This window comes from Streptomyces coerulescens, assembly GCF_042657965.1.
Classification (GTDB): Bacteria; Actinomycetota; Actinomycetes; order Streptomycetales; family Streptomycetaceae; genus Streptomyces; species Streptomyces coerulescens.
The window spans coordinates 109,893-224,351 of the sequence record NZ_JBHSKM010000025.1; the positions used below are offsets into that span (position 1 = coordinate 109,893).

The window sequence follows — 114,459 nt, forward strand, 5'->3', positions numbered from 1 at the left end:
ACGTCCCCCTGGACAACATGCCCGCGGCGCTGATGGCGATCAACTGCGCTGACGACCCGGACCGGCCCACGGGCCGGCAGATCGTCGACAACCTCGACCGGTTGCGCGCCGAGTACTACCGGGCGTCGCCCGTCTTCGGCCCGTACCGGCTCAGCGGGGTGCTGATGTGCTACGGCCGCCCCAGGGGCACGGACTTCATCCGCAAGGACGTGAAGGACGTGGACACCCCGAAGATGCTCCTCGTGGGCACCCGCGGCGACCCGGCCACGCCGTACCGCTGGACCGAGGAGACGGCGATGCGGCTGGGCCCCTCGGCCGTGGTCCTCGACAACAAGGGCGGCGGGCACACCGGTTACGCCTCTTCCAAGTGCGTGCACGGCAAGATCGACACCTTCCTGCTGTACGGCACGCTGCCCGCCGACGGCAGTTCCTGCGGGGTGGAGGAGGACAGGGAGTAGACCCCGGGCGGGGTGATCGCATTGCCCCTAATGCCCGATCGGTGAATCGGTCCTATCGTGCTGTTATGGAGCACGCACTCAGTCCCACCACCCTCACCGAGCTCCGGCGCCCGCGCCCGTATCCGGCCGTGTCCGTGCTGACGCCGACGCATCGCCGAGAGCCCTATCGGGCCCAGGACCAGGTCCGGCTGCGCAATGTCGTCGCCGAGGCCAAGAAGCAGCTGGAGGCCGATCCCTCGGTCACCCGCGAGCGGCGTACGGACGTCGAGCGACAGCTCGACCAGGCGCTCGCGGAGGTCGATCTCACCTACGCCGAGGACGGCCTGGTCATCTTCGCCGCGCCGGGTGAGCACCAGGTGTGGTCGCTCGCCCGCACGGTGCCCGAGCGCGTGGTGCTCTCGGACACCTTCCTCACCCGCAACCTGGTCTCCGCGCAGGCCGCCGAACGCCCGTACTGGGTGCTGTCGGTCTCCGCCGACCGCGTCACCCTGTGGAACGGCAGCCTCGATCGCATCACCGAGGCCCGCCTCGGTGGCTTCCCGCTGACCCGGCGCGAGGAGAACTTCGACGCCGAGCGCCGGGAGCAGATCGGCGACACACCGAGCAAGTTCCGCGACGAGGACACCCGTCACTTCCTCAAGGACGCCGACTCGGCCTTGAGCGCCATCCTGCGGCGCGATCCGCGGCCGCTCTACGTCACCGGTGAGCAGGCGGCCCTGTCCCTGCTGACGGAGATCGGCGGCAGCACGAAGGCCGCGGTGCACATCCCGCACGGCGGGCTCGCGCACGGCACGCACGACGCGGTGTGGCAGGCCATCAAGCCACGGATCACCGCCGAGGCCCGCGAGAGCGCGGACGCCGTCATGCGCGAGCTCGAAACCGCCCAGGGCCGCAAGGCGTTCGCGGCCGGTGTCGACGAGGTCTGGCGCAGCGCCCGCGAGAGCCGGGTGCGTCTGCTGGCGGTCGAGGAGAACTACCGGGCGACCGTGCGCGGCGAGGGCGGCGACCATCTGATCCCGGCGGCCGGCGGTGATCTAGACGCCCGCGAGGACATCGTGGACGAGATCGTCGAGCAGTGCCTGGAGACCGGCGCCGAGGTCCGCTTCGTACCGGACGGCACTCTCGGCGAGGCCGGCGGGATCGCCGGGGTCCTGCGCTTCTGACGCGGACGCGCCGAGGAGGCCGGCAGCAGTACGCCGGCCTCCTCGCACCGCACCTCGTCGCCCGTCTCACACCTCGTCGAAGAGCGCGCTCAGACCGCGCTCCACGACCGCCTCCAGATCCTCCTCACCGGCCGCGACCACCGCGTAGGTCCGCAGCAGGAAGCGCTGCAGGGCGCCGGTGTCGAACTGGAGCAGTGCCATGCCGTAGGGGGAGTGCAGTTCGACGACCGTGCGCTCGTCGCCGCACGGCCAGATGCGCACGTCCCCGTCGCCGGCGGGACCGCGCAGCCCCGCCTCCAGCAGAACGCGCGCGAAGGTCCAGGTGGCACCCCGGCCGTCGAGCGAGACGTCGCCCGGGAAGTCGATGTACACCGCCAGCGGGTCTGTGGAGGCGTACCGCAGTGTGGCGTGCACGGGGACCTCGCGCTCCTCACCCGTGATCAGGCGGGCGCGGGCGGGCTGCTCGAGGGCGATGTCCATGGGCGGGTCTCCCCTGCGGTCGGCGGTAGGACGGTTTTGCCGCTGTGCCTTTACGACTCCGCAGAGGCCCCTCGCAGTACACCCAAGGGCGCATGAATTTTGTGAGCTGCATCACTCCGGCTGCGGGGAGTCAACAGCCACACGGGGACCACCGCTCCACCCCTGGAACACGCAACCGTCGAACACACGCATGAGGGCCGTACGATCGTCTCGACAGCCCATCAAAACCCGTACGCCACCTACGACTTGGACCCTCCGGGGAAGTACGCCGTTCGTACCGCACGAGCCCTCCCAGGAGACTCTGGCATATGCCAGGCGCACCACCGAATCGGGTGTTGCCAAATCCCTTACAGGGCGTCGCGGGCTGTGCAACAGTCGTAACGGTCCTTCCGTCAGCCTTGGTCGTACCGTCCCCGCATCGGAGTGCGTCATGCCGCCCCATCTCTCTGCGGACCGCCCCGCCGCTCAGCCGCCAGGACGCGGCTCGGTCGATGCGCTCATCACGCAGGCACGGCGGCTCAAGGGCGACGTCGACGCCGTCCGCCGGGACACGCCCAGCGACGGATCGGACCCGCAGGAGCGGTGGCAGCGGGCGCTGTACGACCTCGCCCTGCACCAACTCGACGACCTCGACGAGCACTTGGGGCAGCTGCGCGACGGCCCGCCCCCGGCGCCCGCGGGCACGCCGGCCCCGCCCCGGCCCGACTCACTGCTCAGCCGGGTCGGCAGCGCGGAGTGGAACCTCCTGACGGACGAGGCATATTGGTCCGGCGAGCTCTACCAGATCCTGGGCCGCGATCCCTCCGCCGCACCGCTCACCCTCGACGAGCTGCCGTCCGTGGTACTCGACGAGGACCGGCGCGGCCTCACGGCGATGGTCACCGACTGCCTCGTCGACGCCAAGCCCATCGACGGGGAGTTCCGGATCGTACGGCCGGACGGCGAGGCCCGGACCGTGCACATGATGGGCGAGCCGGTGCTCGACCCTGACGGCAGCACCTCCTCGATGTGGGCCGTGCTGCGGGACGTCAGCGAACTGCGCCGGAGCCAGCGCGCCGTGAGCGAGACCCGTGACTCGCTCCAGCGCCACCGGGCGCACACCGAGCACCGGCTGGCGGTCGAGTTGCAGGAGGCCGTGCTGCCGCCGTGGCGTGGCTCCCTGCGACTCCCGCACCAGGGCCCCGAGACACTGGACCTCGCGGCCCGATGTCTCAGGTCGTCGACCAGCGCGATGATCGGCGGCGACTGGTACGACGCCCTCGAACTGGCCGACGGCGAGACGCTGTTGAGCGTCGGCGACCTCACCGGCCACGGGGTGGGCGTGGCCTCCGGCATGGCGGCCCTGCTGGGCGCCGTACGCGGCATGGCGATGGCCGGCACCCAACCGGGCCAACTGATGTCCTGGCTCAACCAGTTACTCGACGCCACCGTCGAGCCGGCCCTCGGCAGCGCCGTGTGCTGCCGCTACCGTCCCGACACCCGCACGCTGACCTGGGCGCAAGCCGGACACCCCGCCCCGTTGCTGTATCGCGACGGGACGGGGCGCAGGCTGAACGCGCCGGACGGAGTCCTGTTGGGCGCCACCTCCGGTGCCGTCTACGCACAGGCCGAGGAGACACTCCAGGTGGGCGACCTCCTGCTCCTGCACACCGACGGACTCGTGCCGGGGCACAGCGCGGCGGACTCCGTGAACCTCCTCCTCGACCTGGGCCCCCGCCTGGGTGAGGCGGGCACGGCACAGGACTGTGCACGGCTGGTCGTCGACGAGTTCGGTGAGAGTGAGCGCGAGGACGACGCCTGCGTGCTCGTGGCCAGGGTGACGTACTAGGGCGTGTTCCACGTACGAGGCGCGCAGGCCCCCTATGCCTGCGCGCTGCCGCCGGGCTTCTTCACCCTGGGCAGGGCCAACCGGATCTCCTCCCGCAGTTCGTGGATCCTCGGGTAGCTGGCGTACTCGGCGGTGAGCCGGTACATCTGCCGGAGCCGGTCCCAGGTGCGACCGGACGAGTTGGAACCCATGGACATCAGGGCCAACCGTGCGTAGTTGTCGGCCTGTTCGGGGTCGTCCGCGATGAAGCAGGCGGACGCCATGGACAGGTTGTCGAAGATCCTTGAGCGTTCCTGTGCGTCGACGCGCAGCGCCAGGGCCTTCTCCGCGTAGTGCTGGGCGTGCACGGCCGCACCCGGCTCGAACTCCGCCAGCGTGCGGTAGGACAGCGCCTGCATGCCGTACAGGTCCGCCTCGTTGAACAGCTGCATCCAGCTCGGCGGCGGCACATCGCTCTTGTCGGAGACGAACAGGTCCTCCGCCTGTCCGAGGGTGCGGCGCATGGCCTGGCCCTTGCCCTTGGCGGCCTGGGCCCACGCCTCGATCGTGTGGAACATGGCCCTGGTCCGCGGCAGCACCGCCTCGCCCGAGCCGGAATGGGCGAGTTTCATCAGGTCGAGTGCGTCGTCGGGCCGGCCCAGGTGCACCATCTGGCGAGCCGCTCGGGAGAGCGCCTCCGACGCACGGGGCCGGTCGCCACCCTCTCGGGCCGCGTGGGCGGCGATGACGAAGTACTTCTGCGCCGTGGGTTCGAGGCCGACGTCGTGCGACATCCAGCCCGCGAGGACGGCGAGGTTGGCAGCGACGCCCCACAGGCGCCGCTGGAGATGGTCGGGGTGTCGGTAGGCGAGCATGCCGCCCACCTCGTTGAGCTGGCCCACGACTGCCTTGCGTTGCAACCCGCCGCCGCGGGCCGCGTCCCAGGCCCGGAACACCTCCACCGAGCGCTCCAGTTCCTCGATCTCCTGCGACCCGATGGGGGCGGCCTCGTAGCGGTCGAACCCGGCGGGGTCGGCGTGCAGGGGGTCGTCGAACTGGGGGGCGTCGGCCTTGAGGGCCGGGTCGGAGTGCAGCCAGTCGTGCATGGCGCTGCTGAGTGCGGATCCCGCGGCGAGCGCGGCACCCGCGCCCACCAAGCCGCGTCGGTTGAGCATGAGGTCCATTCCCGTGAATTCGGTGAGGACCGCGGCGGTTCGCTCGGGCGCCCACGGCACACCGTCGGGATGCTCCACGCTCCCGGCGTCCTGCCGTTTCCCCGTACGCCCGTGCCGGACCAGACCGAGGTCCTCGATGGTCACGACACGGCCGAGACGCTCGGTGAACAGAGCTGCCAGCACCCGCGGCACGGGATCGCGCGGGATCTCTCCCATGTCGATCCACCGCCGCACCCGCGAGGTGTCGGTCGCCAGCTGGGGGTGGCCCATGGCCGCCGCCTGCCGGTTGACCAGCCTCGCGAGCTCGCCCTTGGACCAGCCGGCCAGGCCGAACAGGTCCGCCAGGCGGGTGTTGGGTTCTCCGCTCACGTCAAGCCCCCAGGTTCTCGGCTGAGTTGACAGTAGCCCGGTGAGAGTTGCCCCGGGACTATTCGCCAGGGTTCGCCAGGGTGCGCCAGATGGTGTGCCACTGGGCAACGGGTGTCAGGTAGGAACGCGCCACCCCGACCCGGTCGCCTTTTGAACAACGGGCCGCACTCCCCAGGGTGCACCCGAGGGACCGGGCCGGGTAGCGCAATGACGTCGAAGGCACACGAAGGGATCTGTTTCTCCCATGTACGCAGCATCGTCCTCCGTGTCCGCCCCGCCCCGGTCGCTGCGTGCCCGCCCGGCGGGTGGCGGCCCCTACCTCGCCCCCGCGCGGCCGGCGGCCGCCCCCGTGCTCGGCGCGGGCCGACCGCTGCGCACCGCGGGGCTCGGCACCCAACCGCTCAGCGGGAGACTCGACTTGTCCGGCCCCCAGGGCGCCCAGTTGCGTACGGCGATCGCGTCGGTGCACCGCATCTGCCCGGAGTTCGCGCCGGTCCAGGTCCTGCGCCGCAGTGGGCGGTCCGTGCTCCTGGTCGGCACGACCGGGCGCAGCACGGCCGTCGCCAAGTGTTTACTGGACCACTCGCCGGCCTGGTCCGAGCGGATCCGGCACGAGATAGCGGCATACCGCTCGTTCGTCCGGCACCGCCCCCCGGTGCGGGTGCCGAGACTGATCGCGGCGGATCCGGACAACTGCACGCTCGTGATCGAGCGGATGCCGGGCCGGGTGGCGGCGCTCCAGCGGCACCCTATAGAGGTGCCGCCGCGTGCGGACATCAGGGCGGCACTCGGCGCGATCTGCCGGCTCAACGCCTGGCGGCCGCCGGCCGGCACGTTCGACGCGCCGCTGGAGTACGCGGCACGGATCTCCCGGTACCACGAACTGGGGCTGCTCACCGACCGGGACATGGGTGATCTGCAGAAGCTGCTGCACGGCATCGCGGCCACCGCGGGCCGGCAGGGCATGGGTCAGTTCTGCCACGGCGACGCGTTGCTGTCGAACATCCTGCTCTCACCGGCCGGTCCAGTGCTGGTGGACTGGGAGCACGCAGGCTGGTACCTACCGGGCTACGACCTGGCGACGCTGTGGGCGGTGCTCGGGGACGCACCGGTGGCCCGGCGGCAGATCAGCCAGATCGCCCAGTCGGCGGGTCCGGCTTCGCGGGACGCGTTCCTGGTGAACCTGATGCTCGTGCTGACCCGCGAGATCCGTACGTACGAGACGGCCGTGCAGCGTTCGATGCACGACGCGACCCCGGCGGCATCCGGAGTGGCCCACCCGGGTGCTGCGCCGTCCGGCGAGGAACAGCGGCTGCTGCTGCGGCGGCTGCACGACGACTGCCAGCTGGCCCGTCGGGCCGTGCGTGCGGCGGTCGGCACTCGCTGAGGGGACGATGGTCCGCGGTGCGTCCTGGAGACAGGCGTACCGCGGGCTTTCGTGTGTCCGGCCGCGGTCATTGGAGTACGCCACTGACGCCCCGCAGGCCGGCGGGCCGTCGGCACGAAACTCCCGGGAATCCCGCTTGACGGGGGTATTCACGCAGCTATTGGCATGATTGACGGATCGTCGGACAGCCGGTACCACAGACCCACGCCCGGCCCCGCACGGCTCATCGCGCCCGACCGTCCCAGGAGGCTGCATTGCGTGGACCCGTCACCGCCTTGGCCGCTGCGACACTGCTGTTCCCCTTGATCGGCGCGGCCCCGTCCGACACCCGCGGCTCGCAGGACGGCCTCCAGTCGGCCTTCACCTCCGCCGCCGCCCGCTATCACGTACCGCAGAGTGTCCTGCTCGGCGTCTCCTATCTGCAGTCCCGCTGGGACGAGCACGCGGGGGCGCCCAGTGTGACCGGCGGGTACGGCCCGATGCACCTCACGGACGCCCGGACCGCGCTCGCCGGGTCCCCGTCGCACCACGGCGACGGGTCGGAGGACGCGCGCGGTGACAGCGCCCGCAAGGCACTGGCCCCGAAGGCGAAGCTGCCGAAGAGCTCCGAGGTCCCGGCCCGCCTCAGGACGCTGCCCAAGGCTGCCGAGCTGACCGGGCTGAGCCGTGAGCGGCTGCGTACGGACCCGGCCGCCAATGTGGCCGGCGGCGCCGCGCTGCTCGCCGCCGCGCAGAATGAGCTCGGCGAGCCCCTGAGCTCGGATCCGGCGGACTGGTACGGGGCGGTGGCCCGTTTCTCCGGTGCCGACGACACGGCCACGGCGGCGACGTACGCCAACGATGTGTACGACGTGCTGCGCACCGGCCAGGAGCGTGAGACGGACGCGGGCCAACTGGTGAGGCTTGCCGCCCAGCCGGACCTGTCACCCGACACCTCTCAGCTGCAGCGCGCAGGCCTGCGCACACTCAAGTCCAGGGAGACCGAGTGCCCGCGCACGGTGTCGTGCGAGTGGATCCCGGCGCCGTACGAGGAGTTCGGTGACGGTGACTACGGCAACCACGACGAGGGCGATCGTCCGACGTCGCAGGACATCGACTACATCGTCATCCATGACACGGAGGGCGCCTGGGAGGGTGTCCTCACCATGGTGCAGGACCCCGCCTATGTGTCGTGGCAATACACGCTGCGCTCCACGGACGGCCATATCGCCCAGCATGTGAAGGCCAAGGATGTGGCCTGGCACGCGGGTAACTGGTACGTCAACGCCAAGTCGATCGGCCTGGAGCACGAGGGGTTCCTGGCGCGCCCGGACGCCTGGTACACGGAGGCGATGTACCGCTCCTCCGCCCGCCTGGTGAAGTACCTCACCAGGAAGTACGACATCCCGCTGGACCGGCAGCACATCCTCGGCCACGACACTGTGCCGGGCCCGACCGCCTCGACGGTCAGGGGCATGCACACCGACCCGGGCCCGTACTGGGACTGGCGGCACTACTTCGAGCTGCTCGGCCGGCCCATCAGGCCCAGTGCCGGCCCGGACGGCCCACTGGTGACGATCCGGCCCGACTACGCGACCAACCGGCCCGAGTACACGGGCTGTGTGACCGCCGACCGGCCCTGCGCGGACCACGGTTCGAGCGCGGTGCGGCTGTACTCCGGACCCGGTGAGACGTATCCCCTGATCAAGGACATCGGGCTGGGCTCGAATCCGACCAAGGGCGTCAACGACCTGTCCTCGCGGGTCTCGACCGGGCAGCAGTACGCGGTCGCCGGTCGGGACGGCGACTGGACGGCGATCTGGTACCTGGGCCAGAAGGCGTGGTTCAAGAACACCAAGGAGAGTCCGACCGCGGTGAACGTGTCCGGTGAGGTGGTGACGCCGAAGGACGGCCTGACGAGTGTCCCGGTGTACGGGCGTGCCTATCCCGAGTCCTCGGCCTATCCGCCGGACGTGCCCCCGCAGGCGGTCTCGCCGTTGCCGTACACCTTGCCGGCCGGCCAGCGGTACGCGGTGGGCGGCAAGGTGCCGGGCGAGTACTTCTACGCGGTCGACTTCGACCAGGCGTCGCACCAGGTCGTGGTCGGCAAGGAGCTGTACTACGAGATCCAGTACGGTCACCGGGTGGCGTTCGTGCGGGCGGCGGATGTGGACGTCGTGGATTCGCGTTCCTAGCGCATCGGTGTCATGCCGGGCGTCCGTCCTTTCTCTCCCAGGTGTAGCGCCGCCCGGCCACCGCCTTGAAGGAGTGCTGTCCGGACTCGAACAGGTCGCTGCGGACGGTGAGTTCGCGGGTTCGTGACGCCGCCAGAGCAAGGTGGGTCGCCCGGCCGTCCCTCCACTCGATGGCGAGGGTGGCGCCGCCGCGGGCGCGCAGGCCGTGCACCGAGCCGGCCGGCCAGGCGGCGGGCAGGGCCGGGAGCACCTCGATGATGTCGTGCTGGCTCTGGAGGAGCATCTCGACGACGCCGGCGGTGGCGCCGAAGTTGCCGTCGATCTGGAACGGCGGGTGGGTGTCCCAGAGGTTGGGCAGGGTCGAGGACTTGAGCTGTTCGGCGAGCATCGTGTGGGCGTGGTCGCCGTCGTGCAGCCGGGCCCAGAAGTTGATCTTCCATGCCTTGGACCAGCCGGTGCCGCCGTCCCCGCGTGCGGTCAGGGAGACCTCGGCGGCCCGCGCCCACGCGCTGCCGGGTTCGATCTGCCGTCCGGGGTGGAGGGCGAAGAGGTGCGAGACATGCCGATGGGTGTCGGCGGGGTCGTCCAAGTCCTCCTTCCACTCCTGGAGTTGACCCCAGGAGCCGATTCGCAGGCCGGGGTCGAGCCGGGTCAGCGCGTCTTCGACACGGCGTCGGAAGTCGGGCGTGTCGCCCAGGGTGCGGGCGGCTTCGAGGGTGCTGGTGAACAGGTCGTGGACGATCTGCTGCGACATGGCCGCGCCGGTGGTGAAGTCGCCGTGCTCGGGCGAGTAGCTGGGGGTGACGACGAGGGTTCCGTCGCGGGGGTCGGTGCGCAGGTTGTCCAGCCAGAACTCGGTGGCCTCCTTCATGACCGGGTACGCGGTGGTGCGCAGATAGCCGGTGGAGCCGCCGAATCTGTAGTGCTCGTACAGCTGCTGGGTGAGCCAGGCGGCCGCCTCGGGGAACCAGAACGAGGTCGCCCAGTCGTGTACGCCGGTGAAGCCGTACGGGTTGGTCTCGTTGTGCACCACCCAGCCGCGCGAGCCGAACATCTCGTGTGCGGTCCGGCGTCCGGGTGCGCGCAGGGCCTCGACGAAGCGGTCGTAGGGCGCCGTCGTCTCGGCGAGGTTCGCGGCCTCGGCGGGCCAGTAGTTCATCTGGAGGTTGATGTTGACGTGGTAGTCGGCCGACCACGGGGGCGTGGTGCTGTTGTTCCAGACGCCCTGGAGGTTGGCGGGCAGGGAGCCGGGGCGTGAGGAGGCGATGAGCAGGTAGCGGCCGTACTGGAAGTAGAGGGCCTCCAGGGCGCGGTCCGCCGCGCTCGTGCCGCCGGTGTACGAGGACAGCAGGCGGTCCGTGGGGAGGTCGGCGGGGAGCGACTGGCCGATGTCCAGGCCGACTCGGCCGAAGAGGGACCGGTGGTCGCGGAGGTGCCGGTCGAGCAGGCGCGCGTGGTCCCGGCCCGCGCGTCGCACGGCACTGCTGACGGCGGCGTGCGGGTCCGGGCCGCGGTAGTCGGGGTAGGTGTCGGCGTAGTCCGTGCCGGCGGCCAGGACGAACCAGGCGCTGTCGGCCCCGGTCACGGTGAGGGTGCCCTCGGTTCCGGAGGTCACGGTGCCGCCCTCCGCGTGCACCCGGACCTGCGCCTCGAAGCGCAGCCCGTTGTCGGCGAGGGCGCCCCGCACGGTCAGGGTCCGGTCGGCGGCGGTGGCGGTGAAGTCGGCGCGGGGTGAGGTGTGGCGCAGGGTGAAGGTGACGCTGCCGGGGCGGTCGGCGCTGAGCCGTCCCACGATCACACCATCGGGGTGAGAGGCGAAGAAGTCCCTTTGGTGGCGCACGCCTTGGTGGGTGTAGGCGACCGAGGCGACCGCGTTGTCGAGGTCGAGCTCGCGGCGGTAGTCCGGCGGGGGCGTGGCCGGCGCGTCCGGCAGGTCGAGGTGGAGGTCTCCGAAGGTCTGGTGGGCGCCGTAGCCGCTCCGTGGCTGGCCGAGGCGGTCGGCGACCGACTCGGGGTCGAGGGTGGTCCGGGTGTCGAGGTCGTCCTGGACGGCGGTGATCGCGCCGGGTCGGGGCGTGCGCCAGTTGCCGTGGTCGTAGCCCTGGGCGGAGCCGGGGCCGCCGGTCCAGAGGGTCTTCTCGTTGAACTGGAGGTGTTCGGAGGCGAGGGTGCCGAAGACCATGGCACCGAGTGCACCGTTGCCGATGGGTAACGCCTCGCGCTCCCAGTCGGCGGCCGGGGCGGCGTACCAGAGCACGGATGGCACTCTCGACACATCGGAGGAATCGGCGGCATTGGCCTGCCCGGCTTCTGCTCCCAGGGCGAGCCCTCCGGCTCCTCCCACTGCCGCCACTGCCTTGAGAGTCGTTCTTCGGGTGATCCCTTGCGGCTCATACGACATGACCCCTGACGCTAGAGATCCGATGACTCAGCGGCAAGGGTCATGACAAAGACAGGCGGGGGCCGGTCAGGCCGGGGAGGGTGGGGTGACGGTTCAGCCTTGCTGGAAGAGCTCCGCGGGCAGCGGCTTGAGCAGGGCGTACAGGTCGTCGGTGATGGGGCGGTCCCAGGCGGCGATGGTGACCAGGACATGGTCGCTGCGGTCGAACTGCACGCAGGAGATCCGGCTCTCGGAGAGCTTCAGGCGCCGCACGATCAGGAGGTTGTCGCCCTGCATCACCGGCACGTCCTCGCTGCCGACGACGGTGACCTCCTCGTCGTTCTCCAGCGCCAGCAGCAGCTGCGCGACCTCGAACGGCACCTCGTCCTGCTCCACCTCGCGGGCCGGGGAGCCTTCGGGCAGATTGCCGATGATCATCGCCGGGCCGCGGCCGCCGAAGAGGTCGTAGCGCAGGAAGACGCCCTGGCAGCTGCCGTCGGGGGCGGGCAGCAGCCCGGCACCCAGGTTGCCGGGCCAGTCGCCCGGGTCCATGGCCAGTACGTCGAAGTCGGGCCCGGCGGGCGTGGCGCTGCGGCGGCGGAGGAACGACATGTCGCCATGGTACGTGGCCCGACCCGTTCCATGATGTGAGGGCGGTCGATCGACCGGCGCGCCCAGGTACTTCGACCAGCGGGAGTTGGCCGCCGCGCGACCCGCTACTCCTGCGCCGGCGCGGGTGGCACCACCGCCACCGGGCTCGCGGCGTGGAGCAGGACCGCCTGGGTCACCGAGCCCATCATGCGGGCCGGCGCAAGAAGGCGGCGCCGGTGACGGCCCACGACGACGAGGCTCGCGTCCCTGGAGGCGGCGACGAGGCTGCCCGCCGCGTCGCCCGGGGTCGCATAGGACTCGGCGTGGACGTCGGGGTGGCGTTCGCGCTGCGGTTCGAGGAGGCCCTCGGCCAGGACGCGGGTCTCGGACTCGATGGCTTCCTGGTCGGCCGGCGCCGGTACGACCTGGGCGGTGGCCGCGGTCCACAGATGCAGCGGCCAGTCGTAGGCGGCGACGGCCTGCAGCCGGGCTCCGCGCCGGGCGGCCTCGGCGAAGGCGAAGGACAGGGTGGCCTCGTCCGGGCTGTCCACCGCGAGGCCGACGACGACCCGGGGGCCCGGCTCGATCGGCATCGTGTCGTCGTCGACCTTCCGGCCCGGCTTCGGCACGACGACGACCGGGCACTCGGCGTCCCGCGCGGTGGCCACGCCGCAGGAGCCCAGCAGCAGACTGGCGAAGCCGCCGCGGCCCCGGCTGCCCAGGACCAGCAGCTGGGCGGTCGAGCCGAGTTCCGGCAGGACGGTGCCGGCCGCTCCGGCGAGGGCCGAGTACTCCAGGGCGGGCCGCTCGACGCGCCCCTCCAGATACCGGCGTACCTCGTGGATCACCGGGTCGTGCTCGGACTCCGGCTGCCCGGACGGCATGACCTCGGGCCCCGCCCAGGCGGCGTACTGCTGTACGTGGACCACTCGCAGCGGCGCCCGGCGCAGCAGGGCGGCCTCGAAGGCCCAGTCCAGCGCCACCAGGCTGTCGTCCGAACCGTCGACCGCCGCGATGACGGGCAGGGTGCTCATGGGTTCCTCACCTCCGGGGTACGACCTTCCCGATCCGGGGCCAGCCTGGCTCAGGCTTCGGCCCCGAAGGGGTTCTCAAGGTCGCGTGTCCGGAAAAACGGAAGGAACACCCCCGGATCGGCCCGAAGGCTGCGGCCGGCGCGCGGGTCACCGCCCGCCGGCTCGTCTCCGTACGGTCCGTTCGCTGCGTCCCCCGGTCAGGTCAGGTCGAACTCGCCCTCGCGCGCACCCGACACGAACGCGCCCCACTCGGCAGGGGTGAAGATCAGGGAAGGGCTCTCCGGGCGGCCGCTGTTGCGCATCGCGATGAACCCCTCGACAAAGGCGATCTGGACATCCCCCACGCCACGGCTGCTCGAGTGCCAGTCGGCGTTGCTGAGGTCCAGCTCCGGCTTGTCCCAGCCCGTGAGTGGCTGCTGCTGGATGGTGGTGCTCTCGGCCACGTCCGTGCTCCTCCCGATTCGCGTCGTCCGCGGGTCAGCCTAGCGATCGGTCCCGGGTGCCAACAGGCCACCTGAGGGGGACCTTTGCGGAGGCGTCTCCACCGGCGTGCGCGAGGCCGCTCAGGCGTCCGGGGGCTCGGCGCCCACGAGCCACATGGAGAAGAACTGCGACCCTCCGCCGTAGGCGTGCCCGAGCGCCTTGCGGGCCCCTTCCACCTGGTGTTCCCCGGCCTGGCCGCGCACCTGGAGGGCCGCTTCCGCGAAGCGGATCATGCCGGAGGCGCCGATGGGGTTGGTCGACAGCACGCCGCCGGACATGTTGACGGGCAGATCGCCGTCCAGCTCGGTCACCCCGGCCTCGGTGAGCTTCCAGCCCTCGCCCTCGGCGGCGAACCCGAGATTCTCCAGCCACATGGGCTCGTACCAGGAGAACGGCACGTACATCTCGACGGCATCGATGTCCCGGCGCGGGTCGGCGATGCCCGCCTGCCGGTACACGTCGGCCGCGCAGTCCTTGCCGGCCTGCGGCGACACGGCGTCCTTGCCCGCGAAGAGGGTGGGTTCGCTGCGCATGGCTCCGCCGAGCATCCAGGCGGGTGGGCGAGGTGCGCGGGCGGCTCCCGCGCGGTCGGTCAGCACCATCGCGCAGGCGCCGTCGGACGACGGGCACGTCTCCGAGTAGCGGATCGGGTCCCACAGCATGGGCGATGCCTGGACCTTCTCCAGGGTGATGTCGTGCTCGTGCAGATGGGCGTACGGGTTCTTCAGCGCGTTGCGCCGGTCCTTGTAGGCGACCAGCGAACCGATCGTGTCGGGCGCGCCGCTGCGCCGCATGTACGCGCGCACGTGCGGGGCGAAGAACCCGCCGGCCCCGGCCAGCAGCGGCTGCTGGAAGGGGATCGGGAGGGACAGTCCCCACATGGCGTTGGACTCGGACTGTTTCTCGAAGGCGAGTGTCAGGACGGTGCCGTGGACGCGGGCCGCGACCAGGTTGGCGGCGACGAGGGCGGTGGATCCGCCGACCGAGCCGGCCGTGTGCACGCGGAGCATGGGCTTGCCCACCGCGCCGAGCGCGTCGGCGAGATACAGCTCCGGCATCATCACGCCCTCGAAGAAGTCGGGCGCCTTGCCGATGACGACCGCGTCGATGTCCGCCCAGTTCAGCTCTGCGTCGTCGAGTGCGCTGCGGGCCGCCTCCCGGACGAGCCCGGCGATCGACACGTCCCGGCGTGCGGCGACGTGCTTGGTCTGTCCGATGCCTATGACGGCCACGGGCTCCTTGCTCATCGCGGATCCCCTTCGAGTACGGCGACCAGGTTCTGTTGCAGACAGGGGCCGGACGTGGCGTGTGCGAGCGCCCGGTCGGACTCGCCGCGGTGGATGCCGGCGGCGGCCTCGCCCATGCGGATGAGCCCGGCCGCCATGACGGGGTTGGCGGCGAGCGCCCCGCCGGACGGGTTGACGCGCACGCCGTCGTCGAGCCGGAGCGCCTTGCGCAGGACGACCTCCTGCGCGGTGAAGGGCGCGTGCAACTCGGCGGTGTCGACGGGCCGTTGGAATGCCCCTGCCTTCTCGGCGGCCAGGCGGGTCGAGGGCGAGTCGGTCAGGTCGCGCACACCCAGGCTGTGGGCCTCGATGCGGTGATCGATGCCGCGGATCCAGGCGGGCCGTTCACACAGCTCACGGGCCCGCTCCCCGGCCGCGAGGATCACGGCGGCGGCTCCGTCGCCGATCGGCGGGCAGTCGCCGGTACGGAGCGGCTGTACGACGTAGTCGCCGTGCGGCACCGAACCGCTCAGCTGCGCATGGGAGTTGGCGGTGGCGTCCGCCCGGCTGCGGGCGGCGACCGCGGCGAGAGCGGGCTCGTCCGTGTCACCGGCGTCGATGAGGGCCTGGGCCTGGAGGGCGGCCAGGGCGACCGAGTCGGGCCAGAGGGGGGCGACGTAGTACGGGTCGAGCTGACGGGTGAGGACGTCGCGCAGGGGGCCGGGTGAGGACTTGCCGTAGGAGTAGACGAGCGCGGTGTCGGCGTCGCCGGTCAGCAGCTTGGTCCACGCCTCGTACAGCGCCCAGGCGCCGTCCATCTCGACGTGCGACTCGGAGATCGGCGGCCAGGCACCGACACCGTCGAGGGCGAGGGTGAAGGAGAAGGCCCGGCCGGCGAGGTAGTCGCTGGAGCCGGAGCAGGTGAAGCCGATGTCGGCGGTCTTCAGGCCGGTCCGCGCCAGCACCTCGTGCAGGACGGGCATGAGCATCTCCACCTCGGAGAGCTCCTCGGTGGTGCGCCGGTGGTCGGTCTGCGCGAAGGCGACGACGGCGATCTCGCGGGTCACAGCAGCTCCCTGTAGGTGTCGTAGTCCGCGTCGGGCTCGCCCGTGGGCCGGTAGTGATCGGGGAAGCGGGAGTCTGCCGTCCACACGGGTTCGACCCGCAGACCCATGCGCACCTGGTCGTAGGGGATGCCGCCGATCCGGGCGTGCAGGGCGAGGCCGGCGCCGTCGAGGGCGATGTGGGCGTAGACGTACGGCACTTCGATGTCTAGGTTCTTCGCCTTGATGTTGACGATGCAGAACGTGGTGACTGTGCCGCGGGGCCCCACTTCGACCTGTTCCAATGTGGCGAGACCACATGTGGGGCACGCACCCCTGGGCGGCACGTACACCTTGCGGCAGGACGGGCAGCGTTCGCCGACGTTGCGGTGTTCGGCCAGGGCGTTGAGGTAGGCGGTCTGGGCGCGGCCGGGTGAGTAGGTGTAGTCGAGGCGGGCCAGGGCGACGATGCCGGTGACGGGATCCGCGAACTCGCCTGTGTGGGCGGCGGGTTCGGCCGCGTCCACGGCGCCCTCGGCGTACGGCTCGAAGCAGGAGATGTCCGTGATGGAGCCGGTGCGTTCCTCGGCCCAGCGGACGCGGACCCGCATGCCGGTGTGCACGGCGTCGGGGCCGGGGGCGTCGAGTGCGTGCAGAAGGGCGGTGTCGGCACCGTCGAGGCGGACCAGGACCCAGGCGAAGGGGGTGTTGAGGGGCTGGTCGCGGCGCGGGGCGTGGTTCCAGGCCCAGGTGGTGACCGTGCCCGTGGGGGCGACCTCGACCAGGTCGCGGAGCTCCTCGGCGGTGACGGGGTCGTACTCGACGGGTGGCACGAGCGTGCGTCCGTCGCCGGTGCGCACCCCGAGCACGACGCGCTCGCGCAGCCCGGTGAGGAAGGCGCTCTGCACGGGGCCGAGAGAGCGGGTGAAGGGGAACTCGACGGTCAACGGGGCCTTGAGGACTTCGGGCATCGGGGTGTGCCTCCTCCGGAGAACGGGGTGCGAGAGGCGCGCCCCAGAGGGGCGCGGGGCTGAGCTCATATGCGGCTCCGCCGCGTGGGCGCGACCAGCCACATACGGCCCGCAGCGTCCGAACCTGCCGGCGTCCCTACGTACGCTTGTAGACAGGCGGCCGCTTCTCGGCGAAGGCGCGGGCGCCCTCCTTGGCGTCGGCCGTATCGAAGATCGGCCAGCCACGCTTCAACTCGGCGGCGAGGCCGTCGGTCTCGGTCATCTCGGCGGTGTCGTACACGGACGCCTTGACGGCCTCGACGGCGAGCGGGCCGCAGGCGTTGATCTGTTCGGCGATCTCCAGGGCCTTGTCCAGTGCCGTGCCGTCGGGGACGACGTGCCCGATCAGGCCGATGCCGGCGGCCTCGCGGGCGCTGTACGGGCGTCCCGTGAGCAGCATCTCCAGGGCGTGGGTGCGCGGAATCTGCCGTTGCAGCCGGACCGTGGAGCCGCCGATCGGGAACAGGCCGCGCTTCACTTCGAACAGGCCGAAGGTGGCCGACTCGCCCGCGACGCGGATGTCGGTGCCCTGGAGCATCTCGGTGCCGCCGGCGACGCAGTACCCCTCGACGGCGGCGATCACCGGTTTGCGGGGCCGGTGGTGGCGCAGCATCGCCTTCCAGTGGAGGTCGGGGTCGGCCTTGAGCCGGTCGCGGTGGCGCTCCCCCTCCATCCCGTGCCCGGCCAGGGCCTTGAGGTCCATGCCCGCGCAGAACGAGCCGCCCGCACCCGTGAACACGACCGAGCGGATCGTGTCGTCCGCGTCGGCTTCGAGCCAGCCGTCGTAGAGGCCGACGAGCATCGCCAACGAGAGCGCGTTCTTGGCCTCCGGCCTGTTGAGCGTGAGCACCAGTGTGGCGCCTTCCCGCCGTACGGCGAGGTGTTCCGTCCCACTCATCGCCCGTCTCCCCTCTGAAAGAACGAGAACAGGTTGCAGGAGGCGCCGGGGCACTTCAAGGGTTTTCTGACAGGTAGTCAGATTTCTTGTGCGCGGACCCTTCACAGTTGTGCCGCCCTTTGCTCTGATGACCGGCAGCCGGTGGAGAGCGAGGGCAGGAGGAACGGTGGAGTACAACCTTGCCGACCTGTTCGAGTCGGTCGTCGACGCGGTCCCGGACCGCGAGGCGCTCGTGTACGTGGATCATCCGGGCACGGGTGCGGAGCGTCGTCTGACGTACGCCGAGCTGGACGCGGCGGCCAACCGGATCGCCCACCATCTGCTAGACAGCGGGATACGTCCCGGCGAGCATCTCGGGCTCCATCTCTACAACGGCATCGAGTACCTGCAGACGGTGCTGGCCTGCCTGAAGGCACGGATCGTCCCGGTCAACGTCAACTACCGCTATGTGGAAGAGGAGTTGGTGTACCTGTACCGGGACGCCGATCTGGTGGCCCTGGTCTTCGAGGCGGAGTTCACGGACCTGGTGGCGGCGGCGCTGCCCCGGGTGGACGGGCTGAGGCACCTGGTGCGGGTGGGGTCCGTGGCGCCGGGCGCGGCCGAGGCGGCGGTCGTACCGGCCGTGGCCTTCGCGGACGCCGAGGCCGCCGGGTCGCCCGAGCGGGGGTTCCCGGCACGGTCGGGGGACGACCAGTTCATCATCTACACCGGTGGCACCACCGGCATGCCCAAGGGTGTGATGTGGCGCCAGGAGGACCTGTTCTTCTCGGGGCTGGGCGGCGGCGCGCCGACCGGTGAGCCGGTGCGAAAGCCGGAGGAACTCGCCGAGCGCGTGGCGGCCGGCGGCGACGGCATCACGTTCTTCCCGACCGCTCCGCTGATGCACGGGACGTCCACACTGACCGCCTTCATCGGCTTCAACTTCGGCCAGCGCATCGTGATCCACCGCAAGTTCGCGCCGGAGGAAGTGCTGCGGACGATCGAGAAGGAGAAGGTCACCAGCGTCTCGCTGGTCGGCGACGCGATGCTGCGGCCGCTGGTCGACGCGCTGAACGGACCCATGAAGGGCACGGACTGCTCGTCGATGTTCAGCGTGTCCTCGTCCGGCGCGATCATGTCGGACACGGTGCGCCGGCAGTTCCAGGAACTGGTCCCGAACGTCATGCTCCTGAACAACTTCGGCTCCTCCGAATCCGGCTTCAACGGTACGGCGACCGAGGACTCCGGCCCCGAGCGCGGATTCCGCATCCGGGTCAACTCCCGTACGCAGGTGGTCGATCCGGCCACCTGTGAACCGGTCGCCACCGGCGAGGTGGGCCGGGTGGCCCAGTGCGGCCATGTGCCGCTCGGCTACTACAACGACCCCAAGAAAACCGCCGAGACCTTCTTCCAGAAGGACGGTCAGCGGTGGGTACTGCTCGGCGACATGGCCACGGTCGACGAGGACGGCGTCGTCACCGTGCTCGGACGCGGCTCGCAGTGCATCAACACAGGGGGCGAGAAGGTGTATCCGGAGGAGGTCGAGCAGGCGCTCAAGTCCCACCCCGACGTGTACGACGCGCTGGTGGCCGGGGTGCCGGACGCGAAGTGGGGGCACCATGTGGCGGCGGTGGTGCAGCTGCGCACGGGCGCGGAGCGGCCGTCCCTGGCGGACATCCAGAGCCACTGCCGCTCCCACCTCGCGGGGTACAAGATCCCCCGCCAGCTGGTGATCGCGGACTCGATCCGGCGTTCCCCCAGCGGCAAGGCGGACTATCGCTGGGCGCGTGAGGTGGCGGTCTCGGCGGACAGGTGAATCCCGGGCAGGTCTGGTTGAACCCAAGGTGACGTGCGGACGTACTGATGGTGGCAGGCTCGGTCATCGACCGCTGTTTGCCATGCCATCGCAAGACCGCACGGAAGGACCGCCGAGTGTCGCTCTTCACTCGCTCTCGTCAGCCGCTCAACACCGCTGAGGGCGGGTCGGACGCGGAGGACGATACGGGCGGGACGGGGGTGACCGGGGAGGCGGAACCGGCCGCAGAGGCTGAGGTCGGCCGCACGGCTTCGGACGCGGCTGCCGATACGGACGTCGTGGGTCCGTCGGACAAGACCGAGCCGGACCAGGACGCCGAGGCGGCCGACGAGGCGGAGGGTGTCGACCAGGCCGACAAGGCCGAACAGGCCGCCGGATCCGAGGAGACGGTCGACGACGGCGCGCAGCGCTCCGACTCCCCTCCCCCGGGCTGGTTCGGCTGGCGGCGACGTTATCCCCGTACGGCACGCGGCGTGTCCGTGGGTACGACCGTGCTGGCCGGCGCACTCCTGCTCTTCGCACTCCTCGTGCCGAACCGTCTCGAACGGCTCGGCCCCGAGGCCTTCTTCCGTCTCCCCGCCGAAGGGATCCTGCTCGCGGGCCTGCTGCTGGCGGTGCCGCCGCGGTCACGGCGGCTGATGTCGGTGGCCGCGGGTGCGCTGCTCGGCGTTCTCACCGTCCTGAAGTTCGTCGACATGGGCTTCTACTCGGTGCTGGCCCGCCCCTTCGACCTGGTCCTGGACTGGATCCTGCTGGACGACGCGGCCGAGTTCGTACGCGAGTCCTTCGGCCGTACGGGGCAGGTGCTCGCGGTGGTCGGGGTGATCGTCCTGTTCGTCGCGGTGCTCGTCCTGATGACGCTCGCGATGGTGCGGGTGACGAACCTGATGGTCGGCCATCGCGCGGTCGCCACGCGCACGACCCTGATCCTGGGCACCGCGTGGATCACCTGCATGACCCTGGGCATCCAGATCGCCGGGGTCCCGCTGGCCACCAAGGGCAACGCCGACTTCCTCAACAACCGCATCGAGCAGGTACAGGCCGGCCTCAAGGACGGGCGGGTCTTCGAGAAGCAGGCCGCGGTCGACGCGTTCGCGAAGACACCGCCGGACCAACTGCTGACGGGGCTGCGCGGCAAGGACGTGCTGTTCACGTTCATCGAGAGCTACGGCCGGGTCGCGATCGACGATCCGGCGATGGCTCCGCAGATCGACTCGGTGCTCAAGGAAGGGACGAACTCGCTCAAGGCGGCCGGGTTCCAGTCGCGCAGCGCGTGGCTGAAGTCGCCGGTGACGGGCGCGGGCAGCTGGCTGGCCCACTCCACGTTCCTGTCCGGCCTCTGGATCAAGAACCAGCAGCGGTACCGGAGTCTGACCACCAGCGACCGTGCGACGCTGGGCAGCTACTTCAGGAAGACCGGCGCATGGCGGACGGTCGGCGTCGTACCTGGTGTGCGGCGGGCCTGGCCCGAGGGCAAGTTCTTCGCGCTCGACCACATCTACGACTCGGAGCACCTGGGCTACAACGGCCCGTACTTCAGCTGGACGCCCGTGCCCGACCAGTTCAGCCTGGAGGCCTTCCAGCGTCTGGAGCACGGCAAGAAGAACCGCGATCCGATCATGGCGGAGATCATCCTGGCCTCCAGCCACAACCCCTGGTCCCCCATCGCGCGCATGACCGACTGGGACGAACTCGGCGACGGCTCGATCTTCCACCGGATCAAGAAGGAGGGCACCGACCCCAAGGAGGTCTGGAAGGACCCCGAGCGCGTGCGCACCGAGTACCGCCACGCCATCGAGTACTCGCTGCAGAGCCTCACCGAATGGGTCGAGCGGTACGGCACCGACGACACGGTCCTCGTCTTCCTCGGCGACCATCAGCCCGTCCCCACCGTCACGGCCGGCAGCACCAGCAAGGACGTGCCCGTCACGATCGTCGCCCGGGACCCGAAGGTCCTCGACAAGATCGCCGAGTGGAACTGGACGGACGGCCTCAAGCCCGCCGAGAACGCCCCCACCTGGGGCATGGACCGCTTCCGGGACCGCTTCATGACGGCGTACGGGCCCCGAGGGGACTGAGCGGCGGACGGCTGGGCCGTTCGAGGATCCCCGGGAAGGGCTCGAACGGCCTAGCACCGCGCGCCGGTGCTCGGGTGACGTACTTACGGTCGCACTGACGGTTGTCCAGACCGCAGGACCGAGAGGCAACGCCCGTGAAGCGACGCGCCCACGCGATATGTACGACCGCGATCACCCTGCTCGTCGCCGCAGGCCCGGTGTCCCAGCCGGCCTACGCCCAGGGTGACCTGGACTGTCGCGACTTCGTCTTCCAGGAGGACGCACAGGCGGAGTTCAACCGCGACCGGAACGACCCTCATCGCCTGGACGAGGACCAGGGTGCGGACGACGGCATCGCCTGCGAGATCCTGCCACGTCGCAGCACGCTCACGTCACCCTTTCCCACGAGCTCACCGCGCCCCACCAGCTCACCGCGCCCCACCAGCTCGCCCCGCCCCACCAGCTCGCCCCGCCCTACGAGCTCACCCCGCCCCACGCAGGGCGTCCGGGGCGGTCTTGGCGGTGCCGCCGGGCCGGCGGACTTCGAGCTGGCACTCGGCGCCGGCCTGGCCGTCGGCGCGCTGGCGCTGACCGCCGGGTACGTCGTGCTGCGGCGTCGACAGCGTCGCTGATCGCCACTCGTGGTAGGGGCCGGCGTATGTCCCGTGAGGAGCGGTACAAAGAGAAGCTCGCGACCGAGTCCACGCGACTCCTGGAGGGCACGGTGGTGTTGCAGCGCCGCACGGCTCGGTTGACTGCAATATCCGGCTGTTTTGCTGGTGATCAATTGGCAAGGCATGAAGCATCTGTCCTCATGTCTGGGATTGCCGAGTTCACTAGTGCGCATCCGGACGTCATGGACGGCCGGGCGGATTTGCCGCAAGTCGGCGCCGTGGTTGAGGCCAGGCGGCGGTCCTGCCGTACGTGGTGGTGCTGGGGTGGTTCTGACTGCTGTGGGCGGTCGACGTCGGCTGGGAGCAGGCCATCGAAGCCGAGACCGCCACACTGATGGGGTGGCTGCGGTCGGCGCGCCGAATCCGCAGCGGCGACGCCGCCGCATGGATGCGTTGGCGGCCGGCTTCGTCTATTCGAAGACCGGCAGGCCGAGTCTGGGATCCGGGTACGCGCCGCGCACCATCGCGCACAATCTGTCGGTAGTGCACTGCTTTTATGCTTTCCACTCGCACTTCGGTCGGGAGCCCGTGGTCAGTCCGGTGCCGGACAGCAGATCCCGCCGACGGGCCTTGGCGCACGTGTCGTCGATCAAGCCCGCCAGGCCGCATCGGCGGGCACGGCTGCGGCCGGGAGGCGGGCCTGCCCACGGGTGGCGATCCCGTCTGGCACACCCTGCGAGGGGAGCCGAGGCCGTTGAGCTACCGGGCGGAGCGACGGATCCTTCAGCGCGCCGGCGAGCAGCTTGGTACCAACTGGACGCTGCACGATCTTCGGCACACCGCGGCGACCCGGATGGCGCGGTGAGGTCGAATGACTCGACCTCACCCTGAGATTCCTGCGGAGCAAATGCGCCCAGGCGCACCGCACAGCCGCTATGCGCAGGGGGGAGCGACCGCGTACCGCCAGGGCGTGACTGATGCGGCGTGAATGTTGCTCAGGTGTGTACACCGCTGGCTCCCCAGCCTTTGAATCGTCGTGCGTTGACGAGTGGGGTCCACCCGTGGCTTCATGCGCTGCCAGCCGGGGAGGGACACCTAGCGTCGCGAGTGGTGCAACCAGGTCTGTCCCCGTTGTGCAGCACGCCAGGCGGCCGAAGCTGTCTCCAGGTCGTTGCGGGCACGCACGGTGTGCGGGTGCTCAGGACCCAGCACGCGTACGCGGTCAGTGAGCGTCTGCCGCAGCAGTCGTACCGCCTCTTTCTGCTCACCCATCCTGGCCAGTGCAATGGCAAGGTTGTGGCGGCTGGTCAGGGTATCGGGGTGCTTGACGCCCAACACACGAATGCGGTCGTCCAGCGTCTGCCGGTGCAGGCGGACCGCCTCCGCATGTTCGCCCATCCCATCCAGGGCGAGACCAAGGCTGTCACGGCTGGCCAGGGTGTGCGGATGCATAAGGCCCAGCACACGAGCGTGGTCGTCAAGAGCCCGACGCAGCAGGCGTTCCGCTTCTGCATGCTCGCCCATCCTGGCGAGTGCGCTGGCGAGGTTGTGGCGGCTGAGCAAGGTGAGGTGGTGTTCGGGGCCCAGCACACCGATGCGGTCGTCCAGCGTCTGCCGGTGCAGGCGGACCGCCTCCGCATGTTCGCCCATCCCATCCAGGGCGAGACCAAGGCTGTCACGGCTGGCCAGGGTCTGCGGATGCATAAGGCCCAGCACGCCGGCACGGTCGGCGAGGGTCTGTCGCAGTAAGGACACCGCCTCTGCATGCTGTCCCGTCCCGTCCAGGGCGCAGGCGAGGTCGTGACGGCTGGTCAGGGTGTCAGGGCTCGCGGGGCCCAGGGTGCGGTTACGGTCCTCCAGCGTCTGCCGGAGCAGACGTATCGCCTCGGCTGGCTCGCCCATTCCGAACAAGGCGTTGGCCAGGTGGTTGCGGCTGGTCAGGGTGTCGGCGTGCTGGGGACCTAAGGTGCGGGTCTCGAAGTCGAGGACCCGTTGGTGCAGCAGACGGGCTGCACTGAAGGCGCCGGCGTGCTGCAGTATTTGCGCGAGCGTGTTCAGGGCAGTGCGGTGGTGCGTGGCGGACCGCGGGTCCGGTAGCTCGAGCAGCACTGGCAAGTGAGGGGCGAGGAGCACGGCCTCAGGCCAACCGGCGCGCCCCTGCTCGTCTACCTCATGCACGGCTGCGGTCAGCCGCTCGGCAAGGGCTCGGTGCCATGTGGCGAGATTGGATGCCTCGGCCGCTAGAGCGACGGCGTTGATCTCTCGGATCAAGGGGTGCAGCACCACCTGCGCCGGGCCGCTGATGCCCGACGCCTGCCCGGCGTTGCCGGGAGAGTGTGGAAGGCCGAGCAGGCCGTACCGGTGCAGACCGGCAAACGCAGTCTCCAATGCCATGACGGTGACATCGCATCCGGTGACGGCAGACAGCAGGTCCGGGGTGATGAGGGACAGCGGGATGGGAGCCTCAGCCAGTACGGCTAGTAGTCGCAACACGGGGCGGGCCAATGCGTTGCCTTCCCGGGTCAGCTGGTCCAGGGACACCTCCCAGGTGTGCCGCACCACGGTGCGTGCGACTCGCGGATGGGAGGCGTCCGGGTGTTCGGCTCCCAGCAACCGGGGCAGCTCATGCTCCAGGGCCTGGCGGTAGGTGGTGAAGGTGCGGTAGCGGCTGGTGGGCCCGGCCAGGTAGGTGCCGGCCGCGTGCAGCGCCAGCGGGAGCCCGCCTAGCCGCATGGCCAGATCCCGAGCCTGCTCGGCTGTGCCAGCTGCGGGAGCAGCGTCGAGCAGGATCTGGCCTGCGGGCTGTGCGGGCAGCGGCTTCAAGGGCAGTAGCTGGGCACGCGGCCCCCACGTCTGCGGGCTACCGTCTCGGCTGGTCATCACCAGCAGGCCTCGGCCGTGCGGGCGGATCCAACCGCGGTAGTCGGCCAACGGCTCCCCTGTCGGGCCGATTTCTTGCGGCCCGTCGGCGTTGTCCAACACCAGCAGCCACCGGCGCGCCCTGCCCAACTGCCGCCACACTACATCCGGCAGACTCGCCCGCCCGGCTCGCGCGGACTCCAACTCTGCCTCGGGTAGCCCGCAGGCCAGTGCCGCCTGAACCATCTGCTGCGCCAGCTCGGCGGAATCGCGCCAGCGCACCCAGAACACTCGCCAGCCCGCCGCCTCGGCCTGGGAAGCGAGTTGCGCGGCTACCGTTGTTTTGCCCATCCCGCCAGCTCCGCACAACACCGCGAACCTTCCCTGTGGCCGGCGCAGCATGCCTGCGAGCTCGGCCAGCTCCACCTCACGTCCGCGCACGCGCTCCACATGTGGGGGGCGTAAGGAATGCGGCCGACCCCGAGTTGGTCGGCCCAGTGATCCCAGCCGCGCTGGCGGTCTTGCTGCGGCATCCAGCCGCCGACCCCACACCACCAGCCCGATGCCGGCCGTCACCAGCACAGCGAATGCCGGCCAGATTACCCATGCCTGAGCAGCCCATCCTGGTACGGAGGCACTGGCGTAGTTGGTCACCGGCCCCAGCCCCGCCGCCACGGCCGCAGCCGTCCCCGCCACGGCCGACCCGGCCCACGCCCCCTGCCTACGCCCCATGTTCGCCCCCCGTCCACCGCCATCAGCATGCCCAAACCGAGACCACGTGCACGGGCGGTTGCAGGATTGGTAGTCAAGCTGGTGCGGCACCCTCTCCCGACCAGCACGCCCGTCTCGAAGAAGGCCGACAATCGGTGGTCAGCTACGTGAGGGCGCCGCCGACCGGAGAACCGATGAGACCCCCGAGGAGTCCGATCCATAGCTGCATTGGATACTCACGATGCCGGTGACGTCCTGCAACAAGAATCTCGGAAGTGCAGCGCCGTCACCGTGGACGAGTATTCGTCCCAGGTCCGGCCGTCAAACATGCGGCCGCCGGCCTTCGAGGTGGGGCCACGAATTTACTTGAAGAAAAGGGGCCACTTGACGATCGACGTATCGGTCGCGGATGTCTCGAACCCAGTCCAGGTCCAGCGGCCGGTGCTGTGGGCCGCTCTCCCCGCCGACGATCAGCCAGTCGATCTCGGCCAGGTCAAGCGACGGCGCCGGGCCCAGCAGAGGCTCCAGAGACAGCAAAACGGACGGCTGCAGGGGTCCGCCGCAGCTCGTCGGCTCGCCAAGAATACTCATCCGATTCAATCGACGTGCTGATCCAGACGTTGGGCAGCGGCCACGGGTTCAAGGCGTTCCGGTTGACCACGCGCGTGCGCACATCCTCGGGCACGAGCCTGGTGAGCGGAGCGGTGCCATAAGCCGACAACCGCTCCACCTCGGCCCAAACCGAATCCACGAACTGCTGAGAGTCCAGCAGACGGCGCAGCTGTCGAGGCCTCTTCGCGAGTACCTGGAACTGGTGTTGAGGGCCTAGCGCCATCGTTGCGAACCCAGGGCCGCTGGTCCGCGGATCACCATCCCGCTGGTATTTCGCCTGCCCCGTCGCCTTCAGCCGCTTGGCCCGCTTCAACTCATGGCAGTTGTCACAACCAGGCGAGATCCGGTCACAGCCCGTCGTGGGATGCCAGGTGACGTCGGTCCACTCAATCGTCGTCGAGGTACTCATGGCGTACCGCAAGCAGCAACAATGAGACTTGAACGGAACGTGACTGCACGACTACGGCTCCTGTAAGACCTGCTCGGCGAGTCGACTTCCGGGGGAGCAGAATGACATCGGCGATCATTGGTCTGATAGGTGCGGCCCTGGGTGCGTTGACGGCTGTGATTGGCTCGACCCTGTCTGAACGACGGCAAGCACGTCACGAGGCCGCAGCGTGGCGCCGGGACCAGCGGGCCGCCGCCTACGACGGTGTCTTCCGCGCGCTGACCAGAGCGGCCAGTTACCGCCACAAGATCCCCGTCCAAGGTGCGCCTGACCAGTCCCTCCTGCAGCAATGGTTCGACGATCTCGTTGAAGCTCAGTATCGGCTGCGTCTTCTGACGGCCCACTGCCATCGCCCCGGCGGCGGAACGAGCCTCCCCGTCGCTGTCGAGCGGATCAACACGGCCCTAGCCCTCCTTGGGGAAGGTGACCTGGCCAAAGCTTCCGACGCTGCCGACGAGACGGCCGAACTGATCGCCAGGTGCGCGCGAATCGACATGGGCAACGAGCCCACCCCGCCATCGACGTGACCGCTGCCTGCTGGCGAACCTTCGCCGAGAGCCCGGAGGCGCACCGTGACCGCACGCTGGTGACCGGGATAGCGCAGAGAGGCCGGGAGTACGGCGACTCCCGGCCGTGCCGTGGTGACAGGTGACCCGGGCCGACTCGCTCAGGGCCGGCCGAGCACGTCCCTGCCGTCGACCGCGTCGTACGCCGGGTCCGCGTCGGTCGCCCGGTCCGTGTCGGTTGCCCGGTCCGCGTCGGTCGCCCGGTCCGCACCCGCGTCCGTCGTCGGCTCGGCCGGGGCTTCGCCACCCTCGGCGGCGGCCGGGACCGCTGCCGCGGACCTGCCCGTGCGCCACCGCATGACGCGCGTCGCCAGCGGTTCGGTGTAGCGGGCGGTGAGGGGACCCACGATCACCAGGATCAGCACATAGGCGGTGGCCAGCGGGCCCAGCGACGGTTCGATGCCGGCGGTGACGGCGAGTCCCGCGATGACGATGGAGAACTCGCCCCGGGCCACCAGGGTTCCACCCGCCCGCCAGCGGCCCTTGACCGAGACACCGGCACGCCGGGCAGCCCAGTACCCGGTGGCGATCTTCGTGCACGCGGTGACCACGGCCAGCGCGAGCGCGGGCAGCAGCACCGGCGGAATGCTCGCCGGATCCGTGTGCAGCCCGAAGAAGACGAAGAACACCGCGGCGAACAGATCCCGCAACGGCGCCAGCAGATTGTGCGCGCCCTCCGCCACCTCACCCGACAGCGCGATGCCGACCAGGAACGCGCCGACGGCCGCCGACACCTGCAGCTGCTGCGCCAGCCCGGCCACGACCAGGGTCAGGCCGAGCACCACCAGTAGCAGCTTCTCCGGATCGTCACTGGAGACGAAACGCGAGATGTGACGGCCGTAGCGCACCGCGAGCAGCAGCACCAGTCCGGCGACGCCGAGCGCGATGGCGAGGGTGGCGCTGCCCGCCGCGAGACCGGCCCCGGCGAGCAGGGCGGTGACGATCGGCAGGTAGACGGCCATGGAGAGGTCCTCCAGGACGAGGATGCTCAAGATGACCGGCGTCTCACGGTTGCCCAGCCGCCCGAGGTCGCCGAGGACCTTCGCGATGACACCGGAGGAGGAGATCCAGGTGACGCCGGCCAGGACGACCGCGGCGACCGGACCCCAGCCGAGCAGCAGTGCCATCACAGCGCCGGGCACCGCGTTCAGGGCGGCGTCGAGGAGTCCGGCCGGGTACTGGGTCTTGAGATTGGAGACGAGGTCGCTGGCCGTGTACTCCAGACCGAGCATCAGCAACAGCAGGATCACCCCGATCTCGGCGCCTATGGCGACGAACTCCTCGCTGGTTCCCAGGGGAAGCAGCCCGCCCTCGCCGAAGGCGAGCCCGGCCAGCAGATAGAGGGGTATCGGCGAGAACTGGAACCGTCCGGCGAACCGGCCCAGCAGGCCGAGACCGAGGATGATCGCGCCGAACTCGATGAGGAAGACCGCGGAGGAATGCATCGCGGCTCACTCCCGCCCGAGTATCTCGGCGGCCGACTCGACGCCTTCGCGGGTGCCGATGATGATCAGGGTGTCGCCGCCCGCCAGCCGGAAGTCCGGCGTCGGGGAGGGAATGGCCTCGGCACGGCGCAGCACGGCCACGATGGACACCCCTGTCTCGGTGCGCATCCGGGTCTCGCCGAGCAGCCGTCCGTTCCAGTGCGAGGTGGCGGACAGTTCGACGCGCTCGGCTACGAGGCCCAGCTCCGTGGTGGACAGCAGGTTGGGGCTGTGGTGTGCGGGCATCAACGCGTCGATCAGCGTGGTCGCTTCGGCGGAGCTGAGCCGCACCGACAACGCGCACGCGTCCGGATCGTCCTTTCTGTACGCGCTCAGCGTCCGTGAACCGTCCCGGTGGGCGACCACGGACAGGCGACGCTGTTCGCGCGTGGTGAGGTCGTAGCGGACGCCGATGCCCGGCAATGGCGTACTGCTCAGGCGCGGAGCACCCATAGCGGTCCCCCCTCATTCAGGTGTCTCTTCCAGCACTCTTTGACGAAACTTTAACGACCAGGGCGCACAGAAAGTGTGGCCCGCCCCCTTGCCTGATCATTCCCGGACTGAATTACTGAACCCGAGCACGTGGACCGAATGATCGGTCGTCCGAATTGATGCGGTTGGCGAGGGAGAGTTCCTCATGGCGGAGGCGACGGAGCTGCTGGACTCGGGGGAACGGCTCGACCCGGAGGCGCTGCGCGCGTTGCAGTTGGAGCGGTTGCAGAGGTCGTTGCGGCACGCCTACGACAACGTGCCCTTCTACCGGCAGTCGTTCGACAAGGCCGGCGTTCGGCCCGAGGACTGCCGCTCGCTCGCCGATCTGGCCCGCTTCCCGTTCACCGTCAAGGCCGACCTGCGCGAGAACTACCCGTACGGCATGTTCGCCGTGCCGCAGGACCGTATTCGCCGCCTCCATGCCTCCAGTGGCACCACCGGACGCCCCACGGTCGTCGGCTACACCGATGGCGACCTTTCCCTGTGGGCCGACATGGTGGCCCGCTCCATCAGGGCGGCCGGCGGACGTCCGGGGGACAAGGTGCATGTGGCGTACGGCTATGGGCTGTTCACCGGTGGTCTCGGCGCACACTATGGGGCCGAACGGCTGGGCTGTACGGTCATCCCCGCGTCCGGCGGTATGACGGCGCGCCAGGTCCAGCTGATCCAGGATCTGCGGCCCGAGATCATCATGGTGACGCCGTCGTACATGCTCACCCTGCTCGACGAGTTCGAGCGGCAGGGCGTCGATCCACGGGGGACGTCCCTGCGTGTGGGCATCTTCGGTGCCGAGCCCTGGACCGAGCAGATGCGCCGTGAGATCGAGGAGCGGTTCGCGATCGACGCCGTGGACATATACGGGCTGTCCGAGGTGATCGGCCCCGGGGTCGCGCAGGAGTGTGTGGAGACCAAGGACGGGCTCCATGTGTGGGAGGACCACTTCTTCCCCGAGATCGTCGACCCGATCACCGGTGAGGTACTGCCCGACGGCGAGGAGGGCGAGCTGGTGTTCACCTCGCTCACCAAGGAGGCCATGCCGATCATCCGGTACCGCACGCGGGACCTGACCCGACTGCTGCCGGGGACCGCCCGGGTGTTCCGGCGGATGGAGAAGATCACCGGTCGCAGTGACGACATGGTCATCCTGCGCGGCGTCAATCTCTTCCCCACCCAGGTCGAGGAGATCGTGCTCCGCACGCCGGGCGTGGCGCCCCACTTCCAACTGCGGCTCACCCGGGAGGGCCGTCTCGACGCCCTCACCGTGCGGGCGGAGGCTCGCCCCGACGCGTCGCCGGAGATCCGGGACAGCGCCGCGCGGTCCATCGCTGCGGCCGTGAAGGACGGCATCGGTGTGTCGGTCATGGTGGAGATCGTCGAACCGGAGTCGCTGGAACGGTCGGTGGGCAAGATCAGGCGGATCGTGGATCTCCGCCCGCGCTAGCCACCCCGTCGTCTACTCACCGGCGAACCGGTCCCGCAACTCACGCTTCAGGATCTTCCCGCTCGCGTTGCGCGGCAGCTCGTCCACGAACACCACCCGCTTCGGCGCCTTGAAGTGGGCGAGCTTCTCGCGCGCATGCTCGACGAGTGCGGCCTCGCTCACCTCTGCGCGAGGCACGACGACCGCTGTGACGGCTTCGATCCACCGCTCGTCCGGCAGACCGATCACGGCGACCTCGGCGACCGCCTCGTGCGTGTACAGGGCGTCCTCGACCTGCCGTGAAGCGACCAGTACGCCACCGGAGTTGATGACGTCCTTCACCCGGTCGACGACGGTGAAGTAGCCCTGTGCGTCCCGCACCGCGAGGTCCCCGGAGCGGAACCAGCCGTCGCGGAACGCCTTCTCGGTCTCCTCGGGCTTGTCCCAGTAGCCCTCGCACAGCTGCGGCGAGCGGTAGACGATCTCGCCGGGTGTGCCGTCGGGGACGTCCTTGCCGTTCTCGTCGACCACGCGCGCGTCGACGAACAGCACGGTGCGCCCGCAGGAGTCCATGCGGCCCTTGTGCTCGTCCGGTGCGAGGACGGTGGCGAGGGGGCCGATCTCGCTCTGGCCGAAGCAGTTGTAGAAGCCGAGTGCGGGGAGGCGTTCGCGCAGTCGTTCCAGGACGGGCACCGGCATGATCGACGCGCCGTAGTACGCCTTGCGCAGAGCGCCGAGGTCGCGCTCGGCGAAGTCGGGGCGGCCCGCCAGGCCGATCCACACGGTGGGCGGGGCGAACAGGCTGTCCACGCGGCCGGCCTCGATCAGGTCGAAGAGCCGGTCGCCGTCGGGTGCGTCGAGGATGATGTTCGTGGCGCCGACCGCGAGGTACGGCAGCAGGAACACATGCATCTGTGCCGAGTGGTAGAGCGGCAGGGAGTGCACGGGGCGGTCGCCCGCGCTGAGGTCGAGGGCGGTGATGGCGCTCAGATACTCGTGGACCAGGGCGCGGTGCGTCATCATCGCGCCCTTGGGCAGGGCCGTCGTACCGGACGTGTAGAGCAGCTGGACCAGGTCCTCGGCGCGCGGCTCAGGGCCGTCGTACGCGGGCGCCGTCGCGAGACGTGCCAGGAGCGAGCCGTCGGCGTCGCGCAGGGGCACCGTACGGACGTCATCGGGCAGGCGGTCGGCGAGGCCGGGGTCGGCGAGGACCAGGGAGCTGCCGGACTGGCCGACGATGTAGGCGAGGTCGTCGCCGGTCAGGTTCTGGTTGACCGGGACGTGCACGAGGCCCGCGCGGGCGCAGGCGAGGAACGCGATCAGATAGGCGTCCGAGTTGTGGCCGTAGGCGCCGACCCGGTCGCCGGGGGCGAGGCCCAGGTCGAGCAGGACGCTCGCCGCGCGGGAGACCGCGTCGTCGAGTTCCTCGTACGACCATGTACGGTCGGCGTACTCCACCGCGATCCGTGCGGGGGTGCGCCGCGCGCTGCGCCGCAGCACCCCGTCAACCGTGCTGCCCTGTCCCTGCGTCATGACTCATGATCCTCGGTGCGTCACCGGGGCAGGTCAAGCACCCGGGGGCACATGGGACAGACCAGTGGGTACGCTCAACCGCTCCTTCCCTCAATGACGTTGGGAGGCACATATGCGCACCACCCGTGTGAGACGAATTGCCGCCGGGGCGGCCGCCCTGCTCATGGCGTCGGCCGCGCTGCCGGCCGCCGCGGCCGAACGGCACGGTCGTCAGGAACATCCCTCGCACGGCGGCATGTCCGCCGTGATCCGTTACACCGAGTACGGCATTCCGCACATCGTCGGCAAGGACTACAAGTCGCTCGGCTTCGGCACCGGTTGGGCGCAGGCGGCCGACCAGGTGTGCACACTCGCGGACGGGTTCGTGACCGTCCGCGGCGAGCGTTCGCGTTTCTTCGGACCGGCAGCGGCGGCCGACTCCGCGCTCTCCTCGGCGACCAGCAACCTCTCCAGTGACCTGTATTTCCGCGGTGTACGCCGGGCCGGCAGCGTGGAGAAGCTGCTCGCCGAACCGGCGCCGCGCGGGCCCAGCCGTCAGGTCAAGGACCTGATGCGTGGCTTCGCGGCCGGATACAACACATGGCTCGAGCGGAAACGGATCACCGACCCCACATGTAGGGACGCCACATGGGTCCGGCCGATCACCACGCTGGACGTGGCCGCCCGTTTCTACGCCATCGCCGTGCTCGGAGGTCAGGGCGGCGCCGTGGACGACATCACCTCCGCCCGGCCGCCCACCGGATCCGCCACCGGGAGCAGCGGGGCCCGACCGGACGCCCAGGCCCTGATCCGGGCCGTGCGGGAGCGGACCGCGGACGCGGACATGGGGTCCAACGCGGTCGCGTTCGGGGGTGACACCACAGCGAACGGGCGTGGTCTGCTGCTGGGCAACCCGCACTATCCATGGCACGGCGGGCGCCGTTTCTGGCAGGCGCAGCAGACGATTCCCGGCGAGCTGGACGTCGCCGGTGCGGCCCTGCTCGGTTCGCCGACCATCGCCATCGGCTACAACTCACATGTGGCGTGGAGCCACACCGTGTCGACCGGTGTCCCGTTCAGTCTGCACCAGCTCACACTCGATCCGGCCGACCCGACCGTGTACCTCGTGGACGGCAGGCGGGAGCGGATGAAGAAGCGGACCGTGACCGTCGCGGTCAAGGGCGCGCCGCCGGTGACCCGCACCCAGTGGTGGACCCGGTACGGCCCGGTCGTCGCCTCCGAGGGGGGCGAGCTCCCGCTGCCGTGGACGACGACGACGGCGTACGCCTTCAACGATCCCAACGCGGCCAACATGCGGTTCGGCGACACCTCGCTGGGCTTCGGAAAGGCACGCGGCACGGCCGATGTCCTCGCATCGCTCGCCCGGCATCAGGGTCTGCCGTGGGTGAACACGATCGCCGCGGACTCCACGGGGCACTCCCTGTACACACAGTCGCAGGTGCTGCCCCGGATCACCGACGATCTGGCGGCGCGGTGTTCCACGGGGCTGGGCAAGGTGACCTACCCGGCGGCGGGCGTGGCGGTCTTCGACGGATCCCGCGGTGACTGCGCGCTCGGCAGCGATCCGGACGCCGTGCAGCGCGGGACGTTCGGGCCGGCGCGCATGCCGACGCTGAAGAACGAGCCGTACGCGGAGAACTCCAACGACAGTGCGTGGCTGGCCAACGCCGACCGGCCGCTCACCGGTTACGAGCGGATCTTCGGCACCATCGGCACCCAGCGCTCCCTGCGCACCCGCGGCGCGATCGAGGACGTGGCGGCGATGGCGGAGCGGGGCGGTCTGACCGTCCGGGACCTGGAGCGCCAGCAGTTCCGCAACCGGGTGCCCGCGGCGGATCTGGCCGTTGCCGACACGGCGAAGGCGTGCGCGGCCCTGCCGGGTGGCACGGCAACGGGCAGCGACGGCAAGGTCGTTGACGTCTCCGGAGCCTGTACGGCGCTCGCGGGCTGGGACCGCACCATGGACACCGGCAGCCGGGGCGCCCTGCTCTTCGACCGGTTCTGGCGGAAGCTGTCCGCGAAGGTGCCGACCGCCCAGCGGTGGAAGGTGCCGTTCTCTGCGGCGGACCCGGTGCGCACGCCGAACACGCTCAACACCGGTGCTCCCGGTTTCGCCACGGCCCTCGCGGACGCGGTCGCGGAGCTCCGGGCGGCGGGCATCGCGCTCGACTCCCGCCTCGGCGCCCACCAGTTCGTCGTACGCAACGGACAGCGCATCCCCGTACACGGCGGCACGGAGGGGATGGGTGTGTGGAACAAGATCGAGCCGGTGTGGGACCAGTCGCGGGGCGGCTACACGGAGGTGACGACGGGCTCCAGCCACATCCAGGCGGTGGGCTGGAACGGCAGCCGTTGCCCGGTGGCCCGCACGCTGCTGACGTACTCACAGTCCTCGAACCCCGACTCGCCCCACTTCAGCGACCAGACCCGGTTGTTCTCGGGTGAGAAGTGGGTGACGGCGCGGTTCCGCGAGAAGGACATCCTGTCGTCGCCGGTGTTGAGAGTGGTGTCGGTGGGCGAACACAGGTAACAGAGATGTGGTCCCGCCCCTTCCCACGGGCGGGACCGCTTTTCGCCCCCACGAGGCGACCCAGGCGAATTGCTTCTTTGCTTCTCCGTGCCCCTGTGCGCCCCCGTGCAGAAAGGATTCGCGAAAGCGACGGCTGGTTGAACTGGGCAGGACATGACTCAAGTGCCAACTCGGTGGAACGTTCACCGACTTTCATGGGGCGATTGAGACAGGGGGCCCGCAATGAGTCGTTTCGTGCCTGAATCAGAACACACCTGGAGGGTGGGGGTTGCGCCAGGCATATTCCCCAGCGTAGCCCACGGTATCGCTTTGTTTCGGCGCCCGCTGGATTTTCTGAATTCCTTACCCGCGCACGGGGATCTGGTCGAGGTGCGCCTGGGCCCCGTGCGCGCCTGGGTGGCTTGCCACCCTGAACTGGTCCACCAGGTACTCATGGACGCGCGTACCTTCGACAAGGGGGGCCCGCTCTACGACAGGCTGCGAACGCTCCTGGGTGATGGCGTGGGCACATGCCGTCATCCGGCCCATCGACGGCAGCGCAGGCTTCTCCAGCCCGCCTTCCGCAAGGCCCGTGTCGCCGACCAGACGGACCTGATGGGCGAAGAAGTGGAGTCGGTGTGCCGCGAGTGGCGGGCGGGGCAGGATGTCGACGTCAGCGCGACCATGCTGACGCTGTCGGCACGGGTCATCAGCCGGGTCCTGTTCTCCGACTCGCTGGACGCCGGAACGGCCGCCGAGGTGCACGGTTGCCTCGTCACCATCGTTCGCGGCCTGTTCCTGCGGACGGTGGTACCGGTCGACGCCCTGTTCCGGGTCCCCACGCCTGCGAACCGGCGTTTCCGGCACGCCTCCGACCGTCTGCGCGCGATCGTCGACACGGTCATCGCCGAGCGCCGACGAGGCACTCCCTCGAGTGACCGGGACGATCTGCTGGAGGTCTTGCTGTCAGCCGCGCGGAGCAACGGCGAGGCGGCGATCACCGAACAGGAGGTCCGCAGCCAGGCGCTGACGCTGATTTTCGCCGGCGCCGAGACCACCTCCCTGTGCCTGGCCTCCGCCTTCGATCTCCTGGCCCGTCACCCCGAGGACGAACGCCGACTGCACTCCGAGGCCGACGCCGTGCTCCCCGAAGGGCGGCCGCCCGGCAACGACGAGTTGCCGCTGCTCGTCCACACGCGACGCGTTCTCACCGAGACCCTTCGCCACCGCCCGCCGGGCTGGCTCTTCACCCGCGTCACCACCAAGGAGACGGATCTCGCAGGGCACCGTCTCCCACCGGGCGCCACCGTCCTGTACAGCCCGTATCTCCTGCACCACGACCCCGCCTCGTTCCCCGACCCCGACCGCTTCCTCCCCGACCGCTGGCGGCCGGACCGGGCCGTCTCGGTCCCGCCCGGAGCGATGATTCCGTTCGCCGCCGGCGCCCGGAACTGCATCGGCGACACGTTCGCCATGGCGGAAGCCACGGTGGCCGTCGCGTTCATCGCCCGCCACTGGCGGCTGCGCCATCTGCCCGGACACGTCGAACGGCTGCGCCCCGCGGCGTCCTTGGGGCCGAGGGATCTGGTGATGGTCTGCGAACCGCGAGGACGACGGCCGATGGGCACACCGCCTCAGGCGCCCTCTTTCGCGCCCCGGGCGACGGTGAGCCCCGTCGTCCCCGACCCCCGAACGGCAGGTGGCAACGGTGTCCACGACGCATGAGGAAATCGTGATCGCTGCACCGCGCGCAATTCCCGCCCCCAGTCTGCGGGAGCTGATCGACGCGAACCTCTACATGCCCTTCCCGTTCCAGAGCAATCCCCACGCTTCTGAAGCCGCAGCGGGCGTCGAGAATTGGCTCAGTAAATGGGGGCTTACCGATGAGCCGCCGGTAGCGGCCATGATCTCCTACACGCGCCCCGCCGAACTCGCGGCATACAACAGCCCGACGGTGGATTCCGGCCTGCTCCAGATCATGGCCAACCAAATTGCGTACCAATTCATCTTCGACGACCAGGCGGAAGAAGTCGGCCTGCAGCGGCCCGGCCGGCTGCTCCCCATGCTGTCCGAGAGCGTCAGGATCCTGCGGGACGGCCAACCGCCCGAAACCCCGCTCGGGGCCGCCCTGTCCGATCTCCATCAGCAGGTCCAGGAACGGTGCACCCCCGCCCAGGCCGCACGATGGGCCTGGAACAGCCGTGAGTACGTGCACGGTCTGCTCCACGAAGCTGTGGCCCAGACCCACTCCGCCCCTCTGGGGAGCGGGCTGTGTCGGTCCATACGTTCCCTCATCGCGGGCATCGAGCCGTTCCACCCGCTGTGCGAGGCCGCGCAGCCGCACGAGCTGGCCCAGGAGGAGCTCCGGCACCCTGTCGTCCGGCGCCTGGGGCGCCTGTCGGTCGACGCGGCGGTGTGGATAGCCGACCTGTTCTCCGCCGTGAAGGAGCAGCGGGCAGGCGGCGTGATCAATCTGGCCCTTGACTACCAGCGCGCCCACCAGTGCTCCCTGCCGGAGGCCATCGCCCTGGCCATCCGGCGCATCAACGGCACGATCAGGGAGTTCGAGGAGCTCTACGGCGACGTCGTGCCGGAGTTGAGCCAGAGCGGCGTCGGCTATGTAGAGGGGATGGGCGGCTGGATCCCCGGATGCTACTTCTGGTCCCGCACCGTGCCCCGGTACGCGGACACGACGACGGCATCCGCTGTGCCCCCAGCCTCTGCCGGACAGGTCACCCGCAGCCGTGGGACCCGTGCGGGAGCAGGACATATTACCCAAGGGGCCGAGACTTGAACGCCGGCTGCGGGAAAGTTCACCCTTCCCTGTCGACCTCCTGTTCCAACCCGTCCAAGGGGTGTCCGTGAGGGCGTACGCTCGCCCCCGTCCCGCGGGGAGCAACGACAGGAAGCGGTGGACCACATGGCCCATGGGCTGCGGCAACCGACCACCGGGCACTGGCCCCTACTCGAACGCGACCGGGAACTACAGGCAATCGACTCCGCGTTGTCGGACCTCCGTGACACCGTCGACGGAGTGCCCCGGTCGCCGCGCGGCGGGTTGCTCGCCTTCACGGGTGCAGCCGGGCTGGGCAAGACCACGCTCATCGCGGCGGCGCGCGCCCGCGCCGCCGCGCACGGAATCGCGGTGATCTCGGGCACGGGCGGCGAGAAGGAGCAGGGCCTGGCGTTCCGCGTCGTCCGCCAGGTCATGCAGCCCACCCTGGCCACGATGAGCGAAACGGAACGGCGGGCCTTCCTGGGCAGCTGGTACGGCATCGTCGGTGCCGCGCTCGGCCTCGAGGCAGCGGACAGCACTCAGATGCCGGAACCGACCGCGGTGCGCGACGGCCTGGACTGGGTCATGACTCGCCTCACGGTACGGAAAGCGCCCGTCGTTCTGCTCCTGGACGACCTGCACTGGGCCGATGCCGAATCCCTCGACTGGCTCGCCTCCTTCGCGCCCCGGGTCGCGGACCTCCCGCTCTTGATGGTCGTCGCCTACCGTCCCGACGATCTCCCGCCCGACGCCACCTCTTTCCGCACGCTCGTCGAGCGCCACGAGGAACGCCCTCACGCGCTTTCTCCGCTCGGCAAGGGCGGTGTGGCGCGAATCGTCCGGAACGAAGTGGGTGAAGAAGCCGAGGACGCATTCTGCGGCGAGTGCTGGACGGTCACCGGCGGCAGCCCGTTCGAGGCCGTCGAACTGGCCATCAGGCTACGGGAACGGCAGGTGAAGGGCACCCAGGACGAGGTGGCCGTGATCGGGGACCTCGCCGCGGCGGTCAAGGGCCCCGGACTGATCGAACGTCTCCACCGGCTCGGCACGAGCACAGTCCGCTTCGCGTGGGCCGCCGCCGTACTGGGCGGGTCCTTCTCCGCCGAGCTCGCAGCCGGCATCGCGGTGGTCGGCTGCGAGGAGGCCGCCGAAGCGGCGCAGAAACTGCGCGCCTCCCGGATCCTCGCGGACGGCGACGGGCCGGGGCGCAGGCTGGAGTTCGTCCACCCGTCGATCGCCACGACGATCTACCGCGACATCCCCTCGAGCCTGCGGGTCGGCATGCACAACGCGGCCGCCGACGCCGCCCGGGCGGCAGGGTTCGGCCCCACCGTCGCCGCCCGGCACCTGCTGGAGGTGCCCTGCGACAGTCGGCCCGAAGCGGTTTCCGTGCTGCGCGCCGCCGCGCGTGAGTATCTCCGCGCCGGGGCCCCGGAGGCCGCGCGTCGCGTACTGACCCGAGCCCTGCGGGAACCGCCCCCTGCGGAGGACCGCGCATCGCTCCTTCACGAACTCGCCTGCTCGACTTTCCTGATCGAGCCCACAGCCACGGTCAGCTACCTCCAGGAGGCGCTGACCGAGCCCGGAACGGACCCGGAACTCCGCGCCTCCATCGTCTACCGGCTGGCCCAGGCGCTGGCCAACACCGACCGCCTGACCGAGGCGGCGGCCGTGGCCGCCGACGAAGCGAGGCGGGCCCCCAATCCGCGTATCAAACTGCGCATGCAGGCCGATCACTTCGTATGGAGCGCGTTCCGCGCCGACGAGCCCGACTCGTCCGCCCGCTCACGCCGCCTGGCACGGCTGGCCGACAAGTTGACCGGCCGCGGCCTGGAGGAGCGTTACATCCTGGGCCTGCGGGCCTGGGACGCGCTGGTGCGCGGCGAGCCGCGGCGCACCGCCCTCGGACATGCTGAAGAGGCGCTGCGCGGGGGGGATGAGCTGGACCGATGAGAACCGCGGCTTCGAGGTGCCCGTCGCGGTCGCCCTGCTGTTCATGTACTGCGACCAACCTTGGCGAGCCGAAGAACTGTTCACCAAGGGCATGGCGGAATGCGAGCACAAGGGCTGGAGCGGCTCTCACCTGGCGCAGGGCCAGACGTTCTCCGGCTACATCCGCTACCGTCGCGGCAGCCTCTCCGAGGCGGAGGATGTCGTCCGGGCCGGGCTGCGCACGGCCGAGCGTGTCGAAGGCGCGGTACCCGCCCAGTGGTTCGCCATCGGCATCCTCATCCAGATCCTGCTGGCCCGCGGGCGGACCGCCGACGCGCGTCGGCTCGCCGACTCCTATCACTACGGCGATGTGGTCCCGAACGCCGTCATCTTCCCCGATCCCCGCACGGTGTACGCCGAACTGCTGCTGGCCGAGGAGCGGTACCCCGAGGCGGCACGGCTGCTGTCCGCCGTCGGGGACTGGCTGGAGGCACGGAACTGGCGGAACCCGGCCTGGTGCCCGTGGCAGCTGGACCTGGCCTCCGCTCTGGCCCGCACGGCCCCCGACCGGGCGGTCCGCCACGCCCAGGACGCCGTCAAGCGGGCGCGGGACTTCGGTGCGGCCTCGGCGATCGGCCACGCGCTCCACGTCGAGGCCGAGGTGACCGGCGGTCCGGCCGCGCTGGAGCTGCACGCCGAGGCCGTGGCACACCTGGAGCGCTCACCCGCGGCGTACGAGTTGGCGCGTGCGCTTGTGGGGCACGGTGCCGCGCTGTCCCGCAACGGACAGGTGCAGGAGGCCGCCCATCGGCTCTACCAGGGGCTGGAGGGCGCCGTTCACTGTGGTGCCGAAGCCCTCGCCGCCCAGGCCAGGCAGGAGCTCTCGGCGGCGGGGCTGCGACCGCTGCCGCTGCGCTACGCGCAGACGGACACCCTCACCGCTCGGGAACGGCAAACGGCCGAACTGACGGTCCAGGGCCATCCGGAGGCGGTGATCGCGAAGCAACTGCGCCTGACCGAGCAGGGCGTACGGCAACTGCTGTCCTGCGTCTATCGCAAGATCGGTACCGACGCCGCGGGCCTCGCCCAGGCGCTGGAGAACTTCCCGCGCCCTCGGACATGACCCACGAACGCCTTGCGGCCCCGGTCACACGGGCCGTGTCCGCCCTTCCCAGTACGGATCCCGCAGCCGCCGCTTGTACAGCTTGCCGTTGGGGTCGCGGGGCATCTCGGTGATGAAGTCGACGCTCTTGGGGCGTTTGTAGCCGGCGAGTCGGCCGGCGCAGTGGTCGAGGATCGTGGCGGCGAGGGCGGGGCCCGGCTCGTGGCCCGGCGCCGGTTCGACGACGGCCTTGACCTCCTCGCCCCAGTCGTCGTGGGGGATGCCGAAGGCGGCGGCGTCGGCGACGGCCGGGTGGGCCAGCAGGACGGACTCGATCTCGGCCGGGTAGATGTTGACCCCGCCGGAGATGATCATGTCGATCTTGCGGTCGCGCAGGAAGAGATAGCCGTCCTCGTCGAGATAGCCGAGGTCTCCGACGGTGAAGAAGTCGCCGATGCGGTTCTTCTTCGTCTTCGTCTCGTCCTTGTGGTAGGCGAAGCCACCGGTGTTCATCTTGAGGTAGACGGTGCCGAGTTCGCCGGGTGAGAGCCGTTTGCCGTCGTCGTCGAAGATGGCGAGTTCGCTGATCGGCCAGGCCTTGCCCACCGTGCCGGGCTTCTTCAGCCAGTCCTCGGCGGTCGCGAAGGCGCCACCGCCCTCGCTGGCGGCGTAGTACTCCTCCACACAGGGACCCCACCAGTCGAGCATCGCCCGTTTCACATGGTCGGGGCAGGGCGCGGCGCCGTGGATGGCGTGTCGCATGGAGGTGACGTCGTAGCGGGCCCGTATGCCTTCGGGCAGCGCCAGCAGGCGGTGGAACTGGGTCGGGACCATATGGGTGTGGGTGCACTTGTGGGTGTCGATGACACGCAGCATCTCCTCGGGTGTCCACTTGTCCATCAGCACCAGCCGGTGCCCTATGTGGAGGGACGCGCCCGCGAACTGGAGCACGGCGGTGTGGTACAGCGGCGAGCAGACGAGGTGCACGTTGTCGTCGAACGGCTTGATGCCGAAGATGCCGAGGAAGCCACCCAGGTACGCCTCCTCGGGCGGTTTGCCGGGCAGCGGGCGGCGGATGCCGCGGGGGCGGCCGGTGGTGCCGGAGGTGTAGTTCATGACCCAGCCGAGCGTGCGGTCCTCGGGCGCGGACTCCGGCTGCCCGTCGAGAAGTCGGGCGTACGGCCGGAAGCCCTCGACCTCGCCGACCGCGTACCGGTGGTCGGCCGGGAGGCCCGCCTCTTCCGCGGCCTGGCGCGCGGGTTCGGCGTAGCGCTCGTGGGCGATCAGCACCTTGGCGCCGGAGTCCGCGACGATCCAGGCGATCTCGGGGCCGACGAAGTGGTGGTTGATCGGGACCAGGTAGAAGCCGGCCTGGGAGGCGGCCAGATACGCGGTGAGGAACTCGACGCCGTTGGGGAGGACGACCGCGAAGGCGTCGCCGCGTCGCAGACCGGCCGCGCGCAGGCCGTGGACGAGTCGGTTGGTGGCGGCGTGCAGCCGCCCGGCGGTCCACCGCTCGCCGTCGGGGGCGACCAGGACCGTGCGGTCGGGTTCGGCTGTGGCCTGGGCCCAGAAGCCGACAGGCGGGGTGCTCACGGTGTGTGCCGCGGGGGTGCTGGTCACTGGCCGCTCCTTCCGGCGATGCGGTTGATGCGGTCGACGGCCTGCTCGAAACCGCGGGTGAGATCGTCGAAGACCGCCTGGACGCTGCGCTCGCTGTTCATCCGGCCCACGATCTGTCCGACGGGCGTGCCGAGGAGGGGCTCGACCTCGTACTTCTGGATGCGGGAGACGGCCTCGGCGACCAGCAGGCCCTGGAGGGGCATCGGGAGGGTGCCGGGCCCGTTCGGGTCGTCCCAGGCGTCGGTCCACTCGGTGCGCAGCTGGCGTGCGGGCTTCCCGGTCAGGGCGCGGGAGCGGACGGTGTCGCCGGAGCCGGCCGCGAGCAGCTTGGCGGTCAGCGCGGTCGAGTGCAGGTCCGCTTCTGTGGTGGTCAGCCATATGGAGCCCAACCACACACCTTGTGCGCCGAGGCTCAGCGCGGCGGCCACTTGCTGTCCGCTGCCAATGCCTCCGGCGGCGAGCACGGGCAACGGGTCGACCGCCTCCACCACCTCCGGGGTGAGCACCATGGAGGCGATCTCACCGGTGTGGCCGCCCGCCTCGTACCCCTGGGCGACGACGATGTCGATGTCCGCCTCCTGGTGCTTGCGGGCGTGCCGGGCGCTGCCCGCGAGCGCCGCGACGAGCACGCCCCGGTCGTGGGCGCGCTCCACGACATCCGCCGGCGGCGAGCCGAGGGCGTTGGCGAGCAGCTTGATCGGATAGTCGAAGGCGACGTCGAGCTGGTTGCGGGCGACCTGCTCCATCCAGCCGGTGATACGCCAGCCGGCGGCCTCTCCCTCCGCCAGTTCGGGCACGCCGTACTTGGCGAGGGTGTCTCTGATGAACTGCCGGTGCCCCTCCGGGATCATCGCCTCGACGTCGGCCTCGGTGACACCTTCGACCTTCTTCGCCGGCATGACGACGTCGAGGCCGTAGGGCCGGGCGTCGACATGGGCCTCGACCCAGTCGAGGTCGCGTTTGAGGTCGTCCGGGGCTGTGTAACGGACCGCGCCGAGCACTCCGAAGCCGCCGGCCCGGCTGATGGCCGCGGCGACGGCGGGGAACGGCGTGAAGCCGAAGATGGCGTGCTCGATTCCCAGTTTCTTGCTCAGCTCCGTCTGCATGGGCGCAGGATGCCGCAGTCCTCCGGACGACGGAAGGCCTTTTCTGATACACCGTCAGATCTCTTGCCGCAAAGGCGCCGTTGAACGCACCGTTGACACCGCCCCCACCTGACACGAAAGTTTCACCAGGCAAGGTCATCCCGGAAAGATACTTTCAGACGGAGTGCGGGAGGAACCTCGATGACCGACGACGGCAGCAGACTGACTCGGCGTCAACTGGGCACGGCGGCCGTGGCGTTGGGCGGCGCTCTGGCCCTGGCCCCCTTCCCCGCCGGCCCCGCGGCGGCCGCCGCCCCCTCATCGCCTTCCAGCCACCGGACCACATTGCGCCGCGGCTCCCCCGAACGCGCCGGTCTCCTCCCCGACCACCTGCGCCGACTCGTCGCCGACGCCGAGGCGTTCCTCGGCCCCTCCCCCAAGCACCCCTGGTATGCGGGCGCCGTGCTGCTCGCCGGCCGTGGCGGCACCGTGGCCCTGCACGAGCCCATCGGGATGGCGGTGCGCTATCAGGCGTACGACGAGAAGACCGACACCGGGGTGGAGTTCCCGGCCGACCAGCAGCTGCCGATGGCCGAGGACACCGTCTTCGATCTGGCCTCGGTCTCCAAGCTGTTCACCTCGATCCTCGCCGTACAGCAGATCGAGCGCGGTGCGCTCGCCCTGGAGGCCACCGTCGCCTCCTACCTCCCCGACTTCGGCCGCGCGGGCAAGCAGGACATCACCGTCCGTCAGCTCCTCACCCACACCTCCGGGTTCCGCGCCTGGATCCCGCTGTACCACGCGCCGACGTACGAGGAGAGGCTCCAGCTCATCTGGAACGAGGCGCCGCTCAACCCGCCGGGCACCAAGTACCTCTACTCGGATCTGAACCTGATCTCCCTCCAACTGGTCCTGGAGGAGATCACCGGCCGGGCGCTCGACGTCCTGCTCCGCGAGGAGATCACCGGCCCGCTCGGCATGCGCCGCACCCGCTACAACCCGCCCGCCTCGTGGCGAGGGGGAATCGCGGCCACGGAGGACGCACGCGCCCCGTGGTCCGGCCTGGACCGTGGGCTCGTATGGGGCGAGGTGCACGACGAGAACGCGTTCAGCCTCGGCGGGGTCGCGGGCCACGCGGGCGTGTTCTCGAACGCGTGGGACCTCGCCGTCCTCGGCCGGACGCTGCTCAACGGCGGCGCCTACGGCCGCTCCCGCATCCTGGAGCCGGAGTCGGTGGAGTTGATGTTCACCGACTTCAACACCGCCTTCCCCGGCGACGAACACGGTCTCGGCTTCGAGCTCTACCAGCACTGGTACATGGGCGCGATGGCCACCCCGCGCACCGCGGGGCACACCGGTTTCACCGGCACCTCGCTGGTGCTCGACCCGACGACGGACTCCTTCCTCGTGGTCCTCGGCAACTCGGTGCATCCGGTGCGCAGTTGGCGCTCCGGATCGGCTCCCCGGGTCGCAGCAGCCGACAACATGGCCCGCGCTGTCGCCGTCCGCCCGCGGCACGGCCGTACGGCATGGTTCTCGGGAATGGCGGCCGCCACGACCGCGACCCTCGTGCTCCCGGCGCTCGACACATCGTCCGGCGAGGCCCGGCTGCGCTGCGCCCTGTGGTGGGACACCGAACCCCAGGCGGACGTCCTCGCGCTGGAGGCGACCACGGACGGCGGCGCCACGTGGCAGCCACTCCCCTTCACCACGAGCCGCCACGGCGAGCGGCCGCAGGCCCACCCGGCCGGCACGGTCACCGGCTGGTCCGGCCGCGTCTGGCACCGGCTCACGGCACGACTGCCCGAGCACCGCCGGCTCACGCTCCGCTGGCGGTACGCCACCGACCGGCTGTACGTCGGCCGGGGCGGGTACGTCGACGGTCTGCGTGTGGAGACGCCGGACACCGTCCTCTTCGACGAGGCACGGCCGGCGGACGCGGCGCGGATCACCGCGAGCGGCTGGGTGGCCTCCGCGAACTGACGGCCGGTCGGTCCGAACCGCCCCTCGCAGTCGGCCTGTTCCGCCGAAAGCCCTAGTCGCCGCTCTCCAGCACCACCATCGCCGCGTTGTGCCCCGGCACCCCGCTCACCCCTCCCCCGCGCACGGCGCCCGCCCCGCACAGCAGCACGTTCGTGTGGCGGGTCTCCACGCCCCAGCGGCCGGTGCCCTCCTGGGCGTACGGCCAGGAGAGGTCCCGGTGGAAGATGTTCCCGCCGGGCAGCCGAAGGTCGTGGTCCAGATCCAGCGGGGTCTTCGCCTCGATGCACGGGCGCCCCTCCGCGTCCGTCGCCAGGCAGTCGGCGATCGGTTCGGCGAGGTGGGCATCGAGCTGGGCCAGTGTCGACTTCAGCAGTTCCGCGCGTACGGCGTCGTTGTCGCGCGCGAAGAGCCGGGCCGGTGTGTGCAGGCCGAACAGGGTGAGGGTCTGGTAGCCCTGTTCGACGAGGTCGGGGCCGAGGATCGTCGGGTCCGTGAGCGAGTGGCAGTAGATCTCGGACGGCGGCGCGGCGGGGAGTTCCCCGGCGGCGGCCTGCGCATGGGCGGTGGCCAGCTGGTCGTAGCCCTCGGCGATGTGGAAGGTGCCGGCGAATGCCTCACGGGGATCGACGGAGCTGTCGCGCAGCCGGGGCAACCGCTTGAGCAGCATGTTCACCTTGAGCTGGGCGCCCTCGGCGGGGGTGGGGGGTGTGTCGCCGGTGAGGGAGGCCAGGGCCTGCGGGGAGGCGTTCACCAGGACGTGGCGGGCGGCGGCGACCCCCTCACCGTCAGCCGTGCGGTAGGTGACCTCGGCGGTGCGGCCGTCCGTGTCGATCCGTACCGCCTCGTGTCCGGTGACGATGACCGCGCCCGCCTCGCGTGCCGCCGTGGCCAGGGCGTCGGTGAGGGCGCCCATGCCACCGACGGGGACGTCCCAGTCCCCGGTGCCGCCGCCGATCACGTGGTAGAGGAAGCAGCGGTTCTGCTTCAGCGAGGTGTCGTGGGCGTCGGCGAAGGTGCCGATCAGGGCGTCCGTGAGGACCACGCCCCGCACCAGGTCGTCCGTGAACCGCTCCTCGATCGCGACGCCGATGGGCTCCTCGAAGAGGAGTCGCCAGGCCTCCTCGTCGTCCACCCGGCGGCGCAGCTCCTCGCGGCTCGGCAGGGGCTCGGTGAGGGTGGGGAACACCCGCCGGGCGACCTCGCCGGTCATGCCGTAGAACCGCTGCCAGGCGTCGTACTCGCGCTCGCCGCCGGTCAGGCGGGCGAACGCCTCCCGGGTGCGGTCCTCGCCGCCGCCCACCAGCAGCCCGGTCGGACGGCCGGCCCGTTCCACGGGGGTGTACGAGGAGACGTCGCGCTTGCGCACCCCGAAGGTGAGGCCGAGGTCCCGCACGATCTTGTCGGGCAGCAGACTGACCAGGTAGGAGTAGCGGGAGAGCCGTGCGTCGACCCCGGCGAACGGCCGCGTGGACACCGCGGCGCCGCCGGTGTGGTCCAGCCGCTCAAGCACCAGCACGGACCGTCCGGCCCGGGCCAGGTAGGCGGCGGCGACCAGGCCGTTGTGGCCTCCGCCGACGATGACGACGTCGTACGCACCGTGTGCCGGGGTTCCCTCGTGTGCAGGCATGCTTCTTCGTAACACGCGATGATCTAGGTCGGCCATAGGTGGGACGCCCGGGCGTCCGTCAGGGGCGCCCGGTCGCCCGCTGCTGCCGCAGCACCGCCACCCTGCGGTACAGCTCGACCGCCTCCGCGCCCCGCCCGAGCTGTTCGAGGCAGTGGGCCTCGTCGTTGCGGCTGGCGAGGGTGTCGGGGTGGTCGGCGCCGAGGACGCGTTCGCGGGCGGCTGCCACCCTGCGGTACTCGGTGAGCGCGTCCGGCCAGCGGCCCAGCCAGCCCAGGCTCACGGCGACCTCGCGGCGGCTGACCAGGGTGTCCGGGTGGTCGGGGCCCAGCACCCGCTCCCGGATCGCGCACACGTCGCGGGACTCGGCCAGGGCCTCCTCCCAGTGCCCGAGCCGGCCGAGGTTGACGCCGAGGCCGTGGCGGGCGCGCAGGGTCTCGGGGTGGGCGGGGCCGTGCACGCGGGTGCGGTCCTCGACGAGGCCGCGATAGAGCCGGAGCGCCTCCGCGCTGCGCCCGAGACGGCCGAGGCTGATGCCGACCTCGTAGCGGGCGGCGAAGGTGTCGGGGTGGTCCGGGCCGAGTGCCTGGGCGCGGGCCTCGGCGACCTCGTGGTAGGTCTGCAGGGCCTCTGCCCAGCGCCCCAGCTGACCGAGCGCGTAGGCGACTTCGTAGCGGGTGACCAGGGTGTCGGGGTGGTGTGGGCCGAGGATGCGGGCGCGGGCGGCGGCGACCTCGTCGGCCATGCGGTACGAGTCCTCCAGCCGGCCGAGTCTGCTGAGGCTGAAGGCGAGGTTGTGGCGGCAGCGAAGGGTGTCGGGGTGATCGGCGCCCATGGTCCGCTCGCGGGCCGCCAGCACCGACGTATAGACCTGGTGTGCGTCGAAGTGACGGCCCAACTGGCCCAGCACGTATGCCATTTCCTGCCGGGCGGCGAGCGTCTCGGGATGGTCCGGGCCGAGGGCGAGACTGCGGGCGCGGGCGACGTGTTTGTACTCGCGCAGGGCGTCGGCGGCGCGGCCCGTGCGGCTGAGGGTGAAGGCGACCTCGTACCGGCTGGCGAGGGTGTCGGGATGGTCGGGGCCGAGAAGGTGCTCGCGTTCGGCGGCGACCGCCCGGTGCACCTCGCCCGCCTCGGCCCAGCGGCCCAGCCGGCCGAGGCTCAGCCCGGCGTTGTGCCGCCCGGCCAGCGCGCTGAGGGTCGCCGCGGACGGCGCGGGCCGTGCCTCGGGGACGGCGGTCTCCGCGGGCCGGCCGGTGGTGGACCGCGGGATCCACTCACCGGTCAGTCCTGCTCCGGCGTCCGGGGGTGTGGTGCGCAGCCCGGCGCCGGTGGCCTTGTGGCCGGTGGTCATGCCGCGGGTCCAGGACGGCAGCCGGGGCTCGCGGGTCACGGGCTCCGAGGGCCTGAGGGCGGGCTGCGGGGTCACCACGGTCGGCACGTACGCCGGTGTCGTACGGCCCAGGCCGATCCGGCGGCCCAGCTCCCGCCCGTCGTGCGGGCGTTCCTCCGGGCGCTTGGCCAGCAGGTCGAGGATGACCTTCTCGAAGTACTCGGGCAGCTCGGCGCGGTGGCTGCGCGGCGGGCGGGGCGGGGTGTCGCGGTGGCCGACGAGGATCGCCCACGGGTCGTCGAGGTCGAACGGCGGCACCCCGGTGGCGATCTCGTACAGCACGCATCCCAGCGAGTACAGGTCGCTGCGCTGGTCGACCTCCTCGCCGCCGATCTGTTCCGGCGACATGTAGTGCGGGGTGCCCATCGCGATGCCGGTGCCGGTCAGCCGGGAGGTGAAGCCGATGTCGTGGGCGAGGCGCGCTATGCCGAAGTCGCAGATCTTCACGGTGCCGTCGGCGAGCCGCATGATGTTCGCCGGCTTCAGATCGCGGTGCACGATGCCCTGCTGGTGGGTGTAGGCGAGGGCGGCGGCGACCTGGTCGGCGATCTCGACGACGTCCGGGACGGGCAGCGGATGCTGTTTGTTGTCCTCCAGGAGCTGGCTGAGGTTGCGGCCCTGAAGCAGCTCCATGACCAGGAACAGTATGCCGTCGGACTCGCCGAAGTCGTGGACGACGGTGACGCCGCGGTGCTGGAGGGCGGCGGCCACCCGGGCCTCGCGGCGAAACCTTTCCCGCAGTACTCGGGTGAAGGACTGGTCGTGGTGGGGTCCGAGCGGCTTGAGGCACTTCACGGCGACCTGCCGGCCCAGCGACTCGTCGCGCGCACGCCACACCTCACCCATACCGCCGCGCCCGATCGGATCGAGCAGCCGGTACCGGCCCTGGATCAGCCTGCTGTCCCCCATCTCCCGCGTTCGCCCCCCGTGATGGTCCGCCCCGCCTCCCCCGGCTCGTCCAGTATGGCGAGCTCTCGTCCGAGTTTGTACGGTGCCGGGCGCGAGCCGGGACCGAGCCGTGCCATGGCTCGGACAATGTGTTTGGGCGGCAGTCGCCAGCGCAGACGTGCGGGAATACAGCGCAGCAAGGTGCCTGTGGCACGCAACTGACGGGTGACGGCGGCGGGTTCCGGGGCCGGTCTTCCGTACAGCTCGTGGGCGTACGGCGGCAGGGCGGCGTACGCCAGCTGCGCCACGCGCCGCCACAGCACCTCGCGCGCCGGGACGAGCAGGGGGTGCGTCGGCGGGCGGAGCAGGAAGTCGTCCACCGCGCGCGCCTCCGGTCCGCACGCCAGCTCGGGGCGCACCTTCTCGAAGTACGCCGCCATCTGTGCCCGGTTCGCCGGTACGGCCTCGGGGTCGAGGCCCACCAGGCGGGCGCCGGCACGCTGTTCGGATATGTACTTGTCGGCCTCGGCGTCGGTGAGGCGGAAGCCGGAGCGGCGGCCGACCTGGAGGTAGGAGTCGATCTCGGCGCAGTGCACCCACAGCAGCAGTTCGGGTTCGTCGACGCCGTAGCGCTCGCCCGTCTCCGGGTCGGTGGCGCCCAGCATGCTGTGGATCTTCCGCACACGGGCGCCGGCCCTCTCGGCGGCCACGGTGGTGCCGTACGTGATCGTCCCGACGAAGTTCGCGGTACGCAGCAGCCGGCCCCAGGCGTCCTGCCGGAAGTCGGAGTTCTGCATGACGTCGCGTACCGCGCGCGGGTGCAGGGCCTGGAGATACAGCGCGCGGATTCCGGCGACCCACATCATGGGGTCGCCGTGCATCTGCCAGGTCACCGAGTTCGGGGTGAACAGCCCGGGATCGCCCATGCCCGAAGGCTAACGCCGCACCCGCGGCATCCCCAGGCCGATCCACGAGATGATCTCCCGCTGGATCTCGTTGTTGCCGCCGCCGAAGGTGAAGATCACGGCCGAGCGGTAGCCGCGTTCCAGCTCGCCGTGCAGTACGGCGCCCGCCGAGCCCTCCTTCAGCGCTCCCGGTGCGGCCACGATCTCCATCAGCCAGGCGTAGGCGTCGCGGCGCGCCTCGGAGCCGTAGACCTTCACGGCGGAGGCGTCCTGCGGGGTGAGCGTGCCGTCCTGGACGGCGCTCACCATCTGCCAGTTGAGGAGCTTGAGCGCGTCGAGCTTCGTATGGGTCCGGGCGAGGCGGCGGCGCACCCACGGCAGGTCGATCACCCGGCGGCCGTCGGCGAGTTTGGTCTCCATCGCCCAGCGCTGGACGTCGTGCAGGGCACGGATGGCCATGGTGCCGTGGGCGGCGAGGGTGACGCGCTCGTGGTTGAGCTGGTTGGTGATCAGCCGCCAGCCCTGGTTCTCGGCGCCGACACGGCGGGAGACGGGGACGCGGATGTTCTCGTAGTAGCTGGCGGTGGTGTCGTGCGAGGCGAGGGTGTTGATGAGGGTGCAGGAGTAGCCGGGGTCGGTGGTGGGGACGAGGAGCATGGTGATGCCCTTGTGGGGCGGGGCGTCCGGGTCGGTGCGGGTCGCGAGCCACACCCAGTCGGCGGTGTCGCCGTTGGTGGTCCAGATCTTCTGGCCGTTGACGACGTATGCGTCGCCGTCGCGTACCGCGCGCGTCTTCAGCGACGCCAGGTCGGTGCCCGCCTCGGGCTCGCTGTAGCCGATCGCGAAGTCGATCTCGCCGGAGAGGATCTTCGGCAGGAAGTACGACTTCTGCTCGTCCGTGCCGTACTGCATGATCGTCGGGCCGACGGTGTTGAGCGCCATCAGGGGCAGCGGTACGCCCGCCTGGGCGGCCTCGTCGAAGAAGATGAACTGTTCGATGGTGGTCAGGCCGCGTCCGCCGTACTCCTTGGGCCAGCCCACGCCCAGCCAGCCGTCACCGCCGAGCCGGCGGATCGTGCGGCGGTAGTGGCGTTTCTGCGCTGCCGGGTCGGTGAAGCGGGTCTGTGCGAGGTCCGGCACCAGTTCGGCGAAGTAGTCACGCAGTTCGCTGCGCAGCCGCTGCTGCTCGGGCGTGTATTCCAGATGCACGGCGCCTCCAGGCTCCCCAAGGGCGGTCCTGACGGCGCACACCGTAGAACGTGTTCCAGAAATTGGGAACGGTCAGGCGAGGGTCCCCATGAAGTCGGTACATGCCCGCGCACACCTGCGGCACGCCTCGGCCGTCTCCTCGCCGCCGGGAAACGCCTCGAAAGCGTGCGCGCACTCGACGCACATCGACCGGCACCACTCGAGCTGGGCGCGGATCGCGGCCTCGTCGAGGAGGTTCTGCTCGGACAGCACATGGCAGGTCGCGTCGCAGACCTCCGCGCACATGATGCCCTTGCGCCGCAGGCGTTCCTGCTCGCCGGTCCCGTCCGGATCCACCAGACTCGCGCGCAGGGCACAGGCCCGGGCGCAGTCGGTGCAGGCCTGGGCGCAGGTGAAGCGGTCCTCCAGGAACTGGACGAGCTGTTGCTGGGATGGCGTCGTCGTCACACGGGCCGGGTAGCCGGAGGGGAGGGGGCCAAACCACGGGTTTCCGCGGGGCCCGGCAGGTCGTGGCGGACGGGATCGGTCACCCGCCCTCCGCGAACCTCCGCGCGAGGTCCCGATGATGCTCCGCCACCCGGCCCACCTCCGCCCCGGTGACGACGGCGCCCGGCATCGCACCCAGACGCTCGATCTGCTCGGCGAGGCGGATGTGCTGGTCGTGGCCGTGCTCACGGCAGGTCAGACAGGTGACGCTCTCCGGCCGTGCGGAGGTCATCGCGTACGGCACCCGCAGCCCGCAGCCGGTGGTGACCGTCTCCGGCAGGTCGCCGACCAGGCCGAACGTGCCGGCCAGCAGGTTGCGCACCCGGGCGTCGGACTGGGACACACGTCGGTCGACGTGAATGTGTGGATCGGCACCGTCCATGGGCCCATCCTGCCCGGTCGCCGCTCGTCGGCCCACGAGAGGGCGTGATCAGGCGTCCGGGGTGCGCCACCCGGCAACGGTCAGTACGGTGCTGTTCGATGCTGTTCGGGTGTTCGAGCACGATGCGGGAGGCGGCATGAGCGGCAACAAGGCGGAGAAGCTGCCCCGCAAGCAGTACGAGAAGGAACTGCTCCGTCTGCAGACGGAGTTGGTTCAGCTTCAGGAGTGGGTGCGCGCGACCGGCGCGCGACTGGTGGTGGTCTTCGAGGGGCGGGACGCCGCGGGCAAGGGCGGCACCATCAAGCGGGTCACGGAGCACCTCAACCCGCGCGTCGCCCGCATCGCGGCCCTGCCCAAGCCGACCGAGCGCGAGCGCACCCAGTGGTACTTCCAGCGGTACGTCGAGCATCTGCCGGCGGCCGGGGAGATCGTGCTGTTCGACCGCAGCTGGTACAACCGGGCCGGCGTCGAGCACGTCATGGGGTTCTGCACCAAGGAGGAGTACCAGCTCTTCCTGCGGCAGTGCCCCATCTTCGAGCGGATGCTGGTGGAGGACGGGATCCTGCTGCGCAAGTACTGGTTCTCGGTGAGCGACGAGGAGCAACAGGAGCGCTTCAGGCGCCGGCTGGAGGACCCCCTGCGCCGCTGGAAGCTGTCCCCGATGGACCTGGAGTCCATCACCCGATGGGAGGACTACTCACGGGCCAAGGACGAGATGCTGGTGCACACCGACGTCAGCGAGGCGCCCTGGTACGTGGTCGAGAGCGACGACAAGCGCCGGGCACGGCTGAATATGATCGCCCATCTGCTGGGCTCCGTGTCGTATCGGGACGTGCCCCCGCCGGTCCTCGAGCTGCCCGAACGGCCGGAGTCGACCGGCTACCGCCGGCCGCCGCGCGAGCTGCAGAACTACGTCCCCGACCACGCGGCGAACCTCTGAGCCGCAGCCCCCGATCCTCAGCCTTCGCCGGGCACCTCGGTCCGCACCACCGCGACCGGGCACTCGGCGTGGTGCAGCACCGCCTGGCTGACCGAGCCCAGGAGCAGCCCGGCGAAACCACCCCGCCCGCGCGCCCCGACCACCACCAGCCCGGCGTCCGCGCTGGCGTCGATGAGGGAGTGCCGCACCCGTCCGCGCACCAGCCTGCGGACCACCTCGACATCGGGATACCGGTCCCGCAGCCCGCCCAGCGCCTCGGCGAGCACCCGCTCCTCCTCGTCGCGCAGCCGGTCCTCGTCGTACGTCACGAAGGGCGGGTCGGCGGGAGCGCCGTAGGCCCGCTCGCTACGGGCGCTCCAGGCGTGCAGCGCCTCCAGCCGCACGCCGTGCAGGGAGGCGTGGGCGAAGGCGAACTCGACCGCGCCGCGCGCCGCCGGCGACCCGTCGACGGCCAGGAGAACGGGCCCGGCCGGGTGGGGCCTGCGGCGCACCACGAGCACCGGGCACGCGGCGTGGGCGGCCAGGTGTCCCGCGGTGGAGCCGAGCATCAGCGCCCCGAACCGGCTCAGGCCCCGGCTGCCGACGACGGCCAGGGAGGCGGTGCGCGACTCGATCTCCAGCACCGTGATCGGTTCCCCGACGACGACCTCGCGGGTGATCTCGACACCGTGTCCCGTCTCGTGCGCCCGCTGCTCGGCCTTGGTGAGCGTGCCGTCGATCAGCTCGCGCAGTCCGGCGGCGCTGGTGGGTTCCCAGGGCCGTCCGCCGGGCGGGATGTGCGCGGCGGGCCGGCCGAAGGCGTGCACCAGCCGCAGCCCGACGCCGCGCAGTGCGGCCTCGTGCGCCGCGACCTCCACGGCCGCCATGCTCGACGACGAGCCGTCCACCCCTACGACAACCGGGCCCATCATCGTGTTCCCCTTTCCGGGCAGGGTCCGCGGGCGCCGGACGGCCGCCGCGGGCCGGGACCGGCGAGCACCGTCCTCCCAGCCTCCCTCCACCGGCCGCATTCCGCACCAGCCCCGACGTCCTCAGTCCGGCAGCACCAGCCGCCCCTTCTCCCCCGGCTGGAGGGACACCTCGCGGTCCGGGAGGCGTACGTCGATCGGTGAGGCGTCGGAGGACGGGACCTCGATCTCCAGCAGTCCCCGCTCCAGCCTCAGCCGTACGCCCCAGTTGTGCTGGTAGAGCAGGGCGAACCCGTAGGTCGACAGCTCGGGCAGTGGCACGGGGTCCAGCCACAGTGCACCGCCCCGGGTCTCCAGGCCGGTCAGTCCGCGCTGCACCAGGTCGAGGGTGCCGGCCATGGCGCCCAGGTGGATGCCCTCGCCGGTGGTGCCGCCCTGGACGTCGGCGATGTCGCCCTGAAGGGCCTCCTGGACGAACTGCCACGCCTCACTGCGCCGGCACCGGGCCAGCACCCAGCCGTGGACCAGGCCGCTCAGGGTAGAGCCGTGGCTGGTGCGGTGCATGTAGTAGTCGACGGTGCGCCGCCACATGTCCTCGTCGAGACGATGGCCCAACCGGCGGAACAGCTGGCCCAGTTCGGCCGGTGCGAAGAGGTAGCCGAGCATCAGCACGTCGGCCTGTTTGGAGGCCTTGTAGCGGTTGACGCTGTCGCCCTCCGCCTCCAGGATCCGGTCCAGCCGCCGGATGTCGCCGTACCGGTCGCGGTAGCCGTGCCAGTCGAGCTCGGACAGCTCGCCGTAGCCCTCGAACTGGCTGATGACGTCGTCGTGGAAGGGGACGTGCAGCGTGTGCGACACGTCCTCCCAGAGTTCGAGTTCGGCGGCGCTCAGACCGGTGCGTTCGGCGAGTTCGCGCCGTCGGGGCTCGGGCAGGGTGTCCAGCAACTCCAGGGTGCGGGCCAGCACCCAGGTCGCTGTGACGTTGGTGTAGGCGTTGTCGTCAAGGCCGGGCCCGTCGGCGTCCGGGTACGCCTCGTGGTACTCGTCGGGGCCGACGACGCCCTTGATGCGGTAGCGGCCCAGGGTGTCGTCGTGGATGGCCTTGTCGCCCCAGAAGCGGGCGATCTGCAACAGCATCTCGGCACCTTTGGTGTGCCGGAACTCCATGTCGCCGCTGGCCTCGCAGTACTGCCACACGTTGTAGGCGATCGCCGAGCCGACATGGTGCTGGAGGTGGGAGTGGTCGGGCAGCCAGCGTCCCGAGCGCGGGTTGACATGGAGCTGTTGCGTCTCCTCGCGTCCGTCGCTGCCGCTCTGCCAGGGGTACATCGCGCCCCGGCGGCCGGCTGCCGCGGCGGCGGTGCGGGCCTGTTCGAGGCGGCGGTGGCGGTAGCGGAGCAGCGCGCGGGAGACCTCCGGGAAGTGCAGATTGAGGTAGGGCAGCACGAACAGCTCGTCCCAGAAGACATGTCCGCGGTAGGCCTCGCCGTGCAGTCCCCGGGCCGGCACACCGACGTCGAGGTCGGCGGTGTGCGGGGAGAGGGTCTGCAGGACGTGGAAGAGGTGCAGGCGCAGGATGCGGCCCGACTCGCCGGGCACGTCGAGTTCGGCGCGGCGCCAGAGCTGGTCCCAGGCCGCGCGATGCCACACGGCGAGCGCGTCGAAGTCCGGGGACCGCCCCACCCGGTCGACGGCGGCGTGCAGCGGGTCGCTGATCGCCGGGTCGCGGGAGGTGTGCAGGGCGACGGTCTTGTCGACGGTGACGGTGCGGCCGGGCTCCAGGTCGATCGTCAACTGCTGGATGACATACGGTCGTTCATGGCGGACCGCCGCCGGTACGTCGGCGGTGAGCCGGGCCGCGAGGCCGATCCGGACGTCGGAGGTGCGGGTACGGCAGCGCAGCCAGACCGTGTCCGGGGCGGAGCTGCCGGTGTGGATATGCGTCAGATGGCGCCCGTCGAGATCCCGGTAGCGTGCCACGCCGGAGTTGGTGACCCCGCCGTCCAGGGCGGCCTCCACCTCCAGCGGGCCGGAGAACCCCTCCGCCGTGAACTCGGTACGGAGAGCGGCCACATGTGGGTCGGCCATATGCACCATCCGATGCTGACGTACCGTCAACACACGGTCGCCGCCGAGGCCGTAGCGCGTACGGCGCTCCAGCAGCCCCGCGGACAGGTGCAGCATCTGCCGGTGTTCGAGCACGGTGGCGGTGTCGGGGTCGATCCAGGGCCCGTCGGGGATGCGGAAACGCAGGGGCAGCCAGTTCGGGACGTTGACCATGTCCTCGTTCTCCACCTGGCGGCCCGAGACGTCCGAGGTGAGCCGGTTGTAGATGCCGGCCACATAGGTCCCCGGGTAGTGGACGTCGTCGGCGGCGCACTCGGGGAGTGCTCCCCGGGTGGCGAAGTAACCGTTGCCCAGCGTGCACAGTGACTCGCGGAGACGTTCGTCGGCGGGGGTGTAGCCGGCGTACTCCCAGCTCCACCCGTCCACCTCGGCTTCCGTGCCGAGGTCCAGTGCCTCGGCTTCCGTGCCGAGGTCCAGTGCCTCGGCCTCCCTGCCCGGCTCCGTCACTTCGGCTCCCCTCCTGCGCAGAGTTCTCCGAGGTCGCGTACGACGACGTCGGCGCCGTGCCGCAGCAGCCGGGCTCCGGTGTCCGCACCGGCCGCCCGGTCCACGCCGACCACCAGGGCGAATCCGCCGCGCCGCCCGGCCTCCACGCCCGCCAGGGCGTCCTCGACCACGGCGGCCCGGTCGGCCGGCACGCCGAGCCGGCGCACCGCCTCCAGGAACAGGTCGGGCTGCGGCTTGCCCGCGAGGCCCAGCCGGGCCGCCTCGCCGCCGTCCACCAGGGCGTCGAACAGATCGAGGACGCCGGCCCGGTTCAGCAGCTCACCGGCGTGCCGGGAGGCGGAGGCCGCCGCGCGGGGCACTCCTGCCGCGCGCAGTGCCTTCACCAGCCGCACGGTGCCCGGGTAGGCGTCGACGCCCTGGTCGTGCAATCGCGCCGTGAAGAGGCGCTCCTTGGCCTCGGCGACGGCCCGCACCGTCTCCTCCGACGGGTCGATGCCGCGCGTGGCCAGGAAGGCGGCGGCCCCGTCGAGGCGTGACTTGCCGTCCACATGACGCAGATAGTCGTCGCGCGCGTCGAAGGGGCGGCGATGGTCGGGGTCCTCGGGCGGATGGGCGCGCAGGTAGTCGTCGAAGGCGACCTTCCATGCGGCGGCGTGCACCTTCGCCGAGTCGGTGATCACCCCGTCGGTGTCGAAGACGACGGCGCGCACATCGCGCAGGGCGGGCACGAGCGGGGGCGCGGAGCGGTCGGGGGTGACCCCGGATTCACCCGGGCCGGAGGGCCGCGGCCCGGTCACGGCCGCTGGGGCGGGTCGGCGCGCGGACGGCGCACGGGGCGCCGGCGCGCGACTGCGGCATCCGGGTGATCTCCGGCCGGGTCGGCACCAAGGAACGCGAGGCGCACGGCCTCCCCACCTCCACTCGACGGTTCACCCGCGCCCGGCGGGATCCGCTCATGGGTACCCTCCATGCCCATGTTGTCACCTTCGTGACGTCCGAAGCGGTTCCCAGGGCCTGGCGTACGCGCCGCCGGCATGGTGTGCTGGAGGTGACGGGAAGGACCCGGACAGGCGCGGGGAAGCGGTTGACGGCCGCGCACCGCGCAATCAGGATCCGCGAGAAGTGGATAGGGCCCTTCCCGCCCCCGTGTCGCGGGTCAGTCGCCCCGGTAGCGTTTCAGTCGCCCCGGTAGAGGGCCGTCCGCAGCTCGATCGCCGCCTGTGCGGCGGGATGCGGGTCGTCGCGCCACCAGGCGAGGCGTACGGCGATGGGTTCGGCGTCGCGGACCGGCCGGTAGACGACACCGGGGCGCGGGTACTGGTGGGCGGTCGCCTCGGCGGTCATGCCGATGCAGCGGCCGGTGGAGATCACCGTGAGCCAGTCGTCGACGTCGTGCGTCTCCTCGCTCGCCGGACGTGAGCCGGGCGGCCACAGGTCGGTGGTCGTGGTGCCGGTACGGCGGTCGACGACGAGCGTGCGTCCGCTGAGGTCGGCCAGCCGGACCGAGCGGCGCCGGGCCAGCGGGTCGTCGGCGGCCACGGCGCACAGTCGCCGCTCCAGGCCCACGATGGCGGAGTCGAACCGGCGGTCGTCCACCGGCTTGCGCACGACCGACAGGTCACAGGCTCCCTCGGCGAGTCCCGCGGTCGACGAGTTGACCCGTACGAGCTGGAGGTCGGTTCCCGGGTGCGCGGCGGCCCAGCGGCGCTGGAAGGCCGGGGTGTGCCGGCCGAGCGCCGCCCAGGCGTAGCCCATGCGCAGCCGGGCGTGCCCGGAGGTCGCCGTCCGGACCAGGTCGTCCACCTCACCGAGCACCCGGCGGGCGTGCGCCAGGACGCGCAGTCCCGTCCCGGTCGGGGTCACCTCGCGCGAGGTCCGGCGCAGCAGCCTGGCTCCGAGGGCGCGTTCGAGGGAGGCCAGCGAGCGGGAGACGGCGGCCTGGGAGACGCCGAGAGCGCTCGCGGCGTCGGTGAAGGTGCCCTCGTCGACGATCGCGACGAGACAGCGCAGCTGCCTCAGTTCCACATCCATGACTCAAGCGTATAGATACCGAGGCGTACGCATTTTGCGCAACGATCGAGCGGCAGCACGATCGGCGTATGCGTACCCGCCCCGCTACCGCGCCGACGCGCGCGGCCCCGTCGGCCACCTCCGAACCGGTCACCTCCGAAGCGGCCACCTCCGAACCGGCCGGCGGACGCCTGGCCGGCGTGGCCCTGATGGTCGGCAGTGGTCTGTCCAACCAGACCGGTGCCGCGATCGGCTCCCTCGCCTTCCCCGTGCTCGGCCCCATCGGCGTCGTCGCCGTGCGCCAGTACGTCGCCGCCCTCGCCCTGATCGCCGTCGGCAGGCCGCGGCTGCGCTCGTTCACCTGGGGTCAGTGGTGGCCGGTGATGCTGCTGGCCCTGGTGTTCGGCACCATGAACCTTTCGCTGTACGCGGCGATCGAGCGCGTCGGTCTTGGCCTGGCCGTGACCTTGGAGTTCCTCGGCCCGCTCACCATCGCGCTGGCGTCCTCGCGGTGCCGTGTGAACGTGTGCTGCGCGGTGATCGCCGCGGCCGGTGTCGTCACGCTGATGCGCCCGCAGCCCTCGACCGACTATCCCGGCATGGCCCTGGGCCTGCTGGCGGCGGCCTGCTGGGCGTCGTACATCCTGCTCAACCGCACGGTCGGCCGACGTGTCCCCGGAGCCCAGGGGGCGGCGGCCGCGGCCGGGATCTCGGCCGTGATGTTCCTGCCGGTCGGCATCGCCGTCGCCCTCCGGCATCCCCCCACGGCCGCCGCCGTCGGCTGCGCGGTCGCCGCCGGGGTCCTGTCCTCGGCCGTGCCGTATCTCGCGGACCTGTTCACCCTGCGGCGTGTGCCACCGAGGGCGTTCGGCCTGTTCATGAGCGTCAACCCGCTCCTTGCGGCCGTGGTCGGCTCGCTCGGCCTCGGACAGAATCTGGGCGGACCGGAGTGGGCGGCCATCGGCGCCATCGTCGCCGCCAACGCGCTGAGCATGGCGACGTCGCGGAGTTGAGGTGCTCAGCGGATCAGTTCAGGACGGGCTCACTGGGCCGCATGAATCGGTGAATCGCCGTACCGCACACTGCCGTCGAGATGGCGCACCTGTGCGGCGGTGACGGCGCGGACGACGAAGATGCCGGTCACGGCGGCACCGATGACGGCGGCGTCCGAGGCGAGGAGCATCCACAAGTCCGTGTAGGCGCGGGCGATGATCTCGTCCGTGTCGTCGCCGTACATCAGGCCCACCCCGCTGAGCAGGCCGATCAGCCACAGACCCCACCACACGTTCACGGCCACCGGCAGCCGCTCGCCAGGGGCGCTGTCCTGATGGGCGTCCGCGATGACGCCGCGCGGGATCCACAGGTTGGCGATGGGGATCAACCAGCCCGCGTAGAGCCAGAAATCGGAGTACCGCGGCTTGCGCCGGGACAGGATGCGGGCGTTGTCCCGGACGTTGCCCAGCCACATCAGAAACACGATCGCGCAGATCAGCGCGGCGACGCCACCCACCGTGCCGACCAGGTGGTACGAGTCTTCCAGCGAGGTGAGCGGCCGGTGCACGCCCTCCCCCTGGTCCGGTGGTCCGGAGGCGGGCTCCCCGGTCACGGCGAGCCGGATCTCCCAGACGGCCCGTACGGCCCAGACCGCGCCGGAGAGGGCGAGGCCGGCGACCGCGAGTCGGGCAACGCCGCGGACGGGGCGCAGGGCGGGTGCCGGGGCAGCGGAGGGTGTGGGGGTTGATATGTGGTCGTTCACCAGGGCATCTTCGCCGATGATCAGCTCTGGACCAAGCCTTCTAGCCGTTGCCGCGGTCGGCACGCGCCCACTTGCCGTCCTTCACCGTGTACACGGTGAGCTGATCGTTCGTCGTATCTCCGTAGACGTCGAACGCGACCAGACCTGTCGCACCGTCGAACGAGACGTGCCGCAGAGCGTCGACGACCTTCGCCCGGGCGTCCTCCGGAAGTCGGCCGTCGTGGTCGTCGATCACCTCCTTGACGGCGTGGATGATCGCCCAGGTCGCGTCGTAGGCGTAGCCGCTGATGAACTCATGGGCTTCGCCGTAGCCGGACTTTTCGTAGTTCCGCAGGAACGTCTTGGCCGAGTCGAGTTCCTCCGGTGCGGGCAGTGAGGTGGTGACGGCGCCCTCACTCGCCGCGCCGGCGAGTTCGATGAGCTCCTTGGTGTAGATGCCGTCACCGCCGACGAGCGAGACGTCGGCACCCGCCTGCCGAGCCTTGGCACCCAGGGGGCCGGCCATGTCGTAGGTGCCGCCGTAGAAGAGGAGATCGGCGCCCGACCTCTTCACGGCGGCGGCGACGGCGGAGAAGTCCTCGGTTCCGGGGTCGAGCCGGTGGGTCCCGACAGCCTTGCCGCCGAGCCTGGTGAACTCGGCCTGGAACGCGCTGGCGAGGCCGGTGCCGTAGGTCTGCCCGTCGTCGACCACGAAGGCTCTTCTCTTGCCCGCCTTGTTGTACGCGTACTGGGCGACGACCGTGCCGTGCGTGGCGTCCGTGGGTACCGTGCGGAAGAACGACGCGAAGGGACGGCTCTTGGTGCCGGCCTGCCAGTCCGGGCCCTGAGTCAGAGCGGGGTCCAGGGCGGACGGGGAGACCAGGGCCAGGTGCGCGTCATCGAAAACCGGCTGCATGCCCCTGGCGATGCTGGAGTTCACCGGACCCACGACGCCGAGCACGCTCTCGTCGGCGATCAGCTTCGTGGCGTTCTGGGAAGCCGTGTCGGGCATGGACTTGTCGTCGAGCGCACTGATCTTGAAGGTGACGCCGTCGACGACCTTCTTGTTGTTCGCCTCCTTCACCGCGAGGTCGGCCGAATTCCTGGCCCCGCGGCCCACACCGGCCAGGTCGCCCGTGAGCGGGACGTCCACACCGACGGTGACGGTCACATCCGGGTGTGACCCGGCGCTGCTGCCCCCGCCCGGCCGGCCCCAGCCGCCGTCGCCGAGGGTGAGAGCGGTCCCCAGCGAGGCCGCCGCGACGACTCCCAGTACCGCCAGCGAAACGGTGAGGCGGTTGCCCGCGAGGCGCCGGAGAAGCGGCTTGGGCGTCTCGGGCACCGGGACAGGAACGGCGGAGCGGTTCCTGGCCAGGGCGATCCGGCCGCCGGTGTTGCGGTTGCGCTGCTGGGGCAGTGGCCGCGACTTGGCCGCCAGAACGTGGTGCAGGTGCCGGTAGAGGGCGTCCATGTCGATCGGATCCGGGCCTTCCGGGATCCCCTCGCGCAGTGCCGTGATCAGTTCGCCGGTGAACGCGGTGTGTGTCTCGCCGCGTGGCGAGAGTGCCGGGCGGGTCTCGGCGGAGGCCGTCAGCAGACAGGTCCCCTCGACCATCGCGCGGTCGGCGACGTAGTCGCTCGCGCTCATCCGGCCGATGAGAGCACGGCCGCTGTAGCAGCAGTCCAGGATCACCACGGTGCGGCGGGCGTCGGCTCGTAGGTCCAGCACGGAGCGGCGAAGGTACTCGTACCGCAGCGCGGTGTACTCCCGTTCACGGTCCGTGTCCGGCATCGCCAGATACAACTCTTCGGTGTGGGGGTCGGTCAGGCCATGTCCGGCGAAATAGACGAGCAGGGTGTCCTTGGCCCGGTGCGCCGCCTCCCGCACGGTGTCCAGGACTTCCTGTGCGCTGTCCGGCTGGTCGAGGACCGTGCACCTGTCGGAGGGCAGCCCCCACACCTCGGGGTCCGTGAGGACTTCGGCCAATCCGTCGAGGTTGCGGGCCACGGCGGGCAGGTCGTCGAGGTGGGCATAGCGGTGGACCCCCACCAGTACGGCCACCGAACGGTCCGGGTCCGCCAGGACGGCCACCGGTCTACCCCTCACCGGCGTCGTCCGGTCCCGCCCCGTCGGCGGAACCGCCGGTGCCCAGGCTCCTGAGGATCTGTTCCACGGTCTCGGCGGAGCCGTCCTGCACCGTGACGACCACGCCGTCCCTCTCCACCCGCACCTGGGGGGTGCGTGGCCGCGACGCACGCCAGGCGGCCACGGCGACCAGCAGATTTCCCAGGGCGAGAGCGTTGGCGACGACGACGTTGACCGTCTCGAGGGTTCCGCCCATGTGTTCCTGATGGGGGTCCTGATCCGTGGCGAGGGACACCAGCGCGAGGCCACGCAGCTCCGGATCCGAGAGCAGCCAGCGGTACAGGGACGCGACGCACTGGGTGCGGTCGATGGCTTCCGCACCCCCGTTGTCGCCGTAGTCGGCGCTGTCGACGTGGTCGCCGAACGTCAGCCTGATCTCCATGCGCACCCCCCCGGCCGCCCCCATCCGCAGCGACGCACATAGTAGGGCCACCCTCGCTCCAACATGGCTCACCAACGGGTCAGTTCACTAGTGGGCGGCGGATGATCGATATCGATCATCCGGAGTAGGTCGCAGGCCCTTGGTGATGAGTTTTCGCGCCCGCATGCGTCACACCTAGGACGGGGCACGACGAGGCGGAAGGATGACGTGATGAGTGCGGACACGCGGCTGGAGGAGTTCGGCGTGGGCGGTCTCGGCGAGGTCGACGAGGCGGCGTTCTCGGGGCTGGCGGAGCGGCACCGGCGGGAGCTGCATGTGCACTGCTACCGGATGCTCGGGTCGTTCGAGGACGCTGAGGACACCGTGCAGGAGACGTTCCTCCGTGCCTGGCGGCGGCGGGAGACCTTCGAGGGGCGGTCGACCTTCCGGGCCTGGCTGTACGGCATCGCCACCAACGCCTGCCTGGACCTGCTCGCCAAGTCCCGCCCGCAGCCCGCGACCGGCGGTGAGGTGTTGTGGCTGCAGCCCTACCCGGACCGGCTGCTCGACGAGCTGCCGGCGGGCGACGCGGACGAGCCGGAGGCCGTCGCCGTCGCGCGGGAGACGATCGAGCTGGCGTACCTGGTCGCGGTGCAGCACCTCGCACCGCGCCCGCGGGCCGTGCTGATCCTGCGGGACGTGCTCGGCTGGCCGGCGAAGGACGTCGCGGAGCTCCTCGGGGACTCCGTCAACTCCGTGAACAGCGCGCTGCAGCGGGCCCGCGCCGGCATGCGGGAGCACCTGCCCGCCGAGCGGCAGGACTGGACCGGCGGTGAACAGGACGCCGGCACGCGCGAGCTGGTGCGCCGCTATACCGACGCCAGCGTGGCCACGGACATCGACAGGCTCGCCGCACTGCTGCGGGACGACGTCCGCTGCTCGATGCCGCCGACACCGGGCCTGTACATCGGCCGCGACGCGGTGGTGAAGGACTGGGTCGAGAGCGGCTTCGAGGGCATGAAGGGCCTGCGCACCGTCCTGACCGCCGTGAATCGGCAGCCCGCCGTCGCCTTCTACCTCTGGGAGAAGCGGGAGGGCGCGTACCTGCCCCTGACGATCGACGTCCTGCGCGTCACCGGCGGGGCGATCACCGAGATCGTCACGTTCCACGACGACCGGTTCCCGCGGCTCGGGCTGCCGGAGCGGCTGCCTGCGGACGGCACGGAGTAGTCCCGGTGCGGACGCACACCCTCGCCCACTGCCGCCCACTGCCGCCTACGGAGGTCACCCCAAGGTCTCCCCTTTGCGCTGGTCAGCGCCGCATTCGGCGGGTATCGCCGGCAGACCGAGAACCTTCTGGCACTCGCACGGTCTCGGTCGGGGCCGATTCCGCTCCCTCAGCGGCCGCCCCGATGCACGCACCCACGTGTATCCGTGCGCGTGACCTTCGCATCCGCAAGGTCGATACTGCCAACAGGCGCCTTCTCACCGACCCGCCACCGAACATTCCCGGACACTGACGACCTGTTGTCGAAGTCGGCAAGCCATTGACCCGCCTGCCCCATCCGCCACCCTCTACTAACCTCACTAGGAGGCATCCATGAAGATGCTGATCAACGTCGCGGAGACCGTGGTCGCGGACGCGCTGCGCGGGATGGCCGCCGCCCATCCCGAGCTGGTCGTCGACGTGGACAACCGGGTGATCGTACGGCGGGACGCCCCCATGGAGGGCAAGGTCGCGCTCATCTCCGGTGGCGGGTCGGGGCACGAGCCGCTGCACGGTGGCTTCGTGGGTCCGGGGATGCTGTCGGCGGCATGTCCGGGCGAGGTGTTCACATCGCCGGTGCCCGACCAGATGGCGCGGGCCGCGGCCGCCGTGGACAGCGGGGCCGGTGTGCTGTTCATCGTCAAGAACTACACGGGCGACGTCCTCAACTTCGACATGGCCGCCGAGCTCGCCGAGGACGAGGGCATCCAGGTCGCGAAGGTACTCGTCAACGACGACGTGGCCGTGACCGACAGCCTCTACACGGCCGGGCGGCGCGGTACGGGCGCGACGCTGTTCGTGGAGAAGATCGCCGGCGCGGCGGCGGACGAGGGGCAGCCGCTGGAGCGGGTGGAGGCGATCGGGCGCCAGGTCAACGAGAACTCCCGCAGCTTCGGTGTCGCCCTCAGCGCCTGCACGACGCCCGCCAAGGGCAGCCCGACCTTCGATCTGCCGCCGGGCGAGCTGGAGTTGGGCATCGGCATCCACGGCGAGCCCGGCCGGGAGCGGCGGGCGATGATGACATCGCGCGAGATCGCCGACTTCGCGGTGGGCGCCGTCCTGGACGACATGTCCCCGCGCAACCCCGTACTCGTCCTCGTCAACGGCATGGGCGGCACACCGCTGTTGGAGCTGTACGGCTTCAACGCCGAGGTCCAGCGGGTGCTCGCCGAGCGCGGTGTCGCCGTCGCTCGCACCCTGGTCGGCAACTACGTCACCTCGCTCGACATGGCCGGTGCCTCGGTGACGCTGTGCCAGGTCGACGAGGAGCTGTTGCGGCTGTGGGACGCGCCGGTGAAGACGCCCGGCCTGCGGTGGGGCATGTGACCCGGAGTCGGACGATCAGGGTCGGACGATCCGGAGTCGGACGATCCCAACACACCTGTCACGCAAGGAGATCCAGTGCTCGACGCCGCATTCTTCCGCCGTTGGATGACGGCCACGACCGCCTCCGTCGACCGTGAGGCGGAACGGCTCACCGCTCTCGACTCCCCCATCGGGGACGCCGACCACGGCAGCAACCTCCAGCGCGGCTTCACCGCCGTCGCGGCCGCGCTGGAGAAGGAGGATCCGCAGACGCCCGGCGCCGTGCTGATCCTCGCCGGCCGGCAGCTCATCTCGACGGTCGGTGGAGCGTCCGGGCCGCTGTACGGGACGCTGCTGCGCCGGACCGGCAAGGCGCTCGGGGACGCCGGTGAGGTGAGCGAGGCCCAGTTCGCCGAGGCCCTGCGTGCGGGGGTGGACGCGGTCATGACGCTCGGCGGCGCGGCGCCGGGCGACAAGACCATGATCGACGCTCTGGTGCCGGCCGTGGACGCGCTCGGCGACGGCTTCAGCGCGTCGCGGGCCGCCGCCGAGGAGGGCGCCCTGGCGACGACGCCGTTGCAGGCCCGCAAGGGGCGGGCGAGTTATCTCGGGGAACGCAGCATCGGGCACCAGGATCCCGGTGCCACGTCCTCGGCGCTGCTGATCGCGGGGCTCGTGGAGGCCGCCGGTGAGTGACGACAAGGAAGCGCAGTTGGTGGGGGTCGTGCTGGTCTCGCACAGTGCGCGGGTGGCCGCCGCGGTGGCCGAGCTGGCGCAGGGGCTCGCGGGCGGCGACGCGGCGGTGCCGGTGGCCCCGGCGGGCGGCACCGAGGGCGGCGAGCTCGGCACCAGCGCCGAGCTGATCGCCGCGGCGGCGGCCTCCGTGGACCGCGGCGCGGGGGTCGCGGTCCTCGCCGACCTGGGCAGTGCGGTCCTCACGGTGAAAGCGCTGCTCGCCGAGGGCGACGAACTCCCGGACAACACCCGCCTGGTGGACGCCCCGTTCGTCGAGGGCGCGGTGGCCGCGGTCGTCACGGCGTCCACCGGAGCCGACCTGGCGGCGGTGGAGGCGGCGGCCGCGGAGGCGTACACGTACCGGAAGGTGTGAGGCAGGCCGCGCGCGGACAAGGCACAGTGCGCTCGTCGGCCTGCGCCGTACCGGTCGGCCTGCACCGCACCGGGGTCTCTCCTGCACCGCCCGGGGCCTCTCCTACACCACCCCCTGCGCGACAACGCCCAGCGCCGACCGCAGAGTTGCCGCCAGTTCGGCCTCTGCGGTCGCGCGGTCGGTGTCGGCGGTGTGCCATGCGTAGTGCTCGACCGCCGCGCGCAGGGCCGCGTTGAAGATCGCCGCCTGGATGGTCGGACGCAGATCGTCGGCGGGCAGAGCGGCACGCTCGGCGAGGGCGCGGGCGAAGGCCGGTTCGGCCTCGTCGTAGGTCTGGAGCCAGATCGCGCGCAGGCCGGGCTCGGTGCGGGTCAGTCGTACCAGCGCGCCGAGGGTCGCGCGGTCGGGGCCGGCCAGCACGTGCTTCTCGTCCGCGAGTTCCCGGTCGAAGAGCTCGTCCAGGGGCTGCCCCGGGCGCCAGCGCCGCAGGAAGTCGGCGGTCATGTCGATGCCGGCCGAGAACAGCGGGCTCACGCAGCTCTCCTTGCTGGGGAAGTAGCGCCACACGGTCCGCGCGGACACGCCGACCGCCGCCCCGATCTGCTCGCCCGTCGTCGCCACGACGCCCTGTGCGACGAACAGGTCCACCGCGGCCCGTGCGATCTCCAGCCGGATCTCGGCCTTGCGCTCCTCGGTCAGGGGCGGGCGCCCCGTGGGCCGCCCGGCGGGTCGAGCCACGGACGAGGTCGTCGAGCGGCGCGTGCCGCCACGGGCTGCGGTCATGGTGTCCCTTACGGCCGGCGTTGATCTCTCTCCGGGAATTCTCCCCGACCGGGACGAAGACTTTATGTCACTCAGAGACATTAAGTCCTAGGGTGTGGGCCCGGGCGTGTTCGACACCGCCCTTCGGACCCATGGACGGGAGAACCTGATGGCCGGTGGACTGCACGGACGCAGCGTCATCGTCACCGGAGCGGGCTCGGGCATCGGCCGCGCGGCCGCCCTGGCCTTCGCCAAGGAGGGCGCCCGGGTGGTGGCGGCGGACCTCAACGCCGAGGGCGCGCAGGAGGTCGTCAAGGAGATCGAGCAGGCCGGGGGCAGCGCGGTCGCGGTGACCGGCGACCTGAGCGAGCAGGCCGTCGTCGACCGGGTCGTCCGGACCGCGGTCGAGCGCTTCGGCGGGGTGGACGTACTGGTCAACAACGCCGGGATCATGGACCGTATGTCGGCGCTCGCGGATGTCACCGACGCCGAGTGGGAGCGGGTCATCCGGGTCAACCTCACCGCCCCGTTCCTGCTCACCCGCGCGGTGCTGCCGCACATGCTCCGGGCGGGCTCGGGCGCCGTCGTGAACACGGCGTCCGAGGCCGGCCTGCGCGGCAGCGCGGCGGGCGCGGCCTACACGGCGTCGAAGCACGGTGTGGTGGGGCTGACCAAGTCCCTCGCGGTGATGTACCGCAAGCAGGGCATCCGCGCGAACGCGATCGCACCCGGCGGCACTCGGACGGGCATCGTGGTGGACGCGGCGCAGGACGCGCACGGACCGGCGGCGCTGGGACCGCATTTCGTCAACGTCGGCCGGCTGGCACAGCCGGAGGAGCAGGCCGCCGCGATCGTGTTCCTCGCCTCGGACGCGGCGAGCAACATCAACGGTGCGATCCTGCCGGTCGACGACGGCTGGGCGGCGGTCTGACGCGGCCTCATCCGGCGTGTGTGAGCACCCGTCTCACTCGGCGCCGACGAACTTCTTCGCCAGCCGCTCCCCGGCCGTCACGGCGGCCGCGGCGTCCTCGATCGGTTTCACCCGCGAGTTCTTGAAGACGATGTAGGTGACGCCGGAGGCCGTGCCGCCGCGTCGGGGGTCGGGCGGAATGCCCAGGGCCTTGGCCGTGGCGTACGAAGCCTCGCCGATGATGCCGCGCGGGCCGACGTCGCCGACGACCGCGTACCGCACCCGGCCTCCGTACACGACGGCCGCGACCGAGCCGCCGCGGATGCCGTGGGCGCGGTAGTCCCAGATGCCACTGGGCGTGGGCACGACGATGAACGGCAGATGCTCGGCCCTCAGAGGGCGGCCGTCGGACTGCTGGAAGGCCGTGGAGTTGGAGAAGTGCGGATCGGTGGCGCTGTTGCAGTGGCCGGTGGACTGCCCGTCGCAGTCGATGTCCATGTCGGCCTTCCAGAACACGGCATCACCCGCCCCGCACACCGGGATCGTCGCGGACGTACCGCTGTCGCTGCGATAGCGCCCCTTGGAGACGGCGGTGCAGTGACGCACCTTCGCCAGCAGGTCCGCGGCGCTGACGCCGGCTTGTATGTGTGCTTCGGGTCCGCCCATGGGGTCGGGTGGATCGGGGGGCGGGGTAGCGGGGGCGAGCAGTGCGGCACCTGCCGCGGCCAGCGTCAACGACTGGAAATGCACGATTCGGAACCCTCTCGCCGGGGACACGGACACCCACATGCCGCCGCGTCCCTCGGACACGGCGGAACACGCTGTCCAATGTGAGGGCGCTCGGATCATGCTGCCACCAGGGGGGTCCGTACGGCGCACACCCCGGCGACACGACCGCGCCCCTCCGGCTCCGCGGCAGAGGCCGGGGGGCCCGGGCCCACGACGGGCCCCGACCCCCCGGCCACCCGCGTCCGGCACCGGATCAGCGACGACAGCGGCCCGCGCCGGGACGGCATGAACTCACCATCCCTCAGGGAGAGTTCAGCCGCGAGGAACTTCAGCATACGTAATCCTCCGGGCGGGTCACCAACGACCGCCGAGTCCCGCGCGAGCGGCCAGGTCACCGACGACGCCCTCTTGATGTGATCGCGTCAGCCGCGTCATATTGGTCCGGACCATTGCCGCGAGGCCGCCCCCGGGAGGCAGAGTCGTGCGACGCGTTCTCGTTCTCGTATCCGCCGTGTGCGCGGCGCTCGCGCTGCTCTCCTCGTGCACCTGGGGTGAGGCGGACGGGAAGGGCGGTGGCCGGCTGCCCGGGGCACCCACGGGGGTCACGGCCGCCGCGGGCAGCGCGACCAGCGTGCACGTCATGTGGAACGCGGTCACCGCGGAGCGCGGCATCGAGGTCTACGAGGTATATCGGGGCCCCATGAAGGTCGAGGAAGTGCCGGGTGCCGAGCACATGGTGGATGTCACCATGCTCAAGCCGTCCACCAGTTACGCGTTCACGGTGCGGGCCCGTGACAAGGACGGGCGTCTCGGGCCGCCGAGCAGGACGGTCCGAGCGACGACCCCCAAGGCCGTGGCCGCCGACCGGTCGGCCCCCACCCGCCCGGGGAGCGCAAGCGGGCGCGCGGTCGGCAGCAGGGCGGTCCAGCTGTCGTGGTCACCGGCGACGGACGACCGGGACGTGGTGTCGTACGACATCTATCAGGGCGAGGCGAAGATCCACAGTGTGGGCGGGAACCAGACGGCGACCGTCGTCACGGGACTCAGGCCGGGCACCCGCTACGCCTTCACCGTCCGGGCCCGCGACGCCGCCGACAACCTCTCGCCGGCGACGGTGGCCGTGCGCCTCACCACGCCGGGCACCGACGACGGGCGCGGCACCGCGCCGACCGGGTTCGAGGCCACGACGAGCCATCACTCCGACGGGGCCTACTACCTCGACCTGAGCTGGGTTCCGCCGCGCACCGACGGCGTCGTCACGGAGTACCAGATCCAGCTCGACGGCCGTGCGGCGACCTCGCTGGTGTACGGCGGGAGCGCGCCGCGCGAACGGGCCACGTACAGCTTCTATCTGGGGCCGGAGCGCGGTGTGAGTCATCGGGTGCGGCTCCGGGGCAGGCTGCCCGACGGCACCTGGGGCGGCTTCTCGACGGAGCTGAAGGTGACGACCGGCGCCGCTCGGGACTGAGGCCGCGCCGGGGCCGACGGGACCCACCCGGTCCGATGTCCCCCGGATGCAGCAGCACGTCACCTGTCCGGGGGACGCCCGCATGCGGCGGGGCCCCGGGGCGCGTTGGCTTCCCCTGAGGCAGCACGGGCGTTCCCGACCCTCGGCGGCGCAACGGACGTACCGCCGACCGTGCCGCCGGAGGGCATCACATGCGCAACTCATCGCTCTTCCTCCGCTCGGGCCTTACCGTGGCAGCCGCCTCCGCACTTTCTTTCCTCGTGGCCGCAGGCCCGGCCGAGGCCCAATCGGGCATCTCCGTGAGCACCACGGGATCCACGGTCTCCGTCACCACCCGCGCCTGCACGAACGTCAACGGCAGCTGGGGTACCGCCTCGCTGCTCAACAGCCGTCAGGCGAACTTCTCGCAGGGGCGTCAGGTGTCCCTGTCGGGGACGAGCGCGCTGCAGTCGGCGGCATGGTCGAACGTGAGCGCCGGCACCTACACCGTGATCGTCATCTGCTCGGACGGCACGACGGCGGGCACGCAGTCCGTCATCGTCTCGCCCAGCGTCAGGCCCACGATCTCCGCCACGGCCTCGCCGTCGCGCGGTGTGATGGGTGGCGTCGGCGGCGGCAGCCAGGACTACGGCACGCTCACGCTGGTGGGCGGCGGGGTCCTGGTGGGCACGGGGGTCGCCGCCGCGGCCTGGTACCTGCGCCGCAAGTCGTCGAAGCCGTACCGCCTCTGACCCGGGCAGACGCTGGAGCAGGCACCGCCCGGGCGGCGCCGGCCGACGCCGTGCTGCCCGTGACCGTGAGCCCGGCCGGGCTCCGGGCAGCCGCCGCGGCTCACGCCGTCTCGTGCCCCGGCAGTTCGGCGAACTCGTCCAGGGCACGCGTCAGCCACTGGATCCAGAAGGTCTCCAGATCGAGGCCCGCTCGCAGTACCAGGTGTCGCAGCCGGTCCTGCGAGCTGTCCTTGTCGGGCGGGAAGTCGCGCTCCTCGATCTCCTCGTACTCGGCCAACTGCCGCTGATGCAGGGCGAGATGGCGACGCAGATCCGCTTCGATGCCCTCGGTCCCGACGACGGCCGCGGCGCGCATCCGCAGCAGCAGGGGGTCGCGGTGCGGCCGCGGGTCCTGGGAGGCGGCGGTCCAGCGGGCCAGTTCGGCGCGGCCCGCGGGCAGGACCTCGTAGCTCTTCTTCTGCCCACGGGCCGGCTGCTGCGACGGCAGGGTCCGGATGAATCCCTCGGCCTCCAGTTTCCCCAGCTCGCGATAGATCTGCTGGTGCGTCGCCGACCAGAAGTACCCGATCGACTTGTCGAACCGGCGGGTCAGCTCCAGCCCCGACGAAGGCTTTTCGAGCAGGGCGATGAGGATCGCGTGCGGGAGGGACATGGAGTCATCCTAGGGACGTGCGGCAGCCGGCCGACGACCGGTGAATGCCCGCCCTACAGGCTCGCCGCCAGCTCGGTGCCCTGCTTGATGGCCCGCTTGGCGTCCAGTTCGGCGGCCACGTCGGCACCGCCGATGAGGTGCGCGCTGCGCCCGGCGGCGATCAGGGCTTCGTACAGGCCCCGTCGCGGCTCCTGGCCGGTGCACAGCACCACGGTGTCGACGGGGAGGACCGTGCTCTCCTCGCCTGCGGTGACATGCAGTCCGGCGTCGTCGATCCGGTCGTAGCGCACGCCCGGGACCATGGTGACGCCGCGGTGCTTGAGCTCGGTGCGGTGGATCCAGCCGGTGGTCTTGCCGAGACCCGCGCCGACCTTGGTGGGCTTGCGCTGGAGCAGGTAGACGGTGCGCGGCGGGGCGGGTCGCTCGGGCGCGCCGAGGCCGCCGGGTCCCGTGTAGTCCATGTCGACGCCCCAGTGCCGGAAGTACGTCGCGGGGTCCTCGCTCGCCTTGTCTCCACCGTCGGTGAGGAACTCGGCGACGTCGAAGCCGATGCCGCCCGCGCCGAGGACGGCGACGCGCCGGCCGACGGGGGCGCCGTCGCGCAGGACGTCGAGGTAGCCGACCACGCTCGGGTGGTCGATGCCGGGGATCTCCGGGATGCGCGGGGTGACGCCGGTGGCGACGACCACCTCGTCGTAGGCGGCGAGGTCCTCGGCCGACACCCAGGTGTTCAGCCGTACCTCGACGCCCTGCCAGTCGAGCTGGTGGCGGAAGTAGCGCAGCGTCTCGTCGAACTCCTGCTTGCCGGGGACCTTGCGGGCGACGTTCAGCTGGCCGCCGATCTCGCTCGCGGCGTCGAACAGCGTGACGTCGTGGCCGCGTTCGGCGGCGCTGACGGCGCAGGCCATCCCGGCCGGTCCGGCGCCCACCACCGCGACGCGCTTGCGCAGCCGCGTCGGGGACAGCGTCAGCTCGGTCTCGTGGCAGGCGCGCGGGTTGACCAGGCAGGACGTGATCTTGCCGCTGAAGGTGTGATCGAGACAGGCCTGGTTGCAGCCGATGCAGGTGTTGATGGCCTCGGGCCGGCCGGCCGCGGCCTTGGCGACGAAGTCGGCGTCGGCGAGCATCGGACGGGCCATCGACACCATGTCCGCGCAGCCGTCGGCCAGCAACTCCTCGGCCAGCTCGGGGGTGTTGATGCGGTTGGTGGTGACGAGCGGAACGGACACCTCGCCCATCAGCCGCTTGGTGACCCAGGTGTAGGCGCCGCGGGGCACGGACGTGGCGATGGTCGGGATGCGCGCCTCGTGCCAGCCGATGCCGGTGTTGATGATCGTCGCCCCGGCGGCCTCGACGGCCTTCGCGAGCGTGATCACCTCGTCAAGGGTGGAGCCACCGGGGACGAGGTCCAGCATGGACAGCCGGTAGACGATGATGAAGTCCTCGCCGACGGCCTCGCGCACCCGGCGCACGATCTCGACGGGGAACCGCATGCGGTTCTCGTACGCGCCGCCCCAGCGGTCGGTGCGGTGGTTGGTCTGCTGGGCGATGAACTCGTTGATGAGGTAGCCCTCGGAGCCCATGATCTCCACGCCGTCGTAGCCGGCCTGTCGGGCGAGGCGGGCGGCGCGGGCGTAGTCGTCGATGGTCCGCTCGACGTCGGCGTCGGTGAGCTCGCGCGGCGGGAAGGGGCTGATCGGTGCCTGGAGCGGGCTCGGGGCGACGAGGTCCTGGTGGTAGGCGTAGCGGCCGAAGTGAAGGATCTGCATCGCGATCCGGCCGCCCTCGCGGTGCACCGCCTCGGTGATGACCCGGTGCTGCTCGGCCTCCGCCTCGGTGGTGAGCTTGGCGCCGCCCTCGTACGGGCGTCCCTCGTCGTTGGGCGCGATTCCACCGGTGACGATGAGCCCCACTCCGCCGCGGGCCCGCTCCGCGTAGAAGGCCGCCATGCGCTCGAAGCCGCGCTCGGCCTCCTCCAGGCCGACGTGCATGGAGCCCATGAGGACGCGGTTGGGCAGCGTGGTGAAGCCGAGGTCCAGCGGGCTCAGCAGGTGCGGGTAACGGCTCATCGGGGCCCCTCCGTGCGCGGTGTCGTGCCTGAGGTAGTTGTAGAGGACCGGGAAGCCCTTATGCAACTAGTTGCACAACCGGGGTGGGGTGACACCGGCCACTCACGCATCGGCCGAGTGGGCGACTGCGGGTTGCGGGCGGTTGCTCGCGCCCCTGGAGGTACGTCCGCTGCACGCCCTCAAGGGGCGCGGCGAACTGCGCGGCCGGCCCCCACGCACCCGCAGCCGCCACACATCCCCCACCCGTCCCCACATCCCGCTTCGGGCACAGTGGCCTGATGACCCCACACGCCGACACGATCGCCCTCGCCCAGCGCCTCATCCGCTGCCCGAGCCGCGCCGGGATCGACGACTACGGCCCCGTCCTCGGCGTCCTGGAGGACTGGCTCGCCGGGCGCGAACTGCCGTGTCGCCGCCTGCGCGGCGACAACGGCGGCGTCGTCGGCCTGCTGGTCGAGGTCACCGGCGGCCTGCCCGGCCCCTGGTGGGCGCTGGACGCCTGCGTCGACACCGCGCCGTACGGGGACGAGAGCGCCTGGACGTTCCCGCCGGACTGCGGTGACGTCGTCGACGGCTGGCTGCGCGGGCGTGGCGCCGCGGACTCCAAGCTCGCCGCGGCCATGTTCTGCGCCATCGCGGCCGAGCTGCACGACCGGGCCGCCGACCTGCGCGGCGGGCTCGCGGTGCTGCTCGACGTGGACGAGCACACGGGCGGCTTCGGCGGTGCCCGCGCCTATCTGGCCGACCCGGATGCGGTCCGTCCGGCCGGGGTGATGATCGGCTACCCGGGGCTCGACGAGGTCGTGGTCGGCGGGCGCGGCCTGTGGCGCGCCACGATCTCGGTGCACGCCGCCTCGGGTCACTCGGGGTCACGCCACACGGCGCCGGGCGCGGTCTCCCGCGCGGCGCGCCTGGTACGGCTCCTGGAGGAGTCCGAGCTGCCGGGCGCCGAGGGCGCCTTCCCGCTGCCGCCGAAGCTGACGGTGACCTTCTGCCACGGCGGTCAGGGATTCTCGGTGGTACCGGGCCGGTGCGAACTGGGCGTCGACATCCGCACGACTCCCGGCTTCGACGCCCGCGCCGCCGAACGCCTGGTCCGCGAGGCGGTCGGCGAGCTGGACGCGCGGGTGCCCGCCCCGCGCCCGACCGCGATCACACCGGTGGCGTCCTGGCCGCCGTACCGGCTGGCCGAGGAGGAGCAACCGGCGGCGGCGCTCCTGGACGCCGGCGCTCGGGAAGGGATGACGCTGCGGGCCAGGACCGCCGGCCCGTCGAACATCGGCAATCTGCTCGCCGGCGAGGGCATCGCGGCCACGGCGGGCTTCGGCGTGCGGTACGCGGGGCTGCACGGCGTGGACGAGCGGGCCTGCCTTTCGGACCTGCCCGCCGTCCACGCCGTCTACCGGCACGCCGTGCTCGGCCTGCTGGGACCGTCCTGACCGAGCGCGCCCTTGCCGGACTCGGTCAGGTGAGGCCGGGGCGGCTCTCCAGCACCACGTGCAGCTCCCGCTCCTGGTCGCCCGAGGCGGACGCCAGGTCATGCACCGTGAACAGGGAGTCCAGCGTCGTACGGAGCCGTTCGATGGCCCAGTAGCCCCCCTGCGCGTCGGCCTCGACGGAGGACGACAGGCGCGCCGGTGCCGGGCACTCCTGCGTGTCGGTCACCTCGAACGTGCCGAGCCACACCATCGGGCGCGTCTCGTGGAGCTGCTGCGGCACGTCCTCGGGGCCCCGGTCGGACTCGAAGCACGTGCACAGCGCGTCGAACACGATCCGGGCGTCTTCCTTGCTGCATCCGCTGATCTCGACGGAGACGGGCTCCTCGTGCAGTCGTTCACGTTCCATCGTGATCGCTCCTCTCGTGGCCGCGTCGCGGTGCCACGGGTAGCCCGCGGAACCGGACCCCAACCCAAGAAAAGCACCACCCACGCCGGAGCACTACCGGCGGAACCCGCCCACGGCGGCTCAGCCGCGCGTGAACTTGTACGTCTTGCTGTCGGTCAGCACACAGAAGCCCGGCGAGATGACGATCACGCGCAGGGTGCCGGTACGGCGGTCGTAGTCGATGCCCTCCGTCTCGAAGTCGCCCGAGCAGGAGCTGCGCAGCGGGAGCTGGCGCAGGGCCGTGACATGGCCGGTCACGTCGGAGCTGCCCGGCTCGGCGGAGAGGTCGATCTGGAGCAGCGGCTTGGTCATGCCGAAGAGGGTGCCGGCCGGGTCGTCGGAGGAGCACAGCAGCGTCGTGGCATTGAGGAAGTCGCAGCCCTGTACGTCGCGTACGGCGTGGTCGAGCCGGATGCTGGAGGCCCAGGGGAGGTTCGCGGAGGGCGAAGTGCTCGGGTTGACGCCGGGGGTGGGGTGGACCAGCAGGCGGGTCATGGTGCCCCACTCGCCCGAGACCATCCACTGGCCGGCGGGGGCGATGGCCACGAAGGAGTTGTTCAGCGCCTCCCCGGAGCCCAGCGTGTGCACGTATTCCGCCCAGGTCCCGTTCGGCGCCTGCACGCGGAACATCTTCGCGGTGCCCGAGTCCGCCTGGTAGGGCTCGATGTAGTAGCCGTTGTAGGAGGCGTCGGGGTCGCCCACGTGGTTCCAGCCGCGGGTGGAGACCGAGAAGGGGATGGTGCCGATGCCGGTGTAGCGGTTGGCGCTGTTCGCCGGGACCTCGATGGAGGCCAGACCCTGGCTCTCGCGCAGCGGGTCGGCACGGTCAGAGCCCACCTCGGTCCAGGTGTCGGCGGCCTGCGCGGGCACCGCCGAGGACAGCACGGCTGCGGAGGCGAGGGCGACGAGGCCGGTGAGAACCGCATGACAACGTTGCCGGGCACGCAGGGCCATGGGAGCGACTCCTTGGGGGGCGGGGGCGTGTCGGCGACAGTCTGGCGGGGCCACGTGGTCATGTACAGACCAAACAAAAGAACGCCCGCTGTCTGATCGGCCACAGTCCCGTGTCCCGGTACCGGCTTCGGGGGACGACCGCCGCCGTGTTGAGGGATGGTGGAGGTGAGCGACCGAGGGGGCCCGGAGACGGTTGAACACGGTAGAACAAGGGGAGTCGGCACGGGGGAACGGCGTGCCGCGAGGATGGGCGAAGGCGGTGCGTGGCATGTCTCCAGCCGAATCACCCGTCGCCGACGGCGACGAGCCGGTGCGCGGGCCGGTGGGTCCGAGCGGGCTGCTCGACGTGCTCGGCGTGGCCTCGGTGGTGCTGGACGTCGAGGGGCGCATCGTGCTGTGGAGCCCCCAGGCCGAGGAGCTGTTCGGCTATTCGGCGCAGGAGGCGCTGGGCGAGTACGCCGCCCGGATCATGGTCCACGAACAGCACCTGGACCTGGTCGTCAAGCTGTTCGCCGACGTCATGGAGACCGGTGAGGGCTGGGCCGGAGCGTTTCCGATCCGGCGCAAGGACGGCGGCACGCGCCTGGTGGAGTTCCGCAACATGCGACTGCTGGACGACCAGGGGGACGTCTACGCCCTCGGCCTGTGCGCCGACCAGACGACGGTCCGCCGGGTGGAGCGGGACGTCGCGCTGTCGACGCGCACCATCGCGCAGGCCCCGATCGGACTCGCCGTCCTCGACACGGATCTGCGCTACGTCTCGGTCAACGCGGCGCTGGCCCAGCTCAACGGCATCCCCGCCGAGGACCACATCGGCCACACGCCGCGCGAGTTGCTGCCCGGGGTCGACGCGGACGGCATCGAGACGGCCCTGCGCCTGGTCCTGGGCACCGGCGAGCCGCTGGTCAACCAGCGCATCGTGGGCCGCACGCCCGCCGATCCGGACCGTGAGCACTTCTGGTCCGTGTCGCTGTACCGACTCGAGGACACGGCCGGCACGGTGCTCGGCGTGGCCGGGATGGCCGTGGACATCACCGAACAGCACCAGGCCGCGTTGGAGGCGGCGACGGCACGCCGCCGTCTGGATCTCATCGCCGACGCCTCCGCGCGCATCGGCACCACCCTGGAGCTGGACCGCACGGCGCGCGAGCTGGCCGAGGTCGCGGTGCCGGAGCTCGCCGACGTCGCGGCCGTCGACCTCCTGGAAGCGGTGGTGGAGGGCAGGCGCAGCAGCCTGGGTCCGGCCGAGTCGGCGGTGATCCGTGCCCTGGCCGTCCAGGCCGACCACCCCACGGAGGCGCTCGACGCCGCCGATCCGCCGGGTGAGGTCGCCCGCTACGGCCCGGACCGCCTCGTCACCGAGTGCGTGCGCACCGCGAGCCCGGTGTTGCTCGCCCGTGTCGAGGGGCAGGACCTGCCGCGTATCGCCCGCTCCCCCGAGGCCGCCGTGCAATTGGGCCGCGCGGGCGTGCACTCCTATCTCGCGGTGCCGCTGATCGCGCGGGGCGAGGTGCTCGGCGCACTCGATCTCAAACGCACCCGCAACCCGCTGCCGTTCAGCGACGACGACCTGCTGCTCGCCCGGGAACTGGCCGCCCGCGCGGCGGTGCAGATCGACAACGCCCGCTGGTACCAGAACGCCCGGGACACCGCCCTGACCCTCCAGCGCAGCCTGCTGCCCAGCCATCCCGCGGTGACCGGCGGTCTGGAGGTGGCCTCCCGCTATCAGCCGGCGGGCGCAGGCGCCGAGGTCGGCGGTGACTGGTTCGACGTGATCCCGCTGGAGGGCGGCAAGACGGCGCTCGTCGTCGGCGATGTGATGGGCAGCGGCATCGACGCCGCCACGACCATGGGCCGGCTGCGCACCGCGACGAACACGCTGGCCTCCCTGGACCTCGAACCGACACGGCTCCTGGAGCACCTCGACAAGATCACCCAGGGCCTCGACCACTCCATAGCCACCTGCGTGTACGCCGTGCACGACCCGAGGCTGCGGCAGGTCCGGATCGCCAACGCCGGCCATCTGCCGCCCGCGCGCGTCCGCCGCGGACATGCCCCGGAACTCCTCGAACTTCCCACGGGAGCGCCGCTGGGCGTCGGCGGCGTGGCCTTCTCCACGACGACCGTGGATCTCGAACCCGGCGACCAACTGGTCTTCTACACCGACGGGCTCGTCGAGACCCGTCAGCATCCGCTCGACGAACGTCTCGACGCGCTGCTGGAGCTCCTCGACGACCCCGACCGCCCGCTGGAGGAGTGCTGCGACCTTCTCCTGCGTACCTTGCACCGGCCCGACAACTCCGACGACGTGGCGCTGCTCATCGCGCGTGTGCTGCCCACGAGTTGAGGGAACCGGCCGATCGTCCCGCCGACCGCCCGGACCCTCGGCCTGACGCGGTCGGGTCCGGGGCCGTCCGGCCCCGGACCCGGTTCAGTTCCGACTCCCGTCGTCAGACGGCCTCCTGCAGTCTGTGCAGCGAGGCGACGAGCTGGTCCACCTCCCCGTAGGTGTTGTAGAGCGCGAGCGAGGCGCGTACCGCCGACTGGAGTCCGTAGTGGGCCAGAGCCGGTTGGGCACAGTGGTGGCCGGCGCGGACGGCGATCCCGTCACGGTCGAGCCGGTCTGCGACGGCGGCCGGGTCCTGCCCCGCGAGCGTGAAGGTGAGCACCGCGATCCGGTAGGGCGCCGAGCCGATCAGTTCCAGCCCGGGAACCGTGGCGAGGGCCTCGTGCGCATACGCCATGAGGTCCCCTTCGTACACCGCGACGGCCTCGCGGTCCAGGGACGTCAGCCAGTTCAGGGCGGCGAGCAGTCCGACGACTCCGCCGATGTGGCCGGTGCCGGCCTCCATGCGGTGCGGGACCGGCGCGAAGGTGGTCTCCCCGAAGGCCACGGATTCGATCATGTTGCCGCCGCCCTGCCAGGGTGCCATCCCCGCGAGGAGTTCCGGCTTCGCGTACAGGGCGCCGATACCGGTCGGCGCGAACAGTTTGTGGCCCGAGAACGCGTAGAAGTCCGCGTCCAGGTCCTGGACGTCGACCGGGAAATGAGCCACCGCCTGGGCGCCGTCCACCAGCACCTTGGCGTTGTAGCGGTGGGCGAGCGCCGTCATCTCCTTGACCGGTGGGACGGTGCCGAGGACGTTCGAGGCGTGGCTGATCGCGACGAGTCGGGTCCGCGAGGACAGCAGATCGCGATACGCGTCCTGGTCGATCTCTCCGTCGTCGGTGAGCGGGATCGGCACGAGCCGGGCGCCGGTCTGCTTGGCGACCATCTGCCAGGGCACGATGTCCGAGTGGTGCTCCAGTACCGGCACCAGGACGTCGTCGCCGGGCCCGAGGTTGGCCCGGCCCCAGCTCTGGGCGACGAGGTTGATGGCCTCAGTGGTGCCGCGCACGAAGACGATGTCGTCCGGGCCGGCTGCGCCGAGGAACTCGGCGACGGCCGCCCTGCCCGCCTCGTACGCCTCGGTGGCCTCCCGCGCCATGGTGTGGGCGCCGCGGTGGATGTTGGAGTTGGCGGCGCCGTAGTAGGCGGCGAGCGCCTCGATGACCTGGCGCGGTTTCTGGGTCGTGGCCGCGTTGTCGAGCCAGACGAGGGGACGGCCGTTGACGGGGCGGTGCAGGATCGGGAAGTCCTGCCGGATCAACTCGGCACTGAAACCGCCGGGTTGACGCACCCGCGACGACGGGTCGGCCGACTGCGCCGGCCATGCCGTGACGTCAGGAGTAGTCATGGTACTTGGACACCTCGACGTTCTGGAGCACGGCGATCGCGTCGTCCACCAGCACCGCCGTGTTGAAGTAGGCGGTCATCAGGTAGGAAGTGATCCCCTTCTGGTCCATGCCCATGTTCCGCATGGACAGCCCGGGTTCGACCTCGTCCGGCACCGCCGCCGGGCGCAGTCCCACCACGCCCTGCTCCGCCTCACCGGTCCGCATCAGCAGGATCTCGGTGGTCCCGGCCGCGTCGCCGGAGCCGTTCGGGCAGGGCACCTTGTCGGAGGGAAGGAGCGGCACCCCGCGCCAGGTCAGCAGGGGGCTGCCGAACCGGCTGTCCGTCACCGGGGGTACTCCCCGCCGCGTACATTCGCGCCCGAACGCGGCGATGGCCCGCGGGTGCGCGAGGAAGTACGCGGGCTGCTTCCACACCTTCGCGAGCAGTTCGTCGAGGTCGTCGGGGGTCGGCGCACCGGTGCGCGCCTGCACCCGCTGGCCGGCCGGCACGTTGTGCAGGAGCCCGAACTCGGGGTGGTTGAGCATCAGGTTCTCCTGCCGCTCGCGCAGGGCCTGGACGGTCAGATTGGCCTGGGTACGCGTCTGGTCCATCGGCCCGTTGTAGAGGTCGGCGACGCGGGAGTGCACCATCATCCGGGTCTGCGCGAGCGTCATGTGGTACTCGCGCGGCGCGTCCTCGTAGTCGACGTACGTGCTGGGCAGGTCGACCTCGCCCACGTGGCCGCCGCTGAGGTCGATCGGCGCCTCGGTGCCGGGTGCGGGCATGTCACCCGCCGTGTACGCGTCCACGGCACCGCGCAGTGCCTCGTCGCGGTTCATCAGGCCGGCGAGCACCGAGCGTTCGGCGCGCAGCGCGACGCCCGGGGTGAGGGCCTTCACGGCGTACGGCATCGGCTCGCCCCTGGTCCACGCCTCCAGGCCGAAGTACTGCCCGTCGCCGATGACCTGGATCAGCGCTTCGTCGCCGTACCGGCCGGTGGTCCGCTTCTCGGCGCGGCCCCGGACGATCACCCACAGGTGCTCGGCGGTGTCGCCCTCGCGGACCAGCACCTGACCGGGCTCGAAACTCATCTCCGTGAAGCCGTCGGCGAGTTGGCCGAGGAAGGCGTCATCGGCCCGGCGCAGATACGGAATCTCGCGTAAGTCGCCCGGAATCACACGAGGGCTTCCCTCGTCGGTGTGGGTGCTGATGCGGTCGTCGCCGAGGACGTAGGTGCGGCGCCGATTGACGCGGTAGACACCTGATTCCACATCGACCCAGGGAAGGGCCCGCAGCAGATAGCGCGGGGTGACTCCACGCATCTGCGGTGTCGTCTTCGTCGTGGTCGCGAGCTGCCGGGCGGCCTCGGGGCCGAGGCTGATGCGGTCGGTCGTCACAGGGGTCTCCTCTGGTCGATCGCTCCGGAGTGGACTTTCGTTCGAGCGACGCCGATCGTGCAGGCAGTAACCGCACCTCACAAGGTGCGCGGGGAGCGGCTCGGCGCGGTGCGGGCCGAAATTCGCGACCTGGAGCGGAACGAGCACGGCTCGCCCGTCGGCCCGGATCTCTGGCGCCACCAGTGGCGGGACCACGGACTTCGCTCCGAGGCGCGACGTGGACCCCACGCCCCGTGCCTGGTCAACTCCCTTGCACAGGTCTCGATTTGGCCCTGTATGGCGGCTTTTGAATTCCCAAAGCAGTGCTTATACGGGCCCATTTCGGGGCGCGGTTCGGTGAAGGGGAAAGTACCTTCACAGGAACTGATTACTGGTTCCTTATGGTTCGCATCCCACAATCACAGCAAGGCGTGGCATGGGGATGCCGGTGCCGTGACCGAGGGGAGCGAGCGATGACACACGATCAGGATCACCAACGGCGGCGGTCCGGCCGCGCCAGGGCGGTGACCGCGGCGGCCACGGTCGCCGCCCTGGCCCTCGGCGGTACGGTCGCCTACGCCGCGACCTCCTCGGGCTCCGGGGACGGCGCCTCGCCCTCGGCCTCCGGGCCGGCCTCGCCGTCACCGGGCGAGCCCGGCGGACGGCACGGGCCCGGCGCGTGGTTCGGTCTCGGCGGAGGCGGCGTGCACGGCGAATCGACTGTGCGGGATCCCGACACCGACGCATGGGTCGTACGGATCTGGCAGCGCGGCACCGTCGAGAAGGTCGACGGCGACCAGGTCACGGTGAAGAGCGAGGACGGCGCCGAGTGGACCTGGACCGTCGGCGCGGACACCACCGTGCGCCACGACGGGGACAAGGGCTCGGGCACCAGCGCCCTCGAGAAGGGCGACGACATCTTCCTCGTCGGCACACGGTCCGACGACGGCACCAGGACGGCCACCCGCGCCCTCGCGGGCGACTGGGAGGCACGGAAGAAGGAAAAGGGCAAGGACCGGGACGGGGGGCCGGGTGACTGGCGCGGCAGGTTCCCCGGGTTCCGGCACTGGGACCGGCCGGGTGCCGGCCCCTCGGACAGTCCCTCGCACAGCGACGCGACGACCTGACCGGCCGGCCCCACCCGGCCCTTCAGCGGGCGCCGCTGCGGCCGATCACGACGTTCGCGTACAGCTCCTCGGAGACGACCAGACGCGCCGACAGGCCTGTGCCGGCGAAGGCTTCCAGGGCCGTCGGCGCCTGGCGTGCGCTCGTCTCGATCAGCAGGCAGCCGCCGGGTGCAAGCCAGTGGTGCGCACCGGCGGCCACGCGTCGCAGCACGTCGAGGCCGTCCGGGCCGCCGTCGAGAGCGACAAGGGGCTCGTGGTCGCGCGCCTCGGCGGGCAGCAGACCGACCTCGTCGGTGGGTACGTACGGCACGTTCGCGGCGAGAATGCCGACACGTCCGCGAAGGCTGTCGGGGAGCGCCTCGAAGAGGTCGCCCGTGTGCACCCGCCCGTCGTAGGGGGCCACATTGCGGCGGGCGCAGCGCACCGCCGCCGGGTCGATGTCGGCGGCGTGGAGCTCGATCGGGCCGGGTGAGCCGAGCGCTGCGGCCAGCGCGGCGCCGACCGCGCCCGAGCCGCAGCACAGGTCCACCACGACGGTCGCCTCGGGTGCGGCGGCGAGGGCCTGCTCGACCAGGAACTCGGTACGGCGACGGGGTACGAAGACACCGGGTTCGACGGCTATCCGCAGACCGCGGAACTCGGCCCAGCCGACGACGAGTTCGAGGGGCAGGCCGGTGACCCGCCGGTCCACCATCGCCGCCAGTTCGTCCGGGGTGCGGGCGGCGGCCAGGATCAGCCGGGCCTCGTCCTCGGCGAAGACACAGCCGGCGGCTCTGAGCGCGGCCACGACGGCGTCGTACGGGAGCGGTGCGGGGGAAGCGGGCGAGGAGGGAGACAGAGAGGGCATGGAAGCCGAGAGCCTTTCGGAAGCCGAAGGGTGCTCTCGCGGCCGCCTAGGGGCGGTGGTCCGCGCCGATCCGAGGTGAGAGCACCCCACCTGACACAGCGGTAATGGGTCTCACCTCCCGGGTCTCCGCAAGGCCGGGACTGTCCCGGCCGGACGGCCACACTACCCCAACGATCACGACGGCGGGCCCGTCCCGGCCCCGCATGGGGAGACCCCGAGGGAACGCGTACGGTTGTACGAAGCACCTGCCGATCCCGCTCGACCCGCGGGCCGTCGCCCACGACGGCCTGGAGGCACAAGCCGTATGAACGTCACCCGAGGCTTCACCGGACGCCCACGCGTCCGCAACGAAGCGCTGCCGCCCGGCCAGTACGACGCGGGCGACGACTGGCCGGTCCTGTCCGCCGAGGTCACGCCCGACCTGACGCCGGCCGAGTGGTCGTTCCGCGTGGACGGTCTGGTCGAGGAGCCGCGCAGCTGGAACTGGGACGAGGCGCACGCGCTGCCGACGTCGGAGTACGAGGGCGACATCCACTGCGTGACGAGCTGGTCGAAGTTCGGCGTGCGGTTCGCAGGCGTGTCGCTGGACGCCTTTCTCCATGTGGTCCGGCCCCATGTGTCGGCCACACATGTGGTGGCCTATTCGCACACCGGCTACACCACCAACCTTCCGCTGGCCGACCTGACCGGCGGGCGGGCCTGGATCGCCTGGGAGTACGACGGGAAGCCGCTCGCCCCGGAGCACGGTGGTCCGGCTCGGCTGCTGGTGCCGCACCTGTACTTCTGGAAGAGCGCCAAGTGGATCGCGGGGCTGCGTGTCCTGGACCACGACGAGCCGGGGTTCTGGGAGCAGAACGGCTACCACGCCCGGGGCAACCCCTGGGAGGAGCAGCGGTACTCCGGTGACTGAGGCAGTCGACACGTACACGCCGCCGACCCGGTTCGCCGTGCCCGGCCGGATCGCCGTCGGCGAGCAGGCGGCCACGCTGTGGCAGACGGCGACCATCACCGAGATCCGCCGCGAGACCCCGCATGCCGCGACCTTCCGGCTCGCGGTGCCGCACTGGGCGGGCCATCTGCCCGGCCAGCACCTGATGCTGCGGCTGACCGCCGGGGACGGCTATGTGGCCCAGCGCCACTACTCCCTCGCGTCGGCTCCCGACGACTCCGGGCACATCGAGCTCACCCTGCACCATGTGGACGGCGGTGAGGTCTCGGGCTGGTTCCACACCGTGGCCGAGCCCGGTGACAGGGTCGAGGTACGCGGCCCGCTCAGCGGCTTCTTCGCCTGGCCCGGGGACCGGCCGGCGCTGCTGGTCGGCGCAGGGTCCGGCGTCGTACCGCTGATGTCGATGGTGCGGCACCACCGGGCGCGGGGGCTGGACGTGCCGCTGCGGCTGCTGGTGTCGGCGCGCAGCCCCGAGGAGCTCATCTACGCCCGGGAGTACGGCGCGGAGACGACGCCCGTGTTCACGCGGAGCGCGCCGGAGGGTGTGGCGGTCGGACGTATGGCCGCCGCACATGTGGCGCCACTCCTGGCCGAGCGGCCTCCGGGTGGGTGGGAGGCCTATGTGTGCGGCTCCAACGGGTTCGCGGAACATGCTTCGCGGCTGCTGGTGGCCGCGGGACAGCCTGTGGACCGCATCCGTATCGAACGCTTCGGCTGATCAGCGGCCTTTCGGGGCCATATGTGACGATATGCGTCCGGATTCGTCAGGCACGATGTCCGCCGTGTGGGGTACCTGGACGGCATGCGAAGCCGGGTGTACGGCTGGCGCCTGCGGTCGAGTCCGTTGCGGCGCAGGTCGGATGTCGTGGAAGCGTGGACGCTGGTGACCGTGGCGGTGCTGCTGCTGGTCGTCGCACCCCTGGTCGGGGTGGTGACGGCCTGGTGGGCCCATGACGACGCCCGGGCCATGGCCCGGGAACAGTGGGCCGACCGGCGTCATGTCCGGGCCGAGGTCGTCGAAAGGGTCTCGCACGCCGCTGCGCTCGTACCGGGCGGACGTCAGCCGACCGCCAGGGCCACGGTGCGCTGGACGGATCCGGAGCAGGGGCCTCGTACGGCCACGGCACGGGTCCCGGCGGGGACGCGGACGGGTGAGACGGTCGACGTCTGGCTGAACTCGCGGGATCGCAGCGTGACCCCGCCCCCGGGTACCACGGCGGTCTGGCAGAGCACCGTCACCATCGGCGTCTGCACGACGGGCGGCGCCGTCGCGGTGATCCTCTTCGGCCACACCGTCGTACGCCATGCCGCCCTGCGTCGCCGCCTCGCCGAGTGGGACCGGGAATGGGCCCGCACCGAGCCCGCGTGGACGGGCCGCCGTGCGTGAGGCGCCGTGCCCGGTCAGGACGGCTGTCCCTGCATCTCCCGCGCCACCCCGGCATGCACCCGCAACGCGTCCACCAGCCCGGGCAGCCGGGGTTCACCGCGATCGACCAGGACCCGGCCCGCGACCACGGTCGTCCAGGCCCGGGCCGGCCCGCACCGCAGCCACGCCTCCACCGGGTCGCTCAGCGCGCCGGCCAGGGCGACCTCGTGCAGGTCCCAGACGACCAGGTCGGCGCAGGCGCCGGGCCGCAGATGCCCCAGTTCGTCGTCCCGGCCCAGACAGCGCGCGGAGCCGCGGGTGGCGATGTCGAGGGCGTCGCGTGCGGTCATCGCGCCGGGGCCGCCGCGGTAGCGGCCCAGCAGCAGGGCGGCCCGGGTCTCCATCCAGAGGGAGGCGTGGTCCGTCGAGGCGGAACCGTCGCAGCCGATGCCGACGGGCAGGCCCAGTTCGCGCATCTCCGCCACGCGTGCGGTGCCGCCGCCGATGAGCATGTTGGAGCTGGGGCAGTGCGCCACGCCGACGCCGGCTGCCGCGAGGCGGCGCAGTTCGGCGTCGTTCGGGTAGATGCAGTGGGCGACCCAGCTGCGCTCGCTCATCCACCCCGTCTCCTCGAAGTACTCCACGGGACGGCAGCCGTACGTCCGAAGGCAGTACGTGTCCTCGTCGTGGTCCTCGGCGAGGTGGGTGTGCAGCCGTACGTCGTGTCGCTCGGCGAGTTCGGCCGTCGCGGTCATCAGCGACCTGGTGACCGAGAAGGGTGAGCAGGGCGCGAGCGCGACCCGGACCAGCGCGCCCGGCTCGGGGTCGTGATACGCCCTGATCAGCCGCTCGCTGTCGGCCAGGACCTCGTCCTCCGTCTGTGTGACGCAGCGCGGCGGCAGTCCCCCGTCCTCGACGGAGCGGGTCATCGAGCCGCGGGTGGCGTGGAAGCGGAAGGCGATGTCGCGGGCGGCACGGATCTCGGCGTCGACGAGGCGGGGGCGGGGGTGGACGTAGAGGTGGTCGGAGGACGTGGTGCAGCCGCCCATGAGGAGTTCGGCCATTCCGACGTAGGCCGAAACGTATGCGGCCTCCTCGTCCAGACGGGCCCAGATCGGGTAGAGGGTGGTGAGCCAGTCGAACAGCGAGCCGTTCACGGCGGGCGCGTAGGAGCGGGTGAGGTTCTGGTAGAGGTGATGGTGCGTGTTGATCAGGCCCGGGGTGACGAGCCGTCCGGACGCCGAGACGGTCGTGCAGGCCTCGGGTTCGCTCCCGGCGGGGCCGACACCGGTCACCCGACCATCGGTGACGGCCAGCCAGCCGCCGGGGATTTCCCACCCTGCGTCGACGACGAGCAGTTCGGCATCCCTGACCAGCAGATCCACGACCTTGGCCGAAGGATCGACGGCACACGTCATGGCGCCATGGTAGGCGCAGGGCACGGCTGAGATCTGGCGAGTCCTTTGATCATCCACGTACGGTGTGATCATCCGCAGTCACTCTTCGCAAAGGCGGTCCGTCATGGCCCTGTTCGACCTTCCGCTCGACGAACTGCGCGAGTACCGCAGCGAGTCCGTCGAGCCCGAGGACTTCGACTCGTTCTGGTCCAAGACGCTCCAGGAGGCGCGCGAGCACGACCTGGACGCGCGGTTCGAGCCGGTCGACACAGGGCTGAGCACCGTACAGGTGTACGACGTGACATTCGCCGGGTTCGGCGGTCACCCGGTGAAGGGCTGGCTGCGACTGCCGGCCGGGGCGAGGGAGCCGTTGCCGCTGGTCGTGGAGTTCATCGGGTACGGCGGCGGGCGCGGTCTGCCGCACGAGAACCTGCTGTGGGCCTCCACGGGCCGGGCGCACTTCATGATGGACACACGCGGTCAGGGCAGCGCGTGGGGCGCCGGCGGCGGGACTGCGGACCCGGTGGGCGCCGCGCCCGCGTATCCCGGGTTCATGACGCGGGGCATCGACGCGCCCGAGAACTACTACTACCGCCGGGTGCTGACCGACGCGGTACGTGCCGTCGAGGCCGCCCGCTCCCATCCCCTCACCGACGCCGGCCGCACGGTCGCGCTGGGCGCGAGCCAGGGCGGCGGCATCACGATCGCGGTCGGCGGCCTGGTCCCGGACCTGGTGGCGGTCGCACCGGACGTGCCGTTCCTGTGCGACTTCCCGCGGGCGGCGACCCTCACCGACCGCCACCCGTACCGTGAGATCGGCCTCTACCTCAAGACGCACCGGGGCCGCACCGAGGAGGCCCTGCGCACCCTGTCGTACTTCGACGGCGTCCATTTCGCGGCGCGCGGCCGGGCGCCCGCGTTCTTCTCGGCGGCCCTTGAGGACCAGACCTGCCCGCCCTCCACCGTCTTCGCGGCGTTCAACGCCTGGACCCACGACGAGAAGGCCATCGAGGTGTACGACTTCAACGACCACGAGGGCGGCGGCCCGTTCCACGAGGCGGCCAAGCTGGACTGGCTGCGTTCGCACGCCTGAGGGCGCGGCATGGACACCCGTGAGGCCGCGGAGCGGTTCGTGCGCGTCTGGCAGCTCGCCTGGTCCGGGCACGACGTGGACGCGCTGCTGGAGCTGTACGCCGAGGACTGCGTCCACCGCTCGATGCCGTTCCGGGAGCCGCATCGGGGACGCGCCGGACTGGCCGAGTATCTGCGTTGGTCGTTCGCGGCCGAGCGGGTCACGGACGTGCGCTTCTCCGCCCCTGTCGTCGGGGTGGACGGCGTGGCCGTGGCCGAGTTCCGGGTCCTCACCGAGGAGGAGGGCGCGCCGGTCACCCTGGCCGGCTGTGTCTTCGCGCGTTTCGACGCCGCGGGGTCGGCAGTGGAGACCCGCGACTACTGGCACACGGCCGAGGGGCACCGGGAGCCGGAGGGCGCGCTGTTCTTCCGGACAGGGTGAGGGTGATCCGGGCGAGGCGGCTTGGCCGGTGCGCGCACCTTCCCCCCAGTCCGACCAGTCGGTACGTTCGGGGAGCCCGGCCGCGCTGCCGTGGCCCGGGGTTCCGGCGGACGACAAACGGACGACAAGGGGTGGGGCCGATGGCGGAGCACGAGGCACAGGTGCAGGGACAGTGCGATCCTCGGTTCGCGGCGGTGCGGGACGCGTTCGAGGCGAACTTCCGGGAGCGCGAGGAGCTGGGCGCCGCGGTCACCGTGACCGTCGACGGCCGGACGGTGGTGGACCTGTGGGGCGGGTGGGCCGACGCCGAGCGCAGCCGTCCCTGGGAGCGCGACACGCTGGTCAATGTGTGGTCGACGACCAAGGGGCCGACGGCACTGTGCGCGCACATCCTCGCCGACCGGGGCCTCATCGACCTCGACGCACCCGTGGCCACGTACTGGCCGGAGTTCGCCGCCGCCGGCAAGGAGCGGGTCCTCGTCCGGCATCTGCTGTCGCATCGCGCCGGTCTGTCCGGGCTGCGGGAGCCGCACTCGTTCGAGCAGCTCTGCGACTGGGAGCTGACGACGCAGCGGCTCGCGGCGATGGAGCCGTGGTGGACGCCGGGGACCGCCTCCGGGTACCACGCCTTCACCTACGGCTCCCTGGTCGGGGAGGTCGTGCGGCGGGTGTCCGGGCTGCTGCCGGGGGCCTTCCTGGAGCGGGAGGTGACGGGGCCGCTCGGGATCGACTTCACGATCGGGCTGCCCGACAAGGAGTCCGGGCGGGCGGCCGAGCTGGTGCAGCCGCCGGTCGAGCGGACCAGTGAACAGGCGGCGATCTTCAGCCAGTTGGCGCCCGCCGCGCTGGCCGCGCTGACCAACCCGATCCTGGGACCAGCTCAGGCCAACTCTCCCGAGTGGCGGGCCGCCGAGATCCCCGCCGCGAACGGACACGGCACCGCGCGGGCGGTGGCGGCGCTGTACGGGATCTTCGCGGGGCGCGGGACCTTCGACGGCCATCGCGTCCTGTCCCCCGAGTCGGCCGAGCGGGTACGCGAGGGGCAGGGCAGGTGCCGCGACCTCGTGCTGGGCGCCGGGTTCGCGCACGAGACCGAGATCGGACTCGGCCTGTGGCTGAGCGGTCCGAACGGTTCGTACGGTCCCAACCCGCGGGCTTTCGGACACGACGGCTTCGGTGGCTCATGCGGTCTCGCGGACCCGGAGGCGGGGGTGTCGCTGGGGTACACGATGAACCGTATGGGGCCTCATATCGCGGACGACCCGCGGAAGATGGCGCTGATCGACGCCCTGTACAGCGCCCTTTGACGGGCTCCGCGCGCGGGCCGTTTCGGCCGAAGTGGGAAACCACCCTTCCCTGCTGGTTTAGACCACTGCTTAGATCTGGTGACGCAAGGAGCCCGCTCGGCTACAACACGTCACCAACAGGAGGCGCGGCATGGCCCGCACCACCCCGCACGACCGTCCGCTCACCGAAGCACCGCTGTACTGGAAGATCGCCACCCAGCTCCTGGGCGAGCTGCGCGACGGGACGATCCCGCCCGGCGAACGGCTGCCGGGGGAACGGCATCTGGCGGACCATTTCGGGGTCAGCAGGGAGACAGTCCGGCAGGCGCTGGAGGTGCTGCGCCGCAGCGGTCTGGTGGCCACGGACCGGCGGGGCAGCCATGCCACGCTGCCGGGCCTGCCGGTCGAGACGGCCGCCTCGCTCACGTTCCCGGTCGGCGCGCGGATCACGGGCCCGGGCGCCGTCGACCGCGCCACCGTCGCCTGGGAGACGCCCTCGCCGGAGCACGCCGAGGCCCTCGGTCTGGCCCCGCACTGCCAGACGCTGGTGCACCGCTACGAGTCCGCGGGCGCCGACGGCCGCGGGCGGCGTACGGCCGTGACGTCGTTCTCCGCGGTGGCGCTGGCCGAGGTGGCGGAACTGGCCCGTTATCGCGACCGCACCGACGCCTCCGGTTCGGCCCAACTGCGCCGCGCCTACGACTGGATGCGCCGGGCGGGCCTCTCGCTGCACCACCGGGACGCGATCACCCGGCTGCCGGGAGCGTCCACGGTGCGCGTCACCCGGTGGGTCCACGACCAGTACGCCCGCCCTCTGGAGATCACGGACCTCGTCGTGGACGCCCAACAGGACGCCCTGGTCTACGAGTTCACGCTGCCCGCGGCCATGGCTTCGTCAGTCTGACTCCGGCCGGCGCGCCACGACCATCCGCACCCGTGGGCTCCCGTCCCTCCGCCGCCCGAACTCGGGCAGGGTCCGCAGCTCCACCTCGAACCCGGCACGGGCCAGTTCGGCGCGCACCTCCCCGAGCCGGAAAGCCCGGTAGTACATGACGAACGGCGGCCGCCACACGGCGTTGCGCACCCGCATCACCGCGTCGAAGCCCAGCAGCATCCAGTAGGCGACCGACACGGGACGGGGCGGCGCCACGACCGGGAAGACGAAGCGGCCGCCCGGTCGCAGGACGGAGTGGACCTGAGCGAACACGCCCGGGAGCTCACGGGGCAGGAAGTGTCCGAACGCGCCGAAGCTCACCACCAGGTCGAAGGCGGGGGCGAAGGGCAGGGCACGGGCGTCCGCACGGACCCAGTCGATGCGCGGCCGCGAGACCCGCGCCTCCCGCCGGGCCACGTCGAGCATGCCCGCGCTGAAGTCGACGCCGGTGACGCTGCGCCGGCACACCTCGGCCAGCACCTCCACACCGGCTCCTGTCCCGCAGCACAGGTCGAGACCGTCGTCGTACGGGCCGGTCCCCGCGAGAGCCGCCGCGACGGCGTCGAGCACCGAGTCCGGCGTACGGAACGGCGTGTGGTCGAACTTCGGGGCGAGCAGGTCGTATCCGCGCTCGACGGACGACAGGGCCTGGACGGTGAGCTCGCGCAGGGAGGGGCCTTCGGGGCTGAACATCGGCGTCACCCCTGCGTCACACGCTGTTTCAGGACCACGAGAACCCGCTCGCACCAGCTCAGGATCTGCTCCTCGAAGGAGATCCCGGCCAGCAGCGACAGATACGGCCCCACCCGGTCGGACTCGCGCAGGTACTCCTCCTCGGTCCGGCCGTCCAGCATGCGTGCGCGGACGCGCTCGTAACGGCCGAGTTTGCCGCGCGCCCAGGTCATGCGCTCCTCGATCATGGCGCGGGTGGTCTCGGGGTCGTCCATCGCCTGGAGCTTGATCAGGAGCTCGTCGCGGACGGCGGTGGGCCGCCGGGGCGGCTCGGCCGCGAAGGTCCGCAGGTCCTCCCGGCCGGCCGCGGTGAGCGTGAACATCCGCTTGTTGGGCCGCCGTTCCTGCTGCACGAAGCGGGCCTCGACGAGGCCGTCCTGCGCGAGCCGTTCCAGCTCCCGGTAGAGCTGCTGCGGGGTCGCGGGCCAGAAGTTGGCGAACGAGATGTCGAAGACCTTGGACAGCTCGTAGCCCGAGGCCTCGCCCTCCAGCAGGGCGGCCAGGACGGCGTACTTGAGGGACATATGGACACCGTAACAGCAGGTGATTATTCTCATCCACACCTACTCAACAAATTGACTATGAGGTGATCCGATGCGCGGGTTCCGCGAGGCCGTCGAGGCGGGCGACGCCGATGCCATGGAGGCCCTGCTGGCGGAGGACGTCGTCTTCACCAGCCCGGTCGTGTTCAAGCCGTACGCGGGCAAGGCGATCACGGCGGCGATCCTGCGCGGTGTCGTGCGGGTCTTCGAGGACTTCCGCTATGTGCGGGAGATCAACGACCCGGGCGGCCGTGATCACGCCCTGGTCTTCACCGCGCGGGTGGGCGACCGGGAGATCACCGGCTGCGACTTCCTCCGGTTGAACGAGGAGGGGCTGATCGAGGACTTCATGGTCATGGTCCGTCCGCTGTCGGGCGCCCACGCCCTGGCTGAGGCCATGGGCGCGCAGTTCGACCGGATCGAGAAGGAGGCGCAGGCCCGGTCCGTATAGCGCCGACCCACGGAAGCGGGGCCCGCCCGGACCGACACCCGGGCGCCCCGTGGCGCGATCTCAGCCACCGCGTGGGCCGGTCACGGTTGGATGTCCCCATGACCACCGACGAGCACGCGCGGATGATGTCGGCCAACCAGGCGAACTGGGACGCCCGCACGCCCGTCCACGTCGCCAGCCGGTTCTACGGCCTGGACCGGGACCTCGACCCCGCCCGCTGGTTCGCCTCCTTCGAGTGGGACGACCTCGGCGAGCTGGCCGGCCGTGATGTGCTGCATCTCCAGTGCCATCTCGGCACCGAGACGATCGCCTTCGCGCAGCGCGGGGCGCGGGCCGTCGGCCTGGACTTCTCCGCGGCGTCGGTGGCCGCCGCGCAGGGAATCGCCCGGAAGGCGGGCCTGGACGTCACATACGTGCAGGCCAATGTGTACGACGCCGTGGCGGCCCTGGAGGGGCGGCGGTTCGACGTCGTCTACACCGGCAAGGGCGCGCTGTGCTATCTGCCCGACCTGGACCGCTGGGCGGATGTGGTGGCCCGACTCCTGCGGCCCGACGGTCGGTTGTACATCGTCGAGTTCCATCCGCTGCTCAACTCCCTGGGCCCCAAGCCGGGTCCGGGCGAGGGACCGGAGCTGCTGCTGCGCCACGACTACCTCGGCGGCGACGGGGCCGTGCACCGGGACGCCACGCACACCTACACGGACGGCCCCGCCGTGGCGGACGCGACCGACAGCTACGAGTGGATGCACGGAATAGGAGAGGTCCTGGGCGCGTTGACGGATGCGGGACTGACCGTCCGGCGCCTCACCGAGAGCGACGAGCTGCCCTGGCAGCGCTGGCCGCAGATGGAGCGCACACCCTCCGGCTGGTGGCGGCTTCCCGAGCCGCGCATCCCCCTGCTCTACGGACTTCTCGCCACACGCTGAACCGCCGTGGTACCGTCCCGTTAGCACCTGTGTACGCCCAGTCCAGGGCGCCGGTGCCGGTTTCACCTCAGTTCGCCGGTCGGCGTACCGGCTTTCTCCTCACCATCTCGTGACGGGCCTCGAGCCATGTCCGAGGTGCTGTTTCCCGCCGCCCGAAGGCGCATCGAGCCGCCTTCCCGAAGTCCGCGGCACCTCCCTTCCTTCCGCATGTCTCATGCCTTCCGTCCGTGAAAGGACCCACCACCATGACCACCACTCTCGAAAACCCACCCGTACGGCAGCAGCCCCCGGTCCGTGCCGTCACCGGCGTGCTCGACATCGACGCGAACGGCAAGGGACACCTGCGCGCCGAGCACCTGCTGCCCGCCCCGGCCGACCTCCCGGTCTCCCCCGCGCTGATCCGCCGCTTCGGCCTGCGCAAGGGCGACCTGGTCGACGGTGTACGCGGTGAGGGGCGCACCCTCACCGACGTCGCCCGCGTCAACGGCCGCTCCCCCGACAGGAACCGCCGCCACTTCGGCGAGCTGACGCCGCTTCACCCGCGTGAGCGGATCCGCCTGGAGCATCCGGCAGCCGGGCTCACCGGCCGGGTCACCGACCTGATCGCCCCTGTGGGCAAGGGCCAGCGCGGTCTCGTCGTGGCCCCGCCCAAGACCGGCAAGACGGTCCTCCTCCAGCAGATCGCGGCCGCCGTCGCCGGCAACCACCCCGAGTGCCGGCTGATGGTGGTGCTCCTCGACGAGCGCCCCGAGGAAGTCACCGACATGCGGCGCTCGGTGCGGGGCGAGGTGTACGCCTCGACCTTCGACCGGGCACCCAAGCAGCACATCGCGCTGGCCGAGCTCGTCATCGAGCGGGCCAAGCGGCTCGTCGAGGCGGGCGAGGACGTCGTCATCCTGCTCGACTCCCTGACCCGGCTGTGCCGGGCGCACAACAACGCGGCCTCCTCCGGTGGACGCACCTTGAGCGGCGGCGTCGACGCGGCCGCGCTGCACGGGCCGAAGCGGTTCTTCGGCGCCGCCCGGCTCGCCGAGGAGGGCGGCTCGCTCACCATCCTCGCCACCGCCCTGGTGGAGACCGGCTCGCGCGCCGACGACTTCTACTTCGAGGAGCTCAAGAGCACCGGCAACATGGAGCTGCGCCTGAACCGGGAGCTGGCCTCCCGGCGTGTCTTCCCCGCCGTCGACATCAACCCCTCCGGCACCCGCCGCGAGGAACTCCTCCTGCCCCCGGCCGAGTTGACCGTCGTACGCGGCCTGCGCCGGGCGCTTCAGACGCGGGACGGGCAGACCAACCTGGAAACCCTCCTGGAGCGGCTGCGCGAGACACCCGACAACGCCACCTTCCTGCGGCGCGTCCAGCCCACCCTGCCCGGCGAGTGACACGCCGAATTCATCGCCCGTACGAGTGCCCGCGCGGGCCGGACCGGCCCGGGCAGCGCGGTCTTGGCCTGCTCCGTTTCTACGTTGACGGTATGAAGATCGGATTTTCCTTCCGGGCTCTCGTGTCCACCGGCGTGCTCTGCGCGGCCGGACTGCTGGCGCTCGCACCGGCCTCCGCGGTCGCCCTCGACCGGCTCGACCCCGACCCGCCCGGTGGCCCCCGGGCCGCGGCGATCCCACGCCCCGCGCTGCTGTACCGGTCCGGCACCCAGGTGCATCCCCTCTCCGGGGCGCCCCGGCTCCCCCGCGTCTCGGCACTGTCGTGGCTGGTGGCGGACGCCGACTCCGGCGAGGTGCTCGCGGCGTACGACGCGCACCGCAGGCTGCCGCCGGCGAGCACGCTGAAGACCCTGTTCGCCCTCACCCTGCTGCCGACGCTGCCCGCCGGTGTCCCGCACACGGTCCGGCCCGAGGAGCTGGCCGGGATCGGGCCCGGCAGCAGTCTGGTCGGGGTCGCCGAGGGGCATACGTACCGGATCGCCGATCTGTGGCGCGGGGTTTTCCTCAGCTCCGGCAACGACGCCGTGCGGGTGCTGGCCGCACTGAACGGCGGCTGGCGCACCACGGCCGCACGGATGCAGGCAAAGGCACGTTCGCTCGGCGCCCTCGACACGCGCGTGGTGTCGCCCGACGGGTACGACACGCCCGGCCAGGTGTCCTCGGCGTACGACCTCGCGGTGTTCGGCCGCGCGGGGCTGCGCAACGCGGAGTTCGCGCGGTACTGCGGCACCGCCGAGGCGACCTTCCCGGGCCGGGGCGGCTGGGCGTACCCGATCCGCAACACCAACCGGCTGCTGACCGGCGCGGACGGGGTGGACCGGTACCCGGGCCTGATCGGCATCAAGAACGGCTACACCACCGAGGCCGGCAACACCCTCGTCGCCGCCGCCCGCCGCGGCGGTCGCACGCTGGTCGTGACGGTGCTCAACCCCCGGGCGGGCGGCGGGCACGCCGTCTACGAGGAGGCGGGCGAACTGCTCGACTGGGGGTTCGGCGCGGCAGGCCGGGTCGAGCCGGTGGGGTCGCTCGACGGCTTGCGGGCCAGACCCAGGCCCGGGCCGAGCACGGTGCCCGTGGTCGCGGCGGTGACGCCCGAGGGCGAGCCGCCGGGCTGGGCGGAGGCCTGCGCGATCGCCGGTGCCGCCGGGATGGGCGCCGGTGCCGTGTCGCTCGTGACGCGCGGCAGGGTCGAGCCTTCAAAGCCGGACTGACCGACCGGCAGCCGCAACAGCAGGCCCAGGGTGATCCAGGCGTAGGTGTTGCTGCCGAGGAAGCCGTCGACGCCGGACGCGTCGTCGAACCACAGCCACACCACGCTGGTGCACATCAGCGCGTACAGGGCGGCGGCCACCCGCCGGTGGCCGGCGCGGACGAGGACGGCGAAGGAAGGCAGCAGCCACACCAGGTGGTGGACCCAGGTGATCGGGCTGACCAGACAGGCGGTCAGCCCGGTGAGGGCGAACGCCGCCGTCCAGTCCCCCGCCACGACCGCCCGGCGGGTGCGCGCCACCCACACGCCGAGCACGACCAGCACCACGACCGCCCAGACCTCCCGGCTCGTCACGTCGAGGCGGGCCAGGATCCCTTGCAGCGACTGGTTGGAGACGTAGTCGAGACGGCCCACCCGGGTGGTGTCCCACATGGCGTGCGTCCAGTAGAAGCGGGACGCGCCCGGTGCCACCCATACCGCCAGCGCCGTCGCGGCGGCGGCCACGGCCGTCGCCATCGCGGCGGCCCGCCAGCGGCGGGCGACCAGCAGCAGCCCGATGAACGCGGCCGGCGTCAGCTTGATCGCCGCCGCCAGTCCGATGCCGACGCCCGCCCAGCGCTCCCGGCCGGTCGACAGCAACCAGCAGTCGAGCAGCACGAGGGCCAGCAGCAGGATGTTCACCTGCCCGAAGCTGAAGGTGTCCCGCAGCGGCTCGAACAGGGCCAGCCCGCACAGGGCCAGCGCCACTCCGTACCAGCCGTGGCGCCGCCAGCCCCGCCCGGCCAGTACCCGCAGCACGAAGGCCAGCGCCACCAGGTTCAGCAGCAGCGCCACCACGATGGCGGCGTGCAGCTTCAGCAGCGCCATGGGGGCCATGACGACCGCCGCGAACGGCGGATAGGTGAAGCCGTACGTCGTGCCGGGCACCCGGTAGTCGTAGATACGGCCGTCGTGGTGCATCCAGCTGTCGACGGTGCCGTAGTAGACGCGCAGGTCGAACCAGTCACGCAGCAGTGGCACGGTGGCGGTGAAGACGACGACGGCGGCGACGAGGGCGAGCACCAGTGCCGGCCGGCTGCGGTCGGTGCGCGGAAGCCTCATGCCGTACGTCCCAACGCCGGTGCCTGTGCTGCCAGATGCGCCTGCCAGAGCACGACCACGGCGAGCGCGCCGCCGGAGACCGCCAGCAGCAGCTGGCCGGCGTCGGCGGGGCCACCGCTGGGCAGTACCGCGAGTGCGAGCACACCCGTCAGGGCGGCCACGCGGTGCCGTACCGAGGTGCTGGGCGCGGCGGCCGCTATGAGGAACAGGCCCCACACCGCGTACCAGGGGCGGATGGCCGGTCCGAACGCGGCCACGGCCGCGAGGCTCAGGCCGAGCGCGTACACCGGGCGCGGACGCCAGCGCCACCATATGAGGAGCACCAGAATCCCGGTGAGGACGAGTCCGAAGGTGTGCCACACCGGGACGGCCAGCGGTGCGAGATCGCTGCCGGTCTGCTCCAGCAGCGAGGCGGTGGCCCGGCCCAGCAGACTGGTCAGGGCCCAGTTCTGGCTGGAGACCGGGGTGTCCAGGGCGCCGATCCAGCCGTATCCCGTGCCGGCCACGGCCGTGGCGGCGACCGTGGTGGCGGCGGACACGGCGCCCGTGCTGAGGACGGCCTTGACCGGGTGGTGTCCGGAGCGCATCTGGAGCAGTACGACGGCGACGAGGCCGAGCGCGGCGGGTGCCTTCACCAGCGCGGCCAGGGTGACGAGGACGGCGCCCAGGACGGGCCGGCGGCCGAGGGCCGCGACCAGGCCGGCGCCGAGCAGGCCCAGCATGATGGCGTCGTTGTGGGCGCCCGCCACCAGGTGCAGCAGCACGAGCGGGTTGAGGGCGCCGAGCCACAGCGCGGCCGCCGGGTCGGCTCCGCTGTGCCGGGCGAGGCGCGGCAGGGCGGCCGCCATCAGCGCGACGCCGAGCAGCGCTATCAGCCGCATGCCGAAGAGTCCGGCGGGGACTTCGCCGCGGGTCGCGCCGGACAGCACGGAGGCGACGCCCATGAACACGGGGCCGTAGGGGGCGCCCGTGTGCCGCCACAGCGGCGCCACTTCGTCGGCGAGGGGGCCGCCGAGGTGCGAGGGGCCGTACGCGTAGACGTCGATGTGCGCGTCGACCATGGCGCCCTGTGCCAGATAGCTGTACACGTCCCGGCTGAACAGCGGCGGCGCGATCAGCAGCGGGGTGGCCCAGGCGGCCAGCACCAGCAGCAGGGCGCGCGGGGTCGGCGGATCGGCGCTGCGCACGAGCCGGCCCAGCAGCAGCCATGCCGCTATCAGCAGGACGACACCGAAGTACACGCCGACCAGGCCGAGCGCGGCGTGCGCCGAGCTGGGGGCCAGGAGTTCCCGGACCGGCAGGGCACCGGCCGTCTCACCGCCCAGGGCGAGGATGGCGGTACCGGCCAGACCGAGTATCTGGCAGCGGCGGAGATCGATGGGGAAAGCCATGGCCAACACTCGGTCAGCCTGTCAACGACGGGTGGCCAAGAGTTGACGAGGTTCCCTCTGAGGGGGGTCCGCGATGTGTCCGGCGCGTGATCGACTGCGGGTGGTTGTGCGTTCTGGGGAGCGTCTGCCTGGTGCGGTTGTGTGCAGGGTGCGGGTGCGTGGGGGCTTGTCGCGCAGTTCCCCGCGCCCCTTCAAGCCTCTCCGCAGCCCCCTCTAGAACACTGACAGGCCCGTCAGCGTCGTAAATCTGTCCAGGGCCGCCACTCCCGCTACCGAATTGCCCCGCTCGTCCAAACCCGGGCTCCATACGCACAGCGTGCAGCGGCCCGGTACCACCGCGATGATGCCGCCGCCCACCCCGCTCTTGCCGGGCAGGCCCACCCGATACGCGAAGTCGCCCGCCGCGTCGTAGGTGCCGCAGGTCAGCATGACCGCGTTGATCTGTTTGGCCTGGCTGCGGGTGAGCAGGCGGGTGCCGTCGGCGCGGACGCCGTGGCGGGCCAGGAACGACGTGGCCAGGGCGAGGTCGGCGCAGGACGCCCGCACGGAGCACTGGCGGAAATACTGGTCGAGCAGGGCCGGCACGAGGTTGTCGATGTTGCCGTAGGACGCCATGAAATGGGCGAGCGCGGCGTTCCGGTCGCCGTTCGCCGTCTCGGAGGCGGCGACGTCCTGGTCGAAGTCCAGAGCGGAGTTGCCGCTCTCGGCACGCAGGAAGGCGAGGAGTTCGCCGGCCGCGTCTCCGGTACGGGTCTGGAGGCGGTCGGTGACGACGAGGGCGCCCGCGTTGATGAACGGGTTGCGCGGGATGCCGTTCTCGTACTCCAGCTGTACCAGGGAGTTGAAGGGGTTGCCGGAGGGCTCGCGGCCCACGTACTCCCAGAGTTCGTCGCCCTCGCGGGCCAGGTCGAGCGCGAGGGTGAACACCTTGGTGATGGACTGCGTGGAGAACGGCTCGCGCCAGTCCCCCACGCCGTACACCGTGCCGTCGAGTTCGGCGACGGCCATGCCGAAGGCCCGTGGGTCGCGGGCCGCGAGCGCCGGGATGTAGTCGGCGGGGCGGCCGCGGCCGGGGGTCCGCTCGATCTCCTCCGCGATGCGCTCCAGGATCGGCTGGAAGGTCAGTGACGACGTCGGCGCTGCCATGATCACCATTGTGCCTCCCGGCCGTTCCCTTCGCGCATCCGAGGTGAGTGTTACCGCTGGTCAGGCCAGGGCCTGCCCGGTGCCGGCGACGACCTCCGGGCGCAGCAGGTCGGCCAGCGTCTCGGCCGGCAACAGGCCCTTCTCCAGGACGAGTTCGGCCACTCCGCGGCCACTGACGAGAGCCTCCTTGGCGATGTCGGTCGCGGCCGTGTACCCGATGTGCGGGTTCAGGGCGGTGACCAGACCGATCGAGTTCTCCACGCTCCGGCGCAGCGCGTCGGTGTTGGCGGTGATCCCGGCCACGCAGCGCTCGGCGAGGGTCACACAGGCGTTGCGCAGGTGCGTGATGCTCTCGGACAGGGAGTGCAGGATGACCGGCTCGAAGGCGTTGAGCTGGAGCTGTCCGGCCTCGGCGGCCATGGTGATGGCGACGTCGTTGCCGATCACCTCGAAGGCGACCTGGTTGACGACCTCGGGGATCACCGGGTTGACCTTGCCGGGCATGATCGACGAACCGGCCTGCACCGGGGGCAGGTTGATCTCGCCGAGACCCGCGCGGGGGCCGGAGGACAGCAGGCGCAGGTCGTTGCAGCTCTTGGAGAGCTTCACGGCGATGCGCTTGAGGACACCGGACATCTGGACGAACGCGCCGCAGTCCTGGGTGGCCTCGACCAGGTTGGCGGCGGTGACCAGCGGCAGCCCGGTGATCTCGGACAGGTGGCGGCGGGCCGCCTCGGCGTACCCGGCGGGGGCGTTGAGTCCCGTACCGATGGCCGTGGCGCCCAGGTTGATCTCGTGGATCAGCTCGACCGCCTCGGCGAGCCGGGAGCGGTCCTCGTCGAGCATGACGGCGTAGGCGGAGAACTCCTGCCCGAGCGTCATCGGCACCGCGTCCTGAAGCTGGGTGCGGCCCATCTTCAGCACGTCGCGGAACTCGACGGCCTTGCGGGCGAACGCGTCCTGGAGCACGGCCATCGCCTTGAGCAGCCCGCGCACCGCGAACACCGTCGCGATCTTGACGGCGGTCGGGTAGACATCGTTGGTCGACTGTCCGAGGTTGACGTCCTCGTTGGGGTGCAGGTACCGGTACTGCCCCTTCTCGTGGCCCAGCAACTCCAACGCCCGGTTGGCGACGACCTCGTTGGCGTTCATGTTGGTCGAGGTGCCGGCGCCGCCCTGGATGACGTCGACGACGAACTGGTCGTGCAGTTCACCGCCGCGGATCTCCCGGCAGGCGGCGACGATCGCGGCGGCCTTCTTCGGCTCCAGCAGCCCGAGCTCCTCGTTGGCGAGGGCGGCGGCCTCCTTGACGGCGGCGAGGGCGTCGATGAGGTGCGGGTAGGCGGAGATGGGCGTGCCGGTGATGGCGAAGTTCTCGGTGGCACGCAGGGTGTGCACACCCCAGTAGGCATCGGCGGGGACATCCCGGTCGCCGAGCAGATCGTGCTCGCTACGGGTGACGGCATTCATGGGGAAACGGTTCTTCTTTCAGAGAAGTTGAGCGATAGCGCCCCTGAAAGGGGCGCGGGGAACGGCGCGATCAGCCACACAAAACCCGCAGCCGCCACACAACGAATCCGGCACATCCTCAGGCGCAGGCCGGAACAGCGACCGGCTCCAGCGAGCGAACGGGCCGCACACACCCGACCTCCCGCCCACCGCCCAGCAGCGCCTCACCCTGGAACTCGGTCAGCAGCTCAGGATCGACCCCGGCCCGGGCAAGCGCGGCGGCAGCCACCGGCACCCGCGCCCGACTGGCCCCGTCGGCGATCTTCACGGCGATGGCCCGCCCGTCCGCCAGCGCAGCGACCTGCACGCCCTCGAAGCCGTCCTTCACCAACAGCCCCGGCACGGCCCGCATCAACGCCGCCACGTCCCGCCCGGAGCCGGAGGCCATCTCGGCGTGCTCACGCATCGCGTCGGCGACCCGGGCCTCGGGCGTGCCCGGCGCCGCCGTGGTGATACGTGCGGCGGCGCGGGCGAGCCCGTGCAGCGAGACGGAGAACAGCGGCGCACCGCACCCGTCGACGGTCACACGCGCGATCCGCTGCCCGGTGAGGTCCTCGACGATCTCGGCGATGGCCTGCTGAAGCGGGTGCCCGGGGTCGAGATAGTCGTCCAGGGACCAGCCGTTGAGCGCGCAGGTGTACAGCATGGCGGCGTGCTTGCCGGAGCAGTTCTGGGCGAGGCGGGAGGGCGCACGGCCCTCCCGCACCCAGATGTCCCGGACGACCGGGTCGAACGGCATGTCGGGGACGTTGCGCAGATGGTCCTCGGTGAGCCCGGCGAGTTCGAGGATGCGCCGGGTTCCGGCGACATGGCGTTCCTCGCCGGAGTGGCTCGCCGCCGCGAGCGAGAGCAGCTCACCGTCGAGCGGGAGCCCCGCCCGGGCCATGGCGACGGCCTGGACCGGCTTCAGCGCCGAGCGGGGGTAGAAGGCGGCCTCGATGTCACCGAGCTGGAACCGGACGTCACCGTCGCCGCCGAGGACGACGACGGAGCCGTAGTGGATGCCTTCGATCATTCCGCCGCGTATGAGGTGGGCGACGGGGGCGTGGAGAGGTTCGCGGACAAGGGGTGCGTCCGCTATGGAGCTGCTGTACATCACTGTCTGGCTGCCTGGTTGTCGTGGGTCGATGTGGGGTCGTCGACCGACACGGTTGTCACGCGTCGGCCTTGGTGGCGGTGTGCCCGGCCCGGCTGCGGATGGCGTACCAGCCCGCGACCAGCGCTGCGACGATCAGCGGCAGGCACAGCACGGTGGTGCGGCCGGCGCCTCCGTCGGCGTACATGAGGACCAGGACGGAGGCCAGGAAGGCCAGCGTCACGAGTTCGGTCCAGGGGGAGCCCGGCAGTCGGTAGCCGGGGCGGGTCAGCTCGCCCTTCTGGGTCTTCTGCCAGAAGAGCAGGTGACAGATCATGATCATGCCCCAGGTGGCGAGGATGCCGATGGCCGCGAAGTTCAGGACGATCTCGAACGCGTCGGCGGGGACGACGAAGTTGAGACCGACGCCGAGGACACAGATACCGCTGGTCAGCAGGATGCCGCCGTACGGGACCTGGCTGCGGCTCATCACCGAGGTGAACTTCGGGGCGGAGCCGTTCACCGCCATGGAGCGCAGGATGCGGCCGGTGGAGTACAGGCCGGAGTTGAGCGAGGACATCGCCGCGGTGAGCACGACGAGGTTCATGATGCCGCCGGCCGCCGGGACGCCGATGTTGGAGAGCACGGTGACGAAGGGGCTCTCGCCCGCCTTGTAGGAGGACCAGGGCAGCAGCATCGACAGCAGGATGACGGAGCCGACGTAGAACAGGCCGACGCGCCACATGATCGAGTTGATCGCCTTCGGCATGATCTTCTCGGGGTTCTCGGTCTCACCGGCGGCGACGCCGACCAGCTCGACCGAGGCGTAGGCGAAGACGACGCCCTGGACGATCAGCAGCATCGGCAGCAGGCCGTTGGGGAAGACGCCGCCGTTGTCGGTGATCAGGGACGGGCCGGGGGTGTGGCCGTCCACGGGCTGCTGGGTGACCAGCAGGAAGATGCCGATGAGCATGAAGACGACGAGTGCGCCGACCTTGATGATCGCGAACCAGAACTCCAGTTCGCCGAAGAACTTCACCGAGATCAGGTTCACGGTCAGGACGACCGCGAGGGCTATCAGCGCGATCACCCACTGCGGGATGTCGGAGAACATGCCCCAGTAGTGGGTGTAGGTGGCGACCGCGGTGATGTCGGCGATGCCGGTGGTCGCCCAGTTCAGGAAGTACATCCAGCCGGCCGTGTACGCGCCCTTCTCGCCCATGAACTCGCGGGCGTACGACACGAAGGCGCCGGAGGAGGGCCGGTACAGGACGAGTTCGCCGAGGGCGCGGACGACGAGGAAGGCGAAGACGCCGCAGACCGCGTAGGCGATGAACAGGGACGGGCCGGCGTCGGCGAGTCGGCCGCCGGCCCCTAGGAACAGGCCGGTGCCGATGGCACCGCCGATGGCGATCATGTTGACGTGCCGGGCCTTCAGCGACTTGCTGTAGCCGTGGTCTCCGACGTCTACGTGACCGGACGAGGGGCGCGTCTCTTCTTTGAGGTGCTGTTCGCTCACGCCTCGGGTCCGCCTTCCGTGGTGCTGTCCGTGCGCGGGGGGCGCACGATGTCGGTGAGGGTGGTCTCGACGCGGTCCAGGTGGTGGGCCATGGCGTCGGTCGCGTCGAGTTCGGAACCGTCGGTCAGCGCCTCGACGATCGCCCGGTGCTCCCGGTTGGACTGCTCGCGGCGACCGCCCAGCTCGTTGAGGAAGGCCGACTGACGCGCCAGTGCGTCGCGGATCTCCTCGATGACCCGGCGGAAGACCGGGTTCTGGGCGGCCTCGGCCACGGCCAGGTGGAAGAGGGTGTCCATCGCGACCCACGCGGTGGTGTCCGTCTCCCGCTCCATGCGGTCGAGCAGATGAGCCAGATGGTCCAGGTTCTCCGGGGTGCGGCGCAGTGCCGCGTACCCGGCGACCGGGATCTCGACGTGCCGGCGCACTTCCAGCAGGTCGCTCGCCGAGTAGTCGCCGAAGGTGGGGTCCTCGACGGTGTTGGCGATGACGAAGGTGCCCTTGCCGGTCTTGGAGACGGTCAGGCCCATGGTCTGCAGGGCCCGCAGGGCCTCGCGCAGGACGGGCCTGCTGATCTCCAGGGTGCGGCAGAGCTCCGCCTCTGAGGGCAGCTTGTCGCCGACGGCGTACTCGCCGCGCTCGATGGCGTCGCGCAGGTGCGCCAGCACCGCCTCCATGGCGCTCACACGGCGGGGAGGCTGACTGGCTGTCCGGCTGTCTGACAGGTTCACGGGAGAGATATTCCGGGTGAGCGAAGGGTGGTGTCAAGGGACCCCTAAGGAGAGATTCACCGGATGTGACGCCAGAAGTACGTCGTCGGCGTCACATCCGGGACCGGTCAGCTGTTGATGACACCCGCGCCGAGCAGCCCGAACAGCAGCAGCCCGACCGCGATCCGGTAGATCACGAAGGCGTTGAAGGAGTGCTTGGCGACGAATTTCAGCAGCCAGGCGATGGAGGCGTAGGCGACGAGGAACGACACGAGGGTGCCGACGGCCAGGGGCAGCGCTCCCGTGCCCGTGCCGAGGGCGTCCTTCAGCTCGTAGATGCCCGCGCCGGTCAGGGCCGGGATGCCGAGGAAGAAGGACAGACGGGTGGCGGCGACCCGGTCGAGGTCGAGCATCAGCGCCGTGGACATCGTGGCGCCGGAGCGCGAGAAGCCCGGGAACAGCAGGGCGAGGATCTGGGAGCTGCCGACGAGCATGGCGTCCTTGAAGGAGGTGTCGTCCTCCCCTCGCTTGTGCCGTCCCATCCGGTCGGCCGCCCACATCACACCGCTGCCCACGATCAGCGAGCCCGCGACCACCCACAGCGAGGCGAGCGGCCCTTCGATCAGCGGCTTCGCCGCCAGGCCCACCACGACGATCGGGATCGTCGCGCAGATCACCCACCAGGCGAACTGGTAGTCGTGGTGGTACCGCTCCTCCTTGTCCCGCAGCCCGCGCACCCACGCGGTGACGATCCGCACGATGTCGTTGTAGAAGTACACGAGCACGGCGGCGATCGCACCGACCTGGATGACGGCCGAGAACCCGACGACCGAGTCCTCGTCGACGGGAATGCCCATCAGCCCCTCGACGATCTTCAGATGGCCGGTCGAGGAGACGGGCAGAAACTCGGTCACCCCCTCGACGGCTCCGAGGACGACGGCCTGACCGACGCTGATGGCGCTCATGTGATCCAGTTCCGGGGGTCGGCGGGACAGCTGGTGCGCACTGTCCTACCAGGTGCGGGTGTGGCTCCCGCGCCATTGACACCACGGGGACGCCCTACGACCACACCGCCTCGGCCACCGACACGCCGAGGAAGGCGGCGCCGAGGCCCACGATCACGCTCCCCACGATGTTGCCGACGGCGTACAGCCCGGCCCCCGTCCCGGTCAGCCGCAGGGTCTCGTAGGAGAAGGTCGAGTAGGTGGTCAGGGCGCCGCACAGGCCGGTGCCGAGCAGCAGCTGGAGGTGGGTACTCGCGGCCCCCGCGGCCGCCGCGCCGGTGATCAGGCCGAGGATCAGACAGCCGCAGGCGTTGACCACGAAGGTGCCCCAGGGGAACACGGAGTCGTGCCGGGACTGCACCGCTCGGTCGGTGAGATAGCGCAGGGGCGCGCCGACGAGGGCGCCCGCGACGACCACAACCCAGTTCACGGCTGCTTCTTACCTTTCCTGTCCGATGCGCCGGGGGTGTCGTCGCGGCCGGTGATGGGGGCGCCCCCGGTCGAGCGAATTCGAGACCGGGGGAGGATGACCTCGCAGTCGTCGAGGGTGACGAGGCCTTCGGAGACGAGCTCGTCGAGCTGCGGCAGGAAGGCGCGGACCCGCTCCTCGGTGTCCACGATGACGATCGCGACCGGCAGGTCCTCGCTCAGGGACAGCAGGCGTGAGGTGTGGATGAGGGAGGAGGCGCCGAAGCCCTCGATACCGCGGAAGACGCTGGCGCCCGCGAGTCCGGCCGCGTGGGCGCGGTGCACGATCTCGGAGTAGAGCGGCTTGTGGTGCCAGGTGTCGTGCTCGCCGACGAAGACGGTCAGGCGCAGGGCCCTGCCGGTCAGCCCGGTCATGACTGCCTCCATTTCAGGACGCGGCGGGCGGCCGCCGAGGCGAGCCAGACCGCCGAGAGCGCGGCGATCAGGGTGGCGGCCAGGTAGGCCAGTCCGGTGCGCGGATGGCCGTCGTCGACCAGCCGCTGGATGTCGACGGCGTATGTCGAGAAGGTGGTGAAGCCGCCGAGGACGCCGGTGCCGAAGAAGGGGCGGACGAGGCGGTGGGCGGCCCACACCTCGGTGATGACCACCATGAACACGCCCATCACGGCACAGCCGACGACATTGGTCCAGAACGTCGCCCAGGGGAATCCGCCCGGCTGGGTCGGCAGCCACAATGTCAGCGTGTACCGCGCTGTGGCGCCGACGGCTCCGCCGGCCGCGACCACCGCGACGACCGGTGCCTGCGTCCGCCAGGCCGGCGGCCGCGAGGTGCCGACGGGTGCCCGCAGGCTGTCGGTGTCCGGGGCTGTCATGGTCGTACGTCTCCTACTCGCCGGGCGGCCCGGGCATGCGGGCCTCGCGGTTGCAAGTAGGGACCGTTGGCGGCAGCGCTGCCGCGGTTCGGGTACGGCGGGCCCCACCGCCGCGCCGCGAGGGTGATCGCGGCCGGTCAACAGGGTAACTCGGGCGCGGGGAGGGGTCGATTCGGGGACGGGCGGCCACCGCTCGGCATGCTCGTCAGGTGCGGCGCGGCTACTGTCGAAGAGCCCGCTGAGCGGCCGAGGAGAAGGAGCGTGGTCGGCGTGGCGCGCAATCGCCGTCTGATCCTGAGCTCGCCGTCGGAGGTCTGGGACCTGCTGTCCGACGGCCGCCGCTACGGGGAGTGGGTCACGGGAACCCAGCAGGTCCTGGCCGTGGACCCCGACTGGCCGAACGTGGGTGCCCGGTTACGGGTCCGGGTCGGTATGGGCCCGCTGACCCTCGACGACACCGTCGTCGTCCGCATCAGCGAACCGCGGCGGCGTCTGGAACTCGAGGCGAGGGCGGAACCGTTCGGCGCGGCCCGTATCGCCATGAGGCTGATCCCCTGGGGCGAGCACACTCTCTTCGTCATCGACTGGCATCCGCTGCGGGGGCCCGGGACCCGGATGCACGGTCTGCCCGTCGACTATGTCGTGGCGATCCGCAACGGGATGATGCTGACGAAGCTGGCGCGGATCGCGGTGCGTGAGCATGGCGCTTCGCTGGGAGGGCCGAGGTAGGCCCGGGGGCGTCTGCGGGCCGTCGTGGCTGGTCGCGCAGTTCCCCGCGCTCCCAGGGGGCGCCCGGGTGCGCCCCCTACCAGCCCTTCTCGAACATGCGGGCCACCTCTGCGATGCGTATCTCGTCCCGTCGGTAGTGCGTGTGCTGTTGGATCTGCTTTCTGCGCAGCACTCCGATGTCGACGAGGAGGCCCAGGTGGGTCTCGGCGACGTGGGGCGGTACTCCGAGCTTCGCGGCCACCGCGTCCGCGGTGACGCCGTCCTCGGCCGGGTCGCCGTGGCACCCGTCGGGGAAGTGGGCGGCTGGGTCCTTGAGCCACTCCAGGATCTCCAGGCGCCGCCGGCCGGCGGGAGTCCTCAGCATCTCGTCTCCCTCCGTCGGGCCGTGTCGTAGCACGTGCTCCCACTGTCCCGCAGTCGGCACCGCCGTGTCCGCGACTCCGCGAGCCTTGTCCGGTACCGAACGGCCGTACGACACAGGGCCGTTCGCGGTGGACGTGCCGGGCCCGGCCGCAGTGCGCGACCGGGCCCTTTCGTCACTCGCTCAACGGTGGCTGAACCACGCCGTCGAGGAGAGCGCCCGGTCGTCGTAGCCGAACAGGGCCTGGTTCTCCCAGCCGTTGCCGGAGGCGGCGTCGGTCGGGTCCCAGCCGTTGCCGGTGACGGCGGTCCAGGTCGCCTCCCAGTAGAAGACGCCGAGACCGCGGCCGTTCGGAACGGCCTCCACGATGCTCGCCACATCGTTCATCCACCTGGTCTGCCCGGCCACGGTGGCGGGGTAGCCGGCGACCAGTTCGGCGCCGGTGTCGATGATGTTCTCGTGCGCGTCCTCGCTGTCCAGACGGAACGGGTACGCCGTCTCCGCGACGAACACCGGCTTGCCATAGCGGGAGGCCGCGTCGTCCAGGGTGGTCTGGAAGTCGTGGAGCGTGCCGTGCCAGTAGCCGTAGTACGACAGGCCGATGGCGTCGAACTTCACGCCGTTGGCGACGGCGTTGTCGAACCACCAGCGGGTCCCGGCCAGGTCACCGCCCTTGGCGAGGTGCAGCGCGACCTTGGTGGCGGAGCCGGCCGCCTTGACCGCGTCGTAGCCGGAGTTGAGCAGTCCGGCGAGCTGCGAGAAGTTGCCGGTGGAGCCCTCGGACCAGAGCATGCCGCCGTTGATCTCGTTGCCGACCTGGACCATGTCGGCGGTGGTGCCCTGTGCCTTCAACGCGCTGAGCACGTCGTACGTGTGGTTGTAAACGTCGGACTTCAACTGGCTGTAGGTGTGCCCGGACCAGGCGGCCGGCTTGCTCTGGGCGCCCGGGTCGGCCCAGGTGTCCGAGTAGTGGAAGTCGACCAGCAGCTTCATCCCGGCGGCCTTGACGCGCTTGGCCGTGGCGAGGGCGCGTGCCTTGTTGTTGTAGCCGTCGGCCGGGTTGACCCAGACCTTCAGGCGTGCGTAGTTCATGCCGGCGTTCTTGAGGATGGTGACCGCGTCACCGGTGCTGCCGGAGCTGGTCCTGTAGGTGCCGCCCTTGGCCTCGCTCTTGGCGAGGGAGGAGATGTCGGCGCCGTGGATCGAGGTGCCGCCCGTGCCGGAGGCGAAGGTCAGGTCGTCGACGTTGAGCCAATTGCCCGCGCCCGCGTCGCTGTTGATGCTGATCGTGCACTGATTGTCGGTCACGCTGACCGGCACGACGATCCGGATCCAGCCGCTCGTGGAGACCGGGAGGTCGGTGCGCTGCTCGGCGCCGCCGCAGTTCTTCAGGGCTATGTACGCGGAGTTCTGGCCACCGCCGGAGCGGACCCAGGCGGTGAGCTTGTAGTTCCCGTTGGTCAGCCCGGACAGGTACTGGTAGGTCTCCACTTCGTACGCCGACGACGACCAATGCGTCAGGCGGTAACTGCCGCCGTGGCCACCGGACTCGGTGAAGGAGGCGGAGTTCTGTCCGGCCGCCGAGTAGGTGGACCAGCCGGCCGGGGTCGCGGTGCCGGTGCCGTCCGACTCGAAGCCGCCGTTGGTGAGCGTGCTCGCCGCCGAGGCGGTCTGTGCGGGCAGGGCGGTCAGGGCGAGTCCGGCGGCGAGCGGTATCAGCAGGACCCGGAGGGTGCGTCTGGGATGGAACATCGTCGTCCGTCGTCCCTTCGACGTAGGGGGATGGGGGGTTCCTCGCATGGGGTGGGGGTTCCTCGCCGCCGCGCCGGTGCGGCGCCGCGGCGAGGAGCCCCTCCGCCCGCGACTCGCGGCACGCGCGGGCGGAGGGGAGTCGGCTCAGCCGTCGAGGCGTACGACCCGGACGGCTCCCGCGGGGACCGCCAGGCGGCCCGCGGCGCGTTCGCCGGTGAGCAACTCGGTGCCGGGCGTCTCCAGTGGCACCTTGGCGTCCGACGCGGTGTGGTTGAGGGCGAACAGGTAGCTGCCCGACTCGCCGGCGCGGCGCACCACTTCGACGTCCCGGGGCAGGTCGGCACGCGGTGCGACCTGCGCGTCCTCGACCGCCCAGCCGAGCAGCGCGTCGAGGCCGTCGGCGCCCAGGCGGGTGGAGACGTACCAGGCGGTGCCCTCGCCGAGGCGGTGCCGGGTGACGGCAGGGTGGCCGGCGGTCAGGCCGTCGGCGTAGGTCCAGACGGTCTCGGCGCCGCGCGGGACGACGAACTCCGTCCACACGTCGCCGCTGAGCTCGGAACCGTCGGGGCCGGTGATGCGGACCGACTGATCCCGGAGCAGGGGCGAGAACTCCTCGACCTCCAGGCCGAGAACGTCCCGGAGCGGCCCGGGGCAGGCGCCCTCGTGCACGGCGTCGTACTCGTCGACGATTCCGGAGAAGTACGAGACGACCAGGGTGCCGCCCCTCTCGACGTACCGGCGCAGGTTCCGCCCGGCCGCCGCCGTCATGAGGTACAGCGCGGGAACGACGACAAGGGGATAGGCCGACAAGTCGGCTTCCGGGTGGGCGAAGTCGACGGTGAGGTGGCGGTCGTAGAGCGCCTCGTAGAAGGCGTCGGCGCGCTCGCGCGGGTCGTGGTCCTCGCTGGGACGCCAGTCGAGGTTCTGCGCCCACCAGGAGTGCCAGTCCCACAGCATCGCCACGTCCGCCTGCGTGCGGGTGCCGCGCACGCTGCTCAACGAGTCGACGGCCGCGCCGAGTTCGACGACCTCGCGCCATACGCGGGTGTCGGTGCCGGCGTGCGGCAGCATCGCCGAGTGGAACTTCTCGGCGCCGCGCCGGGACTGCCGCCACTGGAAGAACATGGCGCCCTCGGAGCCGCGCGCCACATGCGCGAGGGAGTTGCGGGCCATCTGGCCGGGGGCCTTGGCGGGGTTGCGGGGCTGCCAGTTGACGCCGGAGGTGGAGTGCTCCAGCAGGATCCAGGGCGCTCCCCCGGCCACCGAGCGGGTGAGGTCGGCGGCCATGGCGAGGTTGACGTGCGTGCGGCGGCCGTCGGTGATCAGGTAGTGGTCGTTGGTGACGAGGTCGACCTCGCGGCCCCAGGCCCAGTAGTCGACGGAGTCGCACTGGCTGAGCGCCGTCATGAAGTTGGTGGTGACCGGGACGCCCGGCGCGAGGCGGTGCAGGATGTCCCGCTCCATGCAGAAGTTCTCGCGCATGGTGGCGTCGGCGAACCGCTTGTAGTCCAGCGCCTGGGCCGGGTTGACGGCCGTCGGGGTCGTGCGCGGCGGGTTGATCTGCTCGAAGTCGCCGTAGCGCTGCCCCCAGAAGGCGGTGCCCCAGGCTTCGTTGACCGCCTCGACCGTCCCGTACCGCGTCGCCAGCCAGCGGCGGAAGTGCGCGGCGCAGGAGTCGCAGTAGCAGGCCGAGACGGGGACGCCGTACTCGTTGTGCACGTGCCACATCGCCAGCGCCGGATGGTCACCGTAGCGTTCGGCGAGCTCGGTGGTGATGGACGCGGCGGCCGTGCGGTAGTCGGCGTTGCTGTGGCAGACGGCGGCGCGCGAGCCGAACTCCAGGCGGACGCCGTCCGGTGTGACGGGCAGGGCCTCGGGGTGGGCGCGGTAGAACCAGACCGGCGGGCAGACCGTGGGGGTGCCCAGGTCCACGCGGATGCCGTGCTGGTGCAGATGGTCCAGCACGCGGTCCAGCCAGCCGAAGTCGTAGACACCCGGTGAGGGTTCCAGCAGGGCCCAGGAGAAGATCCCGACGCTCACCATCGTGACGCCGGCCTCCCGCATCAGCCGGACGTCCTCCTGCCAGACGTCCTGCGGCCACTGCTCGGGGTTGTAGTCCCCACCGAAGGCGAGCCCGGTGAGGCCCCTGGGGTTGGTCTCCGGCATGGATCTCTCCCGATTAATCGATCATTTGGGAACGTGCACACACGCGATCGGCGGTGCGAGCCCAACATAACCGCACAGCAACAACCATTGACAAGTGTCCGGGATGTTTCTCTACTGTGAACGCTCACAGAAGCATGGCAGGTCTTCGCAGCGGGCGGAGACCCCAGGTCAGGGGAGAGATCCATGCCCATCACGAAGCGCCGACGGCTCGTTCTCAGAAGCGCCGCCACCTGTGTCGCCGTCGCCCTCGGCGCCACCGCCCTCACCTCGTGCGGTTCCGAGGACGCCGGCGAGGACTCCTCGGGGCCGGTCTCGCTGACGTACTGGACCTGGACGCCCGGCATGGACAAGGTCGTCGAGCTGTGGAACGAGGGCCCGGGGAAGAAGGACCGGATCACGGTCACGGTGAAGAAGCAGGCGTCCGGCGACACGCTGGTCACCAAGATCCTCACCGCGCACAAGGCGGGCAAGGCCCCCGACCTGGTCCAGGCCGAGTACCAGGCGCTGCCGACGCTGGTCAGCAATGACGCCGTCGCGGACATAGCGGGCGATGTCGGCGACGCCAAGGGCAAGTTCGCCGACGGCGTCTGGCAGCAGACCACGCTGGGCACGGACGCGGTCTACGCGGTCCCGCAGGACATCGGGCCGATGATGTTCTACTACCGCGAGGACCTGTTCAAGGAGTACGGCCTGACGGTCCCGACCACCTGGGAACAGTTCGCGGAGACGGCCCGCGCGCTGAAGAAGAAGGCCCCGGACACGGACCTGACCACCTTCTCCGCCAATGACTCCGGCCTCTTCGCGGGACTCGCGCAGCAGGCCGGCGCCAAGTGGTGGACGACCTCCGGCGACAAGTGGAACGTCGGCATCGACGACGCCGCCACCCGGAAGGTCGCCGAGTTCTGGGGCGGCCTCGTCGAAGAGGGCGCCGTCGACAACCAGCCGATGTACACGCCGGCTTGGAACAAGGCCCTCAACACCGGCAAGCAGATCGCCTGGGTCTCCGCCGTGTGGGCCCCGGGCACGCTGACCACGGCCGCGCCCGACACCAAGGGCAAGTGGGCCATGGCCCCGCTCCCCCAGTGGTCGCCTTCGGACAAGGTCACCGGCAGCTGGGGCGGCTCCTCCACCGCCGTCACCACCGACTCCGGGCACAAGGCGGCCGCCGCGAAGTTCGCCGCCTGGCTGAACACCGACGACGCCGCCCTCCAGGCGCTGGCCAAGGAGAGCGGCATCTACCCGGCCGCCACGAACGCCCAGACCAGCGGGGCCTTCGCGACCCCGCCGGACTACTTCTCGAACCAGTCGGACTTCTACGCCGAGGCCGCCGAGATCGCGAAGACCACGGCCCCGTCCGCGTGGGGCCCGAACGTGAACGTCGCCTACACGACCTTCAAGGACGCCTTCGGCAAAGCCGCCAAGGACAAGTCGGACTTCGGCGCCGCCCTGACGACCATGCAGGACGACACGGTCGCCGACCTGAAGAAGCAGGGCTTCGAGGTCTCCGAGTGACCAGCACCAGCCGGAAGGCGTACGGGGTGAAGGGGGCCCCGTACGCCTTCCTCCTCCCCGCTACCGTCCTGTTCCTCCTGTTCTTCGCACTGCCCATCGGCTACGCGGTCTGGCTCAGCTTCCGCAAGGTGCAGGTTTCCGGGCTCGGCCTCGGATCGGGCGCCCGCAAGGAGGTCTGGGCCGGGCTGGAGAACTACGCCGACGCCCTGACCGACAGCGAACTGGTCGCCGGCGCGCTGCGTGTGCTCGGCTACGGCTGCATCGTGGTGCCGGTGATGCTGGGCCTGGCCCTGCTGTTCGCGCTGATGCTGGACTCCGAGAAGGTGCGGCTCGCGCCCGTCACCCGGCTCGCGATCTTCCTGCCGTACGCCATTCCCGGTGTGGTGGCCGCGCTGCTCTGGGGCTTTCTGTACCTGCCCGACGTCAGCCCCTTCTGCTTCGTGCTGGAGAGGCTGGGGCTGCCGCAGCCGGACCTGCTCGACGGCGGTCCGCTGTATCTCGCGCTGTCGAACATCGCGGTGTGGGGCGGCACCGGCTTCAACATGATCGTCATCTACACCTCGCTGCAGGCGATCCCGGCCGAGGTGTACGAGGCGGCGCGGCTGGACGGTGCCACGCCGCTCCAGATCGCGCTGCGGATCAAGATCCCGATGGTGGCGCCCTCGCTGGTGCTGACCTTCTTCTTCTCGAT

At 71.0% G+C, this 114,459-nt stretch carries 96 protein-coding genes and 2 pseudogenes (2 of these 98 running past the window's edge); 41 read left to right on the top strand and 57 right to left on the bottom strand.

All coding sequences use genetic code 11. The features are described from left to right. On the top strand, positions 1-458 hold the final stretch of the coding sequence (locus ACFPQ9_RS32590) for an alpha/beta hydrolase (RefSeq protein ID WP_380861935.1). It extends 1,126 nt beyond the left edge of the window; only the last 458 of its 1,584 coding nucleotides appear in the window; its start codon lies beyond the left edge, outside the window; it ends in the stop codon at positions 456-458. A gap of 65 nt (positions 459-523) precedes the next feature. Beyond that, positions 524-1,621, top strand: a complete 1,098-nt coding sequence (locus tag ACFPQ9_RS32595; protein WP_380861540.1) for a baeRF3 domain-containing protein — start codon at positions 524-526, stop codon at positions 1,619-1,621. A 66-nt stretch (positions 1,622-1,687) separates the two neighbouring features. Here ACFPQ9_RS32595 and ACFPQ9_RS32600 read toward each other — a convergent pair whose 3' ends face one another. Beyond that, positions 1,688-2,101 (bottom strand): SsgA family sporulation/cell division regulator, encoded by a 414-nt coding sequence (locus ACFPQ9_RS32600; protein WP_380861542.1) that lies wholly within the window; start codon positions 2,099-2,101, stop codon positions 1,688-1,690. 430 nt (positions 2,102-2,531) lie between these two features. Here ACFPQ9_RS32600 and ACFPQ9_RS32605 point away from each other — a divergent pair, with 430 nt between their 5' ends. Continuing rightward, positions 2,532-3,929: a PP2C family protein-serine/threonine phosphatase gene (locus tag ACFPQ9_RS32605; RefSeq protein WP_380861544.1), complete on the top strand. Its 1,398-nt coding sequence runs from the start codon at positions 2,532-2,534 to the stop codon at positions 3,927-3,929. Positions 3,930-3,961: 32 nt separating this feature from the next. Here ACFPQ9_RS32605 and ACFPQ9_RS32610 read toward each other — a convergent pair whose 3' ends face one another. Further along, positions 3,962-5,452, bottom strand: a complete 1,491-nt coding sequence (locus tag ACFPQ9_RS32610) for a DNA-binding protein NsdB (RefSeq protein ID WP_380861546.1) — start codon at positions 5,450-5,452, stop codon at positions 3,962-3,964. Positions 5,453-5,696: 244 nt separating this feature from the next. Here ACFPQ9_RS32610 and ACFPQ9_RS32615 point away from each other — a divergent pair, with 244 nt between their 5' ends. Together ACFPQ9_RS32615 and ACFPQ9_RS32620 are read left to right on the top strand one after the other, a co-directional pair. Continuing rightward, complete coding sequence (locus ACFPQ9_RS32615) at positions 5,697-6,839, top strand: aminoglycoside phosphotransferase family protein (RefSeq protein WP_380861548.1); 1,143 nt, start codon at positions 5,697-5,699, stop codon at positions 6,837-6,839. Between the two features lie 275 nt (positions 6,840-7,114). Further along, the gene (locus tag ACFPQ9_RS32620) at positions 7,115-9,013 is read left to right on the top strand and encodes an N-acetylmuramoyl-L-alanine amidase (RefSeq protein ID WP_380861550.1); all 1,899 of its coding nucleotides are present in this window, start codon (positions 7,115-7,117) and stop codon (positions 9,011-9,013) included. 10 nt (positions 9,014-9,023) lie between these two features. On the opposite strand, the gene ACFPQ9_RS32625 is transcribed toward ACFPQ9_RS32620, so the two are convergent. The 8 genes from ACFPQ9_RS32625 to ACFPQ9_RS32660 all read right to left on the bottom strand — a co-directional run bounded on the left by ACFPQ9_RS32625 (position 9,024) and on the right by ACFPQ9_RS32660 (position 17,678). Further along, positions 9,024-11,270, bottom strand: coding sequence for a glycoside hydrolase family 95 protein (locus tag ACFPQ9_RS32625; RefSeq protein ID WP_380861552.1), 2,247 nt, complete (start codon positions 11,268-11,270; stop codon positions 9,024-9,026). Between the two features lie 237 nt (positions 11,271-11,507). Continuing rightward, positions 11,508-12,005, bottom strand: coding sequence for a hypothetical protein (locus tag ACFPQ9_RS32630; RefSeq protein WP_380861554.1), 498 nt, complete (start codon positions 12,003-12,005; stop codon positions 11,508-11,510). Positions 12,006-12,109: 104 nt separating this feature from the next. Next, positions 12,110-13,018 carry a universal stress protein gene (locus ACFPQ9_RS32635; RefSeq protein WP_380861556.1) on the bottom strand — a complete coding sequence of 303 codons (909 nt, stop codon included), beginning with the start codon at positions 13,016-13,018 and terminating at the stop codon, positions 12,110-12,112. A gap of 197 nt (positions 13,019-13,215) precedes the next feature. Then, a complete protein-coding gene (locus ACFPQ9_RS32640; RefSeq protein WP_126397947.1) occupies positions 13,216-13,461 on the bottom strand; it encodes a DUF397 domain-containing protein in 246 nt (81 codons plus the stop codon). A 120-nt stretch (positions 13,462-13,581) separates the two neighbouring features. Continuing rightward, positions 13,582-14,748 carry a thiolase domain-containing protein gene (locus tag ACFPQ9_RS32645; RefSeq protein WP_380861559.1) on the bottom strand — a complete coding sequence of 389 codons (1,167 nt, stop codon included), beginning with the start codon at positions 14,746-14,748 and terminating at the stop codon, positions 13,582-13,584. Continuing rightward, complete coding sequence (locus tag ACFPQ9_RS32650; protein WP_380861561.1) at positions 14,745-15,794, bottom strand: thiolase domain-containing protein; 1,050 nt, start codon at positions 15,792-15,794, stop codon at positions 14,745-14,747. The genes ACFPQ9_RS32645 and ACFPQ9_RS32650 overlap by 4 nt, the downstream gene beginning before the upstream one ends. Then, positions 15,791-16,741, bottom strand: a complete 951-nt coding sequence (locus tag ACFPQ9_RS32655; protein WP_380861563.1) for a Zn-ribbon domain-containing OB-fold protein — start codon at positions 16,739-16,741, stop codon at positions 15,791-15,793. The genes ACFPQ9_RS32650 and ACFPQ9_RS32655 overlap by 4 nt, the downstream gene beginning before the upstream one ends. A gap of 136 nt (positions 16,742-16,877) precedes the next feature. Next, complete coding sequence (locus ACFPQ9_RS32660) at positions 16,878-17,678, bottom strand: crotonase/enoyl-CoA hydratase family protein (RefSeq protein WP_380861565.1); 801 nt, start codon at positions 17,676-17,678, stop codon at positions 16,878-16,880. 166 nt (positions 17,679-17,844) lie between these two features. Here ACFPQ9_RS32660 and ACFPQ9_RS32665 point away from each other — a divergent pair, with 166 nt between their 5' ends. From ACFPQ9_RS32665 to ACFPQ9_RS32675, 3 genes are all read left to right on the top strand, one after another. Beyond that, complete coding sequence (locus ACFPQ9_RS32665; RefSeq protein WP_380861567.1) at positions 17,845-19,473, top strand: acyl-CoA synthetase; 1,629 nt, start codon at positions 17,845-17,847, stop codon at positions 19,471-19,473. Positions 19,474-19,589: 116 nt separating this feature from the next. Continuing rightward, complete coding sequence (locus tag ACFPQ9_RS32670; protein WP_380861569.1) at positions 19,590-21,551, top strand: alkaline phosphatase family protein; 1,962 nt, start codon at positions 19,590-19,592, stop codon at positions 21,549-21,551. A 134-nt stretch (positions 21,552-21,685) separates the two neighbouring features. Then, positions 21,686-22,162, top strand: a complete 477-nt coding sequence (locus ACFPQ9_RS32675) for a hypothetical protein (protein ID WP_380861571.1) — start codon at positions 21,686-21,688, stop codon at positions 22,160-22,162. 1,077 nt (positions 22,163-23,239) lie between these two features. Here the strand turns inward: ACFPQ9_RS32675 and fxsT are convergent. The 3 genes from fxsT to ACFPQ9_RS32690 form a co-directional block, all read right to left on the bottom strand. Then, positions 23,240-25,735 carry an FxSxx-COOH system tetratricopeptide repeat protein gene (fxsT, locus tag ACFPQ9_RS32680; RefSeq protein WP_380861573.1) on the bottom strand — a complete coding sequence of 832 codons (2,496 nt, stop codon included), beginning with the start codon at positions 25,733-25,735 and terminating at the stop codon, positions 23,240-23,242. Positions 25,736-26,035: 300 nt separating this feature from the next. Continuing rightward, on the bottom strand, positions 26,036-26,305 hold the full coding sequence (locus tag ACFPQ9_RS32685; RefSeq protein WP_380861574.1) for a DUF5131 family protein: 270 nt from the start codon (positions 26,303-26,305) through the stop codon (positions 26,036-26,038). Beyond that, positions 26,208-26,735, bottom strand: a complete 528-nt coding sequence (locus ACFPQ9_RS32690) for a DUF5131 family protein (protein WP_380861576.1) — start codon at positions 26,733-26,735, stop codon at positions 26,208-26,210. Before ACFPQ9_RS32690 ends, ACFPQ9_RS32685 begins: the two co-directional genes overlap by 98 nt. A gap of 101 nt (positions 26,736-26,836) precedes the next feature. On the opposite strand from ACFPQ9_RS32690, the gene ACFPQ9_RS32695 reads away from it, so the two are divergent. Further along, positions 26,837-27,301, top strand: coding sequence for a hypothetical protein (locus ACFPQ9_RS32695; protein WP_380861578.1), 465 nt, complete (start codon positions 26,837-26,839; stop codon positions 27,299-27,301). 140 nt (positions 27,302-27,441) lie between these two features. Here the strand turns inward: ACFPQ9_RS32695 and ACFPQ9_RS32700 are convergent, their stop codons facing one another. Together ACFPQ9_RS32700 and ACFPQ9_RS32705 are read right to left on the bottom strand one after the other, a co-directional pair. Next, positions 27,442-28,785 carry a cation:proton antiporter gene (locus ACFPQ9_RS32700; RefSeq protein WP_380861580.1) on the bottom strand — a complete coding sequence of 448 codons (1,344 nt, stop codon included), beginning with the start codon at positions 28,783-28,785 and terminating at the stop codon, positions 27,442-27,444. A gap of 6 nt (positions 28,786-28,791) precedes the next feature. Continuing rightward, complete coding sequence (locus ACFPQ9_RS32705) at positions 28,792-29,277, bottom strand: cation:proton antiporter regulatory subunit (RefSeq protein WP_380861582.1); 486 nt, start codon at positions 29,275-29,277, stop codon at positions 28,792-28,794. A gap of 184 nt (positions 29,278-29,461) precedes the next feature. Here ACFPQ9_RS32705 and paaK point away from each other — a divergent pair, with 184 nt between their 5' ends. Further along, entirely contained in the window at positions 29,462-30,757 is a 1,296-nt protein-coding gene (gene paaK, locus ACFPQ9_RS32710; protein ID WP_380861584.1) for a phenylacetate--CoA ligase PaaK, read from the top strand. A gap of 12 nt (positions 30,758-30,769) precedes the next feature. Here the strand turns inward: paaK and ACFPQ9_RS32715 are convergent, their stop codons facing one another. After that, a complete protein-coding gene (locus ACFPQ9_RS32715; RefSeq protein WP_380861586.1) occupies positions 30,770-32,269 on the bottom strand; it encodes an acyl-CoA synthetase in 1,500 nt (499 codons plus the stop codon). A 112-nt stretch (positions 32,270-32,381) separates the two neighbouring features. Here ACFPQ9_RS32715 and ACFPQ9_RS32720 point away from each other — a divergent pair, with 112 nt between their 5' ends. From ACFPQ9_RS32720 to ACFPQ9_RS32735, 4 genes and pseudogenes are all read left to right on the top strand, one after another. Then, positions 32,382-34,799, top strand: coding sequence for a penicillin acylase family protein (locus ACFPQ9_RS32720; RefSeq protein WP_380861588.1), 2,418 nt, complete (start codon positions 32,382-32,384; stop codon positions 34,797-34,799). 222 nt (positions 34,800-35,021) lie between these two features. Further along, positions 35,022-36,503, top strand: a complete 1,482-nt coding sequence (locus ACFPQ9_RS32725) for a cytochrome P450 (protein ID WP_380861590.1) — start codon at positions 35,022-35,024, stop codon at positions 36,501-36,503. After that, complete coding sequence (locus ACFPQ9_RS32730; protein ID WP_380861592.1) at positions 36,487-37,572, top strand: (-)-alpha-amorphene synthase; 1,086 nt, start codon at positions 36,487-36,489, stop codon at positions 37,570-37,572. The genes ACFPQ9_RS32725 and ACFPQ9_RS32730 overlap by 17 nt, the downstream gene beginning before the upstream one ends. A gap of 126 nt (positions 37,573-37,698) precedes the next feature. Then, positions 37,699-40,609, top strand: a pseudogene (locus tag ACFPQ9_RS32735) (ATP-binding protein). Between the two features lie 24 nt (positions 40,610-40,633). On the opposite strand, the gene ACFPQ9_RS32740 reads toward ACFPQ9_RS32735, so the two are convergent. Next, a complete protein-coding gene (locus tag ACFPQ9_RS32740) occupies positions 40,634-42,184 on the bottom strand; it encodes an acyl-CoA synthetase (RefSeq protein WP_380861937.1) in 1,551 nt (516 codons plus the stop codon). Between the two features lie 23 nt (positions 42,185-42,207). After that, positions 42,208-43,317, bottom strand: coding sequence for an NAD(P)H-dependent flavin oxidoreductase (locus ACFPQ9_RS32745; RefSeq protein ID WP_380861594.1), 1,110 nt, complete (start codon positions 43,315-43,317; stop codon positions 42,208-42,210). Between the two features lie 180 nt (positions 43,318-43,497). On the opposite strand from ACFPQ9_RS32745, the gene ACFPQ9_RS32750 reads away from it, so the two are divergent. Continuing rightward, a complete protein-coding gene (locus tag ACFPQ9_RS32750) occupies positions 43,498-45,279 on the top strand; it encodes a serine hydrolase (RefSeq protein WP_380861596.1) in 1,782 nt (593 codons plus the stop codon). 52 nt (positions 45,280-45,331) lie between these two features. On the opposite strand, the gene ACFPQ9_RS32755 is transcribed toward ACFPQ9_RS32750, so the two are convergent. The 6 genes from ACFPQ9_RS32755 to ACFPQ9_RS32780 form a co-directional block, all read right to left on the bottom strand. Next, positions 45,332-46,906: a phytoene desaturase family protein gene (locus tag ACFPQ9_RS32755; RefSeq protein WP_380861598.1), complete on the bottom strand. Its 1,575-nt coding sequence runs from the start codon at positions 46,904-46,906 to the stop codon at positions 45,332-45,334. A 58-nt stretch (positions 46,907-46,964) separates the two neighbouring features. Continuing rightward, a complete protein-coding gene (locus ACFPQ9_RS32760) occupies positions 46,965-49,205 on the bottom strand; it encodes a serine/threonine-protein kinase (RefSeq protein ID WP_380861600.1) in 2,241 nt (746 codons plus the stop codon). Then, positions 49,187-50,110, bottom strand: coding sequence for an oxygenase MpaB family protein (locus ACFPQ9_RS32765; RefSeq protein ID WP_380861602.1), 924 nt, complete (start codon positions 50,108-50,110; stop codon positions 49,187-49,189). Before ACFPQ9_RS32765 ends, ACFPQ9_RS32760 begins: the two co-directional genes overlap by 19 nt. A 9-nt stretch (positions 50,111-50,119) precedes the next feature. Then, positions 50,120-51,298, bottom strand: coding sequence for an acyl-CoA dehydrogenase family protein (locus tag ACFPQ9_RS32770; protein WP_380861604.1), 1,179 nt, complete (start codon positions 51,296-51,298; stop codon positions 50,120-50,122). A gap of 72 nt (positions 51,299-51,370) precedes the next feature. Further along, the gene (locus ACFPQ9_RS32775; protein ID WP_380861606.1) at positions 51,371-51,745 is read right to left on the bottom strand and encodes a four-helix bundle copper-binding protein; all 375 of its coding nucleotides are present in this window, start codon (positions 51,743-51,745) and stop codon (positions 51,371-51,373) included. Positions 51,746-51,824: 79 nt separating this feature from the next. Beyond that, positions 51,825-52,166 carry a hypothetical protein gene (locus ACFPQ9_RS32780; RefSeq protein WP_380861608.1) on the bottom strand — a complete coding sequence of 114 codons (342 nt, stop codon included), beginning with the start codon at positions 52,164-52,166 and terminating at the stop codon, positions 51,825-51,827. A 136-nt stretch (positions 52,167-52,302) separates the two neighbouring features. Here ACFPQ9_RS32780 and ppk2 point away from each other — a divergent pair, with 136 nt between their 5' ends. Further along, entirely contained in the window at positions 52,303-53,106 is an 804-nt protein-coding gene (ppk2, locus tag ACFPQ9_RS32785; RefSeq protein WP_380861610.1) for a polyphosphate kinase 2, read from the top strand. A gap of 17 nt (positions 53,107-53,123) precedes the next feature. Here the strand turns inward: ppk2 and ACFPQ9_RS32790 are convergent, their stop codons facing one another. The 4 genes from ACFPQ9_RS32790 to ACFPQ9_RS32805 form a co-directional block, all read right to left on the bottom strand. Further along, positions 53,124-54,017, bottom strand: a complete 894-nt coding sequence (locus ACFPQ9_RS32790; protein ID WP_380861612.1) for a universal stress protein — start codon at positions 54,015-54,017, stop codon at positions 53,124-53,126. A gap of 120 nt (positions 54,018-54,137) precedes the next feature. Further along, positions 54,138-56,507 (bottom strand): glycoside hydrolase family 65 protein, encoded by a 2,370-nt coding sequence (locus tag ACFPQ9_RS32795; protein WP_380861939.1) that lies wholly within the window; start codon positions 56,505-56,507, stop codon positions 54,138-54,140. A gap of 77 nt (positions 56,508-56,584) precedes the next feature. Next, complete coding sequence (locus tag ACFPQ9_RS32800) at positions 56,585-57,316, bottom strand: HAD family hydrolase (protein WP_380861941.1); 732 nt, start codon at positions 57,314-57,316, stop codon at positions 56,585-56,587. Positions 57,317-57,764: 448 nt separating this feature from the next. Continuing rightward, on the bottom strand, positions 57,765-58,619 hold the full coding sequence (locus tag ACFPQ9_RS32805; RefSeq protein ID WP_380861614.1) for a LysR family transcriptional regulator: 855 nt from the start codon (positions 58,617-58,619) through the stop codon (positions 57,765-57,767). A gap of 188 nt (positions 58,620-58,807) precedes the next feature. On the opposite strand from ACFPQ9_RS32805, the gene ACFPQ9_RS32810 reads away from it, so the two are divergent. Continuing rightward, the gene (locus ACFPQ9_RS32810) at positions 58,808-59,611 is read left to right on the top strand and encodes an EamA family transporter (protein ID WP_380861943.1); all 804 of its coding nucleotides are present in this window, start codon (positions 58,808-58,810) and stop codon (positions 59,609-59,611) included. A 29-nt stretch (positions 59,612-59,640) separates the two neighbouring features. Here the strand turns inward: ACFPQ9_RS32810 and ACFPQ9_RS32815 are convergent, their stop codons facing one another. From ACFPQ9_RS32815 to ACFPQ9_RS32825, 3 genes are read right to left on the bottom strand one after another with little or no spacing between them, the layout of a single operon-like run. Next, positions 59,641-60,354 carry a DUF4328 domain-containing protein gene (locus ACFPQ9_RS32815; protein ID WP_380861616.1) on the bottom strand — a complete coding sequence of 238 codons (714 nt, stop codon included), beginning with the start codon at positions 60,352-60,354 and terminating at the stop codon, positions 59,641-59,643. Positions 60,355-60,394: 40 nt separating this feature from the next. Then, positions 60,395-62,425, bottom strand: coding sequence for a caspase, EACC1-associated type (locus tag ACFPQ9_RS32820; protein WP_380861618.1), 2,031 nt, complete (start codon positions 62,423-62,425; stop codon positions 60,395-60,397). A gap of 4 nt (positions 62,426-62,429) precedes the next feature. Beyond that, complete coding sequence (locus ACFPQ9_RS32825) at positions 62,430-62,861, bottom strand: effector-associated constant component EACC1 (protein WP_380861620.1); 432 nt, start codon at positions 62,859-62,861, stop codon at positions 62,430-62,432. A 210-nt stretch (positions 62,862-63,071) separates the two neighbouring features. On the opposite strand from ACFPQ9_RS32825, the gene ACFPQ9_RS32830 reads away from it, so the two are divergent. The 4 genes from ACFPQ9_RS32830 (at position 63,072) to ACFPQ9_RS32845 (ending at position 66,520) form a co-directional block, all read left to right on the top strand. After that, the gene (locus tag ACFPQ9_RS32830; protein ID WP_380861622.1) at positions 63,072-64,070 is read left to right on the top strand and encodes an RNA polymerase subunit sigma-70; all 999 of its coding nucleotides are present in this window, start codon (positions 63,072-63,074) and stop codon (positions 64,068-64,070) included. A gap of 370 nt (positions 64,071-64,440) precedes the next feature. Then, positions 64,441-65,433 carry a dihydroxyacetone kinase subunit DhaK gene (dhaK, locus tag ACFPQ9_RS32835; protein WP_380861624.1) on the top strand — a complete coding sequence of 331 codons (993 nt, stop codon included), beginning with the start codon at positions 64,441-64,443 and terminating at the stop codon, positions 65,431-65,433. A gap of 75 nt (positions 65,434-65,508) precedes the next feature. Continuing rightward, positions 65,509-66,108, top strand: a complete 600-nt coding sequence (gene dhaL, locus ACFPQ9_RS32840; protein WP_380861626.1) for a dihydroxyacetone kinase subunit DhaL — start codon at positions 65,509-65,511, stop codon at positions 66,106-66,108. Then, positions 66,101-66,520: a PTS-dependent dihydroxyacetone kinase phosphotransferase subunit DhaM gene (locus ACFPQ9_RS32845; protein ID WP_380861628.1), complete on the top strand. Its 420-nt coding sequence runs from the start codon at positions 66,101-66,103 to the stop codon at positions 66,518-66,520. Before dhaL ends, ACFPQ9_RS32845 begins: the two co-directional genes overlap by 8 nt. 102 nt (positions 66,521-66,622) lie before the next feature. On the opposite strand, the gene ACFPQ9_RS32850 is transcribed toward ACFPQ9_RS32845, so the two are convergent. After that, complete coding sequence (locus ACFPQ9_RS32850) at positions 66,623-67,303, bottom strand: TetR/AcrR family transcriptional regulator (RefSeq protein ID WP_380861630.1); 681 nt, start codon at positions 67,301-67,303, stop codon at positions 66,623-66,625. A 148-nt stretch (positions 67,304-67,451) separates the two neighbouring features. Between ACFPQ9_RS32850 and ACFPQ9_RS32855 the strand changes: the two genes are divergently transcribed. Further along, a complete protein-coding gene (locus ACFPQ9_RS32855) occupies positions 67,452-68,213 on the top strand; it encodes an SDR family NAD(P)-dependent oxidoreductase (protein ID WP_380861945.1) in 762 nt (253 codons plus the stop codon). A 33-nt stretch (positions 68,214-68,246) separates the two neighbouring features. Here ACFPQ9_RS32855 and ACFPQ9_RS32860 read toward each other — a convergent pair whose 3' ends face one another. Continuing rightward, positions 68,247-68,942: a glycoside hydrolase family 75 protein gene (locus ACFPQ9_RS32860; protein WP_380861632.1), complete on the bottom strand. Its 696-nt coding sequence runs from the start codon at positions 68,940-68,942 to the stop codon at positions 68,247-68,249. 460 nt (positions 68,943-69,402) lie between these two features. On the opposite strand from ACFPQ9_RS32860, the gene ACFPQ9_RS32865 reads away from it, so the two are divergent. Further along, positions 69,403-70,389: a fibronectin type III domain-containing protein gene (locus ACFPQ9_RS32865; RefSeq protein WP_380861634.1), complete on the top strand. Its 987-nt coding sequence runs from the start codon at positions 69,403-69,405 to the stop codon at positions 70,387-70,389. A gap of 191 nt (positions 70,390-70,580) precedes the next feature. Then, positions 70,581-71,120 carry a hypothetical protein gene (locus tag ACFPQ9_RS32870; RefSeq protein WP_380861636.1) on the top strand — a complete coding sequence of 180 codons (540 nt, stop codon included), beginning with the start codon at positions 70,581-70,583 and terminating at the stop codon, positions 71,118-71,120. A 100-nt stretch (positions 71,121-71,220) separates the two neighbouring features. Here ACFPQ9_RS32870 and ACFPQ9_RS32875 read toward each other — a convergent pair whose 3' ends face one another. Together ACFPQ9_RS32875 and ACFPQ9_RS32880 are read right to left on the bottom strand one after the other, a co-directional pair. Further along, a complete protein-coding gene (locus tag ACFPQ9_RS32875; RefSeq protein WP_380861638.1) occupies positions 71,221-71,772 on the bottom strand; it encodes a PadR family transcriptional regulator in 552 nt (183 codons plus the stop codon). 53 nt (positions 71,773-71,825) lie between these two features. After that, positions 71,826-73,841, bottom strand: coding sequence for an FAD-dependent oxidoreductase (locus ACFPQ9_RS32880; RefSeq protein ID WP_380861640.1), 2,016 nt, complete (start codon positions 73,839-73,841; stop codon positions 71,826-71,828). 278 nt (positions 73,842-74,119) lie between these two features. Here ACFPQ9_RS32880 and ACFPQ9_RS32885 point away from each other — a divergent pair, with 278 nt between their 5' ends. Continuing rightward, positions 74,120-75,280: a M20 family metallopeptidase gene (locus ACFPQ9_RS32885; RefSeq protein ID WP_380861642.1), complete on the top strand. Its 1,161-nt coding sequence runs from the start codon at positions 74,120-74,122 to the stop codon at positions 75,278-75,280. 25 nt (positions 75,281-75,305) lie between these two features. On the opposite strand, the gene ACFPQ9_RS32890 is transcribed toward ACFPQ9_RS32885, so the two are convergent. Beyond that, positions 75,306-75,686, bottom strand: a complete 381-nt coding sequence (locus ACFPQ9_RS32890) for a hypothetical protein (protein ID WP_380861644.1) — start codon at positions 75,684-75,686, stop codon at positions 75,306-75,308. A gap of 120 nt (positions 75,687-75,806) precedes the next feature. Further along, entirely contained in the window at positions 75,807-76,679 is an 873-nt protein-coding gene (locus tag ACFPQ9_RS32895; RefSeq protein ID WP_380861646.1) for a hypothetical protein, read from the bottom strand. A gap of 268 nt (positions 76,680-76,947) precedes the next feature. Between ACFPQ9_RS32895 and ACFPQ9_RS32900 the strand changes: the two genes are divergently transcribed. Then, positions 76,948-79,026, top strand: a complete 2,079-nt coding sequence (locus ACFPQ9_RS32900; RefSeq protein WP_380861648.1) for a SpoIIE family protein phosphatase — start codon at positions 76,948-76,950, stop codon at positions 79,024-79,026. Positions 79,027-79,129: 103 nt separating this feature from the next. Here ACFPQ9_RS32900 and ACFPQ9_RS32905 read toward each other — a convergent pair whose 3' ends face one another. Together ACFPQ9_RS32905 and ACFPQ9_RS32910 are read right to left on the bottom strand one after the other, a co-directional pair. Further along, a complete protein-coding gene (locus tag ACFPQ9_RS32905; protein WP_380861650.1) occupies positions 79,130-80,416 on the bottom strand; it encodes a SufS family cysteine desulfurase in 1,287 nt (428 codons plus the stop codon). Continuing rightward, positions 80,403-81,794, bottom strand: coding sequence for a family 2B encapsulin nanocompartment shell protein (locus ACFPQ9_RS32910; protein ID WP_380861652.1), 1,392 nt, complete (start codon positions 81,792-81,794; stop codon positions 80,403-80,405). The genes ACFPQ9_RS32905 and ACFPQ9_RS32910 overlap by 14 nt, the downstream gene beginning before the upstream one ends. Before the next feature lie 452 nt (positions 81,795-82,246). Here ACFPQ9_RS32910 and ACFPQ9_RS32915 point away from each other — a divergent pair, with 452 nt between their 5' ends. Continuing rightward, complete coding sequence (locus ACFPQ9_RS32915) at positions 82,247-82,900, top strand: hypothetical protein (RefSeq protein WP_380861654.1); 654 nt, start codon at positions 82,247-82,249, stop codon at positions 82,898-82,900. 22 nt (positions 82,901-82,922) lie between these two features. Here ACFPQ9_RS32915 and ACFPQ9_RS32920 read toward each other — a convergent pair whose 3' ends face one another. Beyond that, positions 82,923-83,747: a putative protein N(5)-glutamine methyltransferase gene (locus ACFPQ9_RS32920; RefSeq protein WP_380861656.1), complete on the bottom strand. Its 825-nt coding sequence runs from the start codon at positions 83,745-83,747 to the stop codon at positions 82,923-82,925. 304 nt (positions 83,748-84,051) lie between these two features. Here ACFPQ9_RS32920 and ACFPQ9_RS32925 point away from each other — a divergent pair, with 304 nt between their 5' ends. The 3 genes from ACFPQ9_RS32925 (at position 84,052) to ACFPQ9_RS32935 (ending at position 86,083) form a co-directional block, all read left to right on the top strand. Next, the gene (locus ACFPQ9_RS32925) at positions 84,052-84,657 is read left to right on the top strand and encodes a sulfite oxidase-like oxidoreductase (protein ID WP_380861658.1); all 606 of its coding nucleotides are present in this window, start codon (positions 84,052-84,054) and stop codon (positions 84,655-84,657) included. Further along, on the top strand, positions 84,650-85,414 hold the full coding sequence (locus ACFPQ9_RS32930; RefSeq protein WP_380861660.1) for a ferredoxin reductase: 765 nt from the start codon (positions 84,650-84,652) through the stop codon (positions 85,412-85,414). The genes ACFPQ9_RS32925 and ACFPQ9_RS32930 overlap by 8 nt, the downstream gene beginning before the upstream one ends. Positions 85,415-85,498: 84 nt before the next feature. Then, positions 85,499-86,083 (top strand): Rv1733c family protein, encoded by a 585-nt coding sequence (locus tag ACFPQ9_RS32935; protein ID WP_380861662.1) that lies wholly within the window; start codon positions 85,499-85,501, stop codon positions 86,081-86,083. Positions 86,084-86,097: 14 nt separating this feature from the next. Here the strand turns inward: ACFPQ9_RS32935 and ACFPQ9_RS32940 are convergent, their stop codons facing one another. After that, on the bottom strand, positions 86,098-87,480 hold the full coding sequence (locus ACFPQ9_RS32940) for an 8-oxoguanine deaminase (RefSeq protein ID WP_380861664.1): 1,383 nt from the start codon (positions 87,478-87,480) through the stop codon (positions 86,098-86,100). 103 nt (positions 87,481-87,583) lie between these two features. Between ACFPQ9_RS32940 and ACFPQ9_RS32945 the strand changes: the two genes are divergently transcribed. The 4 genes from ACFPQ9_RS32945 to ACFPQ9_RS32960 all read left to right on the top strand — a co-directional run bounded on the left by ACFPQ9_RS32945 (position 87,584) and on the right by ACFPQ9_RS32960 (position 91,162). Continuing rightward, positions 87,584-88,552, top strand: a complete 969-nt coding sequence (locus ACFPQ9_RS32945) for an acetylxylan esterase (protein WP_380861666.1) — start codon at positions 87,584-87,586, stop codon at positions 88,550-88,552. A gap of 9 nt (positions 88,553-88,561) precedes the next feature. Continuing rightward, a complete protein-coding gene (locus ACFPQ9_RS32950; RefSeq protein WP_380861668.1) occupies positions 88,562-88,972 on the top strand; it encodes a nuclear transport factor 2 family protein in 411 nt (136 codons plus the stop codon). Between the two features lie 140 nt (positions 88,973-89,112). Next, positions 89,113-90,279 carry a serine hydrolase domain-containing protein gene (locus ACFPQ9_RS32955; protein ID WP_380861670.1) on the top strand — a complete coding sequence of 389 codons (1,167 nt, stop codon included), beginning with the start codon at positions 89,113-89,115 and terminating at the stop codon, positions 90,277-90,279. A 130-nt stretch (positions 90,280-90,409) separates the two neighbouring features. Then, positions 90,410-91,162 carry a GntR family transcriptional regulator gene (locus tag ACFPQ9_RS32960; RefSeq protein ID WP_380861672.1) on the top strand — a complete coding sequence of 251 codons (753 nt, stop codon included), beginning with the start codon at positions 90,410-90,412 and terminating at the stop codon, positions 91,160-91,162. Here the strand turns inward: ACFPQ9_RS32960 and ACFPQ9_RS32965 are convergent. Both ACFPQ9_RS32965 and ACFPQ9_RS32970 read right to left on the bottom strand, forming a co-directional pair. Next, on the bottom strand, positions 91,154-91,885 hold the full coding sequence (locus ACFPQ9_RS32965) for a class I SAM-dependent methyltransferase (protein WP_380861674.1): 732 nt from the start codon (positions 91,883-91,885) through the stop codon (positions 91,154-91,156). The two genes, ACFPQ9_RS32960 and ACFPQ9_RS32965, sit on opposite strands and share 9 nt — an antisense overlap. Before the next feature lie 5 nt (positions 91,886-91,890). After that, positions 91,891-92,448 carry a PadR family transcriptional regulator gene (locus ACFPQ9_RS32970; RefSeq protein ID WP_380861676.1) on the bottom strand — a complete coding sequence of 186 codons (558 nt, stop codon included), beginning with the start codon at positions 92,446-92,448 and terminating at the stop codon, positions 91,891-91,893. Positions 92,449-92,518: 70 nt separating this feature from the next. Here ACFPQ9_RS32970 and ACFPQ9_RS32975 point away from each other — a divergent pair, with 70 nt between their 5' ends. From ACFPQ9_RS32975 to ACFPQ9_RS32990, 4 genes and pseudogenes are all read left to right on the top strand, one after another. Then, the gene (locus ACFPQ9_RS32975) at positions 92,519-92,917 is read left to right on the top strand and encodes a nuclear transport factor 2 family protein (protein ID WP_380861678.1); all 399 of its coding nucleotides are present in this window, start codon (positions 92,519-92,521) and stop codon (positions 92,915-92,917) included. Between the two features lie 98 nt (positions 92,918-93,015). Then, positions 93,016-93,843: a class I SAM-dependent methyltransferase gene (locus ACFPQ9_RS32980; protein ID WP_380861680.1), complete on the top strand. Its 828-nt coding sequence runs from the start codon at positions 93,016-93,018 to the stop codon at positions 93,841-93,843. Between the two features lie 245 nt (positions 93,844-94,088). Continuing rightward, positions 94,089-95,225, top strand: coding sequence for a transcription termination factor Rho (gene rho / locus ACFPQ9_RS32985; protein WP_380861682.1), 1,137 nt, complete (start codon positions 94,089-94,091; stop codon positions 95,223-95,225). A 92-nt stretch (positions 95,226-95,317) separates the two neighbouring features. Then, positions 95,318-96,154, top strand: a pseudogene (locus tag ACFPQ9_RS32990) (D-alanyl-D-alanine carboxypeptidase family protein); the annotation flags it as partial. Positions 96,155-96,240: 86 nt separating this feature from the next. Here the strand turns inward: ACFPQ9_RS32990 and ACFPQ9_RS32995 are convergent. From ACFPQ9_RS32995 to crcB (ACFPQ9_RS33045), 11 genes are all read right to left on the bottom strand, one after another. Next, entirely contained in the window at positions 96,241-97,596 is a 1,356-nt protein-coding gene (locus tag ACFPQ9_RS32995; protein WP_380861684.1) for a glycosyltransferase 87 family protein, read from the bottom strand. Continuing rightward, the gene (mptB, locus tag ACFPQ9_RS33000; RefSeq protein WP_380861686.1) at positions 97,593-98,987 is read right to left on the bottom strand and encodes a polyprenol phosphomannose-dependent alpha 1,6 mannosyltransferase MptB; all 1,395 of its coding nucleotides are present in this window, start codon (positions 98,985-98,987) and stop codon (positions 97,593-97,595) included. The genes ACFPQ9_RS32995 and mptB overlap by 4 nt, the downstream gene beginning before the upstream one ends. 213 nt (positions 98,988-99,200) lie before the next feature. Beyond that, on the bottom strand, positions 99,201-100,142 hold the full coding sequence (locus ACFPQ9_RS33005; RefSeq protein ID WP_380861688.1) for a glutaminase: 942 nt from the start codon (positions 100,140-100,142) through the stop codon (positions 99,201-99,203). 51 nt (positions 100,143-100,193) lie between these two features. Next, positions 100,194-101,603, bottom strand: coding sequence for an aspartate ammonia-lyase (gene aspA, locus ACFPQ9_RS33010; RefSeq protein ID WP_380861690.1), 1,410 nt, complete (start codon positions 101,601-101,603; stop codon positions 100,194-100,196). Positions 101,604-101,721: 118 nt separating this feature from the next. After that, on the bottom strand, positions 101,722-102,738 hold the full coding sequence (locus ACFPQ9_RS33015; RefSeq protein WP_380861692.1) for an asparaginase: 1,017 nt from the start codon (positions 102,736-102,738) through the stop codon (positions 101,722-101,724). A 58-nt stretch (positions 102,739-102,796) separates the two neighbouring features. Then, entirely contained in the window at positions 102,797-104,236 is a 1,440-nt protein-coding gene (locus ACFPQ9_RS33020) for an amino acid permease (protein ID WP_380861693.1), read from the bottom strand. Then, positions 104,233-104,964 carry a FadR/GntR family transcriptional regulator gene (locus ACFPQ9_RS33025; protein WP_380861695.1) on the bottom strand — a complete coding sequence of 244 codons (732 nt, stop codon included), beginning with the start codon at positions 104,962-104,964 and terminating at the stop codon, positions 104,233-104,235. Before ACFPQ9_RS33025 ends, ACFPQ9_RS33020 begins: the two co-directional genes overlap by 4 nt. A gap of 107 nt (positions 104,965-105,071) precedes the next feature. Beyond that, the gene (locus ACFPQ9_RS33030) at positions 105,072-105,908 is read right to left on the bottom strand and encodes an undecaprenyl-diphosphate phosphatase (RefSeq protein ID WP_380861697.1); all 837 of its coding nucleotides are present in this window, start codon (positions 105,906-105,908) and stop codon (positions 105,072-105,074) included. Between the two features lie 94 nt (positions 105,909-106,002). After that, complete coding sequence (gene crcB / locus ACFPQ9_RS33035) at positions 106,003-106,377, bottom strand: fluoride efflux transporter CrcB (RefSeq protein WP_380861699.1); 375 nt, start codon at positions 106,375-106,377, stop codon at positions 106,003-106,005. Continuing rightward, complete coding sequence (locus ACFPQ9_RS33040; RefSeq protein WP_380861701.1) at positions 106,374-106,790, bottom strand: DUF190 domain-containing protein; 417 nt, start codon at positions 106,788-106,790, stop codon at positions 106,374-106,376. The genes crcB (ACFPQ9_RS33035) and ACFPQ9_RS33040 overlap by 4 nt, the downstream gene beginning before the upstream one ends. Continuing rightward, positions 106,787-107,248 (bottom strand): fluoride efflux transporter CrcB, encoded by a 462-nt coding sequence (crcB, locus tag ACFPQ9_RS33045; RefSeq protein ID WP_380861703.1) that lies wholly within the window; start codon positions 107,246-107,248, stop codon positions 106,787-106,789. Before crcB (ACFPQ9_RS33045) ends, ACFPQ9_RS33040 begins: the two co-directional genes overlap by 4 nt. A gap of 270 nt (positions 107,249-107,518) precedes the next feature. On the opposite strand from crcB (ACFPQ9_RS33045), the gene ACFPQ9_RS33050 reads away from it, so the two are divergent. Next, positions 107,519-107,977, top strand: a complete 459-nt coding sequence (locus ACFPQ9_RS33050) for an SRPBCC family protein (RefSeq protein ID WP_380861705.1) — start codon at positions 107,519-107,521, stop codon at positions 107,975-107,977. Between the two features lie 76 nt (positions 107,978-108,053). On the opposite strand, the gene ACFPQ9_RS33055 is transcribed toward ACFPQ9_RS33050, so the two are convergent. From ACFPQ9_RS33055 to ACFPQ9_RS33065, 3 genes are all read right to left on the bottom strand, one after another. Continuing rightward, on the bottom strand, positions 108,054-108,341 hold the full coding sequence (locus ACFPQ9_RS33055) for an ArsR family transcriptional regulator (protein ID WP_380861707.1): 288 nt from the start codon (positions 108,339-108,341) through the stop codon (positions 108,054-108,056). A gap of 180 nt (positions 108,342-108,521) precedes the next feature. Then, a complete protein-coding gene (locus ACFPQ9_RS33060; RefSeq protein ID WP_380861709.1) occupies positions 108,522-110,090 on the bottom strand; it encodes a glycoside hydrolase family 53 protein in 1,569 nt (522 codons plus the stop codon). A 144-nt stretch (positions 110,091-110,234) separates the two neighbouring features. Then, entirely contained in the window at positions 110,235-112,256 is a 2,022-nt protein-coding gene (locus tag ACFPQ9_RS33065; RefSeq protein ID WP_380861711.1) for a beta-galactosidase, read from the bottom strand. Positions 112,257-112,439: 183 nt separating this feature from the next. Here ACFPQ9_RS33065 and ACFPQ9_RS33070 point away from each other — a divergent pair, with 183 nt between their 5' ends. Together ACFPQ9_RS33070 and ACFPQ9_RS33075 are read left to right on the top strand one after the other, a co-directional pair. Continuing rightward, positions 112,440-113,768, top strand: a complete 1,329-nt coding sequence (locus ACFPQ9_RS33070) for an ABC transporter substrate-binding protein (RefSeq protein ID WP_380861712.1) — start codon at positions 112,440-112,442, stop codon at positions 113,766-113,768. Beyond that, on the top strand, positions 113,765-114,459 hold the 5' portion of the coding sequence (locus tag ACFPQ9_RS33075) for a carbohydrate ABC transporter permease (protein WP_380861713.1). The gene runs 229 nt beyond the window's last position; only the first 695 of its 924 coding nucleotides appear in the window; it begins with the start codon at positions 113,765-113,767; its stop codon lies beyond the right edge, outside the window. Before ACFPQ9_RS33070 ends, ACFPQ9_RS33075 begins: the two co-directional genes overlap by 4 nt.

Coding starts and splice junctions, on each gene's coding strand:
- fxsT (WP_380861573.1), bottom strand. CDS start 25,735: ATGGGGCGTAGGCAGGGGGCGTGGGCCGGGTCGGCCGTGGCGGGGACG.
- ACFPQ9_RS32915 (WP_380861654.1), top strand. CDS start 82,247: ATGACACACGATCAGGATCACCAACGGCGGCGGTCCGGCCGCGCCAGG.
- ACFPQ9_RS32975 (WP_380861678.1), top strand. CDS start 92,519: ATGCGCGGGTTCCGCGAGGCCGTCGAGGCGGGCGACGCCGATGCCATG.
- ACFPQ9_RS32700 (WP_380861580.1), bottom strand. CDS start 28,785: ATGCATTCCTCCGCGGTCTTCCTCATCGAGTTCGGCGCGATCATCCTC.
- ACFPQ9_RS33030 (WP_380861697.1), bottom strand. CDS start 105,908: ATGAGCGCCATCAGCGTCGGTCAGGCCGTCGTCCTCGGAGCCGTCGAG.
- ACFPQ9_RS32965 (WP_380861674.1), bottom strand. CDS start 91,885: ATGTTCAGCCCCGAAGGCCCCTCCCTGCGCGAGCTCACCGTCCAGGCC.
- ACFPQ9_RS32810 (WP_380861943.1), top strand. CDS start 58,808: ATGGTCGGCAGTGGTCTGTCCAACCAGACCGGTGCCGCGATCGGCTCC.
- ACFPQ9_RS32760 (WP_380861600.1), bottom strand. CDS start 49,205: ATGGGGGACAGCAGGCTGATCCAGGGCCGGTACCGGCTGCTCGATCCG.
- ACFPQ9_RS33070 (WP_380861712.1), top strand. CDS start 112,440: ATGCCCATCACGAAGCGCCGACGGCTCGTTCTCAGAAGCGCCGCCACC.
- ACFPQ9_RS33015 (WP_380861692.1), bottom strand. CDS start 102,738: ATGTACAGCAGCTCCATAGCGGACGCACCCCTTGTCCGCGAACCTCTC.
- ACFPQ9_RS32955 (WP_380861670.1), top strand. CDS start 89,113: ATGGCGGAGCACGAGGCACAGGTGCAGGGACAGTGCGATCCTCGGTTC.
- ACFPQ9_RS32875 (WP_380861638.1), bottom strand. CDS start 71,772: ATGTCCCTCCCGCACGCGATCCTCATCGCCCTGCTCGAAAAGCCTTCG.
- ACFPQ9_RS32645 (WP_380861559.1), bottom strand. CDS start 14,748: ATGAGCAAGGAGCCCGTGGCCGTCATAGGCATCGGACAGACCAAGCAC.
- dhaK (WP_380861624.1), top strand. CDS start 64,441: ATGAAGATGCTGATCAACGTCGCGGAGACCGTGGTCGCGGACGCGCTG.
- ACFPQ9_RS32960 (WP_380861672.1), top strand. CDS start 90,410: ATGGCCCGCACCACCCCGCACGACCGTCCGCTCACCGAAGCACCGCTG.
- ACFPQ9_RS32755 (WP_380861598.1), bottom strand. CDS start 46,906: ATGCCTGCACACGAGGGAACCCCGGCACACGGTGCGTACGACGTCGTC.
- ACFPQ9_RS32695 (WP_380861578.1), top strand. CDS start 26,837: ATGACATCGGCGATCATTGGTCTGATAGGTGCGGCCCTGGGTGCGTTG.
- ACFPQ9_RS32890 (WP_380861644.1), bottom strand. CDS start 75,686: ATGGAACGTGAACGACTGCACGAGGAGCCCGTCTCCGTCGAGATCAGC.
- ACFPQ9_RS32855 (WP_380861945.1), top strand. CDS start 67,452: ATGGCCGGTGGACTGCACGGACGCAGCGTCATCGTCACCGGAGCGGGC.
- ACFPQ9_RS32690 (WP_380861576.1), bottom strand. CDS start 26,735: ATGAGTACCTCGACGACGATTGAGTGGACCGACGTCACCTGGCATCCC.
- ACFPQ9_RS32600 (WP_380861542.1), bottom strand. CDS start 2,101: ATGGACATCGCCCTCGAGCAGCCCGCCCGCGCCCGCCTGATCACGGGT.
- ACFPQ9_RS32805 (WP_380861614.1), bottom strand. CDS start 58,619: ATGGATGTGGAACTGAGGCAGCTGCGCTGTCTCGTCGCGATCGTCGAC.
- ACFPQ9_RS32595 (WP_380861540.1), top strand. CDS start 524: ATGGAGCACGCACTCAGTCCCACCACCCTCACCGAGCTCCGGCGCCCG.
- ACFPQ9_RS32765 (WP_380861602.1), bottom strand. CDS start 50,110: ATGGGCGATCCCGGGCTGTTCACCCCGAACTCGGTGACCTGGCAGATG.
- ACFPQ9_RS32790 (WP_380861612.1), bottom strand. CDS start 54,017: ATGATGGGCCCGGTTGTCGTAGGGGTGGACGGCTCGTCGTCGAGCATG.
- ACFPQ9_RS32935 (WP_380861662.1), top strand. CDS start 85,499: ATGCGAAGCCGGGTGTACGGCTGGCGCCTGCGGTCGAGTCCGTTGCGG.
- aspA (WP_380861690.1), bottom strand. CDS start 101,603: ATGAATGCCGTCACCCGTAGCGAGCACGATCTGCTCGGCGACCGGGAT.
- ACFPQ9_RS32925 (WP_380861658.1), top strand. CDS start 84,052: ATGAACGTCACCCGAGGCTTCACCGGACGCCCACGCGTCCGCAACGAA.
- ACFPQ9_RS32825 (WP_380861620.1), bottom strand. CDS start 62,861: ATGGAGATCAGGCTGACGTTCGGCGACCACGTCGACAGCGCCGACTAC.
- ACFPQ9_RS32980 (WP_380861680.1), top strand. CDS start 93,016: ATGACCACCGACGAGCACGCGCGGATGATGTCGGCCAACCAGGCGAAC.
- ACFPQ9_RS32900 (WP_380861648.1), top strand. CDS start 76,948: ATGTCTCCAGCCGAATCACCCGTCGCCGACGGCGACGAGCCGGTGCGC.
- ACFPQ9_RS32905 (WP_380861650.1), bottom strand. CDS start 80,416: ATGACTACTCCTGACGTCACGGCATGGCCGGCGCAGTCGGCCGACCCG.
- ACFPQ9_RS32745 (WP_380861594.1), bottom strand. CDS start 43,317: ATGCAGACGGAGCTGAGCAAGAAACTGGGAATCGAGCACGCCATCTTC.
- ACFPQ9_RS32870 (WP_380861636.1), top strand. CDS start 70,581: ATGCGCAACTCATCGCTCTTCCTCCGCTCGGGCCTTACCGTGGCAGCC.
- ACFPQ9_RS32685 (WP_380861574.1), bottom strand. CDS start 26,305: ATGAGTATTCTTGGCGAGCCGACGAGCTGCGGCGGACCCCTGCAGCCG.
- ACFPQ9_RS33060 (WP_380861709.1), bottom strand. CDS start 110,090: ATGTTCCATCCCAGACGCACCCTCCGGGTCCTGCTGATACCGCTCGCC.
- ACFPQ9_RS32895 (WP_380861646.1), bottom strand. CDS start 76,679: ATGGCCCTGCGTGCCCGGCAACGTTGTCATGCGGTTCTCACCGGCCTC.
- ACFPQ9_RS32850 (WP_380861630.1), bottom strand. CDS start 67,303: ATGACCGCAGCCCGTGGCGGCACGCGCCGCTCGACGACCTCGTCCGTG.
- ACFPQ9_RS32630 (WP_380861554.1), bottom strand. CDS start 12,005: ATGTCGTTCCTCCGCCGCCGCAGCGCCACGCCCGCCGGGCCCGACTTC.
- ACFPQ9_RS32655 (WP_380861563.1), bottom strand. CDS start 16,741: ATGCCCGAAGTCCTCAAGGCCCCGTTGACCGTCGAGTTCCCCTTCACC.
- ACFPQ9_RS32660 (WP_380861565.1), bottom strand. CDS start 17,678: ATGAGTGGGACGGAACACCTCGCCGTACGGCGGGAAGGCGCCACACTG.
- ACFPQ9_RS33005 (WP_380861688.1), bottom strand. CDS start 100,142: ATGGTGATCATGGCAGCGCCGACGTCGTCACTGACCTTCCAGCCGATC.
- ACFPQ9_RS32780 (WP_380861608.1), bottom strand. CDS start 52,166: ATGGACGGTGCCGATCCACACATTCACGTCGACCGACGTGTGTCCCAG.
- ACFPQ9_RS32715 (WP_380861586.1), bottom strand. CDS start 32,269: ATGACGCAGGGACAGGGCAGCACGGTTGACGGGGTGCTGCGGCGCAGC.
- ppk2 (WP_380861610.1), top strand. CDS start 52,303: ATGAGCGGCAACAAGGCGGAGAAGCTGCCCCGCAAGCAGTACGAGAAG.
- ACFPQ9_RS32605 (WP_380861544.1), top strand. CDS start 2,532: ATGCCGCCCCATCTCTCTGCGGACCGCCCCGCCGCTCAGCCGCCAGGA.
- ACFPQ9_RS32970 (WP_380861676.1), bottom strand. CDS start 92,448: ATGTCCCTCAAGTACGCCGTCCTGGCCGCCCTGCTGGAGGGCGAGGCC.
- ACFPQ9_RS32920 (WP_380861656.1), bottom strand. CDS start 83,747: ATGCCCTCTCTGTCTCCCTCCTCGCCCGCTTCCCCCGCACCGCTCCCG.
- ACFPQ9_RS32830 (WP_380861622.1), top strand. CDS start 63,072: ATGAGTGCGGACACGCGGCTGGAGGAGTTCGGCGTGGGCGGTCTCGGC.
- rho (WP_380861682.1), top strand. CDS start 94,089: ATGACCACCACTCTCGAAAACCCACCCGTACGGCAGCAGCCCCCGGTC.
- ACFPQ9_RS32705 (WP_380861582.1), bottom strand. CDS start 29,277: ATGGGTGCTCCGCGCCTGAGCAGTACGCCATTGCCGGGCATCGGCGTC.
- ACFPQ9_RS33065 (WP_380861711.1), bottom strand. CDS start 112,256: ATGCCGGAGACCAACCCCAGGGGCCTCACCGGGCTCGCCTTCGGTGGG.
- ACFPQ9_RS32945 (WP_380861666.1), top strand. CDS start 87,584: ATGGCCCTGTTCGACCTTCCGCTCGACGAACTGCGCGAGTACCGCAGC.
- ACFPQ9_RS32615 (WP_380861548.1), top strand. CDS start 5,697: ATGTACGCAGCATCGTCCTCCGTGTCCGCCCCGCCCCGGTCGCTGCGT.
- ACFPQ9_RS32725 (WP_380861590.1), top strand. CDS start 35,022: ATGAGTCGTTTCGTGCCTGAATCAGAACACACCTGGAGGGTGGGGGTT.
- mptB (WP_380861686.1), bottom strand. CDS start 98,987: ATGGCTTTCCCCATCGATCTCCGCCGCTGCCAGATACTCGGTCTGGCC.
- ACFPQ9_RS33055 (WP_380861707.1), bottom strand. CDS start 108,341: ATGCTGAGGACTCCCGCCGGCCGGCGGCGCCTGGAGATCCTGGAGTGG.
- ACFPQ9_RS32880 (WP_380861640.1), bottom strand. CDS start 73,841: ATGAGCCGTTACCCGCACCTGCTGAGCCCGCTGGACCTCGGCTTCACC.
- ACFPQ9_RS32635 (WP_380861556.1), bottom strand. CDS start 13,018: ATGAGCACCCTGCCCGTCATCGCGGCGGTCGACGGTTCGGACGACAGC.
- ACFPQ9_RS32885 (WP_380861642.1), top strand. CDS start 74,120: ATGACCCCACACGCCGACACGATCGCCCTCGCCCAGCGCCTCATCCGC.
- ACFPQ9_RS33040 (WP_380861701.1), bottom strand. CDS start 106,790: ATGACCGGGCTGACCGGCAGGGCCCTGCGCCTGACCGTCTTCGTCGGC.
- paaK (WP_380861584.1), top strand. CDS start 29,462: ATGGCGGAGGCGACGGAGCTGCTGGACTCGGGGGAACGGCTCGACCCG.
- ACFPQ9_RS32720 (WP_380861588.1), top strand. CDS start 32,382: ATGCGCACCACCCGTGTGAGACGAATTGCCGCCGGGGCGGCCGCCCTG.
- crcB (WP_380861703.1), bottom strand. CDS start 107,248: ATGACAGCCCCGGACACCGACAGCCTGCGGGCACCCGTCGGCACCTCG.
- ACFPQ9_RS32750 (WP_380861596.1), top strand. CDS start 43,498: ATGACCGACGACGGCAGCAGACTGACTCGGCGTCAACTGGGCACGGCG.
- ACFPQ9_RS32940 (WP_380861664.1), bottom strand. CDS start 87,480: ATGACGTGTGCCGTCGATCCTTCGGCCAAGGTCGTGGATCTGCTGGTC.
- ACFPQ9_RS32950 (WP_380861668.1), top strand. CDS start 88,562: ATGGACACCCGTGAGGCCGCGGAGCGGTTCGTGCGCGTCTGGCAGCTC.
- ACFPQ9_RS32995 (WP_380861684.1), bottom strand. CDS start 97,596: ATGAGGCTTCCGCGCACCGACCGCAGCCGGCCGGCACTGGTGCTCGCC.